At 56.1% G+C, this 103,607-nt stretch carries 95 protein-coding genes and 1 pseudogene (1 of these 96 cut by a window edge); 65 read left to right on the top strand and 31 right to left on the bottom strand.

What is annotated here, in order from left to right; all coding sequences use genetic code 11:
• Positions 1–432: 432 nt before the first annotated feature.
• The 3 genes from flgN to flgA form a co-directional block, all read right to left on the bottom strand.
• A complete protein-coding gene (gene flgN, locus ACK13D_RS04470) occupies positions 433–864 on the bottom strand; it encodes a flagellar export chaperone FlgN (protein WP_010246377.1) in 432 nt (143 codons plus the stop codon).
• 5 nt (positions 865–869) lie between these two features.
• A complete protein-coding gene (gene flgM, locus ACK13D_RS04465; RefSeq protein WP_010246375.1) occupies positions 870–1,178 on the bottom strand; it encodes a flagellar biosynthesis anti-sigma factor FlgM in 309 nt (102 codons plus the stop codon).
• A 104-nt stretch (positions 1,179–1,282) separates the two neighbouring features.
• Positions 1,283–1,942, bottom strand: a complete 660-nt coding sequence (gene flgA, locus ACK13D_RS04460; protein ID WP_010246373.1) for a flagellar basal body P-ring formation chaperone FlgA — start codon at positions 1,940–1,942, stop codon at positions 1,283–1,285.
• Positions 1,943–2,096: 154 nt separating this feature from the next.
• On the opposite strand from flgA, the gene flgB reads away from it, so the two are divergent.
• From flgB to flgL, 11 genes are all read left to right on the top strand, one after another.
• Positions 2,097–2,510, top strand: coding sequence for a flagellar basal body rod protein FlgB (gene flgB / locus ACK13D_RS04455; RefSeq protein WP_009090882.1), 414 nt, complete (start codon positions 2,097–2,099; stop codon positions 2,508–2,510).
• Positions 2,511–2,512: 2 nt separating this feature from the next.
• Entirely contained in the window at positions 2,513–2,917 is a 405-nt protein-coding gene (flgC, locus tag ACK13D_RS04450; RefSeq protein WP_013357440.1) for a flagellar basal body rod protein FlgC, read from the top strand.
• Between the two features lie 12 nt (positions 2,918–2,929).
• Positions 2,930–3,604, top strand: coding sequence for a flagellar hook assembly protein FlgD (gene flgD, locus ACK13D_RS04445; RefSeq protein ID WP_010669841.1), 675 nt, complete (start codon positions 2,930–2,932; stop codon positions 3,602–3,604).
• Positions 3,605–3,630: 26 nt separating this feature from the next.
• Positions 3,631–4,887 (top strand): flagellar hook protein FlgE, encoded by a 1,257-nt coding sequence (gene flgE, locus ACK13D_RS04440; protein WP_418795794.1) that lies wholly within the window; start codon positions 3,631–3,633, stop codon positions 4,885–4,887.
• A gap of 20 nt (positions 4,888–4,907) precedes the next feature.
• A complete protein-coding gene (locus ACK13D_RS04435) occupies positions 4,908–5,663 on the top strand; it encodes a flagellar basal body rod protein FlgF (protein WP_124889850.1) in 756 nt (251 codons plus the stop codon).
• A gap of 17 nt (positions 5,664–5,680) precedes the next feature.
• Positions 5,681–6,463, top strand: coding sequence for a flagellar basal-body rod protein FlgG (gene flgG, locus ACK13D_RS04430; protein WP_003849881.1), 783 nt, complete (start codon positions 5,681–5,683; stop codon positions 6,461–6,463).
• Positions 6,464–6,523: 60 nt separating this feature from the next.
• Complete coding sequence (locus ACK13D_RS04425; protein WP_029519565.1) at positions 6,524–7,234, top strand: flagellar basal body L-ring protein FlgH; 711 nt, start codon at positions 6,524–6,526, stop codon at positions 7,232–7,234.
• Between the two features lie 9 nt (positions 7,235–7,243).
• Positions 7,244–8,353: a flagellar basal body P-ring protein FlgI gene (locus ACK13D_RS04420; RefSeq protein ID WP_010246359.1), complete on the top strand. Its 1,110-nt coding sequence runs from the start codon at positions 7,244–7,246 to the stop codon at positions 8,351–8,353.
• On the top strand, positions 8,353–9,315 hold the full coding sequence (flgJ, locus tag ACK13D_RS04415; RefSeq protein ID WP_010246357.1) for a flagellar assembly peptidoglycan hydrolase FlgJ: 963 nt from the start codon (positions 8,353–8,355) through the stop codon (positions 9,313–9,315). Before ACK13D_RS04420 ends, flgJ begins: the two co-directional genes overlap by 1 nt.
• Positions 9,316–9,438: 123 nt before the next feature.
• Complete coding sequence (gene flgK / locus ACK13D_RS04410) at positions 9,439–11,088, top strand: flagellar hook-associated protein FlgK (protein WP_263056172.1); 1,650 nt, start codon at positions 9,439–9,441, stop codon at positions 11,086–11,088.
• A 14-nt stretch (positions 11,089–11,102) separates the two neighbouring features.
• Positions 11,103–12,068, top strand: coding sequence for a flagellar hook-associated protein FlgL (gene flgL, locus ACK13D_RS04405; RefSeq protein WP_033766930.1), 966 nt, complete (start codon positions 11,103–11,105; stop codon positions 12,066–12,068).
• A gap of 416 nt (positions 12,069–12,484) precedes the next feature.
• Here the strand turns inward: flgL and rne are convergent, their stop codons facing one another.
• Entirely contained in the window at positions 12,485–15,925 is a 3,441-nt protein-coding gene (rne, locus tag ACK13D_RS04400) for a ribonuclease E (RefSeq protein WP_418795790.1), read from the bottom strand.
• A gap of 573 nt (positions 15,926–16,498) precedes the next feature.
• Between rne and rluC the strand changes: the two genes are divergently transcribed.
• The gene (rluC, locus tag ACK13D_RS04395; RefSeq protein WP_010246350.1) at positions 16,499–17,455 is read left to right on the top strand and encodes a 23S rRNA pseudouridine(955/2504/2580) synthase RluC; all 957 of its coding nucleotides are present in this window, start codon (positions 16,499–16,501) and stop codon (positions 17,453–17,455) included.
• A gap of 11 nt (positions 17,456–17,466) precedes the next feature.
• Here rluC and ACK13D_RS04390 read toward each other — a convergent pair whose 3' ends face one another.
• Positions 17,467–18,054: a Maf family protein gene (locus ACK13D_RS04390; RefSeq protein WP_010246348.1), complete on the bottom strand. Its 588-nt coding sequence runs from the start codon at positions 18,052–18,054 to the stop codon at positions 17,467–17,469.
• Between the two features lie 140 nt (positions 18,055–18,194).
• On the opposite strand from ACK13D_RS04390, the gene yceD reads away from it, so the two are divergent.
• The 14 genes from yceD to ptsG all read left to right on the top strand — a co-directional run bounded on the left by yceD (position 18,195) and on the right by ptsG (position 30,403).
• Positions 18,195–18,716 carry a 23S rRNA accumulation protein YceD gene (yceD, locus tag ACK13D_RS04385; protein WP_010246346.1) on the top strand — a complete coding sequence of 174 codons (522 nt, stop codon included), beginning with the start codon at positions 18,195–18,197 and terminating at the stop codon, positions 18,714–18,716.
• A 14-nt stretch (positions 18,717–18,730) separates the two neighbouring features.
• Entirely contained in the window at positions 18,731–18,901 is a 171-nt protein-coding gene (gene rpmF, locus ACK13D_RS04380; protein ID WP_003849870.1) for a 50S ribosomal protein L32, read from the top strand.
• A gap of 25 nt (positions 18,902–18,926) precedes the next feature.
• Entirely contained in the window at positions 18,927–19,967 is a 1,041-nt protein-coding gene (gene plsX, locus ACK13D_RS04375; protein WP_022625870.1) for a phosphate acyltransferase PlsX, read from the top strand.
• Positions 19,968–20,921 carry a beta-ketoacyl-ACP synthase III gene (locus ACK13D_RS04370; protein ID WP_010246341.1) on the top strand — a complete coding sequence of 318 codons (954 nt, stop codon included), beginning with the start codon at positions 19,968–19,970 and terminating at the stop codon, positions 20,919–20,921.
• A gap of 16 nt (positions 20,922–20,937) precedes the next feature.
• Entirely contained in the window at positions 20,938–21,870 is a 933-nt protein-coding gene (fabD, locus tag ACK13D_RS04365) for an ACP S-malonyltransferase (RefSeq protein WP_010669852.1), read from the top strand.
• A gap of 10 nt (positions 21,871–21,880) precedes the next feature.
• Positions 21,881–22,615: a 3-oxoacyl-ACP reductase FabG gene (gene fabG / locus ACK13D_RS04360; RefSeq protein WP_010246337.1), complete on the top strand. Its 735-nt coding sequence runs from the start codon at positions 21,881–21,883 to the stop codon at positions 22,613–22,615.
• Positions 22,616–22,769: 154 nt separating this feature from the next.
• Positions 22,770–23,006 carry an acyl carrier protein gene (acpP, locus tag ACK13D_RS04355; protein ID WP_003849865.1) on the top strand — a complete coding sequence of 79 codons (237 nt, stop codon included), beginning with the start codon at positions 22,770–22,772 and terminating at the stop codon, positions 23,004–23,006.
• An 85-nt stretch (positions 23,007–23,091) separates the two neighbouring features.
• Positions 23,092–24,333, top strand: coding sequence for a beta-ketoacyl-ACP synthase II (fabF, locus tag ACK13D_RS04350; protein ID WP_010246329.1), 1,242 nt, complete (start codon positions 23,092–23,094; stop codon positions 24,331–24,333).
• A 91-nt stretch (positions 24,334–24,424) separates the two neighbouring features.
• Entirely contained in the window at positions 24,425–25,240 is an 816-nt protein-coding gene (gene pabC / locus ACK13D_RS04345; protein WP_418795787.1) for an aminodeoxychorismate lyase, read from the top strand.
• Complete coding sequence (yceG, locus tag ACK13D_RS04340) at positions 25,237–26,256, top strand: cell division protein YceG (RefSeq protein WP_050680208.1); 1,020 nt, start codon at positions 25,237–25,239, stop codon at positions 26,254–26,256. The genes pabC and yceG overlap by 4 nt, the downstream gene beginning before the upstream one ends.
• A complete protein-coding gene (gene tmk, locus ACK13D_RS04335) occupies positions 26,246–26,878 on the top strand; it encodes a dTMP kinase (protein WP_256850154.1) in 633 nt (210 codons plus the stop codon). The genes yceG and tmk overlap by 11 nt, the downstream gene beginning before the upstream one ends.
• Positions 26,878–27,867 carry a DNA polymerase III subunit delta' gene (holB, locus tag ACK13D_RS04330; protein WP_062757401.1) on the top strand — a complete coding sequence of 330 codons (990 nt, stop codon included), beginning with the start codon at positions 26,878–26,880 and terminating at the stop codon, positions 27,865–27,867. The genes tmk and holB overlap by 1 nt, the downstream gene beginning before the upstream one ends.
• A gap of 18 nt (positions 27,868–27,885) precedes the next feature.
• Positions 27,886–28,677 carry a metal-dependent hydrolase gene (locus tag ACK13D_RS04325; RefSeq protein ID WP_187495675.1) on the top strand — a complete coding sequence of 264 codons (792 nt, stop codon included), beginning with the start codon at positions 27,886–27,888 and terminating at the stop codon, positions 28,675–28,677.
• Positions 28,678–28,966: 289 nt separating this feature from the next.
• The gene (gene ptsG, locus ACK13D_RS04320) at positions 28,967–30,403 is read left to right on the top strand and encodes a PTS glucose transporter subunit IIBC (RefSeq protein WP_010669858.1); all 1,437 of its coding nucleotides are present in this window, start codon (positions 28,967–28,969) and stop codon (positions 30,401–30,403) included.
• A gap of 54 nt (positions 30,404–30,457) precedes the next feature.
• Here ptsG and bglB read toward each other — a convergent pair whose 3' ends face one another.
• Complete coding sequence (gene bglB / locus ACK13D_RS04315; RefSeq protein WP_086905587.1) at positions 30,458–31,597, bottom strand: beta-galactosidase BglB; 1,140 nt, start codon at positions 31,595–31,597, stop codon at positions 30,458–30,460.
• A gap of 3 nt (positions 31,598–31,600) precedes the next feature.
• The gene (locus ACK13D_RS04310) at positions 31,601–33,199 is read right to left on the bottom strand and encodes an MFS transporter (protein WP_010669860.1); all 1,599 of its coding nucleotides are present in this window, start codon (positions 33,197–33,199) and stop codon (positions 31,601–31,603) included.
• A 358-nt stretch (positions 33,200–33,557) separates the two neighbouring features.
• Here ACK13D_RS04310 and hinT point away from each other — a divergent pair, with 358 nt between their 5' ends.
• From hinT to cdiI, 12 genes and pseudogenes are all read left to right on the top strand, one after another.
• The gene (hinT, locus tag ACK13D_RS04305) at positions 33,558–33,908 is read left to right on the top strand and encodes a purine nucleoside phosphoramidase (RefSeq protein WP_009090851.1); all 351 of its coding nucleotides are present in this window, start codon (positions 33,558–33,560) and stop codon (positions 33,906–33,908) included.
• 20 nt (positions 33,909–33,928) lie between these two features.
• The gene (locus tag ACK13D_RS04300; RefSeq protein ID WP_010669861.1) at positions 33,929–34,297 is read left to right on the top strand and encodes a YcfL family protein; all 369 of its coding nucleotides are present in this window, start codon (positions 33,929–33,931) and stop codon (positions 34,295–34,297) included.
• Between the two features lie 11 nt (positions 34,298–34,308).
• Complete coding sequence (gene lpoB / locus ACK13D_RS04295; protein ID WP_022625861.1) at positions 34,309–34,902, top strand: penicillin-binding protein activator LpoB; 594 nt, start codon at positions 34,309–34,311, stop codon at positions 34,900–34,902.
• 16 nt (positions 34,903–34,918) lie between these two features.
• Positions 34,919–35,701 carry a thiamine kinase gene (thiK, locus tag ACK13D_RS04290; protein ID WP_336998969.1) on the top strand — a complete coding sequence of 261 codons (783 nt, stop codon included), beginning with the start codon at positions 34,919–34,921 and terminating at the stop codon, positions 35,699–35,701.
• A gap of 39 nt (positions 35,702–35,740) precedes the next feature.
• A complete protein-coding gene (gene nagZ / locus ACK13D_RS04285; RefSeq protein WP_320504110.1) occupies positions 35,741–36,781 on the top strand; it encodes a beta-N-acetylhexosaminidase in 1,041 nt (346 codons plus the stop codon).
• Positions 36,782–36,821: 40 nt separating this feature from the next.
• The gene (gene ycfP, locus ACK13D_RS04280; protein ID WP_010246299.1) at positions 36,822–37,364 is read left to right on the top strand and encodes an alpha/beta hydrolase YcfP; all 543 of its coding nucleotides are present in this window, start codon (positions 36,822–36,824) and stop codon (positions 37,362–37,364) included.
• 212 nt (positions 37,365–37,576) lie between these two features.
• Positions 37,577–38,881, top strand: coding sequence for an NAD(P)/FAD-dependent oxidoreductase (locus ACK13D_RS04275; RefSeq protein ID WP_010246297.1), 1,305 nt, complete (start codon positions 37,577–37,579; stop codon positions 38,879–38,881).
• A 590-nt stretch (positions 38,882–39,471) separates the two neighbouring features.
• Positions 39,472–41,190, top strand: coding sequence for a ShlB/FhaC/HecB family hemolysin secretion/activation protein (locus ACK13D_RS04270; protein ID WP_418795782.1), 1,719 nt, complete (start codon positions 39,472–39,474; stop codon positions 41,188–41,190).
• Between the two features lie 39 nt (positions 41,191–41,229).
• The gene (locus ACK13D_RS04265; RefSeq protein WP_418795780.1) at positions 41,230–51,606 is read left to right on the top strand and encodes a hemagglutinin repeat-containing protein; all 10,377 of its coding nucleotides are present in this window, start codon (positions 41,230–41,232) and stop codon (positions 51,604–51,606) included.
• Positions 51,596–52,216, top strand: coding sequence for a hypothetical protein (locus tag ACK13D_RS04260; RefSeq protein ID WP_031377911.1), 621 nt, complete (start codon positions 51,596–51,598; stop codon positions 52,214–52,216). Before ACK13D_RS04265 ends, ACK13D_RS04260 begins: the two co-directional genes overlap by 11 nt.
• 113 nt (positions 52,217–52,329) lie before the next feature.
• Positions 52,330–54,972 (top strand): annotated as a pseudogene (locus ACK13D_RS04255) (hemagglutinin repeat-containing protein); the annotation flags it as partial.
• Between the two features lie 9 nt (positions 54,973–54,981).
• On the top strand, positions 54,982–55,347 hold the full coding sequence (cdiI, locus tag ACK13D_RS04250; RefSeq protein ID WP_062757417.1) for a ribonuclease toxin immunity protein CdiI: 366 nt from the start codon (positions 54,982–54,984) through the stop codon (positions 55,345–55,347).
• Between the two features lie 45 nt (positions 55,348–55,392).
• Here the strand turns inward: cdiI and ACK13D_RS04245 are convergent, their stop codons facing one another.
• Positions 55,393–55,623: a SymE family type I addiction module toxin gene (locus tag ACK13D_RS04245; protein ID WP_418795779.1), complete on the bottom strand. Its 231-nt coding sequence runs from the start codon at positions 55,621–55,623 to the stop codon at positions 55,393–55,395.
• Positions 55,624–55,988: 365 nt separating this feature from the next.
• Between ACK13D_RS04245 and ACK13D_RS04240 the strand changes: the two genes are divergently transcribed.
• The 5 genes from ACK13D_RS04240 to ACK13D_RS04220 all read left to right on the top strand — a co-directional run bounded on the left by ACK13D_RS04240 (position 55,989) and on the right by ACK13D_RS04220 (position 59,639).
• Positions 55,989–56,246: a hypothetical protein gene (locus ACK13D_RS04240; protein ID WP_154210903.1), complete on the top strand. Its 258-nt coding sequence runs from the start codon at positions 55,989–55,991 to the stop codon at positions 56,244–56,246.
• A gap of 516 nt (positions 56,247–56,762) precedes the next feature.
• The gene (locus ACK13D_RS04235) at positions 56,763–57,326 is read left to right on the top strand and encodes an Ail/Lom family outer membrane beta-barrel protein (RefSeq protein ID WP_033785920.1); all 564 of its coding nucleotides are present in this window, start codon (positions 56,763–56,765) and stop codon (positions 57,324–57,326) included.
• 214 nt (positions 57,327–57,540) lie between these two features.
• On the top strand, positions 57,541–58,035 hold the full coding sequence (locus ACK13D_RS04230) for a DUF2569 domain-containing protein (protein WP_033785921.1): 495 nt from the start codon (positions 57,541–57,543) through the stop codon (positions 58,033–58,035).
• Positions 58,036–58,301: 266 nt separating this feature from the next.
• Positions 58,302–58,691, top strand: coding sequence for a hypothetical protein (locus tag ACK13D_RS04225; RefSeq protein ID WP_418795775.1), 390 nt, complete (start codon positions 58,302–58,304; stop codon positions 58,689–58,691).
• Between the two features lie 405 nt (positions 58,692–59,096).
• On the top strand, positions 59,097–59,639 hold the full coding sequence (locus ACK13D_RS04220) for a glycine zipper 2TM domain-containing protein (protein WP_003849847.1): 543 nt from the start codon (positions 59,097–59,099) through the stop codon (positions 59,637–59,639).
• A 145-nt stretch (positions 59,640–59,784) separates the two neighbouring features.
• Here the strand turns inward: ACK13D_RS04220 and mfd are convergent, their stop codons facing one another.
• Together mfd and ACK13D_RS04210 are read right to left on the bottom strand one after the other, a co-directional pair.
• Positions 59,785–63,228 carry a transcription-repair coupling factor gene (gene mfd, locus ACK13D_RS04215; RefSeq protein WP_418795773.1) on the bottom strand — a complete coding sequence of 1,148 codons (3,444 nt, stop codon included), beginning with the start codon at positions 63,226–63,228 and terminating at the stop codon, positions 59,785–59,787.
• 228 nt (positions 63,229–63,456) lie between these two features.
• Positions 63,457–63,666: a hypothetical protein gene (locus ACK13D_RS04210; protein WP_003849845.1), complete on the bottom strand. Its 210-nt coding sequence runs from the start codon at positions 63,664–63,666 to the stop codon at positions 63,457–63,459.
• 248 nt (positions 63,667–63,914) lie between these two features.
• Between ACK13D_RS04210 and lolC the strand changes: the two genes are divergently transcribed.
• The 5 genes from lolC (at position 63,915) to pepT (ending at position 69,500) form a co-directional block, all read left to right on the top strand.
• Positions 63,915–65,114, top strand: coding sequence for a lipoprotein-releasing ABC transporter permease subunit LolC (gene lolC / locus ACK13D_RS04205; protein WP_022625850.1), 1,200 nt, complete (start codon positions 63,915–63,917; stop codon positions 65,112–65,114).
• Positions 65,107–65,811 carry a lipoprotein-releasing ABC transporter ATP-binding protein LolD gene (gene lolD / locus ACK13D_RS04200; RefSeq protein ID WP_010246282.1) on the top strand — a complete coding sequence of 235 codons (705 nt, stop codon included), beginning with the start codon at positions 65,107–65,109 and terminating at the stop codon, positions 65,809–65,811. Before lolC ends, lolD begins: the two co-directional genes overlap by 8 nt.
• Positions 65,811–67,055 carry a lipoprotein-releasing ABC transporter permease subunit LolE gene (lolE, locus tag ACK13D_RS04195; protein ID WP_022625849.1) on the top strand — a complete coding sequence of 415 codons (1,245 nt, stop codon included), beginning with the start codon at positions 65,811–65,813 and terminating at the stop codon, positions 67,053–67,055. The genes lolD and lolE overlap by 1 nt, the downstream gene beginning before the upstream one ends.
• 145 nt (positions 67,056–67,200) lie before the next feature.
• Positions 67,201–68,034, top strand: a complete 834-nt coding sequence (gene cobB / locus ACK13D_RS04190; RefSeq protein WP_010246278.1) for a Sir2 family NAD+-dependent deacetylase — start codon at positions 67,201–67,203, stop codon at positions 68,032–68,034.
• 236 nt (positions 68,035–68,270) lie between these two features.
• The gene (gene pepT, locus ACK13D_RS04185; protein WP_010246276.1) at positions 68,271–69,500 is read left to right on the top strand and encodes a peptidase T; all 1,230 of its coding nucleotides are present in this window, start codon (positions 68,271–68,273) and stop codon (positions 69,498–69,500) included.
• A 66-nt stretch (positions 69,501–69,566) separates the two neighbouring features.
• Here pepT and ACK13D_RS04180 read toward each other — a convergent pair whose 3' ends face one another.
• The 8 genes from ACK13D_RS04180 to rluE all read right to left on the bottom strand — a co-directional run bounded on the left by ACK13D_RS04180 (position 69,567) and on the right by rluE (position 77,419).
• Positions 69,567–70,691 (bottom strand): ribosomal protein uL16 3-hydroxylase, encoded by a 1,125-nt coding sequence (locus ACK13D_RS04180; RefSeq protein WP_010246274.1) that lies wholly within the window; start codon positions 70,689–70,691, stop codon positions 69,567–69,569.
• 57 nt (positions 70,692–70,748) lie between these two features.
• Positions 70,749–72,209: a two-component system sensor histidine kinase PhoQ gene (phoQ, locus tag ACK13D_RS04175; protein ID WP_010246272.1), complete on the bottom strand. Its 1,461-nt coding sequence runs from the start codon at positions 72,207–72,209 to the stop codon at positions 70,749–70,751.
• A gap of 2 nt (positions 72,210–72,211) precedes the next feature.
• Positions 72,212–72,880, bottom strand: coding sequence for a two-component system response regulator PhoP (gene phoP / locus ACK13D_RS04170; protein WP_010246270.1), 669 nt, complete (start codon positions 72,878–72,880; stop codon positions 72,212–72,214).
• Positions 72,881–72,984: 104 nt separating this feature from the next.
• The gene (gene purB / locus ACK13D_RS04165; protein WP_010246268.1) at positions 72,985–74,355 is read right to left on the bottom strand and encodes an adenylosuccinate lyase; all 1,371 of its coding nucleotides are present in this window, start codon (positions 74,353–74,355) and stop codon (positions 72,985–72,987) included.
• A gap of 44 nt (positions 74,356–74,399) precedes the next feature.
• Positions 74,400–75,041, bottom strand: coding sequence for a high frequency lysogenization protein HflD (hflD, locus tag ACK13D_RS04160; protein WP_010246266.1), 642 nt, complete (start codon positions 75,039–75,041; stop codon positions 74,400–74,402).
• Positions 75,042–75,083: 42 nt separating this feature from the next.
• Positions 75,084–76,196, bottom strand: coding sequence for a tRNA 2-thiouridine(34) synthase MnmA (mnmA, locus tag ACK13D_RS04155; protein ID WP_010669869.1), 1,113 nt, complete (start codon positions 76,194–76,196; stop codon positions 75,084–75,086).
• Between the two features lie 42 nt (positions 76,197–76,238).
• The gene (locus tag ACK13D_RS04150; protein ID WP_010246262.1) at positions 76,239–76,712 is read right to left on the bottom strand and encodes an NUDIX domain-containing protein; all 474 of its coding nucleotides are present in this window, start codon (positions 76,710–76,712) and stop codon (positions 76,239–76,241) included.
• A gap of 44 nt (positions 76,713–76,756) precedes the next feature.
• Entirely contained in the window at positions 76,757–77,419 is a 663-nt protein-coding gene (rluE, locus tag ACK13D_RS04145; RefSeq protein ID WP_029519000.1) for a 23S rRNA pseudouridine(2457) synthase RluE, read from the bottom strand.
• Between the two features lie 104 nt (positions 77,420–77,523).
• Here rluE and icd point away from each other — a divergent pair, with 104 nt between their 5' ends.
• The 3 genes from icd to ACK13D_RS04130 all read left to right on the top strand — a co-directional run bounded on the left by icd (position 77,524) and on the right by ACK13D_RS04130 (position 81,136).
• Positions 77,524–78,774 carry an NADP-dependent isocitrate dehydrogenase gene (icd, locus tag ACK13D_RS04140; RefSeq protein ID WP_010246256.1) on the top strand — a complete coding sequence of 417 codons (1,251 nt, stop codon included), beginning with the start codon at positions 77,524–77,526 and terminating at the stop codon, positions 78,772–78,774.
• A 523-nt stretch (positions 78,775–79,297) separates the two neighbouring features.
• Entirely contained in the window at positions 79,298–79,495 is a 198-nt protein-coding gene (locus ACK13D_RS04135) for a hypothetical protein (protein WP_236351820.1), read from the top strand.
• Between the two features lie 633 nt (positions 79,496–80,128).
• Positions 80,129–81,136, top strand: coding sequence for a glycosyltransferase family 9 protein (locus ACK13D_RS04130; RefSeq protein ID WP_124889860.1), 1,008 nt, complete (start codon positions 80,129–80,131; stop codon positions 81,134–81,136).
• Here ACK13D_RS04130 and ACK13D_RS04125 read toward each other — a convergent pair.
• The 4 genes from ACK13D_RS04125 to ACK13D_RS04110 all read right to left on the bottom strand — a co-directional run bounded on the left by ACK13D_RS04125 (position 81,130) and on the right by ACK13D_RS04110 (position 83,481).
• Entirely contained in the window at positions 81,130–81,468 is a 339-nt protein-coding gene (locus ACK13D_RS04125; protein WP_061704069.1) for a DUF1493 family protein, read from the bottom strand. The genes ACK13D_RS04130 and ACK13D_RS04125 overlap by 7 nt on opposite strands.
• Entirely contained in the window at positions 81,468–82,529 is a 1,062-nt protein-coding gene (locus tag ACK13D_RS04120) for a glycosyltransferase family 9 protein (RefSeq protein WP_010246242.1), read from the bottom strand. Before ACK13D_RS04120 ends, ACK13D_RS04125 begins: the two co-directional genes overlap by 1 nt.
• A gap of 363 nt (positions 82,530–82,892) precedes the next feature.
• The gene (locus tag ACK13D_RS04115) at positions 82,893–83,063 is read right to left on the bottom strand and encodes a hypothetical protein (protein ID WP_010246238.1); all 171 of its coding nucleotides are present in this window, start codon (positions 83,061–83,063) and stop codon (positions 82,893–82,895) included.
• 169 nt (positions 83,064–83,232) lie between these two features.
• Positions 83,233–83,481, bottom strand: coding sequence for a DUF883 family protein (locus ACK13D_RS04110; RefSeq protein ID WP_010246235.1), 249 nt, complete (start codon positions 83,479–83,481; stop codon positions 83,233–83,235).
• 212 nt (positions 83,482–83,693) lie between these two features.
• Here ACK13D_RS04110 and ACK13D_RS04105 point away from each other — a divergent pair, with 212 nt between their 5' ends.
• Positions 83,694–83,906 carry a DUF2767 family protein gene (locus ACK13D_RS04105; RefSeq protein ID WP_010246232.1) on the top strand — a complete coding sequence of 71 codons (213 nt, stop codon included), beginning with the start codon at positions 83,694–83,696 and terminating at the stop codon, positions 83,904–83,906.
• A 20-nt stretch (positions 83,907–83,926) separates the two neighbouring features.
• Here ACK13D_RS04105 and ACK13D_RS04100 read toward each other — a convergent pair whose 3' ends face one another.
• From ACK13D_RS04100 to ACK13D_RS04090, 3 genes are all read right to left on the bottom strand, one after another.
• On the bottom strand, positions 83,927–84,937 hold the full coding sequence (locus ACK13D_RS04100) for a Ppx/GppA phosphatase family protein (RefSeq protein WP_236351819.1): 1,011 nt from the start codon (positions 84,935–84,937) through the stop codon (positions 83,927–83,929).
• A 23-nt stretch (positions 84,938–84,960) separates the two neighbouring features.
• Complete coding sequence (locus tag ACK13D_RS04095) at positions 84,961–85,518, bottom strand: hypothetical protein (RefSeq protein WP_236352278.1); 558 nt, start codon at positions 85,516–85,518, stop codon at positions 84,961–84,963.
• A gap of 61 nt (positions 85,519–85,579) precedes the next feature.
• Positions 85,580–85,909 carry a hypothetical protein gene (locus ACK13D_RS04090; protein WP_010246223.1) on the bottom strand — a complete coding sequence of 110 codons (330 nt, stop codon included), beginning with the start codon at positions 85,907–85,909 and terminating at the stop codon, positions 85,580–85,582.
• 214 nt (positions 85,910–86,123) lie between these two features.
• Here ACK13D_RS04090 and ACK13D_RS04085 point away from each other — a divergent pair, with 214 nt between their 5' ends.
• The 3 genes from ACK13D_RS04085 (at position 86,124) to ACK13D_RS04075 (ending at position 87,299) form a co-directional block, all read left to right on the top strand.
• Complete coding sequence (locus ACK13D_RS04085) at positions 86,124–86,303, top strand: hypothetical protein (RefSeq protein WP_010246220.1); 180 nt, start codon at positions 86,124–86,126, stop codon at positions 86,301–86,303.
• 184 nt (positions 86,304–86,487) lie between these two features.
• Complete coding sequence (locus ACK13D_RS04080; RefSeq protein WP_033757330.1) at positions 86,488–86,871, top strand: hypothetical protein; 384 nt, start codon at positions 86,488–86,490, stop codon at positions 86,869–86,871.
• Positions 86,872–86,885: 14 nt separating this feature from the next.
• On the top strand, positions 86,886–87,299 hold the full coding sequence (locus tag ACK13D_RS04075) for a GNAT family N-acetyltransferase (protein WP_010669877.1): 414 nt from the start codon (positions 86,886–86,888) through the stop codon (positions 87,297–87,299).
• On the opposite strand, the gene ACK13D_RS04070 is transcribed toward ACK13D_RS04075, so the two are convergent.
• Complete coding sequence (locus tag ACK13D_RS04070) at positions 87,300–87,962, bottom strand: MBL fold metallo-hydrolase (RefSeq protein WP_010246210.1); 663 nt, start codon at positions 87,960–87,962, stop codon at positions 87,300–87,302.
• A 22-nt stretch (positions 87,963–87,984) separates the two neighbouring features.
• Positions 87,985–88,908 (bottom strand): muramoyltetrapeptide carboxypeptidase, encoded by a 924-nt coding sequence (ldcA, locus tag ACK13D_RS04065; RefSeq protein WP_236352277.1) that lies wholly within the window; start codon positions 88,906–88,908, stop codon positions 87,985–87,987.
• A 164-nt stretch (positions 88,909–89,072) separates the two neighbouring features.
• Between ldcA and emtA the strand changes: the two genes are divergently transcribed.
• Positions 89,073–89,702 carry a membrane-bound lytic murein transglycosylase EmtA gene (gene emtA, locus ACK13D_RS04060; RefSeq protein ID WP_010246204.1) on the top strand — a complete coding sequence of 210 codons (630 nt, stop codon included), beginning with the start codon at positions 89,073–89,075 and terminating at the stop codon, positions 89,700–89,702.
• On the opposite strand, the gene ACK13D_RS04055 is transcribed toward emtA, so the two are convergent.
• Positions 89,695–90,669: a sugar-binding transcriptional regulator gene (locus tag ACK13D_RS04055; protein ID WP_236351818.1), complete on the bottom strand. Its 975-nt coding sequence runs from the start codon at positions 90,667–90,669 to the stop codon at positions 89,695–89,697. The two genes, emtA and ACK13D_RS04055, sit on opposite strands and share 8 nt — an antisense overlap.
• A gap of 183 nt (positions 90,670–90,852) precedes the next feature.
• On the opposite strand from ACK13D_RS04055, the gene ACK13D_RS04050 reads away from it, so the two are divergent.
• The 8 genes from ACK13D_RS04050 to ACK13D_RS04015 all read left to right on the top strand — a co-directional run bounded on the left by ACK13D_RS04050 (position 90,853) and on the right by ACK13D_RS04015 (position 99,905).
• The gene (locus ACK13D_RS04050; protein ID WP_010246199.1) at positions 90,853–91,794 is read left to right on the top strand and encodes a D-ribose ABC transporter substrate-binding protein; all 942 of its coding nucleotides are present in this window, start codon (positions 90,853–90,855) and stop codon (positions 91,792–91,794) included.
• Positions 91,795–91,796: 2 nt separating this feature from the next.
• Positions 91,797–92,396 carry a DUF2291 family protein gene (locus ACK13D_RS04045; RefSeq protein ID WP_033771476.1) on the top strand — a complete coding sequence of 200 codons (600 nt, stop codon included), beginning with the start codon at positions 91,797–91,799 and terminating at the stop codon, positions 92,394–92,396.
• Positions 92,396–93,910, top strand: coding sequence for a sugar ABC transporter ATP-binding protein (locus tag ACK13D_RS04040; RefSeq protein WP_022625834.1), 1,515 nt, complete (start codon positions 92,396–92,398; stop codon positions 93,908–93,910). The genes ACK13D_RS04045 and ACK13D_RS04040 overlap by 1 nt, the downstream gene beginning before the upstream one ends.
• A 2-nt stretch (positions 93,911–93,912) precedes the next feature.
• Positions 93,913–95,019, top strand: a complete 1,107-nt coding sequence (locus ACK13D_RS04035; protein WP_010246189.1) for an ABC transporter permease — start codon at positions 93,913–93,915, stop codon at positions 95,017–95,019.
• A gap of 189 nt (positions 95,020–95,208) precedes the next feature.
• A complete protein-coding gene (locus tag ACK13D_RS04030) occupies positions 95,209–96,039 on the top strand; it encodes a transketolase (RefSeq protein WP_010246187.1) in 831 nt (276 codons plus the stop codon).
• Positions 96,032–96,976 (top strand): transketolase family protein, encoded by a 945-nt coding sequence (locus ACK13D_RS04025; RefSeq protein ID WP_010669881.1) that lies wholly within the window; start codon positions 96,032–96,034, stop codon positions 96,974–96,976. Before ACK13D_RS04030 ends, ACK13D_RS04025 begins: the two co-directional genes overlap by 8 nt.
• 2 nt (positions 96,977–96,978) lie before the next feature.
• Positions 96,979–98,466, top strand: coding sequence for an FGGY family carbohydrate kinase (locus ACK13D_RS04020; RefSeq protein ID WP_418795761.1), 1,488 nt, complete (start codon positions 96,979–96,981; stop codon positions 98,464–98,466).
• Between the two features lie 20 nt (positions 98,467–98,486).
• A complete protein-coding gene (locus tag ACK13D_RS04015) occupies positions 98,487–99,905 on the top strand; it encodes an L-fucose/L-arabinose isomerase family protein (RefSeq protein WP_061901553.1) in 1,419 nt (472 codons plus the stop codon).
• Positions 99,906–100,017: 112 nt separating this feature from the next.
• Here ACK13D_RS04015 and ACK13D_RS04010 read toward each other — a convergent pair whose 3' ends face one another.
• Together ACK13D_RS04010 and ACK13D_RS04005 are read right to left on the bottom strand one after the other, a co-directional pair.
• Entirely contained in the window at positions 100,018–101,148 is a 1,131-nt protein-coding gene (locus ACK13D_RS04010; RefSeq protein WP_031592912.1) for a mechanosensitive ion channel family protein, read from the bottom strand.
• A 96-nt stretch (positions 101,149–101,244) separates the two neighbouring features.
• Complete coding sequence (locus ACK13D_RS04005) at positions 101,245–101,979, bottom strand: flagellar brake protein (protein ID WP_031592913.1); 735 nt, start codon at positions 101,977–101,979, stop codon at positions 101,245–101,247.
• Positions 101,980–102,189: 210 nt separating this feature from the next.
• Between ACK13D_RS04005 and ACK13D_RS04000 the strand changes: the two genes are divergently transcribed.
• Positions 102,190–102,438, top strand: coding sequence for a GlsB/YeaQ/YmgE family stress response membrane protein (locus tag ACK13D_RS04000; RefSeq protein WP_031375306.1), 249 nt, complete (start codon positions 102,190–102,192; stop codon positions 102,436–102,438).
• Positions 102,439–102,505: 67 nt separating this feature from the next.
• On the opposite strand, the gene ACK13D_RS03995 is transcribed toward ACK13D_RS04000, so the two are convergent.
• Positions 102,506–103,607, bottom strand: the 3' portion of a protein-coding gene (locus ACK13D_RS03995) for a TonB-dependent siderophore receptor (protein WP_418795758.1). The gene runs 998 nt beyond the window's last position; 1,102 of the gene's 2,100 nt are visible here — the last part of the coding sequence; its start codon lies beyond the right edge, outside the window; its stop codon occupies positions 102,506–102,508.

Below are 103,607 nucleotides of genomic sequence, written 5' to 3'. Positions count from 1 at the left end.
TCCTGGCAGACTCATTCTGTTCAGCGCTGCGGATTGCCTGCCCCTGCCCGGCACCAGCCTGCTCTGAAACTTCAGTGTGTATTGTTAAGAAGGGCACGAGAGTGGAGGCCTGAGCGCCTCTGCTGCTGAAAGGGCTATCCGCAGCGCTGAGGCGTGACGGTGGGCCAGAAGTCCACGCCGGGAAGCGTGGACAGTTCGGGGCCGGCCAGGGAGGGCCGATCCCCGAACGGTTCGTCGGCACGACGTCAAAGCCGAAGGTACCGCGTGAGCGGCGCGAGGACGGCCCGGCAGCAGCAGAGGTGCGCTGGCCCGCACTGCGGCTCGCCCGCCCGGAAAAAAGGCTGCCACGTTTGACCGTGGCAGCCTTTACAAATCTAATCTTAACTGATCAGCATTACCCACCAGGCGGGATTTTTTTCGCTACTTTCCGGTTCAGGCTTTGCGACTTAACGTCGCCTGGCCTTTACCCATCCCATCCGGGCCGTAAAAGGCCTGGGTCTGATGCGGCTTCAGCACGTCAAGCGCATCCTGGGTGTAGCGGATCTGGTGTTGCAGCAGCAGGCCGTTATGAACATTGGCATCCTGCAGACGACGGCTGTGCTGCTGGATAGTGTCCCAGCGGCGCGCCATGTCGTTCTGACCACGATAAGGTGCCGATGTCGCCTGACTCTGCTCAGCGGTGCGGCGCATCTCATCCAGATAGTTCAGCGTACTGAGCAGCGCGCTTTTATCTTCGGTAATACGCTGCAACAGATTGCTATTAATGTTTCCGGCTGCCAGCTGCTGCTGCTCTTCTTCCAGCACGGCTGAGAGCGAGGCCAGCACGTCCTGCATCTTATCTAAGGTGGTCTGCAAATTACTCATGGGAACTAATTACCCTCTAAATACGCCTTGGTGTCGGCAATCAGCGCATCGGCGATTTTGCCGGTATCCATCTTCAGTTCGCCATTACGAATGGCGGTTTTCAGTTGTTCAACGCGCTCGACGTTAATATCTTTGCTGCTCGGCTGCATCAGCTGCGACTGCGCGCTGCTCAGGCTGACCTGGGCTGCTGCAGGGGTCGTGGCTGCTGCCACCGGGCTGGCGCTCTGGCGCACTTTGCTGCTGCCGGACTCACTGCTATCGCGGCTCTGTACGGTGCTGGCGGGTTTCAGAGGTTGCGTTCTGTCAATGCTCATGTTCGGGCTCCTGTACGGTCAGGGGAAGTCTGCCACCTGAATCAGAATAGCGTTATCGCTTCGTTGATTCTTCTATCGGCAGCACTACTGGCTTCTTTAACACTTTACAGCGTTATAAGAATATTCCCATCCTCGCGTACCTTACCGCTGACAATCTGGCCATTTCCCATCCTGACCCGGACCGACTGCGATCGGGCAGCGTTATTCAGCGCCTTGCCCTCACCGCTGGCATCAAAGCCGTCACCGCTGGCAATCACCATCACATTCTGACCCGCTTTGACACGCCACGGCTGACGCAGCGTGGAGGGATTAATCGGCTGTCCTGGCTGGATATCGCGCAGCACCACAGCATCTGCGACCGAGTCCGCATTCAGCAGGGCGCGGGCAGGCAGAGTATCAAGGCGGCCGGTCTGCAGAGTGAAATCACTCTCGCTCACGCTACTGCCCTGGCTCAGCAGCCGGTTCGCCACCAGATAGGAACCGGTGACCTGCACCTGTACCTGAATATAACGGCGGTTCTCACCACAGTTTGCCGCCACGCTCATATTCCCCCACAACCGGCTGTTGCCGGGCAGGGTGAACTGTGGCGCCTCACAGGCTGGCCACTGTTCCTGCGGCGTGCGTACCACCACAACCATGCCATCAGCATGCTGGGCGTCACGCGCTTTAAAAAATTGATTCAGTTGTGCATTGAGATCCCCGGCGGAAACCGGCAGGGCGATCGCGACCAGCAGGCTGGTCAGCAGGGTCAGATATCGACGCATTGTGCATTTCCTCACTGATGATGGCGACGAGTGTACCCCTTAAGAAAAATCCTTAATTGTCAAAATAGCGGTCATTTGAGGCCTTATTCAGACGATGACCCCTTGCATTTTCAAATTAAGCTGCGAGCTCGAAATTCTCATACGCGGAGGAAACATGCTCGACAAACTGGATGCGGCGCTGAAATTTGGTACGGAGGCCCTCAACCTGCGTGCTCAACGTCAGGAGATCCTGGCGTCAAATATTGCCAACGCCGATACCCCTGGTTATCAGGCCCGGGATATCGACTTTGCCAGCGAGCTGAGTCGGGTGATGTCCAATGGTCGTGCGGAAGGCAGCAGCATGGCGTTAAAAGTCACGTCAGCTCGCCACATTGAAGCACAGACAAACGGCGTGCCATCGATGGATATGCTTTATCGCATTCCTGACCAGCCTTCTGCCGACGGCAACACCGTAGATATGGACCGTGAGCGTACGCAGTTCGCGGATAACAGCCTGAAATATCAAACCGACCTCACCCTCATCAGTAGCCAGATCAAAGGCATGATGAGCGTGTTACAAGGACAATAATTATGGCCTTGCTGAATATTTTTGACATTGCCGGTTCAGCGATGACCGCGCAATCACAGCGATTAAACGTCAGTGCCAGTAACCTGGCGAACGCCGACAGCGTCACCGGCCCCGATGGCAAGCCTTACGTGGCAAAGCAGGTGGTTTTCCAGACCGATGCAGCACCAGGCTCAGCCACCGGCGGCGTGAAAGTGGCAAGAGTCGTGGATGACCCTACACCTGCCAAGCTGGTCTATGACCCGGGCAATCCGATGGCAGATGCCAAAGGCTACGTGAAGATGCCGAACGTGGATGTGGTCTCTGAAAGCGTCAACACCATGTCGGCGTCACGCAGCTACCAGGCCAACGTCGAAGTGCTCAACACCGTGAAGTCGATGATGATGAAAACCCTGACGATCGGGCAATAACGGAGAAAAATTATGGCTATCGCGGTAGGCGTTAACGAAAGACTGGACCCCACGGTCCTTAGCTCCTCTAACACCAGTGGCACCGGCAACAATGCGCAGGATCTGCAGAATCAGTTCCTGACCATGCTGGTGACGCAGTTAAAGAACCAGGATCCCACCAATCCAATGGATAACAGTCAGCTCACCACGCAGCTGGCACAGATCAATACCCTGAGCGGCATTGAAAAACTGAATACCACGCTGGGATCGATCTCCGGCCAGATCAGCACCAGCCAGTCGCTGCAGAGCTCCACGCTGATTGGGCATGGCGTAATGGTTAATGGCGGACAGGTTCTGGTAGGCAACGGCACCACAACGCCATTTGGCGTTGAGCTGGCCTCCGCCTCAACCGGCACATCGGCCACCATTAAAGATGCCAGTGGCACGGTGATCGACACCGTCGATCTGGGCGCGCTGAGCGCTGGCGTGCACACCTTCTCGTGGGACGGCAAGCTGACAGATGGCTCTGTCGCCCCGGATGGTAAATACAGCGTTGCGATTGCCGCAAGCAATGGCAACACACAACTGGTGGCACAACCGCTTAACTACGCCTACGTCAATGGGGTGAGTACTGCGAACAACACCACAAAACTGGATCTCGGCACCATGGGCTCCGCCACCCTTGACGACGTACGTCAGATTCTCTGATTAACCTGTAGACAGGAAACAAACACATGTCATTTTCCCAAGCGGTCAGCGGCCTTGGTGCTGCTTCAAGTAACCTTGATGTCATCGGTAACAACATTGCCAACTCCGCCACTGCGGGCTTTAAATCGAGCACCATCGCGTTTGCCGATATGTTTGCCGGTTCTAACGTCGGCCTCGGTACCAAAGTTGCTGCGGTAATCCAGAACTTTAACGACGGCGCGACCACCACCACCAGCCGTGGCCTGGACGTTGCACTGAGCGGTAACGGTTTCTTCCGTATGACCGACAGCAGCGGCGGCGTCTTCTATTCACGCAATGGTCAGTTAACGCTGGATGCCAACCGTAACCTGGTCAACACCCAGGGTCTGAACGTGACCGGCTATCCGGCCAGCGGTTCACCGGCCACTATCCAGGCAGGTGCTAACCCGGTGGCGCTGCGTATTCCTACCGAGCAGATGTCAGCCCGTGCGACCACTACCGCCGGTCTGGTTGCCAACCTGAACTCAACGGACAAAACGCCATCTGTGGCCACCTTCTCGACGGCGAACGCAGACAGCTACAACAAGAAAACCACGGCAACCGTGTTCGACTCGCAGGGTAATGACCACGCGCTCGACATGTATTTCGTGAAAGATACCACCAGCAACAGCTGGACCGTGCGTACCATTGATGGCAACACCGGCAGTTCAGCGGGTGACTTCAGAATGGCGTTTGACACCAGCGGTAAGCTGACCAGCGTTTCTAAGCTGGATGCCAGCGGCGCGGTTGTCAGCACCACGACGGATGGCACCGTCGGCCTGACGCTGAACGTGGGCGGCGCCAATGGCGCAGTAGCCAATCAGCCCATCAACCTGAGCATGCTGGGCAGCCTGCAGCAGAACACCGGCGCCACCAACTTTGGCAGCCCGACCCAGGATGGTTATGCACCTGGCGATCTGACCAGCTACGCGATCAATAATGACGGCACCATCACTGGCAGCTACTCAAACCAGAAAACCCAGCTGCTGGGTCAGATTGTCCTGTCGAGCTTCTCTAACCCGGAAGGCCTGCAGTCTAAAGGCGACAACGTCTGGCAGGCTTCGAGCGCATCCGGTCAGGCAGCAACTGGTCTGGCTAACACCGGTACCTTTGGTTCACTGACCGCCGGCGCACTGGAATCGTCCAACGTCGACATGAGTAAAGAGCTGGTGAATATGATCGTCGCGCAGCGTAACTATCAGGCGAATGCGCAGACCATCAAAACTCAGGACCAGATTCTCAACACGCTGGTTAACTTACGTTAATTCTCTAACAGGATTGCCATATGGATCACGCGATATATACCGCGATGGGCGCGGCCAGCCAGACGCTGGATCAGCAGGCGGTTACCGCCAGCAACCTCGCCAACGCCTCTACACCGGGTTTTCGTGCGCAGCTGAATGCGCTGCGCGCCGTGCCGGTGAGTGGCTGGTCACTGCCAACCCGTACGCTGGTCGCCGCCTCGACACCGGGCGCCGACATGAGCCAGGGCGCGATGGACTACACCGAGCGTCCGCTCGATGTAGCGGTACAGCAGGATGGCTGGCTGGCGGTGCGTACCGCTGACGGCAGCGAAGCCTATACCCGCAACGGCAATATGCAAATCAGTCCGACCGGTACGTTGACGGTTCAGGGCAATCCTGTGATGGGCGATGGCGGTCCGATTGTGATCCCGCAGGGCACTGAAATCACCATTGCAGCCGACGGCTCGATCACCGGGCTGAATGCCGGTGATTCGCCGAACGCCACGGTTCAGCTGGGCAAACTGAAGCTGGTCAGGGCAACCGGGCAGGAGCTGCAGCGCAGTGATGACGGCATGTTCCGGCCTACTGCGTCGACGCAGACAACCCGCGGTGCCGCGCTGCAGGCCGATCCCACCATGCAGGTGATGCCTGGCGTGCTGGAAGGCAGCAACGTCAAACCGGTAGAAACCATGGTCGATATGATCGCCAACGCCCGACGTTTTGAGATGCAGATGAAAGTCATCACCAACGTCGACGAAAATGAACAAAAAGCCAACCAGCTCCTGAGCATGGGCTAAGGCACGAGGATAACAACATGATTCGTTCTTTATGGATCGCTAAGACCGGTCTTGATGCGCAGCAGATGAACATGGACGTCATTGCCAACAACCTGGCAAACGTCAGCACCAACGGCTTTAAGCGTTCACGTGCCGTGTTCGAAGATCTGATGTACCAGACCATGCGCCAGCCGGGCACACAGTCATCAGAGCAGACAACGCTGCCATCCGGTTTGCAGATCGGTACCGGTGTTCGTCCGGTGACCACTGAGCGTCTGCATACGCAGGGCAACCTGTCGCAGACCAGTAACTCAAAAGATATCGCCATTAACGGCCAGGGCTATTTTCAGATTCAGATGCCGGATGGCACCTCTGCTTATACCCGTGACGGCGCGTTTCAGGTTGATCAGAACGGCCAGCTGGTGACCAACTCCGGTTTCCCGGTGCAGCCAGGCATCACCATTCCGGCCAACGCCACCAGCATTACCGTGTCGCGTGACGGTGTGGTCAGCGTGACGCAGCAGGGTCAGGCTCAGGCCGCGCAGGTGGGGCAGTTAACCCTGAGCACCTTTATGAATGACGCCGGTCTCGATAGCGTGGGTGAAAACCTCTACAAGGAAACTCAGGCATCGGGCGCACCGACAGACAGCACGCCAGGCCAGAACGGCGCAGGTCTGCTCTATCAGGGCTACACCGAAACCTCGAACGTTAACGTGGCGGAAGAGCTGGTCACCATGATCCAGACGCAGCGCGCCTACGAAATCAACAGCAAGGCGATCAGCACCTCTGATCAGATGCTGGCGAAATTAACACAGCTTTAATCCCGAACAGGGCCAGCCCGTGCTGGCCTGAATGACAGACATTAATAAGGTCGTGACGCCGTGGCGAAGCAACAGATTCTCAAGCCTGGACATTGGTTAGTTGCCTCGTTGCTGCTAACTCTTAACGGATGTGCCCTGGTCCCGCGTACCCCGCTGGTCGAAGGTGCAACCACAGCGCAACCCATGCCGTCTGCGCCACCGGTGGTCAACGGCTCTATATTCCAGGGCGTCGCGCCGCTTAACTACGGCTATCAGCCGCTGTTTGAAGATCGTCGTCCACGCAACATTGGCGATACCCTGACCATTACGCTGCAGGAAAACGTCAGCGCCAGCAAAAGCTCCTCAGCCAATGCCAGCCGCGATGGCAGCAGCAGCTTTGGCGTGAGCGCGGTGCCGACCGGACTGGCAGGCCTGGTGGGTGCAGGTGGTGAAAAAGCCAACATCGACGCGACAGGCAAAAACGATTTCGCAGGTAAAGGCGGCGCATCTGCCAATAACACCTTTACCGGCACCATTACCGTCACCGTGGATCAGGTGTTGTCAAACGGCAACCTGCACGTGGTCGGTGAAAAACAGATTGCCATTAATCAGGGCACGGAGTTCATTCGCTTCTCGGGCGTGGTCAACCCACGCACCATTAGCGCCAGCAACGCCGTGTTATCTACTGCTGTCGCCGATGCACGTATTGAGTACGTCGGAAATGGTTACATCAATGAGGCGCAGACCATGGGTTGGTTCCAGCGTTTCTTCCTGAACATCTCGCCGATGTAAGAGGTTTCAATGAAAAAGTTAACGCTGTTACGCGCCGGGCTGGCGCTGCTGCTGGGCGTCAGCCTGCTGGCAAAAGCCGATTTGATTCGTGATTTAACCACGGTACAGGGCGTACGTGATAACCAGCTGCTGGGCTACGGCCTGGTGGTGGGCCTGGATGGCACCGGTGACCAGACGACTCAGACGCCATTTACTACGCAGACCGTGAGCAACATGCTGTCACAGCTTGGCATTACCGTTCCGACCGGAACTAACATGCAGCTGAAAAACGTGGCGGCCGTTATGGTCACCGCGAAACTGCCATCGTTTGCCCGTCAGGGACAGACGCTGGATGTGGTGGTCTCATCGCTGGGTAACGCCAAAAGCCTGCGCGGCGGCACACTGTTAATGACGCCGATGAAAGGGGTAGATAACCAGGTCTATGCGCTGGCACAGGGTAACATCCTGGTCGGTGGTGCGGGTGCCTCAGCGGGCGGCAGCAGTGTTCAGGTTAACCAGCTGAACGGTGGCCGTATTACCAGTGGCGCCACCGTTGAGCGTGAACTGCAGAGCAACTTTGGTTCGCAGAACACCATTAACCTGCAGCTTAACAGCGAAGATTTTTCGATGGCGCAGCGTATTGCTGATGCAATCAACGCCCGTGGCGGTTACGGCGCGGCGCAGCCGCTGGATGCCCGTACCGTGCAGATCCGCGTGTCGCCTAATAATGGTGCGCAGGTGCGTCTGCTGGCTGAGATCCAGAATATTGATGTCTCGATTCCGGTTGAAGATGCGAAGGTGATCATCAACTCCCGTACCGGCTCAGTCGTCATGAACCGTGAAGTGACGCTGAATCAGTGTGCTGTGGCGCAGGGCAACCTGTCGGTGACGGTTAATCAGCAGCAGAACGTCAGTCAGCCTGATACCCCCCTGGCCGGTGGTCAGACGGTGGCGACGACGCAGACTCAGATCGATCTGCGCCAGACCGGCGGTGCGCTGCAACGCGTCAACGCCAGCGCCAACCTGAACAACGTGGTGCGTGCGCTGAATGCGCTGGGTGCGTCACCTATCGAACTGATGTCAATTCTGCAGTCGATGCAGAGTGCCGGCTGTCTGCGTGCCAAACTGGAAATTATCTGATGGCTGATATGCAATCTCTGACGAGTTCGGCTTTCGACAGCCGTTCCCTGAATGAACTGAAACGCCAGGCCAGCAACGATCCGAAAGGACAAGCGTTGCAGGTGGCGCGTCAGGTCGAAGGGATGTTTGTACAGATGATGCTGAAGAGTATGCGCGAGGCGTTGCCGCAGGACGGCATTATGGGCAACGAGCAGACCAAACTCTTTACCTCTATGTATGACCAGCAGATTGCACAGGAGATGGGGAAGCGCGGCCTCGGCCTGGCGGAAACCATCGTCAAACAGATGCAGCCCGCCACCGCGCCGGATGAAAAAGCCGGTACGGTGCCGATGAAGCTGGATAACAGCTTTATTCTCAGCACCAGCGGGGCAACACCACTGCCCGCGCAGCAGCTGGAGCAGATTGTGCGTAAGGCAATGCCGCGTCTGCCGCCGGTCGCTTCACCGACGGGTCTGCCCAGTGACAGCCGCGAGTTTATCGCCCAGCTGACGCAACCGGCGCAGGCTGCCAGCCAGCAGAGTGGCATTCCTCATCACCTGATTCTGGCGCAGGCTGCGCTGGAGTCGGGCTGGGGCCAGCGTCAGATCCTGACCCGCGACGGCAAACCGAGCTACAACGTGTTCGGGATTAAAGCCAGCGGCGACTGGAAAGGTGACACCACCGATATCATGACCACCGAATATGAGCAGGGCGAAGCGAAGAAAGTGCGTGCCAGCTTCCGCGTCTATAACTCCTATTTCGAGGCGCTGACCGACTACGTCAAACTCCTGACCAAAAACCCACGCTATGCGGCGGTGACGAACGCCTCAAGCGCAGAGCAGGGTGCGCAGGCCTTACAGGCGGCCGGTTATGCCACCGATCCAAAATATGCGCAAAAGCTGGTGGGAATGATTCAGCAATTCAAAAGTATGGGCGACAAAGTCGTCAAAGCTTACAGTCAGGATATGGGCGACCTGTTCTGATCATTGCGCCTCAAGTTTCACTTTAGCAAGCCGATAACATCCCTATAGCCAGAAGCGTTTTCGCCTGCTGGCGCCCACTTTGATGTCTGCCAGCCCGGTTGACGGGGAACGTAAGGAACCGAGATGTCCAGCATAATTAACTCCGCGATGAGCGGATTGAGTGCCGCGCAGGCCGCTCTGAGCACCACGAGTAACAACATTTCCAATTACACCGTGGCGGGCTATTCACGTCAGACCACGGTACTGGCGCAGGCGAACAGTACCCTGCAGGGCAATAGCTATTATGGTAACGGCGTGAATATCACCGGTGTACAACGTGAATATGATGCGTTTATTGCTACGCAGCTGCGCGGTTCTAGCGCGAACTACAGCGCGGTAAGCACCCAGCACAGCCAGATTTCTAACATTGACGATCTGCTGTCGACCTCGACTACCAGCCTGTCGACCTCGCTGCAGGGCTTCTTTACTAACCTGCAGAACGTGGTCAGCAACGCCAACGATCCGTCGGCGCGTCAGTCGATGCTCAGCAATGCGCAGGGGCTGGTCAGTCAGTTCCAGACGTCAGCGCAATACCTGAATAATATGCAGAACAGCGTCAACGCCGATGTCGATTCCAGCATCAAGCAGGTCAATACCATTACCAGCCAGATTGCCGATCTGAACAAACAGATTGGCAAACTGAGCACGGCAAACGGTGCCGCACCTAACGATCTGCTCGATAAGCGCGATCAGCTGGTGAATACCCTGAATAACGTGGTTGGTGTGACGGTATCGCAGCAGGATGGCGGTTACACGGTCGCGATGGCCAATGGCCTGACGCTGGTAAACGGCGACAAATCTCACGATCTGGTGGCGATGCCTTCCAGCAGCGATCCGACACGCACCACCATCGGCTATGTCGATAAGCAGGCGGGCAACGTCGAGATCCCGGAGAAGCTGATCACCACCGGTTCGCTGGGCGGTCTGCTGGCGTTCCGTACTCAGGATCTGGATCTGGCACAGAACCAGCTGGGTCAGTTAGCGGCGGCGTTTACCACCAGTTTCAACGATGTTCACAAGCAGGGCTTCGATAGCAAAGGCAATCAGGGCGTCGATTTCTTTAATATCGGCAGCCCGATCGTGGTGGGCAATAGTAAAAACAGCACCGCTGCGTCCGTCACCGCTGAGTGGACCGATACCAGTGCACTGAAAGCATCCAATTACACCGTGAGTTATGACGGCAATAACTGGACCGCAACCCGCGCCTCAGACAGTGCGGCTGTTACCATCACGCCAGGTACCGATGCCAGTGGCAACACCACGCTGAGCTTTGACGGTCTGAAACTGACCGTCGCCGGCACGCCTGCACCTGCTGCCAAAGACAGTTTCCTGGTGAAGCCGGTCCAGAACGCCATCAACGATATGTCAGTCGCGATCACCAGTGAATCGCAGGTGGCCGCCGCGGGTGCTGTCGGCGGTGAGAGTGATAACCGTAATGCGCAAAAACTGCTGAATCTGCAGGATGTGAAACTGGTCGGCGGCAACGCCACGCTGTCTCAGGCCTACGCCACCATCGTCAGCAGCGTGGGTAACAAAACCAGTTCACTGGAAACCACCAGCACCACTCAGAAAAGCGTGGTCAGTCAGCTGACCCAGCGCCAGCAATCGGTCTCTGGGGTAAACCTCGATGAGGAGTACGCCAACCTGACCAAATATCAGCAATATTACATGGCCAATGCGCAGGTGCTGCAGACTGCCAGCACCGTGTTTAATGCATTGATCAATATTCGCTAAGGGCAGGAGATAACATGCGAATCAGTACCAATATGATTTTTGAGCAGCAGGTGCGCGGCATCACTGACTCACAGGCCTCCTGGCTGAAATCAGGCCAGGAGCTCTCCAGCGGCCGCCGTGTGAATAATCCTTCGGACGATCCGATTGCCGCGTCTCGTGCTGTCGTGTTGTCACAAACCCAGCAGCAGGGCAAGCAGTATGCGCTGGCGCGTACCTTTGCCGAGCAGGGTCTGTCACTGGAAGAGAATACGCTGAAAGGCGTCACCGATGGGATCATTGCTGCGCAAGGGCTGATCGTCAACGGTTCAACCGGTACGCTGAGCGACGATGACCGTGGTTCGATTGCTACCCAGCTGGAGGGTATCCGTGCCCAGTTGCTGAACCAGGCAAACAGCCAGGATGCCAATGGCCGCTATATTTTTGCCGGTTATAAAACTGACAGTGCGCCATTTGTGGATGCGGCAGGCACCGGCGTCGGCTATGCAGGCGGCACCGAGGCGATCACTCAGAAGGTCGATACCAGCCGTACCATGACTGTGGGCCATACCGGTGACAATATCTTTATGGCGATCTCCGGCAATGCCACCAAAGAGCCGGATGGCAGCGCCAGCGAAACGAATGTGTTTAAGATGCTGGATAGCGCCATTGCTGCGCTGAAAGTGCCGCAGGATGATGCTGACGCCGCAACCAAACAGACCTTCCAGGCGGCGATGGATAAAACCAACCGTGGCCTGGGTAACTCGCTGAATAATGTCTTAACCGTGCGTTCTGAGATTGGTACCCAGCTTTCAGAGATCGATACGCTGAATGCCCAGGGCGATGACCGTAGTGTGATTTACAGCTCGCAGATGAGTGACCTGGTTAACGTGGATTTAACCGAAGCAGCTTCAAACTACACCATGCAGCAGACCGCATTACAGGCGTCCTATAAGACCTTTACGGACATGTCTAAGATGTCGCTGTTCCAGATGAACTCGTAGTCTGACCTGAAATTTTGAGCGTACTTTAACCGGATGCGCTTACTTTTTCCCACCCTCCCGCTAAAGGAGGGTGGGATTTTTTTGCCTGCGATTCAGCCGGTGGTGGGAACCATAGAAATTAAACCGGGTTGATTTACAGCGACAGGCTGCTCGCATGTCAGTCTTGCCTTCACGCCTTCACGCCTTCACGCCTTCACGCCTTCACGCCTTCACGCCTTCACGCCTTCACGCTTTCACGCTTTCAGGCACACACGCACACACGCACACACGCACACACGCACACACGCACACACTTTCCTGATTCCTGATAAGCGAGGAGGGGAGGTTAATTATCCTCTGTCCGCTGGCGGGCAGAATCGCAGGCATAAAAAAACCCCGGCTTGCAGGCCGGGGTTCAGTTCACAACAGTTTATGCGTTACGGCTTGGTCGCCGGGGCTGTGGCATGATGTGTGGCGCTATGACCACCCGCAGAACCGCGACCGTCGAACTCATACGGTGCACGCACCCAGTCACTGTGCGGTGCCGGTTCTGACTGCCAGACTGGCGCAGGCGCTTTAGTCATCGGCGCAGAGGCAAAATGCTTCCAGCGCGTACCATCATTCGGCACTGATGCCGTTGCAGGCACTGATGCAACAGGTTCGGCCGCAGTCACCGGTGCTGCAGGGGCGACATCGCGTGCGGCCACCGGAGCATGAGGTTCACGAACTGGCGCTGTTTCAGCTTCAGCAGCGACCGGCGCATTCAGAACTTCTTCAACTTCTGCTGCGATCGCTTCGCTGACGTCGGTAGCCGATTGCTCAGCAACCTCCACAGGCTGTGCTTCTTCTGCAACCGCTGCAGGCTGTGCAGTCTCAACCGCAGGTGTCACAACCGGCGATTCGGTGACAGGCTCAGCAGGCACGGCTTCGGCTGCTACCGCTTCCGCTTTTGCTTCATCTGCCGCCGGAACAACGGAAGGCTGCTCGTTAACCGGCGCGTCGATAGCACGGGTATCGTCAGTGTTCACGACCGGCACTGGCGTTTCTGCCTGCGGCTCGGCCTGTTGCACTGGCGCTTCCTGAGCAACAGATTCAACTGCGGCAGCAACGGGCAGCGCACTGGCGGCGTCTGCTGTCTCTTCGCGGTTGTACGCTGGCGTCTCGTGAGTCACATTCTGAACCTGCTCTTCGCTGGCCTGGCTCACCGGGTAACGGATCCAGACTTTACCGGATGCCATCTCTGGTGATGCAGCTGCAGCGGCCAGCGGCATTGCTGACTGAGTCGGATAACGCTCATCACGGTAACGACGACGACGCTGTCCGCTGACGCGCAGATGACGAGGCGAACGACGTGAACGACGCGGCATATTGGCGTTATCACGGTTGTCGTTGTCATCCTGCTCTTCACCCTGCGGTGCCTGGAACTCAGGCTGCGGCTGAGCCACGTCTGTCTGCTGAGGCTGACGCACTTCAGCCGGCTGGGCAAAGTCGCTGGCTTCGGCTGGCATAGGTGGACGGTTATCATCAACACGCACCTTCTGGTTCAGCTGACGCGGCTTGCGACGCGGCATAACCTGTACGCGCTCATCATCCTGCGGCTCGGTCACGTCCGGAACGTCGGCTACCACTACCGGCTGCTCAGCCACTTTGGCGGCTTCTTCACCGGCGCGTTTCTCTTCCTGACGACGACGCTGACGCTCAGCACGCTGTTCACGGCGCTGTTGCTGCTGCTCATCACGCTGCTGGCGCGCTTCTTCGCTCAGTGCCGGACGCTCTTCACGCACTTCACCAGCCTGGGACTGACGCTTGTTACGGCGATTATCGTTACCCTCGCGCGGCTCGCGATTTTCACGTGGCTCGCGACTTTCGCGCGGTTCACGACTTTCACGAGGTTCGCGGTTTTCACGAGGCTCACGGTTTTCGCGTGGTTCACGGCCTTCACGCGACTGCGCGTTATCTCCGTTGCGCGGCGTACGCTCACGACGATTATTGTTACGACGGTTGTTATTGTTGTTGCGGCGCTCGCCACGGCCGTTGCCGTTTTCCTGCTCGCTTTCAGGCGCTTTCTGCGGTTCTGCAACCTCAGTGGCCACGGGTGCGGCGGCAGGGGCTTCTTCGCCTGCGAACATTTTTTTCAGGCCACCAAGCAGACGGCCAAAGAAGCCGGTGCTGACGGTAGCAGGCGCAGCCACAGCAGGTGCTGCTTTTGCGGCTGGCTGGGCTTCAGCGCGCTGCGCTTCTGGCTCAACTTCTACCGGTGCCGGAGGCGCATCAGGCATCACAAACGCGGCCAGAGCAGGCTGCTCAGGACGACGACGTTCAGCATGTTCCTCTTCCGACGGCATCGCCATTTCGGCTTCATGCAGCTTCGGCAGATGATAGCTCAGGGTCTGCGTCTCTTCGCCTTTGCGCACGCGCAGCACGGAGTAGTGTGGGGTCTGCATCTTGTCATCAGGAACGATGATAGCCCGCACGCCACCCTGGCGTGTTTCAATAGCGTTAACCGCTTCACGTTTTTCATTCAGCAGGTAAGAGGCCACCTGAACCGGAACAATGGCGTGAACTTCTTTGGTGTTGTCTTTCAGCGCTTCTTCTTCAATCAGACGCAGGATCGACAGCGCCAGTGACTCGTTATCACGGATGGTGCCGGTGCCGCTACAGCGTGGGCAGACGTGATGACTGGATTCACCTAATGACGGGCTCAGACGCTGACGGGACATCTCCAGCAGGCCGAAACGTGAAATGTGGCTGATCTGAATGCGGGCGCGGTCCTGACGGACAGCTTCACGCAGACGATTCTCAACCGCGCGCTGATGGCGTACCGGCGTCATATCGATGTAATCGATAACGATCAGGCCGCCCAGGTCACGCAGACGCAGCTGACGAGCAATCTCATCGGCCGCTTCAAGGTTGGTGTTGAACGCCGTCTCTTCGATGTCACCGCCGCGCGTTGCACGTGCTGAGTTGATATCGATAGCGGTCAGCGCTTCGGTACTGTCGATCACAATCGAGCCACCGGAAGGCAGGCGGACTTCACGCTGGAAAGCGGATTCGATTTGCGATTCGATCTGATAGTGGCTGAACAGCGGGATTTCACCGGTGTAGAGCTTAATTTTGCTGCTGAAGTCCGGACGGCCCAGCGCAGCGATATGCTGACGCGCCAGTTCCAGTACTTTCGGGTTATCGATAAGGATCTCACCGATGTCCTGACGCAGATAGTCGCGGAAGGCACGCACAATCACGTTACTTTCCTGATGGATCAGGAACGGAGCAGGGCGGTTTTCAGCGGCTTTCTTGATCGCTTCCCAGTGTTTAAGACGGAAGCTTAAATCCCACTGCAGCGATTCGGCTGATTTACCGACGCCCGCAGTACGGACAATCAGGCCCATGCCTTCCGGCAGTTCCAGCGCCGACAGGGCTTCTTTCAGCTCGGTACGATCGTCACCTTCGATACGGCGAGAGATACCGCCTGCACGTGGGTTATTCGGCATCAGTACCAGATAGCTGCCCGCCAGAGAGATAAAGGTGGTCAGCGCAGCGCCTTTATTGCCGCGTTCTTCTTTATCGATCTGAACGATGACTTCCTGACCTTCACGCAGCACGTCTTTAATATTCGGACGACCATGCGCGTTGTAGCTGGAGGGGAAGTATTCGCGGGAGATTTCTTTTAACGGGAGGAAACCGTGACGCTCTGCGCCGTAATCGACAAACGCAGCTTCAAGGCTGGGTTCAATGCGAGTGATTTTACCTTTGTAAATGTTGGCTTTTTTCTGCTCGTGTCCAGGACTTTCAATATCCAGATCGTACAGACGCTGACCGTCAACCAGGGCAACGCGCAACTCCTCCTGCTGAGTTGCGTTTATTAACATTCTTTTCATCGTGACTTACTCGTTATTCTTTCATGAGTGATTACAGCTGCGGGCATAGTTACCCTGGACGAGTATCAACCGATGGCCCCGTGACTTAGTGCAATGTCGTCAACCTCACGGCTGTCGACCGCGCGAGGGGCGCAAATAACGTCGGTGGCCTGTTTTTCATAAGGGAAAACAGCACCAGATAGTGGAAATGCCTGAGAGAATAAAGAAAACCCGTGCATCCCATACTGTTGTCCAGGCCGCAACCCGCAGCCCGCTAAGTGCCTGATTTCGCATTACGTCTTACGCCATTGCTGCGTGTATGCTCAATCCGGCAAAATGACAATTTCGCTCTTTTTCTGCCCTGAAATGGTTCAGGTAAGAAACTCAAGCATTATTCCATTGCTAACCTTCATATAGCAAGGCGACTTTAGCCAGCTTGTGAAGTTTCTTTACATTTAAATCGCTAATGTGTCGGACAAAACAGCGCTTTGCTGAAAAAGCCAGCAGAGAGGCGACCTGCCGTCACATCAACTCCAGAGTTAAGCACAGAAAAAGGGGTGGCGCTATCAGGGGACACTATTTAGAATCGCCGCCATGAAAACAGAGAATCCCGGCGTACATTTTGTCGCCATCACGGCTGAAAATGCCGGACAACGCATTGATAACTTTTTGCGCACCCAGCTCAAGGGTGTGCCCAAAAGCATGATTTATCGCATCGTTCGCAAAGGCGAGGTGCGGGTGAATAAAAAGCGCGTCAAGCCAGAATATAAGCTGGAGGAGGGCGATGAGGTGCGCATTCCGCCGGTTCGGGTAGCGGAACGCGATGAAGATGCCGTTTCCCCCAAACTGGCGAAAGTGGCGTCACTGGCCGATGCCATCCTGTTTGAGGATGAGTCGCTGCTGGTGATGAATAAGCCTTCCGGCACAGCCGTGCATGGCGGTAGCGGACTCAGCTTCGGGGTGATTGAAGGGTTACGTGCCCTGCGACCGGAAGCGCGCTTTCTGGAGCTGGTGCATCGCCTGGATCGTGACACCTCCGGCATTCTGCTGGTCGCTAAAAAGCGTTCGGCGCTGCGTTCTCTTCATGAGCAACTGCGTGAAAAGGGGATGCAGAAAGACTATCTGGCCCTGGTGCGCGGCAACTGGCCGTCACACCTGAAGGTGGTTCAGGCGCCGCTGCTGAAAAACATCCTGCAAAGCGGTGAGCGCGTGGTGCGCGTCAGCAGCGAAGGCAAAGCCTCGGAAACCCGCTTTAAAGTAGAAGAGCGGTTTGAGTTTGCCACGCTGGTGAAAGCGAGCCCGGTCACCGGTCGTACCCATCAGATTCGCGTCCATACGCTGCATGCCGGGCATCCCATTGCCTTCGACGATCGCTACGGAGAACGTGAGTTTGACAGTCAGCTGGCGGCAACCGGTTTAAAACGCCTGTTCCTGCATGCTGCGGCGCTGACCTTTACGCATCCCGGCACCGGCGAAGTGATGCGGGTCGAAGCGCCACTGGATGATGGCCTGAAGCAATGCCTGCTTAAGCTGCGTCAGCTGAAAGCGTAATCTCTCCGGCATCAGTTCGTTAAAGGATTGATGCCGGCCTGCTGCAACATCTCATTGAGCGCGATCAACGGCAGCCCGACCAGCGTATTGGGATCGCGTCCCTCCAGCCGATCAAACAGACAAATCCCCAGACCTTCACTTTTAAAACTGCCCGCACACTGAAGCGGCTGCTCCTTTTCCACATAGCCGCTGATTTCAGCGTCAGTCAACGTGCGGAAATGAACCACAAAGGGCTCACAGCAGTGCAGCAGCGTGCCACTGACCGGATGAAATAGCGCCAGACCGGTATAAAAGGTAATGGCTTTTCCGCTGGCGGCACGCAGTTGCGCCCGCGCATTCTCAGCCGTGTGAGGCTTACCGGCGATAGCGCCATCCAGCACGCAAACCTGGTCGGAGCCGATTATCCAGTGGCTGGGATACGTTTTTGCCAGTGCCTGCGCTTTAGCTACGGCAAGACGGGTTACCAGCGCTTCAGCGGTTTCATCGGGCTGAGGTGACTCATCAACCTCAGGCGCGGCGGTAATAAAAGGCAGGCCCAGTTTATGCAGTAATGCCTGCCGAAAGGGCGAGGTTGAAGCTAAAAGAATCGATGGCGTCATTTTTTTTCAATAGTGATAGCGAATTGGTGACAGTCATTTTAAACTGTGCGCCGCACTGGATGCGAATAGTGGTTGAAAGATGCTGTTTAACGGCCTTTTTCTTTGACTCTATGACATTACAAAGTTAATATGCGCGCCCTATGCAAAAGGTAAAATTACCCCTAACGCTGGACCCTGTCCGCACTGCTCAGAAGCGCCTTGATTATCAGGGTGTCTACACATCTGTACAGGTGGAGCGTGTGGCCGAGTCGGTCGTTAGTGTGGACAGTGATGTGGATTGTGCCATGTCGTTTGCGGTTGATAACCAACGTCTGGCAGTACTGACGGGTACTGCTGAAGTACAAGTGACGTTGCGTTGCCAGCGCTGCAACCAGACCTTTCCTCATCACGTAAAAGTGAGTTACTGCTTCAGCCCTGTCTCTTCTGAAGAGCAGGCCGAGGCATTGCCGGAAGCGTACGAGCCGGTCGATGTCAACGAGTTTGGTGAGATCGATCTGCTGGCGGTTGTCGAGGATGAAATTATTCTCGCGCTGCCGGTCGTTCCGGTGCACGATTCTGAACACTGTGAAGTGTCCGAGGCGGACATGGTCTTTGGTAAACTGCCTGCAGAGGTGGAGAAACCAAATCCATTTGCCGTATTAGCCAGTTTAAAGCGTAAGTAATAGGAGTAAGGTCCATGGCCGTACAACAGAATAAACCCACCCGTTCTAAGCGTGGTATGCGTCGTTCGCACGATGCGCTGACCACTGCTGCTCTGTCAGTAGATAAAGTTTCTGGCGAAACTCATCTGCGTCACCACATCACTGCGGACGGTTACTACCGCGGTCGCAAGGTTATCGTTAAGTAAGTTTCTTGCTTAGCAAGGCGATACCTTGACACGTTTGACCCTGGCGATTGATGCCATGGGCGGGGACTTCGGTCCCTGCGTGACAGTGCCTGCAGCATTGCAGGCACTGGCCTCTCATTCGGAACTATTCCTTCTTCTGGTCGGACATCCCGACACTCTCATGCCATTGCTTGCCAAAGCGGATTCCTCCCTGATGGGGCGTTTGCAGGTCATCCCTGCCGAATCGGTTATTGCAAGTGATGCGCGGCCCGCTCAGGCCATCCGCAACAGTCGCGGCAGCTCAATGCGTGTGGCACTGGAGATGGTTAAAGAGGGACGTGCGCAGGCCTGCATCAGCGCCGGGAATACCGGTGCGCTGATGGGGCTGTCGACACTCTTATTAAAACCGCTGGATGGCATTAAACGTCCGGCGCTGATGTCCGTTTTACCGCACCAGCAACAGGGTAAAACCGTGGTGCTGGATCTGGGCGCAAATGTGGGCTCAGACAGTGCGATGCTGGTGCAGTTTGCTGTAATGGGGTCGGTAATGGCTGAGCATGTGCTTGGTATTGCACGGCCCCGTGTCGCGTTGCTCAATATTGGTCATGAAGAGACCAAAGGGCTGGAAACGATCCGCGACGCCGCGGCAGTGCTGCGAGAATCACCGCAAATCAACTATATTGGTTACCTTGAAGGTAACGAACTGCTCACCGGTAAAACGGATGTGATGGTCTGTGACGGTTTTGTCGGAAACGTCACGCTGAAGACTATGGAAGGCGTGGTAAGAATGTTTCTTTCTCTGCTGAAGTCATCAGGGGAAGGTAAAAAACGGTCATGGTGGCTTCAGTTGCTGGGACGCTGGATTCAGAAACGTCTGACGAAGCGCTTCGGGCATCTCCACCCTGACCAGTACAATGGCGCTTGTCTGTTAGGATTGCGCGGAACAGTGATCAAGAGTCACGGTGCGGCAAATCAACACGCCTTCGCTGTGGCGATAGAACAGGCAGAGCAGGCGGTGAGGCAGCAAATTCCCGAGCGAATTGCTGCGCGCCTTGATGCTGTATTAGCCAGGAGTGACAAAGCCTAGATGTATACCAAAATTATCGGTACGGGCAGTTATCTGCCAAGCCAGATCCGCACCAATGCCGATCTGGAAAAAATGGTGGAGACGTCGGACGAGTGGATTGTTACCCGTACCGGCATCCGCGAGCGTCGTATTGCTGCGCCTGACGAAACCGTCGCCACCATGGGATTCAGCGCGGCGCAACGCGCCCTTGAAATGGCAGGCATTGAAGCGAACGATGTTGGGCTGATTATTGTCGCCACAACCTCTTCCAGCCATGCCTTCCCCAGCTCTGCCTGCATGATCCAGCAAATGCTGGAAATCAAAGACTGCGCGGCGTTTGACCTCGCTGCCGCCTGTGCAGGTTTCACCTATGCACTGAGCGTGGCCGATCAATACATCAAAAATGGCGCGGTGAAACATGCGCTGGTGATTGGTGCGGATGTCCTGGCACGCGCACTTGATCCGGAAGATCGTGGCACCATCATCCTGTTTGGCGATGGTGCAGGCGCGGTCGTGCTGGGTCAGAGCGAAGAGCAGGGGATCATCTCTACCCATCTTCATGCTGATGGTCGCTATTCACAGCTGCTGACGCTGCCTTATCAGGATCGTGCGCATCAGGATCAGCCTGCTTATGTCACCATGTCAGGCAACGAAGTCTTCAAGGTTGCCGTCACCGAGCTGGCTCACATCGTTGATGAAACGCTGCAGGCCAATAATCTCGATCGTGAAATGCTGGACTGGCTGGTGCCGCATCAGGCGAACCTGCGCATTATCAGCGCCACCGCGAAAAAACTCGGCATGACCATGGATAAAGTGGTCGTCACACTGGATCGTCATGGCAATACCTCTGCCGCATCGGTGCCAAGCGCACTGGATGAAGCGGTCCGTGATGGCCGCATCAAACCCGGACACCTTATTCTGCTGGAAGCCTTTGGTGGTGGATTCACCTGGGGTTCTGCGCTGGTTCGCTTTTGATTGACAGGAACGAAAAATGACGCAATTTGCATTTGTTTTCCCCGGTCAGGGTTCACAGACCGTGGGCATGCTGACTGAATTAGCGGCAACGTATCCGCTGGTAGAAGAGACCTTCCGTGAAGCCTCTGACGCGCTGGGATATGATCTGTGGCAATTAGTAAGTCAGGGTCCGGCTGAAGAGCTGAATAAAACCTGGCAGACTCAGCCTGCACTGTTAGCCGCCTCCGTGGCAATCTACCGTGTCTGGCAGCAGCAGGGCGGTGAACAGCCAGCCCTGATGGCTGGTCACAGCCTGGGTGAATATTCAGCGCTGGTTTGCGCGGGTGTGCTTAACTTTGCGGATGCAGTCAAGCTGGTTGAACTGCGCGGCAAACTGATGCAGGAAGCGGTGCCTGAAGGCACTGGCGCGATGCAGGCGATTATTGGCCTGGATGACGCGGCTATCCGCAAAGCCTGTGAAGAGAGCGCGCAGGGTCAGGTTGTCTCACCGGTTAACTTTAACTCGCCGGGCCAGGTGGTTATTGCGGGTAACAAAGAAGCCGTTGAACGTGCGGGTGCCGCCTGTAAAGCAGCGGGCGCTAAGCGTGCCTTGCCACTGCCGGTCAGCGTTCCTTCTCACTGCGCACTGATGAAGCCTGCGGCCGATAAACTGGCGGTGGCGCTGGAGAGCATCACCTTTAACGCGCCTGCGGTACCGGTGATCAACAACGTCGATGTGAAAGCTGAAACCGATGCTGCGGCCATCCGCCATGCGCTGGTCCGTCAGCTCTACAGCCCGGTTCGCTGGACCGAGAGCGTGGAAGCGATGGCAGCACAGGGCGTGACGCAGCTCCTGGAGATGGGGCCAGGTAAAGTCCTGACCGGACTGACGAAACGTATTGTCGATAGCCTGACAGCGGCTGCCGTTAACGATACTGCATCCCTGACGGCTGCACTCGGTAAGGAATAAGAGGAAAATCATGAGCTTTGAAGGTAAAGTTGCGCTGGTTACCGGCGCGAGTCGCGGCATTGGTCGTGCGATTGCAGAAACACTGGCGGCACGCGGTGCTAAAGTGGTAGGAACTGCAACCAGCCAGAGTGGCGCCGACGCCATCAGTGCTTACCTTGGCGACAAGGGCAAAGGCCTGTTACTGAATGTGACTGACGCTGACTCAATCAGCACTGTTTTAGAGAATATTCGTGCTGAATTTGGCGAAGTGGATATTTTAGTCAATAATGCAGGCATTACGCGTGATAATCTTCTCATGCGCATGAAGGACGATGAGTGGGAGGATATCCTGGATACCAACCTCACATCGGTATTCCGCCTTTCCAAGGCGGTCCTGCGTGCCATGATGAAAAAGCGCGTGGGCCGTATCATCACCATTGGTTCCGTTGTTGGAACTATGGGTAATGCGGGCCAGGCAAACTATGCGGCAGCAAAAGCGGGTTTGATTGGCTTTAGCAAATCACTGGCGCGCGAAATCGCGTCACGTGGCATTACCGTCAACGTCGTGGCTCCAGGCTTTATTGAGACTGACATGACGCGGGCACTGAACGAAGATCAACGTTCCGGTATTTTGGCGGAAGTTCCTGCGGGTCGCTTAGGCGATGCTCAGGAAATCGCCAATGCTGTGGCATTTTTAGCCTCTGACGAAGCAGCCTACATCACAGGTGAAACGCTGCACGTCAATGGCGGAATGTACATGGTCTGATAAATCACGAAATGATTTGCTTTATTTGCGGTTAGAACCGCAAAATAACGCAAAATCGTGGTTCGACCAGCCGGGATTTTGTTGCATCTTTTTCACCATTTTATACACTACGAAAACCATCGCGAAAGCGAGTTTTGATAGGAAATTAAATAGTATGAGCGATATCGAACAACGCGTTAAGAAAATCATCAGTGAGCAGCTGGGTGTGAAAGAGGAAGAAGTCACCAACTCTGCATCTTTCGTAGAAGACCTGGGTGCCGATTCTCTTGATACCGTTGAGCTGGTGATGGCTCTGGAAGAAGAGTTTGATACTGAGATTCCAGACGAAGAAGCTGAGAAAATCACTACCGTTCAGGCAGCGATCGACTATATCAATAGCCATAAAGGCTAATGAATATCTTCAGGCGGTCGCTCGACCGCCTGATTTTTTTGTTTGTCCCACATAGTTCCCTATTTCCCCTCCCTGGAGGACGAACGTGTCTAAGCGTCGTGTAGTTGTGACTGGTCTTGGCATGTTGTCTCCTGTCGGCAATACCGTAGAGTCTACCTGGAGTGCTCTCCTTGCCGGTCAGAGCGGCATTACCCTGATCGACCATTTTGATACCAGTGCTTATGCAACACGTTTTGCAGGTCTGGTAAGAGATTTTAATTGTGATGACTACATCTCGCGCAAAGATCAGCGCAAGATGGATGCCTTCATCCAGTACGGCATTGTGGCCGGTATGCAGGCCATGCAGGACAGTGGTCTGGTTGTTACCGACGAAAATGCAAGCCGTATGGGCGCAGCAATTGGCTCCGGCATCGGTGGTTTAGGTCTGATTGAAGAGAATCATACTTCACTGGTCAACGGCGGCCCGCGCAAAATCAGCCCATTTTTTGTGCCTTCAACCATCGTTAACATGGTGGCGGGTCATCTCAGCATCATGTATGGCCTGAAAGGTCCAAGCATCTCTATCGCGACAGCCTGTACCTCTGGTGTGCATAACATCGGTCATGCCGCACGCATCATCGCCTATAACGATGCTGATGTGATGCTGGCGGGTGGCACAGAGAAAGCCAGTACGCCATTAGGCGTCGGTGGCTTTGGTGCAGCACGTGCTCTCTCAACCCGTAATGAAAACCCGCAAGCGGCCAGCCGCCCGTGGGATAAAGATCGTGACGGTTTTGTGCTGGGTGACGGCGCTGGCATTGTGGTACTCGAAGAGTATGAACATGCGAAGAAACGTGGTGCGAAAATCTACGCGGAAATCGTAGGTTTTGGTATGAGCAGCGATGCCTACCACATGACTTCACCACCAGAAGATGGATCAGGCGCCGCCGCGGCAATGATCAACGCATTGCGCGATGCTCAGCTTACGCCAGAGCAGATTGGCTATGTCAACGCGCACGGCACCTCCACGCCAGCGGGTGATAAAGCGGAAGCGCGGGCGGTGAAATCGGTCTTTGGGGCAGCAGCCAGCAGCGTGATGGTGAGCTCGACCAAATCAATGACCGGGCACTTACTGGGTGCGGCAGGCGCGGTTGAATCGATCTACTCGATTCTGGCGCTGCGCGACCAGGCCATTCCACCGACCATTAACCTCGACAATCCGGATGAGGGCTGCGATCTCGACTTCGTGCCCCACACCGCGCGTCAGGTTCCCGGTCTGGAGTACACCCTGTGTAACTCCTTCGGTTTCGGCGGAACCAACGGTTCGTTGATCTTCCGTAAAGTGTAATCGTTGTTGATTGCTAAAAAGGCCCGCGATGCGGGCCTTTTTTTATCCTGCAGAATGCGCTGAAATCACGAGTCACGCTCAGGAGAGAACCATGTGGATTAACGGGTTAAAACAATCGATGCTGGCCGCCAGCGACCGCGGCCTGCAGTTTGGGGATGGCTGTTTTACTACCGCCGCGGTGCGTCAGGGTAAAATCGTGCTGCTGGAAAGTCACATTCAGCGCCTCAAAGAGGGCTGTGAGCGGTTATGGATTGATGGCGTCGACTGGCTTCAGCTTGAGACTGAAATGCGACAGGCCGCGCAGCAACAAACCCAGGCGGTGCTAAAAGTGATTATCAGCGCCGGCAGCGGCGGACGGGGCTACAGCCGGCGCGGCTGTGGTGAACCCACGCGAATTGTCTCGCTGGCGCCCTGGCCGCAACACTACGCCGATTTACAGCAGCGTGGCGTGTCACTCCGGCTCAGCCCGGTCCGTCTGGCACGTAATCCACAGTTTGCCGGTATCAAGCACCTTAATCGTCTGGAGCAGGTGATGATCAGAGCTCATCTTGACCAGACAGACGCCGACGAGGCGCTGGTGCTTGACACTGAAGGTTGGGTGGTGGAATGCTGTGCGGCCAATTTATTCTGGCGTCAGGGCTCGCAAATTTTCACGCCTGATCTGTCAGCGTCGGGTGTGGATGGCATTATGCGGCGAAGTCTGATGGCGCAACTTGCTGCCGCAGGCCAGGCTTGCCAGGTAATAAAAAGCGAACCGGCGCAGCTGCTGGCCGCCGATGAAGTGGTGATATGTAACGCGCTGATGCCGGTCCTGCCGGTCCGACAGATAGAAGCGGTAGAGTTTACTGAGCGTTCGCTGTTTAATCAGTTGCGCGCAAGCTGTGAAAAGATAATGGATGCATCATGATTCGAAGCAAAAAAATCGTCGTCAGCCTGCTGGCGATCGTGGGTCTCGCGGCTGTGCTGAGTTACTGGCAGGTTAAGCGGTTTGCGGCTACCCCGTTAACCCTGCAGCAGGAAACGATCTACACGCTGCCTGCCGGCACGGGCCGGGTCGCACTTGAAGCGCAGCTGGAAGAGCAGAAGATTATTCCGCACAGTATCTGGTTTGGCGCGCTGCTGCGTCTGGAACCTGAACTGGCTACCTTCAAGGCGGGTACCTATCGCCTTGAGCCGACCATGACGGTGCGCTCGCTGTTACAGCTGCTGGCCAGCGGTAAAGAGGCGCAGTTCCCGGTGCGGTTCGTGGAAGGCCAGCGGCTGAAAGAGTGGCTGAGTGAGCTGCGCAAAGCGCCTTATATCCGGCATACCCTGAAAGATGATCAGTTCGCCACCCTTGCCAGCGCACTAAAAGTGGAGCCTGAGCAGCTGGAGGGCAACTTCTTCCCGGATACCTGGCTTTACACGGCTAACACCACCGATATGGCGCTGCTACAGCGCGCTCATGATCGGATGAAAAAAAACATTGCTGAGGTGTGGCAGGGACGGGCGGATAATCTGCCTTATAAAACCCCGCAGGATCTGGTGACCATGGCCTCAATCATTGAGAAAGAGACCGGCGTCAGCGAAGAGCGCGCGCGCGTAGCCTCGGTGTTTATCAATCGCCTGCGCACCGGTATGCGGTTACAGACCGATCCCACCGTCATCTATGGCATGGGTGACAGCTATAACGGGACGCTGACCCGCAAAGATCTTGAGACGGCCAGCGCTTACAATACCTATATCATTAACGGTCTGCCGCCGGGTCCGATCGCCATGCCGGGTAAAGCCTCTCTGCAGGCAGCGGCCCATCCCGAGAAAACCAACTATCTCTACTTTGTTGCGGACGGCAAGGGCGGCCATACCTTTACGACTAATCTTGCCAGCCATAACAAGGCGGTGCAGGTTTACCGGCAGACGCTAAAGGAAAAAAATGAACAGTAAGTTTATCGTCATTGAAGGCCTGGAAGGCGCCGGTAAAACCACCGCGCGTGACGCCATCGTCGCCACGCTGCGTGCCCGGGGCATTCACGATCTGGTCTTTACCCGTGAGCCAGGCGGTACGCCGCTGGCAGAACAGCTGCGGGTGCTGGTTAAGCAGGGTATTGAGGGCGAGCAGGTTACAGATAAAGCGGAACTGCTGATGCTCTATGCGGCGCGGGTTCAGCTGGTGGAAACGGTCATTAAACCGGCGATGGCGCGCGGTGCCTGGGTGATCGGCGACCGTCATGATCTCTCTTCTCAGGCTTATCAGGGGGGCGGACGTGGACTTGACGCCGGTCTGATGCAGACGCTGCGCGATACCGTGTTAGGCGATTTCCGCCCCGATCTCACGCTCTATCTTGATGTGACACCCGACATCGGTCTGCAGCGCGCCCGTGCGCGCGGTGAGCTGGATCGCATTGAGCAGGAGTCATTGCGTTTCTTTGAACGCACCCGCGCCCGCTATCTGGCGCTGGCAGCGGAGGACCCCACCATCATCACCATCGATGCTACACAATCACTGGGTGATGTGACAGCGTCACTTCAGTCGGCGCTGGATGGCTGGCTGGCGGAGCAGGCGTGATGAACTGGTACCCGTGGCTGAATCAGCCTTATCGCCAGGTAATTGGCCAGCATCAGGAGAATCGCGCTCACCATGCGTTGTTGATCCAGGCGATGGCAGGTATGGGCGATGAGGCGCTGGTCTGGGGGATGAGCCGCTGGCTGATGTGCCAGCAGCGGGATGGCCTGAAAAGTTGCGGGCAGTGTCACGGTTGCCAACTGATGCAGGCCAATACCCATCCTGACTGGTATCGGCTTGAGGCGGAGAAGGGCAAAAGTACCCTGGGCATCGACGCGGTGCGGCAGGTAACGGAAAAAATGTACCACTTTGGTCAGCAGGGCGGCGCGAAAGTGGTCTGGCTGCCGGATGCCGCGCAGCTTTCGGAAGCGGCGGCTAACGCCTTGCTGAAAACGCTGGAAGAGCCGCCAGCCAACAGCTGGTTCTTCCTCAGCAGCCGCGATCCCTCGCGACTGCTGGCCACGCTGCGCAGCCGCTGCATGGCGCTGCATCTGACGCCGCCGGACGAAGGACAAAGCCTGCTCTGGCTGAAGAAGCACGCTTCGCACGACGAACAGATGCTGCTGGCGGCTCTGCGTCTGAGCGCAGGTGCACCCGGTGCGGCGCTGAGCCTGCTGGAAAACGGACCGTGGCAGGCCCGGCAGAAGCTCTGCGATGCGCTGTCCGCTGCGTTGCAGCAGGACATCCTGCAACTGCTGCCTGCGCTGAACGCCGACGACGCGGCAGCGCGTATCGGCTGGCTGCTCTCTTTGCTGCTGGATGCAATGAAGTGGCAGCAACATGCAGGTCAGTGGCTGAGTAATATCGATCGTCAGGATGTGGTGCAGTTGCTGGCCGGATACTTTTCTGCCAGCGCGCTCAATAGCAGCCTCCAGGATTGGATGCGCTGTCGCGAGCAGCTACTGCATGTGGCATCGGTGAATCGCGAATTATTGCTGACCGATCAGCTTCTGAGCTGGGCGGACAAACAGAAGCCCGCGCTTGTCGGCTAAACCTATCTGAGAGTAATTATGTTTATTGTGGATTCCCATTGCCATCTTGATGGCCTGAACTATGAAAAGAACCATCGTGACCTGGATGATGTGATCGCCAAAGCGGCGGCGCGTGATGTGAAATTTATGCTGGCAATCGCCACCACGCTGCCGGGTTTTCATACCCTTAAAAGTCTGGTCGGCGAACGGAAAAATATAGCGCTCTCCTGCGGTGTGCATCCGCTGAATCAGGAAGAGGCCTATGATGTTGAGGAGTTTCGTCGGCTCTCTGCCGATCCTCAGGTGGTGGCTCTGGGGGAAACCGGGCTGGATTATCACTATCAGCCAGAAACAAAAGATCAGCAGCAGCGCTCGTTCCGGGAACATATCCGTACCGGTATTGCGCTGAACAAACCGATCATTGTTCACACCCGTGATGCCCGCGAAGATACGCTGGCGATTCTGCGTGAAGAGCAGGTTGAACGTTGCGGCGGCGTGCTGCACTGCTTCACTGAGGATCAGCCCACCGCAGCAAAACTGCTGGATATGGGCTTCTACATCTCTTTTTCCGGCATCGTCACATTCCGCAATGCCGAGCAGTTACGTGAAGCCGCACGCTATGTGCCGCTGGATCGGATGCTGGTGGAAACGGATTCGCCTTATCTGGCCCCGGTGCCTTTCCGTGGTAAAGAGAATCAGCCCGCTTATACGCGCGATGTTGCCGAATATCTGTCTGTACTAAAAGGGGTGGATTTAGAAACGCTGGCAGCCACAACAACCCAAAACTTCTCAACGCTGTTTCATATCCCGATGAGCCAGCTGGGCGCCTGATCAGCTATTATTTCAGCCTCTGTAATTAATCTGTAACCTGCGTATATGACCCTGTTTTTTCAGACAGGGTCAGCTTTTTATCGCCGATTACTGGTGCGGATCAGTAAGAAATTTCGTAAAGTGCGCCCTTGTGATTGTCGAAACGTGATACCCGTCAAAGTAACAAATCGGGAATTATTTTACCCTTCGTAATAAATCAAAAGGCGGTCACCGCCAGCCCGGCAAAGAATCCTCCCTCTTTGCCACGCGCACTGCGCAAATATGCACTCTTACTCAGGAGCTTCACGCTATGTTCAAAAATGCTTTTGCCAACCTTCAAAAGGTCGGTAAATCGCTGATGCTGCCGGTATCGGTTCTGCCGATTGCCGGTATTTTGTTAGGGGTCGGTTCAGCCAATTTCAGCTGGTTACCTGCAGTGGTTTCGCATGTGATGGCAGAAGCGGGTGGATCGGTGTTCGCCAACATGCCGCTGATTTTCGCTATCGGTGTGGCGCTGGGCTTTACCAATAATGACGGCGTTTCGGCGCTGGCAGCGGTTGTTGCCTATGGCATCATGGTGAAAACCATGGCGGTGGTTGCCCCGCTGGTGCTGCATCTGCCTGCGGCGGAGATCGAGGCTAAACACCTCGCCGACACCGGGGTACTGGGCGGTATTATCGCCGGCTCTATTGCCGCGTACATGTTTAATCGCTTCTACCGCATCAAGCTGCCAGAATATCTGGGCTTCTTTGCCGGTAAGCGTTTTGTGCCGATTATTTCCGGTCTGGCAGCTATCATTCTCGGCGTACTGCTCTCCTTTATCTGGCCACCGATAGGTTCCGCGATTCAGGAGTTCTCACAGTGGGCAGCCTATCAAAACCCGGTTGTCGCCTTTGGTATTTATGGCGTAATTGAACGCGCGTTGGTGCCATTTGGTCTGCATCACATCTGGAACGTTCCTTTCCAGATGCAGATCGGTGAATACACCAATGCGGCAGGTCAGGTGTTCCACGGTGATATCCCGCGCTATATGGCGGGTGACCCGACCGCAGGTAAACTCTCTGGCGGCTTCCTGTTCAAAATGTACGGTCTGCCAGCGGCAGCGATTGCTATCTGGCATTCAGCGAAGCCTGAAAATCGCGCCAAAGTGGGCGGTATCATGATCTCCGCCGCGCTGACCGCATTCCTGACCGGTATCACCGAACCGATTGAATTCTCATTCATGTTCGTGGCACCAATCCTGTATGTGATCCATGCGCTGCTGGCGGGTCTGGCATTCCCAATCTGTATCCTGCTTGGGATGCGTGATGGCACCAGCTTCTCTCACGGTCTGATCGACTTTATCGTCCTGAGCGGCAACAGCAGTAAAATCTGGCTGTTCCCGATTGTTGGTATCATCTATGGTCTGGTTTACTACACCATATTCCGTGTACTGATCGCGAAGCTGGATCTGAAAACACCTGGCCGTGAAGAGAGCAGCAGCAGCGAGCAATCTACCGCGACCGGTACAGAGATGGCGGGCAAACTGGTGGCGGCGTTTGGTGGTAAAGAGAACATCACCAACCTGGATGCCTGTATCACCCGTTTACGTGTCAGCGTCGCCGATGTGGCGAAAGTGGATCAGACTGAACTGAAAAACCTCGGCGCCCGTGGCGTGGTGGTTGCCGGTTCCGGTGTGCAGGCGATTTTCGGGACTAAATCCGATAACCTGAAAACCGATATGGATGATTACATCCGCAGCATGTAATGATTTACAGCGATGAAAAAGCCCCGCTTAGCGGGGCTTTTTTTTGGCCGGGATTCAGAGGTAAACGCGCAGATACTCTGTCAGGCAGAGCAGGGCCATCGCCTGGCCGTAGGGCATCGAGGTTAGAGGAACCGTGCGGTAGTAATCCAGATCCTTGCCCATTGCGGTTCCAAAGGAGACCTGTTTTAACTCGCCATCGTCATCAATATTGGCAATCACGCCGCGCAACGCTTTTTCTGCCACCTCACGATACTCCACGGGCAGATAACGCTTGCGAACCCCTTTCAGAATGCCATAGGCAAACCCGGCGGTGGCGGAGGCTTCCGGGTAGCTGTGCGGATCATCAAGCAGGGTGTGCCACAATCCGCTGCTGTGCTGACACTCCCTGAGCGCTTTAACCTGGGTCTCCAGCACCTGCTGCAGAAAACGGCGGGTAGCGTGATGCTCAGGCCAGTTCATCATCTCCAGGAAGTCGGGAATGACAATCGTCACCCAGCTGTTACCGCGCGCCCAGCGTGCATCAGCAAAGTTATGGCGGCCGTCAAAGTTCCAGCCGTGGAACCATAAGCCGGTTTTGCGATCCATCAAATACTGGGTGTGCAGCAGGAACTGATAACTCGCTTCTTCAATCCACTCATCGCGCTTCAGCAACTGGCCAATTTTAGCCAGCGCCATCACGCTCATCATCAGCGTATCGTCCCAGAGCTGCTGCGGGTTTTCGTTGTTATAGACAATGTGCTGCAGGCCGCCCTGTTCGGTACGCGGCATCTCATACATAACCCATTCTGCCCAGCGCTCCAGCACCGGCACCCAGGCCGGGTTCCCGGTCTCTTCGTAACGGTAGGCCAGCGTCAGAAAAGGACAAACGGTATTCACATTTTTGGTCGGCGTGCCTTCCGCCAGACGCTGCGTAAACCACTCATCAATAATGGCCAGCGTCTGCTGGTCACCGGTCTGCTGATAGTAGTGCAGCATGCCATACAGACCGATGCCGTGTGTCCATTCCCAACCCGCCCAGCCTTTGGTATCAATCACCCGGCCATCGTCCAGCCGTAATAAAAATTCGCCTGTCTCATCGGTGATGTTAACCAGATTCTGTGTCAGCTTTTGAATCAGCTGTACCAGTTCGCTGCGTGGCAACAGATGCTCGGGCTGGCACAATAATTTGCTGTGTTTAACGGGAAATACAGTCATGGTTTATTCCTGTCGTTTTAAGGTCGGGTTTAAAGAAGGGTTTAAAGTGGGATGTGCGGACAATTTTTCCGGCGCTGGCTTATTACGATTAAGGAAGCCAATGTTGTTGTTGCCCCAGAGGTTTTCGTAAGGCATGCCAGCCAGCGTTTCTACAATTCCGCGTGCTTCCGGCGTGATGCTTTCCGGCACGATGCGGCCCGCGTCGCGCATCTTCAGCGTCTCCTGGCGCAGCACAGTGTGGGTCTGCAGATTAAGCTTAAAGCGCAGTGACACGATAAAGCCGCAGGCCAGTACGGCCACAGTGCCAATGCTGAGAATCGCCAGAATAGTGTGGCTGACGCCGGGTACCTGGGTCGCCTGGCCAGAAACAAAGCCGGAGAGCTGCAGCACGATACCGACCAGCATAACTGCGCCAGCCTGCGACGCTTTACGCGTCAGGGTCATGATGCCGGCAAAAATCCCTTCACGGCGCTGTCCGGTGATCACCTCATCCACATCGGCGATATAGGTATAGGTGTTCCACGGCACATAGTTGATGCCGCCACGTCCCAGGCCTGCCAGGGCAGAGATCACCAACAGCAGTGACATGTTGTCGTTCATTCCGGCATACCACAATCCAGCGTAGGAGAGCGCCGCAAGGCCAAACAGCACAGCCACCAGACGGTAGGCGGGCGCGGGTCCCATGCGGATGCAGAGCGGAATCATCGCCATCACGGCAATAAACTGCAGCACCGCCATGGTGCCCATCAGGCTGGAGGCGACCTGAGCGCTCTGCATCAGCACAAATACCACATACCAGGTAAAGACGGCGTTAAACACATCCTGGGCGATATAGCCGCCGAGGTACATGCCAAGGTGCTGGCGGAAGATGCGGATGCGTAAGGTTGAAGCCAGCTCGACATAGAGCCGCTTGAGATTCTGCATCAGCGTCAGCTGCTGCTTTTCCTGTTCTGCACGGCGTGACTCGGCGGAAAAGTCATCGGGGTGACGCTCCCAGGTAAAACACCACACCAGCGTCAGCACCAGCGCGCAGATTACCGAAAACACCAGGCTGGCGTAGAAGAAGGAGAGAGGATTATCTTTGCCCAGCATACCCAGCAAAATACCGGGTAAAAAGGCAGCCAGAATGGCCGACAGCTGTGCCAGGCCGATGCGGGCACCGGAGAAGCGGGTTTTCTGTTTGAAATCGTCGGTCATTTCCGGCACCAGCGTTTCATACGGCACCAGGATCATGGTGTAGACGATATCAAACAGCAGATACGTGCAGAGATACCACCAGAAACTCATGTCGCTGAGCCACATCAGGCTATAACTGAATACAGAGGGTATGCCGAGCAGGATAAAGAATTTGCGGCGGCCAAAGCGTTTGCCCAGCCAGGTCGAACCGAAGTTATCGGTCAGAAAGCCCATCAGCGGACTGACTATCGCATCCAGCACGCGGGCAGCGGCAAAGATCAGCGTGGCCTGAATCGGGGTTAACCCACAAAAGGTGGTGTAAAAATAGAGCAACCAGGCGGCGGTCAGCGCCGTGGTGCCTGCTCCAAGAAAATCTCCGGAACCGTAGGCCAGATAGTGGCCAAGACCAATTTTACGTGAGCGCATGTCTGATGCTCCTTGATGTTTATGGCGGTTTATCCCTGGTGACGCCGGTCATCTCACCCGGACTGGTTAGCAAAGTAGAACTGACGGGTCGGCTAAACCTTCGCAATTTGGCAAGTGCTGGCGCTGAAGTGGCAGTCATACAAAGAAAAGGGTGGCGAAATTCTAATTTATAAAACAGCGTTTCATTTTCTGGTGTGGCAGGGGCGTTGTTAGCATTCTGAACAGCGTGCGGGTTACGGAGAGAGGGTGCTGCTGCAAAGGCAGGCGAACAATGCAAGAAAAGTGGTCCTGAGGTTGAAAGAAAACAAATTTCTCCCGCATACTGATTGATTAAGACTCAGGCTAAAGGAATTGCACCATGGCAGAAGAAACCATTTTTAGTAAAATTATCCGCCGCGAAATCCCCGCTGATGTGGTTTATCAGGATGAGCTGGTCACTGCCTTCCGCGACATTTCGCCCAAAGCGCCGACCCATATTTTAATCGTGCCGAATGTGCTGATCCCAACGGTCAACGAGGCGGAAGCGGCGCATGAGCATGCGCTGGGACGTATGTTTACTACCGCGGCGAAAATCGCCCGTCAGGAAGGTATCGATCAAAATGGTTATCGTCTGATTGTGAACTGCAATCAACATGGTGGTCAGGAGGTTTATCACATTCATATGCATCTGCTGGGCGGTGAACCGCTGGGACCGATGCTCTCTAACTGACCTGATAACGGAAGCGTGCTATGCGATCCTGGCTGACTGGCCTGCCGATCCTGCTCTGCCTGACGGCCTGCAGCAGTGATAAACCGATGATCAATACGTCACAGTCGCTGGTGATGGAGTCCTCTGTGTTGTCGGCAGGGATCATTACCGATGAACCGACGCTGGATGAGAACGATGGACTGAAGCGTGCCACCAGCGTGCTCTATAATCAGCGCGAAACACCGGTTGTTGTGCACTATCGTTACTACTGGTATGACGACAAAGGGCTGGAAATCACCCCGCAGGAACCGGCGCAGACCGTTACCGTTCCGGCGCAGGGCAGCATTATCGCCACTTCGCAACTGGGTAACCTGACGGCCAGCAAGGTTCGTCTTTATCTCTATCTTTAAGGATTTTCTACGTGATACGCAGTGTTAATCGTACCGGAGCGCTCCTGATGGCGCTCATTCTGACCGGCTGTGTGGTGAAACAGCAGCAGCCTGCACCGGTTGAACCGACCCAGCCTGTGGAGCCGGTGCAGCCCGTTCCACAACCTGAACCGGTGCCGCAACCGCAGCCTGTGCCGCAGCCACCGAAACTGGTCACTATCAACTGGGATGCCAGCGTTCAGCCGCTGGTGGCGCAGATGTTGCAGGCCGCCAGCGCCGAGCCGGGCAGCGTGTTGCTGGTTGATCGGGTTAAAAACAGCACCAACGGTGCGCTGCAAAGCGAGAAAGCGACGGCAGCTATCCAGAATGCGCTGAATAACAACGGCAAATTCACCCTGGTTTCTGCTGACCAACTGGCGCAGGCCAAGCAGACGCTGGGATTATCGCCGGATGACAGCCTGAACTCGCGCAGTAAAGCGATTGGCCTGGCGCGTAACGTTAACGCTCAGTATGTGCTCTACAGCAACGCGCGTGGCGATGTCAAAGCGCCGACGCTGCAAATGCAACTGATGCTGGTTCAGACAGGCGAAATCATCTGGTCCGGCAACGGCATTGCACAGAATTAATCCCGCTTTCCAGCGGATGATTCAGCAGGTCACCGGCGAACCAGAAAAGATATCCTTTACCTCGCTTGCCGGTCTGACCGGACACAGCCAGAAGATTGTCAGCCCGCGCGGAACCTTTGTCGCGCGGGCGGCACCGCAACCTGTTATTCCGTTTGTGGATCGGCAGCGCGAATTCCGTCTGTTACGCAAACTGCAAGCCAGCGGAGTGGCACCGCAGCCCGTGGCGGGCCATCGTCAGGGGATTATCCTGACCTGGTGCGCAGGCGAAGCGCTGGATGAACACCGTTTCAGCCAGCAGCGTCCACAGATCGTGGCACTGCTACAGCAGCTGCATCAGCAGCCGCTGACCGGCTATCGTCTGCAGTTGTTGCCGCTGTTATGGCGCTACTGGCAGCTCACTCCACAGCGGCATCACCGCTGGTTGCGGGCGCTGAGGCGTCTGACGCAGCAGGGTGAACCTCACCCGCTGAGGCTGGCTCCGCTGCACATGGATCTGCATGCCGGAAATGTCATACATGGTCCCGAAGGTCTGCGTCTGATCGACTGGGAGTATGCCGCCGATGGCGACGTGGCGCTGGAGCTGGCGGCTGTCTGTGCCAGCGATCCGCAGCATCATGCCGACTGGCTGGCTGAGTATGCCGCGGCGATGCAGCTGCCGCTTACCGCGCTGGTGCATCAGGTCAGACGCTGGCAGCCCTGGCTGCAGTTGCTGATGGCCAGCTGGTATCAGCTCCGTGCCGGTCAGCGTGACGACGACACATTACAACAGCTGGCTCGACAGAGCTGGGAACAGATTTAATCGCGTTACGCAGGTGCGTTTCGCTACAGGATTCACGATATGAGATCAGATTTACCCGGCCCCCTGATGCTTGACGTCGAGGGTTATGAACTGGATGGCGAAGAGCGCGACATCCTGCAGCATCCGCTGGTGGGCGGTTTAATTTTATTTGCCCGAAATTATCATGATCCCGCTCAGCTGGCAGAACTGGTGCGGCAGATCCGCGCCGCCTCTCACACCCGGCTGGTAGTGGCGGTGGATCAGGAGGGCGGTCGCGTGCAGCGTTTCCGTGACGGCTTCACCCAACTGCCTGCCATGCAATCTTTTGCTGCGTTGCACGACCTGGATACCGGCGGTGAACTGGCGCAACAGGCGGGATGGCAAATGGCGGCCGAGATGATCGCCATGGATATCGATATCAGCTTTGCGCCGGTACTCGATATTGGTCATATCAGCGCCGCGATTGGCGACCGTTCTTTCCATGCCGATCCGGCCATCGCCCTTGACGTCGCCCGCCGCTTTATTGCCGGGATGCACGAGGCGGGCATGAAGACTACGGGCAAACATTTTCCGGGTCACGGTGCGGTGAGTGCGGATTCGCATAAAGAGACCCCACGCGATCCGCGGGACGAAAAGACGCTGCGTGAGCATGACATGGCAATCTTCAGCAAGCTGATTACCGAACAGGCACTGGACGCCATCATGCCCGCACACGTCATCTACTCCGAAGTTGATCCGCTGCCCGCCAGTGGTTCGCCATACTGGCTTAAAACCGTGCTGCGTGAGCAACTGGGCTTTGACGGTATTATTTTCTCCGACGATCTGTCGATGGAGGGCGCAGCGGTGATGGGCAGCTATCCTGAGCGGGCGCAGCAGTCTCTTTCCGCGGGCTGTGACATGATTCTGGTCTGCAATCAGCGTCAGGGCGCCATCAGTGTACTGGATAACCTGATCCCGGTCGGGTCAGAGCGGGTTACACAGCTGTATCATCAGGGCAGGTTTACCCGCGATGAACTGCGGGGAACGCATCGCTGGAAAAATAATGCTCAGCAACTGAGTGCGCTTCAGGAACGCTGGCTGGCTCATAAGGCGTCGTGGTAAGCAGTGACTGCCCGGCGCTATCACTACCTTGAGGATTATCATGATCATCTATCTGCACGGTTTTGATTCCAACAGTCCGGGCAATCACGAAAAAGTGCTGCAACTGCAATTTATCGATCCTGACGTCAGGTTGATCAGTTACAGCACCCGCCATCCCAAACATGACATGCAGTTTCTGCTAAAAGAGACCGATAAGATGCTGACGCTTTCTGACGACGACCGGCCGCTGATTTGCGGCGTCGGACTGGGCGGCTTCTGGTCAGAGCGCATTGGATTTCTGTGCGGCATCCGGCAGGTGATTTTTAATCCCAACCTCTCGCCGCAGGCGAACATGGAAGGGAAGATCGACCGGCCGGAGGAGTATCAGGATATCGCAACGAAGTGCGTCAGCGATTTTCGCGAGCGTAATCGTGACCGCTGTCTGGCTATTCTCTCCCGTCACGATGAGGCGCTCGACAGCCAGCACATTGCTGACCAGCTGCATCCGTTTTATGAAATTGTCTGGGATGAGACGGAAGGGCACAAATTCAAAAATATATCCCCACATCTTAAGCGGATAAAAGCTTTTAAAACATTAGGTTAAGCAGCAAAGGCACCGCAAGGTGCCTGTTTTTATTACGTAATTATCTGAGTTTTATTTTCCCGCTTTGATGTATATCAATATTCTTATGTTCTCCTCTTCCCGCCATGCTATCCTCCCAGCAGATTGCGATTTTAACTTCGCCAACCCTATGTTTCTTAAGGTTTAATTTAACCTTTGGTTAACTTTTGGTTCACAATTTGAGGGGGTCTTTGTTGACTACGTCTGTTAAGAAAATTGTTATTGTCGGAGGGGGAGCGGGCGGCCTGGAAATGGCCACGCAGCTGGGCCATAAACTGGGCCGAAAAAAGAAGGCCGAGATTATCCTGGTTGATCGTAACCACAGTCATTTGTGGAAGCCGCTACTGCACGAAGTGGCGACCGGCTCAATGGACGAAGGCATTGATGCATTGAGCTATCTGGCTCATGCCCGCAATCACGGTTTTGAGTTCCAGCTGGGTTCGCTTACCGATATCGATCGCACCCGAAAAGTGATCCGCCTGGCCGAAGTGCTGAATGCGCAGGGCGAAGTGCTGGTGCCACAGCGTGAAGTGGCCTACGACCAGCTGGTGATGGCGCTGGGCAGCACCTCGAATGATTTCGGTACGCCGGGCGTCAAAGATCACTGCATCTTCCTGGATAATCCGCATCAGGCGCGTCGTTTCCATAACGAAATGCTCAACCTGTTCCTGAAATTCTCCGCCAGCGAAGGCCGGGTCGAGAAAGTTAACATCGCCATCGTGGGCGGCGGGGCAACAGGCGTTGAGCTGTCAGCTGAATTGCACAACGCGGTGAAACAGCTGCACAGCTACGGCTTCAAAGGCCTGGGACGCGAAGCGCTGAATGTGACACTGGTTGAAGCGGGTGAACGTATCCTGCCTGCACTGCCACCACGCATCTCTGCTGCGGCACATCAGGAGCTGACCAAGCTGGGCGTTCGCGTGCTGACGCAGACCATGGTCACCAGCGCCGAGCGTAATGGCCTGAATACCAAAGGCGGTGAATTTATCGAAGCCGATCTGATGGTCTGGGCGGCTGGGATTAAAGCACCCGACTTCCTGAAAGAGATTGGCGGACTGGAAACCAACCGCATCAATCAGCTGGTGGTCAAAGAGACGCTGCAAACCACGCTGGACGATGACATCTACGCGATTGGCGACTGCGCCTCCTGCGCCTTGCCGGGCGGCGGTTTTGTACCACCGCGCGCCCAGTCAGCGCATCAGATGGCCTCACGCGCCATGGACAACATTCTGGCGCAGCGTGACGGTAAACCGCTAAAAGCCTATGTCTATAAAGATCATGGCTCGCTGGTATCGCTCTCCCGCTTCAGTACGGTCGGCAGCCTGATGGGCAACCTGATGCGCGGCTCAATGATGGTGGAAGGGCGCATCGCGCGCTTTGTCTATATCTCGCTTTACCGTATGCACCAGATCGCCCTGCATGGCTATTTCAAAACCGGTCTGATGATGCTGGTCGGCAGTATTAACCGGGTTATTCGTCCCCGGCTGAAGCTGCACTAAGCAACAGCAATAACGCTGGCTAATTAATGTTAAGCCTCCTCCTTTATGAGGGGGCTTTTTTTATGTCCTGGAGAAGCCCCTGAAACAGACGCTGGCGCAGGAGAGTGCGATATCGACTAAAGCAAAATGCATTCATAATTTTGACTAAAGTAAAATTTTATGAGAATGGCAGAGTAGTATCAGGGTGATGCCTGAAATGCGTACCATTCATAAAAAGAGAATAACCGAAAAAATATTTGCTATAGCCAGAAAACTTTTCAGGTAACGAGTTCGGCTACTTCAGCTCCGTCATTAGCGCGGCTACTAATCTGGTCTCTGACGCGCTGAACGAATGGCTAATTCCTTGTTATTCATTGGCTAAAAATATCCGTCTCTGCGCCTTTAGCTAATCCCGGCGATTCGTCAGACTCAATAACCCCTGAGATACGGGTAATTACTGGTACTTTTTTAAATGGCCCGTCCCACTAACTTTTGTAAGTTTAGTGTAAGTTTTTCTGCAATTTTTCTTGTGGTTTTCGATTCCAGCGGCATAATGTGCGCAGGAAGGCAGTCATATACATTTTGTTACAACTTAACCACATGGATCGGTTATGCAGCCCCAAAAAAATGGAGTTTTAACAACGCTGGCACCTCTGCTTTGCGCTCTGCTGATTACCACCCTGCCAGTTTGCACTGTGCAGGCGGCACCGGGTGATGAGCAATTACAGCATCAGCAGGAGCAACAAAAAGCGCGTCAGCAACGGCTGATGCCACAGGTGCCTGATGTGCGTCTCTCAGAAACGGTTCCGGCACCTTCCCACCTGACGTTCCCGCAGGAAACACCCTGTTTTGTTATTCAGCAGGTCAGTCTGTCCGGGCAGGAGGCGCTGCCGCACTGGGTGCCTCTGCAGCGTCTGGCCAGTCAGGCCAATGGTCGTTGTCTCGGCGTAAAAGGCATCAGCCAGTTAATGAGCACGCTGCAAAACCGGCTGATCAATCATGGCTGGGTCACTACGCGCGTGCTGGCTCCGCAGCAGGATCTGCGCCAGGGCGTGCTGCAACTTCTGATAGTGCCTGGCAAAATCCGCAGTGTGGAACTGTCACCCTCATCATCCCGCTATGTCAGCCTGTGGCCGACATTACCCGCCCATGCAGGCAATCTGCTGGATTTACGGGATATTGAACAGGGGCTGGAAAACCTGCAGCGTCTGCCGACAGTAGAGGCGCATATGGCGCTCCGTCCTGGCCTCAATCCGGGTGAAAGTGACATCGTGATTGAACGCACGCAGCGCCGTTTCTGGCGACTCGGCGCATGGCTGGATGATTCCGGCACCGAAAGTACCGGGCGCTATCAGAGCGGGATTATGCTGGCGCTGGATAACCCGACCTCCCTCAGCGATCTCTTCTACCTGACCGCCAGTCGCGACCTGGGATTTGCTGGCAGAAAAAGCAGCAAAAGCCTGTCGGGACATTACTCGGTGCCTGTCGGCTACTGGTTGTTTGGCCTTACCGCCAGCGACTACGACTACCATCAGACAGTCGCCGGTTACAGCCGCGATTTTCTCTACGCCGGAAAGAGTCGCTCGCTGGATGTGCAGGCCAGCCGGGTGATCTACCGCAATGCCGCCGCCAAAACCACCGTCAGCGCCGATGTGCTGGTTAAAGAGTCGCGCAACTTCATCAACGACACCGAAATCAGCAGCCAGCAGCGCCGTACCAGTGCATGGCGACTCGGCCTGTCACACCGGCACTACATCGGTCCGGCGACGCTGGACGCCGGTGTCAGCTATCAGCGTGGTACACGCTGGTTCGGTGCGCTGCCCGCCTGGGAGGAGTCATATCAGGACTCTACCTATGCCACCGCGCTTTCTAAAATCCTGACCTGGCAGGCGGGTCTCACCACGCCGTTCGCGCTGGGGAATCAGCGCTTAAGTTACAACATCCAATATCGTCGCCAGATGAGCAACACCCCGCTGACACCGCAGGATGAGTTCGCGATTGGCAACCGCTGGACCGTGCGTGGTTTTGATGGCGAACGCACCCTCAGTGCCAGTCGCGGCTGGAGCGTTCAGAACACGCTGGCCTGGCAGACGCCGCTGCCCACTCAGGAGCTTTACCTGGGTGCCGACTATGGCGAGGTGGGCGGCAACAGCGCCTCCCAGGGTGGACCTCTGGGACGACATCTGGCGGGCGGCGTCATCGGATTGCGCGGCGCGATCACGCCCGCCAGCCTGAGCTACGACTTTTTTGCCGGGATTCCTCTGTCGAAACCGGACGGCTTCAAAACCGATCCTGTCACCTATGGTTTCAGCGTGAACTGGAACTACTAAACCTTTTATCGATATTGCTGACAATGGACTGTGCGCATTATGAATAAACTCTGCTATCGCCTTATCTTCAACCGGGTTCGCGGCATGTTAATGGTGGTGTCTGACATCACCCGTAGCGGCTATTCACGTGTTGCCCGAAGCCCGAAGCGCACCTCATATGCAGAGGCGAGGGTGCGGATCTCACCGCTCAGCTTTGCACTCTGGCTGGCAGCGGGCGTGGTCAGTCTGCCGGTGCAGGCCAACATTGTGGCAGACAGCAGCGCGCCGGGCAGCCAGCAGCCTACCGTCATGGCCACCGCAAATGGTCTGCCGCAAATCAACATTCAGACGCCCAATAGCCAGGGTGTTTCCCGCAATCAGTACAGCCAGCTCGACGTTGACGCGCGCGGCGCAATCCTGAACAACAGCCATCAGAACACGGCTACTCAACTGGGTGGCATGGTAGCGGCTAACCCCTGGCTGTCAAAGCAGGAAGCGACGGTTATCCTCAACGAAGTCAACAGCCGTAATCCAAGCCAGCTTAACGGGTTTATCGAAGTAGCCGGTAAACGGGCTGCGGTAGTCATTGCAAACCCGTCAGGCATTACCTGTAACGGCTGCGGATTTATTAACGCCAGCCGCAATACGCTGACCACCGGACAGGCGCTGATTGAAAACGGCCAGCTAAAAGGCTTCGATGTTAATGGCGGCCGAATCAATATCGAAGGTCAGGGCCTGAATGACAGCGATGCTGACTACACCCAGATCATTGCGCAGTCGGTAGCGGTTAACGCAAAAGTTCATGCCCGCGAACTCAATGTGGTCACAGGCAGGAACCAGGTTGCGACCAAAGGTACCGTCACTACGGTGAAAGCGGATAATGGGACGACACGGCCTGAGTTTGCGCTCGACGTCGCAGCTATTGGCGGCATGTATGCCCATAAAATCACCCTGACCGGCACTGAAAAGGGCGTTGGCGTGCGTAATGCCGGTGAACTGGGAGCCAGCGCCGGTGAACTGCACCTGACCGTGGATGGCAGACTGGAGAACAGCGGCACGCTGCAAAGTCAGGCCGCGCTGCAGATAGCCAGCAATGGCGACCAGGAGAACCGCGGCAACATCGTGTCACAGCAGGATGTCACGCTGGCCTCCAGCGGCACGCTGCGCAACAGTGGGCTGGTGAGCGCAGGCCGTAACGCGACGCTCTCCGCCAGCACCATTGAGAGCACCGCTGAAAGTACGCTGGCGGCAGGCGTTGGCGGCAATGAGACGCTGAGCCAGCCTGGTAATTTGCTGCTGACCAGCCAGGGTGAGCTTAAGGCGCGGGGTAAAAACCTGGCGCACGACCAGATTCAGGCGCGGGGCAGCCGGGTCGATCTCGCCGGAAGCCAGACCTCAGCAGATGCCATCGCGCTGACCTCTACGCAGGCGGATATCAGCACCCAGGGCGCCACGGTGGCGGGCCGTACACTCGGGATTCAGGCTGCGACGGCGCTTAACAATGATGATGGCAAACTGGCGGCGGGCAGCCTCGCTGTCGCGGCACAAAACGTCAGTAACAATCGCGGCCTGCTGCGGCAGCAAAACCGCGAAGCCCTGACGATTACCACGGGTTCGTTGCTTAACAATCAGGGCACGCTGAGCAATGAAGGCGATACCCGGCTGCAGGCAGAGCATATTGAAAACCGCAGCGGGCTCATCGCAGGTAACGGTGACTCACTGCAGCTGGATACGCCATGGCTGGATAATCAGGGCGGCACCGTGCAACTGGCGGGCAATAATGGCGCGCTGAACCTTAATGCGACCCGGCTGGAGGGCAATCAGGGCAATCTGCTGTCAGCGGGTGCGTTAACGCTCAGCGGCGACAGGCTCGATCTCTCACAGGCACACACCCAGGCAGAGGCGCTGACGCTGAAGGCGGGCACGCTGGATCACCGTCAGGGTCTGCTGTCGCAGCGTGGCGCTGGCGAGATGACAATCGCGGTTTCGGGTGACACAGACAACCGCGATGGGCGGATTGAGAGCGGCGGTAATCTGAATCTTGCCTCAGGTAGCCTGGATAACAGCGGTGGCACGCTGCTGGCTGCGGGCAGCGGCGATCTGCAACTGGATGTTCAGGAGACCCTGACGAACGCGCAGGGTGCGCTGCAGGCCAGTCACAATCTGCAACTCACCAGCGCAAGCCTGAATAATCAGCAGGGCCTGATTGCTTCAACTGGCGGTGACGCTACGCTGAAGACCCGCGAGGCTATTGATAACACCCAGGGTCGCATCGAAGCGGGTCAGCAGGTCACTTTGCGCAGTCAGGCGCTGGATAATAAGCGAGGAACCCTGCTCGGCCGCGGCGTGACCATCGACACGCAGCAGGGTGAACTGAACAATACTGGCGGTAACCTGGTCGCCCGTACCGATCTCAGCATTTCCAGCGGGACAACGGACAATCACAGCGGTCTGATCCAGTCAGGCGGCGATCTGACACTTGATACCCACGGACAGGCGCTGATTAACCGTGACAGCGGTAAAGCAGGAATAATCAGCGGTGGCGCACTTGCCCTTAACAGTGGCGACCTGGATAACCAGAACGGCGTTATCGCCGCTGCCTCGGCGGCCAGCATCAGCAGCGGCCTGCTGACCAACATTGACGGCACACTGATGTCTGATGGGGCGCTGACGCTGAAGACCGGCGCGCTCGACAATCAGCGAGGCTTATTACAATCGGGTCAGGCGCTCTCACTGGATACTCACGGCGCGCAGCTGAACAACAGCGCCAGCGGCGATCGCGGCGGCATTGTGGCACGCGGCGATCTGCAACTCTCAACCGGAAAGTTAGCCGGTGATCACGGCGTCATTCAGGGACAAAACCTGGTGATCGATACGCAGGGCCAGGCCGCTGATTTCAGGTCTGCTCTGCTCAGCGCCAGCGGCGAACTATTGCTGAGCAGTGGCGCGCTGGATAACAGCGGCGGGCGACTGCAGTCCGGCGGTGATATGCAGCTTAATACGCACGGAGAGGCGCTGAATAATGCGGCATCAGGCGGCGTTATTGCGGGGGCTAATCTGCATATCAGCAGTGGTGATCTTGATAACAGCACGGGCTCGCTGGTCTCGGCGGGCGCTATGCGGCTCACCAGCGGTGGACTGAACAACGTTGATGGGATTATTAATGCCGATCATGGATTAACGCTGGAAAGCAGCAGCGTGGATAACCAGCGCGGCCTGCTTCAGTCGGGTGAGGCGCTGTCCGTCAACACCCAGGGCGGCGAACTGAATAACCGCGACAGTGGCGAACGCGGTGGCATTGTTGCAGGCGGCGATCTGCTGCTCTCCAGCGGCCAGATTGATGGCCGTAGCGGGGTGATGCTGGGACAGAATATTCGCATCGATACTCATCAGCAGACCTTCGACCACCAACAGGGTCAACTGGGTGCTAAAGGCATCCTGCAACTGGATAGCGGACTCCTCAACAACCGGGCAGGCAGGATTGAGTCGGGTGGCGATCTGCAACTGGACACCCACGGCAACAGCCTGATCAATCGTGAGAGCGGAGCCGCAGGCGGCCTGTTCAGTGCGGGCATGCTGAAGCTCTACAGCGGCGCATTGGATAATCTGCGCGGCTTCATCACCGGTCATAGCGGCGCGCAGGTTGTGACGGGCGATATCAACAACCAGTCCGGCACGCTGACGGGCGGCAAAGGGCGGCTCGATCTCACCAGCGGGGAGCTGCAAAACCAGGGTGGCCTGTTACAGGCTGGCAGCGACATGACGCTGGACACTCAGGGTCACGCCCTGATCAATCGCGACAGTGGTGACCAGCGCGGTATCGTTGCCCTCAACAGTCTGGATCTGCGCAGCGGGGCAATTGATAACCAGACGGGTTTCATTGCAGCGGGACAGCAGGCATCACTCAGCGCCAGTGAACTGAACAACAGCCAGGGGCAGGTCGCAGGCAATGGCGGGCTGACTTTCAACGGTCAGGCGCTGAACAACAGTGACGGTAAACTGCAGTCGGCGGGGGATATCACCCTCACCACGGCAGGTCAGACGCTGACTAACCAGCGCGGACTTATTGCCGGTGCCGGTAACCTCAATATTGAAAGTGGCGCGCTGGATAACCAGCAGGGACAGATCCAGGGTGGCACCGATCTGACGCTCAATGCGGGACAAAATGCGCTGCTTAATCAGGCGGGCAAACTCCTTTCGGCAGGTACGCTATCGCTGATGGCGGGTCAGTTGAACAACAATGACGGGGTGGTGCAAAGCGTCGGCAACGGCACCCTGTCGCTGAGCCAGCAGCTGGATAACCGTAGCGGGATGATTCAGGGCGGCCAGCAGATGACGATCACCACGCCATCGCTGATCAACCGCGATACACGACAGAGCGGTAAAGGCATTGAAGCGGGCAGTTTAACCATCGAAACCGGCACGCTGGACAACAGTCAGGGTGCTCTGCGCGCAAAACAGAGGCTGGCGCTTACCGTACAACAGGCACTGGATAACGTCAGCGGGCTGATCTCGTCAGCGGATACGCTGATTATTCAGGACGCAGCCCAGGGGCAGGCGCTCGCCATCAACAATCAGCAGGGCACGCTGATTGCTGATAAAAAGGCGCAGATCAACGCAGCTTCCCTGAGTGGCGACGGACAGGTGTTGTCGCAGGGGAATCTTGGCATCACGCTGGCAGGTGATTTCCATAACCTCTCAGAGGTCAAAGCTAACGGCACGCTGCGCCTGACGGCGGGCGGAAACGTGACCAACGATGGCACCCTCGCTGCTCAGCAGGCGCTATTCCTTACCGCGCAAAATATCAGTAATCAGGCAAATGGCGAGATCAGCGGCGGGCAGACCGAAATTACGGCAGCCGACACCCTGAACAATCGCGGTCTGATTGACGGCGGACTGACACACCTGGTGGCGGGCGTCCTGAATAACAGCGGCACCGGCCGTATCTATGGCGATCACATTGCCATTGCGGCTACGCTGCTCAACAACCTCAGCGAAGCGGGCAAAGCGGCGGTGATTGCGGCGCGGCAGCGACTGGATATTGCGGCTGGCACGCTGAACAACCGCGACCATGCGCTGATCTACAGTGATGGCGATCTGCACATTGGCGGCCAGCTGGATACGAATAATCAGGCCACCGGACAGGGGCAGCAGCTCAACAATGACGGGGCAACAATTGAGGCCGGGCAGGATGCCACGATCAGCATGGCGGAAATCAACAATACCAACCGCCACCTGACCACGCAGGTCGTTACGACCGAAGATAGCCAGCATCACGACGCGGTGCTAAAAGGCCACACCGATCGTTTTGACTGGGCCGACGTGGATACCAGCAAAAAAAACAAATATGGCGTGCACACGGCAAAAATGCCGGATGGCACCAGCGGCAGCGAGTTTTATGAGTATGACTACCGGCGGATAGTGAAAGAAACCCAGATTCTGGAGAGCGATCCGGGCAAGATTCTGTCGGGCGGTAACATGACCTTTAGCGCCGGCCGTCTTAACAACCGCGACAGCCAGATTGTCGCGGGTGCTGTGCTCGGCGGTCAGATAGGCGAGCTGAATAATCAGGCGACAAAAGGAACGCGCGTTACCACGGACGACGGGAAATCGGTTCGCTGGTACGCGAAGAAGAAGAAAAAGAAACTGGGTGGAACCAAAACGTCGCAGGGCAAAGATAAGAAAAACTCCCGCCCGGCGCCCATGACGGAAACCATCGATCTGCAGACGCTGAGCTGGCAGGCGAATGCCGCGCCGCAGGGGAATGGCTATCAGACCGGCAACCGCCAGCAGCAGGGCGTCACCGCGCAGGCTGACCGCATCGGCACACCTGCTCTCCAGCAGGCGGTTGCGGCGGTTGCGCTGAGTGCCACGGATAGCGGCAGTGCGTTACTGCCAGCCGGATTACGCTATGACAGTGCGCTGACGCTGGACAAGCTCGGCAGCCTCAAAGACCGGCCGCTGCTGTTACCTGCCGGGCAACAATTCTCGCTGACACTGCCAGCAACGGTCGTCGATGGACAGACGATTACGCCGGTGATCCGCGCCGTCTCACCTGACATTCGGCTGCCGGATAACAGCCTGTACCAGCTGCAACCTGGCAGTGACAGCCATTACCTGGTCGAGACCGATCCGCGCTTTGTTAATCAGAAGCAGTGGCTCAGCAGCGACTATATGCAGAACGCTCTGACCACCGACAGCAGCCGGATCCTGAAGCGGCTGGGCGATGGTTATTACGAGCAGCGACTGGTGCGCGATCAGATTATCCAGCTGACCGGCAACCGCTATATCAGCGGCTACGGCAGTGATGAAGATCAGTATCGCGGACTGATGAATAATGGGGTAGCCTTCGGCAAAGCCTACGACCTGGAACTCGGTGTGGCGCTGACCCCGGCGCAGATGGCGCTGCTCACCAGCGATATCGTCTGGCTGGTGAATCAGACCGTGACGCTGCCGGATGGCACACAGCAGACCGTACTGGTACCACAGGTTTATGCGAAGGTGAAAGAGGGTGACTTAACCGGCGACGGCGCGTTGATCGGGGGCGGTAGCGTGGCGCTGAATGCCCGCAACGATATCACTAATAGCGGGACCATTAAGGGCCGCGACGTGACGCAGCTGACGGCGCAGTCGCTGACCAACAGCGGCTACATCAGCGGCAACACGGTCAGTCTCACCGCCCGTCAGGATATCACTAACCTGGGCGGCGTCATCAGCGGTGATAAGCAGGTGTCGCTGCTGGCCGGACGGGATATTACCAGCCAGTCAACGCTGCGCGGCGACGGCACCGACCGCTGGATAGATCGTCCGGCCGGTATCTACGTGCAGGGCACCGACGGTGCGCTGACGCTGAGTGCGCTGAACAACATCACCCTGGCCGCCAGCGATATCGGCAACGCCGGAGAGAAGAGCACCACGAAGATTCAGGCGGGCAATGACCTGACGCTCGGCACCCTCAGCACGCAGCACACTGAAAATGACAGCTGGAACAGCAGCAACTACCGTCACCTGTCACAGCAGAGCGATGCCGGGTCACGCATCACCGCCGGCGGCGCGCTGCAGCTGAGTGCCGGACAGGATATCCGCGCTACGGCAGCGGACGTCACGGCGGGCGGGGCACTGACCGCCAGCGCCGGACGCGACATCGTGCTCAGCGCGGGCAACAGCCGTACCGATCTCACCGAACACAGCAGGCAGTCGAGCAAAGGGCTGTTGTCGGGCAGCAGTCTGGAGACCCACGACGAACTGCACAGCAGCGAGGCGCTCAGTACCACGCTGAGCGGCGACAGCGTCCGGCTTCAGGCGGGCCGCGACATTGCCGTGACCGGCAGCAACGTCGCCGGTACGCAGGATGTTGCCCTGACCGCCGGCCGCGATCTCAGCATCACGACCGCCACAGAAACGCGTGATGAAGTGCATCAGCGCGAGGAGAAAAAATCGGGCCTGATGGGCACTGGCGGCATCGGTTTCACCGTGGGTCAGGCGATGCAGAAGAGCAGCACCGACGCCAGCGGCATACTCAGCCGCGGCAGCACGGTGGGGAGCAGCGACGGCAGCGTCACCCTCAGCGCCGGTAACCAGCTTAACGTGCACGGCAGCGACGTAATCGCCGGTAAAGATCTCTCCCTGAGCGGCAGCGACGTGACCCTCAGTGCGGCCGAAAACAGCCACACCGCACTGACGAAAACCGAGCAGAAGCAGAGCGGGCTGACGCTGGCGCTGTCCGGCACCGTGGGCGCGGCGCTGAACACGGCAGTGCAGACCGCCCGCACCGCCGATGAGAGCGGCGATGACCGGCTGAAGGCGTTGCAGGGCACCAAAGCGGCGCTGACGGCGGCCCAGGCCGCGCAGGCTTACCAGATGGACGGCGCGCAGACCGACGCGGCGAACGCCAGAAACACCGCCGCAGGCCTGAAGCCGGGCGACAAAGGTTATGAAGAAGGCTCCACCAACTCGATCGGCATCAGTCTTTCTTACGGCAGCCAGTCGTCGAAAAGCGAGACCCGCACCGAAAGCCGTGAAGCGCAGGGCAGTACGCTGGGCGCGGGCGGTAACCTGGCCATCACCGCCACCGGCGCACAGCCGGGCAGCGCGGGCAACATCCTCGTGCAGGGCAGCCAGCTTCAGGCGGGCGGCGACCTCGGGCTGACGGCGAAAAATGACATCAGCCTGCTTTCAGCGCAGAACAGCGAGCGCACCGACAGCACTAACAGCAGCAAGGGCGGCAGCCTGGGTATCGGCCTGACCGCCGGGTCGGGCGGCTACGGCATCAGCGTTTCAGCCAGCGTCAACGCGGGCAGAGGCCGCGAGAAAGGCAACGGGCTGACCCACACCGAGACTACGCTCACGGCGGGCAACGGGCTGAGCCTGAACGCCGGGCGCGACACCAACCTGACCGGCGCACAGGTGCGCGGCGACAGCGTGAAGGTCGATACCGGCCGCAACCTGACGCTGACCTCAGAGCAGGACAGCGACCGCTACGACAGCAAGCAGCAGAACGCCAGCGCGGGCGGCAGCTTCACCTTCGGCTCGATGACCGGCTCCGCAAGCGTCAACCTCAGCCAGGACAAGATGCACAGCAACTGGCAGAGCGTGGCCGAGCAGACCGGCATCTTTGCCGGGAAGGGCGGCTTTGACGTGACGGCAGGCGCGCACACCCAGCTGAACGGCGCGGTCATCAGTTCCACCGCCACCGCCGATAAGAACCGTCTCGACACCGGCACGCTGGGCTTCAGCAACATAGAGAACCACGCGGACTATAAAACCGAGCATCAGAGCGTGGGCATGAGCACAGGCGGCAGCATCGGCAGCCAGTTCGAAGGCAACATGGCGAACGGCCTGCTGGCGGGGCTGAACGGCAGCGGCAGCGCCTCGTCGGTGACGAAGGCGGCGGTGAGCGACGGCACCCTCATTATCCGGGATAAGGCGAAGCAGACGCAGGACGTGGCGGACCTGAGCCGCGACGCGGCGGGTGCGAATCCGGGGCTGGATAAAATCTTCGATAAGGAGAAAGAGCAGCGGCGGATGGAGACGGCGCAGCTGCTGGCGGAAATCGGCAGCCAGGCGGGCGACATTGCGCGGACGCAGGGCGAGATTGCGGCGACCAGAGCGGCCACGGAGAAGATGAAGAACATCTCGCCGGACCAGAAGAGGGACGCCGAAGCGCAGTGGCGCAAAGCGAACCCGGGTCAGGAGCCGACCGCGGCCGACATCACCGGACAGGTCTATCAGACGCTGTACAACCGGGAGATGCTGGCCGGCGGAATGGGAACCGGCGGTTCGGTGCAGCAGGGTATCAGCGCGGCGACGGCGGCGATACAGGGCCTGGCGGGGGGCGATTTGAAAGCCGCTCTGGCTGGCGGTTCGGCCCCTTACCTTGCAGAACTGATTAAGCAGAAAGCGCCGGATGAGGCCAGTCGTATAATGGCACATGCTGCGGTAGCCGGAGTTATAGCTGCCGCACAGGGTAATTCAGCGGCAGCAGGTGCGGCGGGCGCGGCTACCACCGCCGCGATGGGTGAAGCCATCAAAAATGTTCTGTACGGTGACGTGCCGGTCAGTCAGCTTAGCGAACAGCAGAAACAGACGCTGGTTGCGCTGGGAACGGTTGCGGCGGGTCTTGCAGGTGGTCTGGCTGGAGAGACTACGGCGGACACGGTAGCCGGAGCGCAGGCGGGCCAGAACGAAATCAGCAACAATATGGTCAGCATGGGCATGTTGCAGATGATGCAGGCTAAATCGTTGCTGGATGCGGCGGCAGTGGCCGAAGCGGGCCAGGGCGGCGCAAATGAACAGGCGGCACTGGCGCTGACCAAAAAGGTAAAAGCAGGGCTGGACGCGACCTGCCTGGCGAATACCAGCTGTGTGATAATGGCTGTGGTTACGGCACAGCAGCACACGAACGGAGCAGGCAGCAAAACTGAAACCGTACCGGTTAATGATGATTTGACGGGTGGTAAGCTGGTCAATCCGGCGCAGGATGAGAATAAGGGAACTCCGCTGATCACGCCGGATCAGTCTGGTGAGCAGGGATCCAGCAATACCGGAAATACGGATGGTATGCCGGATACGGGAGGCAATACCACGGTTACGCCGATCCCTGAGCAGAATAAGGATGATCTGGCTTATCTGGCTGAAGGGGACAAGCCTGCAAATCTTTCTCCTGAAGGGGCTGGTCGCTCAGGTGCTTTTAATGAGGCGAAGAGACAGTCTGGTATACCAGTGAGTCAGAGCCCCAATAAGGTATCCCCTAATATAGACAAGCGTGGTAATCCTCAACCAGGTTATATATATGAATTTATAGTTCAAAAACCGGGAGGAGGTACGCAAAAAGTTTATATAAGAGATGATGCTGGAGGCCATTTCTTTGGAGTCGATGATCCTCAAAATCGAGGCTCACATTTTAACGATCCTGCAGGTAACCACTATGACTACTGATGTTGTTATTAGATATGCTGAAGATATAAATGAAAAAAATGAGATTACAGATTTTAACTTATTTTCAATAAGCGGCAAGGGTATCTCTGCAGTGAGCTGGGAATTACCCAATGCGCCACTAAAGAAATTTGGTGAAGGTTTATTGAAAAAAATGGTAGAGAGTTATTCTGCAGGTGTTAGCGATGAAGACATATACACATTTGTCGTTTTATCAGCGGAGCAACCTGATAGCGCAATTGTTAACCACAGAAAAACCTGGGGTTTACTTAATGTTAGAGGTGTTAAAGTTAATGGGGTTGAGGAAAAAAAAGATGTGATAGTTAAGGGAAGTGAAGGGTTGATTCTTTCCGGCTTAGGTTCTGTTAAATCAAATAGCTTGGGAGTAATTGAAAGCTTAATTAATAGCGGCGAGAAGGTGTTTTTTTCAACCATCCAATCAACTAATGTAAATATGACTGCTTCCATACCGAGGCAGATAACAGAATGGATGAGTAATATCTGGATAAATAATGGTGTTGTTTTTTTTGCATTGGGGCGTTATGACGAACCTGATTGTGAAATTGTTGCTTTAGGCCAAAAAAGAAACCTGCAAAAACTTAAGTACACCTGACGTTAAGGCGGTGGACATCGCCAGGACACAGGGGCAGATTGCGGCGACGAAAACAGCCACTGATAAGCTGAAAATGATAACGCCAGAGCAGAAGAAGGATGCAGAGGTGTAGTGGCAGTACGCTGGGTGCGGGCGGTAACCTGGCCATCACCGCCACCGGCGCACAGCCGGGCAGCGCGGGCAACATCCTCGTGCAGGGCAGCCAGCTTCAGGCGGGCGGCGACCTCGGGCTGACGGCGAAAAATGACATCAGCCTGCTTTCAGCGCAGAACAGCGAGCGCACCGACAGCACTAACAGCAGCAAGGGCGGCAGCCTGGGTATCGGCCTGACCGCCGGGTCGGGCGGCTACGGCATCAGCGTTTCAGCCAGCGTCAACGCGGGCAGAGGCCGCGAGAAAGGCAACGGGCTGACCCACACCGAGACTACGCTCACGGCGGGCAACGGGCTGAGCCTGAACGCCGGGCGCGACACCAACCTGACCGGCGCACAGGTGCGCGGCGACAGCGTGAAGGTCGATACCGGCCGCAACCTGACGCTGACCTCAGAGCAGGACAGCGACCGCTACGACAGCAAGCAGCAGAACGCCAGCGCGGGCGGCAGCTTCACCTTCGGCTCGATGACCGGCTCCGCAAGCGTCAACCTCAGCCAGGACAAGATGCACAGCAACTGGCAGAGCGTGGCCGAGCAGACCGGCATCTTTGCCGGGAAGGGCGGCTTTGACGTGACGGCAGGCGCGCACACCCAGCTGAACGGCGCGGTCATCAGTTCCACCGCCACCGCCGATAAGAACCGTCTCGACACCGGCACGCTGGGCTTCAGCAACATAGAGAACCACGCGGACTATAAAACCGAGCATCAGAGCGTGGGCATGAGCACAGGCGGCAGCATCGGCAGCCAGTTCGAAGGCAACATGGCGAACGGCCTGCTGGCGGGGCTGAACGGCAGCGGCAGCGCCTCGTCGGTGACGAAGGCGGCGGTGAGCGACGGCACCCTCATTATCCGGGATAAGGCGAAGCAGACGCAGGACGTGGCGGACCTGAGCCGCGACGCGGCGGGTGCGAATCCGGGGCTGGATAAAATCTTCGATAAGGAGAAAGAGCAGCGGCGGATGGAGACGGCGCAGCTGCTGGCGGAAATCGGCAGCCAGGCGGGCGACATTGCGCGGACGCAGGGCGAGATTGCGGCGACCAGAGCGGCCACGGAGAAGATGAAGAACATCTCGCCGGACCAGAAGAGGGACGCCGAAGCGCAGTGGCGCAAAGCGAACCCGGGTCAGGAGCCGACCGCGGCCGACATCACCGGACAGGTCTATCAGACGCTGTACAACCGGGAGATGCTGGCCGGCGGAATGGGAACCGGCGGCTCGGTGCAGCAGGGTATCAGCGCGGCGACGGCGGCGATACAGGGGCTGGCGGGCGGCAACATTGCCCAGGTGGTGAGCGGGGCGGCCGCACCTTATCTGGCGGAGCAGATACATACGCTGACGACCACGAAAGGCCCGGACGGCAAAGAGGTGGTGAATGTTCAGGCGAACCTGATTGCACACGCGGTAGTGGGCGCGGTGACGTCATACGCGTCGGGTAATCCTGCACTTGCGGGTGCTTCTGGCGCGGCGATGGGCGAATATATTGCGCAGCAGATGTATCCGGGAGTTAAGCGCGAAGACCTGAGTGAGGAGCAGCGGCAGACTATCAGCGCGCTGGGGACGCTGGCGGCGGGCCTTGCGGGCGGCGTGGCCGGAGACAGCACGGGCGGTGCGGTGGCGGGCGCGCAGGCGGGTAAAAATGCGGTTGAGAATAACTGGCTGCACGTTAACGAAAAGACAGAGCTTGAGATAGCGAAGCAAAAACTCAAGAGCAACGACCCGGCAGAGCGTGAGCAGGCACAGCAGAAGATAAACGACCTGCGTGAGAAAAACATCAGCCGTGACAAGAAAGTGACGGATGCCTGTGGTAATGGCCGGGCTGCCACCCCCGCATGTGCTTCGGCAAGGTTAGAAGCTTATTCGGTCAAAGGTGAGTATGAGACCGGAAACTACAATAATAAAGTCAGCGACATGTACCCGGATGCCTACGGGCAGATAGTTAACCTGCTGAATATTACCAGCGTTGATGCGCAGAATCAGCAGCAGGTAAAGGATGCAATGGTGAACTATGCCATGGAGCAGCTTAGGGTTGATAAGATGACGGCGGAGCAGTATGTATCGACCTATGACGGAATGAAGATCGTTGCAGCTTCGATGTCACCAGTCCTGGGAACGGCAGCGGCTAACAAACTCAGCGCGATAGTTAAAGAAGCTAATATTTACCCTTCAGGAATCAGTTTTAAAATAGATCAACCGGAACACTTAGCGCAACTTGCTGGTTATACTCAGAAAAAAGGAATTACTGGGGCGCATAATGCAAATGCATTTTATGATGCTGTGAAAAAAAATAATGTGAAGATAGTTAGTGAAACTCCGACAGGAACAAAGGGTATTACTCAAATAGAATATCAAATACCTGCTAAAGATCGTGAGGGTAATATAATTGGTTTGAAAAATAATGGTGCCGAACCATTTAAAAAGACTATTTATGATCCCAATATTTTCACTGATGAAAAAATGTTGCAATTAGGTCAGGAAGCTGCTGCTAAAGGCTACAAAGTAGCCATAGCTAAAGGGCAGCAATCTTATGATGCCACAGCTGGCGGTGTTGCATTCCGTGTATATATAAATAAAGATACCGGTTTGGTGAACAACTTCCATCCAAAGTAGAGGTTATGGATGAATAAAGAGTTATTTGGTCAACCATATCATGATGATGACCCTGTATGGGTCGTCAAGGCATACTTCGATCGAATGTATAACGATGGGGATTTTTTAAGGGCTATCGAATTATTAATGATTAAAGGTGCATTAAATAAAGATGGTGCATATTGCCATTTTCCAGATATGAATAGCTATGATGAAGAGGATCATTTCGAAGGTGTTGAATTTGCCTACGGTTATCCACCGGAAGAAGATGATACTGTAATTGTAAGTGAAGAAACGTGTTATCAGTATGTCCGCTTAGCCTGCGAAAAATATCTTCACCTACATCCCGAAGATACGGATAAAGTTAACGAATTGCTGGCAAAAATCCCGTCTTGAAACAGAATATCCCGGCCTCCGAGCCGGGATATTTTTACCCGCCGATCACCCTTCAGCCAGCCGGATGATCAACTGTCCCGGCCCGGTGATCACCTCGATCTTCTGCCCGGTCGTAAATCCCAGTGCTTCCAGCCAGCGGCCTTTGATGGTGAGCTGCGGCAGCGGGTTCGGCTGGCCCTTATTAGGCCGGTATCCCACTTTGTAATAATGTGCCTGCGTTCCGCTGGCGGCGGTTGTGGGCGTGCGGGTTTCTGACTTATGATGCGTCTCAGCCATAATCAACTCCTTGTTAGTTGCTTGTGGTCAGCGGGCTGTTGGTGTTCCACCACCTTCAGCCCGCGCTAAAAAATCTCTCGTTATGTGCTTCCTGTTCCGTTTTTACCTGTTTAAATATACACCTCCTGCCGCGTAAACTCGCTGAAAGCTGAGTAATAAATTGCGAGCTGTCTCTGAAAACCAGATAGTTTTTCTCCGGTCTGGCTTTCGTTCATTTTTTCTTCCTGTAGCCTTCTGTATTAACTGTTACGGGTGGCCTTTCATGCTGTAAATCCGCGTTAACCCGCTTGTATTCTGTCTTCTGGGTTACGCCCATATATCCACCAAAACCGGTAATAAGGGTTGCGACATGACACAGTTTCGACGTGACAGCGCGTGAGCACACCTGGCAGAACGGTGCGGTGATAGACTCCACTGCCACCGCCGATAAGAACCGTCTCAACACCGGCACGCTGGGCTTCAGCAACATTGAGAACCACGCGTACTATAAAACCGAGCATCAGAGCGTGGGCATGAGCAGACCACCAGCGGCAGTATTGGCAGTCAGCTTGAAAGTACCGCTTTTTGGGAAAATACAGGTGTTATCTTTCCGAATGCTTTCATTGTTTTCAGGGGTGGGGTAAATAGAACTGTAACTTAGTCTTTTAACGGGTTGTGGATATAAAGGTCAGTTAATAATCTGCGTTAATGGATTGTATAAGACAGGATAATTTTCTGGATGTATGTGCAGTAATGGTTTTCAGGAGTTTTTGCTTTTTTATGGCAACTCGGTCTTGATACCTCTAATTCTTTTTGGTCTAATAATGCCATTAAGAATTGATTGATAACTAACCGCCAGGATGAATCCTGTGGTTAAATTCTTTACTTAACCTAAATTAAATGGCCGAAGTGCCATTTAATAAGGCTGGCGTTTAAGTTTCATATTGACTCAGGCCAGCCAGTTTTAAAAAATCCGGGTGTGAATAGATGCTCTCCGACCGATCTGAACATCAGGCGCGGAGCGCTACATGAAATTCCTGTCCGATACAGGCGGATAGATAAAAACTCTATCCTGTCCGTCGGGTATTGGTGATTCAGGGAACGAAGTCCTGCGTTAAGCGCAGGGAAATAATGTTAAATTATGAAAAGGAATTAATTACATGACCTCTAAAATGACAATGCTGGCATTACTGTGTGGCGGTCTGCTCGTGGGCAGCAATGCGCTGGCTGATAATCACACCGTCTCGGTTGGTTATGCGCAAAGTAAAGTTGAAGACTTTAAAAACATCCGCGGTGTCAATGTTCAGTATCGCTATGAATGGAATTCTCCTCTCAGTGTGATTGGCTCATTCAGCTACATGAAAGGCGATGAAAGTTTTTCTGAGCGAGAAGATTTTTATGGCGACGTTAGCGGATATGATGGAAAAACCAAAGTTAAATATTACTCACTGATGGCAGGTCCCGCATATCGCATCAATGACTACATCAGCTTCTATGGATTAATTGGTGTTGCCCATACCAAAGTGGATGAGAACGTGACTTATCCCGGTATCTATTCCGAAGAATACAGCGAAAATAAAACCTCTTTTGCCTATGGCGCTGGCGTTGTCGTGAATCCTATTAGCAACCTCTCTGTGAGTGTTGGCTATGAAGGTACTCGCGTAAAATATAACGAAGATGTTGCCATTAATGGTTTTAACATCGGCATCGGATACCGTTTCTGATTCAACGCTAAAAACCGCAACCCTGGTCATCTGGTCAGGGTTGTTTTTTTGCACTCTGGAAAGGACCGTTTTTTATAAAGGTCGAATCAGGCAGTTCTTCGATACATTTAAAATAGTACCTGATCCTGTCTGACCAAAGACGTCGATCTTCTGAATTAACCGGTTTGAGTTTTGTTAAAACAAAGAAAAACAATTGCAGCTTCAGGGGGCGAGAATGTTATGCATTAAATGTCAGGAAGCAGAAGAGAATAAAGAATCAGGCTTTTGTGATAATTGTGAAAAAAAAGAAGAGGGCAGGATTAATGGCTTATTATATCTGCCAGCTTTAGGCTTGATTATTGGTTTTTTTACAATGCTGTATAATGATTTTTGTATTGTTTCGTTGATTGCCAACACTTATCAGAAACAAGGTGTGGTTAATAGTTTTAGTGTTTTATTATTAGCGCTGTCCATTATTAATGCTCCCGTAACAGTGCTGGCTTGCTGGTTCTTCTTTAGGAAGAAAGTAAAAACCAGATACGTGATGATAACGTACTATTTATACGGTCTTATCTTTGCGAGTTTTTGCACGCTTTATCCTGCTTTGGTTTTTCACGTAAATCTTACGCAGCCTGCTATCAATATGCTGGCTCGGGCCTTAATCAGTTGTCTGATATGGGTACCATATTTTATTTTTTCCAGCAGGATTAATAAAGTCTTTGTGCATTAATACGGTCAATATTTTTATGTCACAAAATAAACGATGGGTAACGCAACACCCGCCTCGTTATAGTACCAATAAAATAACCAGTTCCAGTCTGTGTCAGTTAAATTAAGGATAATAAAGAATGGCTGCAAAAATTTTAATCACCGGATTGATAGCACTATTATTGAGTGGCTGCACGGCAGGCTTCAGACCTTCACTGGATGATTATAAAGGGCAGGATGCGGCCCGAATCCGGGTGGGTTCAGAGGGCAATACGGCACTTCAGTTCTATGAAAAACAGAGTTCAGGTTGCTAAAAAAATGCTGGAACGCCGTATCACTTCTGGTTTTGCCATTCTGGGCATCCCCGTTACAGGTAATAAACGGATAGGTATGCCAGCGTCGTCTGAAAACAAGGGTGCTTTCATCAATGAATTTACCCTGAAGCAAGGACAAATGATTCGTGTCATTCACTACTGGACACAGGCTGGGTATCATCAGAACACTCAAAAATCGGCCACTGTTGAATTTATTCCTCAGGCTAACCATGACTACGATATTGTAGTCAGAGGGTCCGAATATTCAGGCGATAGCGTTTCCATCAAAGACCTTACCCCCAATGGCACTATTGTGGGCTGGGGCGAGGTAAAGGTATGCCCATCCGAGAGCATTTTTGATTAGTTTCCTTTTTCTTCATTCCTGAAGCCTGAGTGTTTCAGGAATGAATGTTCCCGATAACGGTACATAAAGATGATACTTTTGGGTGACGATGGAAAGGCCGTTGCCATAACGGGCAGTCAGGCTTTGCTTAAGGCATATAAAATTATATGCCGTTGATTTAATTGGTTTAATTTCCTTAGCGAAAAAGCATCATTAATAACGTTCCCCACCTCAGAACTCTCCTAAAAACTGGTCCTGATAGCAAAGTGACCAATTTCCTCCATTTATCTGATGTTGCATTTTCGGTCCATCTGTAAAACTTCATCTCAACAAACACGGCGCGTCGCGCACGCCGGTTATACCTCAGTTAACGAGGATGCTTTAGCAGCAGGATTGCGCGGTAACACTTTTCAGGAGGAACTTCCTGTGAATAAATCAATGTTAGCGGGTATCGGTATTGGTGTGGCAGCAGCTCTGGGTGTTGCAGCCGTAGCAGGCATGAACGTGTTTGATCGCGGTCCTCAATATGCTCAGGTACTGTCTGCAACGCCAATCAAAGAGAGCATTAAACAGCCTCGTCAGGAGTGCCGTAATGTCACTCTGACCCACCGTCGGGCCGTGCAGGATGAAAACCGTCTTGCCGGGTCTGTATTAGGTGCAGTGGCAGGTGGAGTGCTGGGTCACCAGTTTGGTGGCGGTCGCGGCAGAGATGTGGCGACAGTAGCAGGTGCGGTAGCGGGTGGTTATGCCGGTAATCAGGTCCAGGGCGGACTGCAGGATCGGGATACCTACACCACAACCGAACAGCGCTGCAAAACCGTTTACGACAAACAAGAGAAAAAACTGGGATATGACGTGACCTATAAAATAGGCGATCAGCAGGGTAAAATCCGTATGGAAAATGACCCCGGCACGCGTATTCCACTGGATCGCAATGGTCAGCTGGTTCTCAACGGCGATCAGGCGTAATTGGGCAAAGCTTTGCCGCTCACGCGGCCACACAGCACAACGTAATACAGCAGTAATGAAAAAGGCGCATCTCAGGATGCGCCTTTTTTTTGCGGCAAACTAACCGGCGCTTTACCGGTTAGCTCAGCAACGCACGGGCAGGGTGTTACGCCTGCCGTTGAGCCAGTTGCGAAACGAATCCCTGCACCCACTCAAGCCGCACCTTTCTTTCCGATAGCTCACGGGTAAACCGCAGTCGCGTCGGCCCATCCAGCTTCCACTGCTGAGGCTCTTTCTGCAGCAGGCCTATCAGCCATGCCGGATCCACATTGTTCTTCGGCGCAAAATCGAAATAACCGCCTTTGTCGCTGGCTTCGATCTTACGCAGACCGACAGCGCGGGCTTTCAGCCGGATAATCGCCACATCCAGCAGGTTACGCGCCGGATCGGGCAGCAGACCAAAGCGATCGATCATCTCAACCTTCAGCTCCTGCAGCTCCTCTTCAGCCTCCGCGCTGGCGATGCGTTTATAGAGTGAAAGACGGGTACTGACATCCGGGATAAAGGTCTCGGGGAGCAGGGCGGGCATCCGCAGCTCCACCTCGGTCTGGTTGCTGGTGAGATCTTCCAGTGACGGCTCGCGACCCGCTTTCAGCGCCTCGACCGCATTCTCCAGCAGCTCCATATAAAGCGTGAAGCCCAGCGTCTCCATCTGTCCGCTCTGCTCATCACCCAGCAGTTCGCCAGCACCGCGAATCTCCAGGTCATGCGTTGCCAGGGCAAAACCGGCTCCCAGATCTTCCAGTGAAGCGATCGCCTCCAGCCGCTTATGTGCATCGGCGGTCATTGACTTCGGATGCGGTGTTAACAGCCAGGCATAAGCCTGATGATGCGAACGCCCGACGCGACCACGCAGCTGATGCAACTGCGCCAGGCCAAAGTGATCGGCCCGCTCAATGATGATGGTATTGGCGGTCGGTATGTCGATACCGGTTTCGATAATGGTGGTACAGACCAGCACGTTAAAACGCTGATGGTGGAAATCGTTCATCACCCGTTCCAGATCACGCTCACGCATCTGACCATGGCCAATAGCGACACGCGCTTCCGGCACCAGTTCGCTGAGACGCTGCGCCGCTTTCTCGATATTTTCTACGTCGTTGTAGAGGTAGTAGACCTGCCCGCCACGCAGAACCTCACGCAGGATCGCTTCGCGGATCACCAGATCGTCAAATTCACGGACAAAGGTTTTCACCGCTAAACGGCGGGCAGGTGGCGTGGCGATAATCGAGAGATCGCGCATGCCGCTCATGGCCATATTCAGGGTGCGAGGGATTGGTGTTGCGGTCAGCGTCAGAATGTCCACATCGGCGCGCATCGCCTTGATGCGCTCTTTGTGACGCACGCCGAAACGGTGCTCTTCATCGACAATCAGCAGACCGAGATCGTGCCATTTGAGATCGCTCATCAGCAGCTTATGGGTGCCGATTAAGATGTCGATCTTGCCATCGCTGGCCTGTTCCAGCACCTGCGCCTGCTCTTTGGCAGTACGGAAACGGGAAAGCATCTCAATGCGAACCGGCCAGTTGGCGAAGCGATCGCGGAAGTTATCGTAATGCTGCTGTGCCAGCAGGGTGGTCGGCACCAGCACGGCCACCTGTTTATGGTTCTCAATCGCCAGAAACGCCGCGCGCATGGCTACTTCGGTTTTACCGAAACCAACGTCGCCGCACACCAGACGGTCCATCGCCAGCGGCTCGCACATATCACTCAGCACCGCGTTGATCGCCTGCGCCTGGTCCGGGGTGGTTTCAAACGGGAAGCTTTCGCAGAACAGCTGATACTGCTCGCGATTATGCTTAAAGGCAAAGCCGGTTTTGGCGGCGCGCTGAGCATAGATATCCAGCAGTTCAGCCGCCACATCACGCACTTTCTCAGCCGCTTTCTGCCGTGCGCGTGACCAGGCATCGCTGCCCAGTTTGTGCAGTGGTGCATTATCGTCGGCACCGCCTGCGTAGCGGCTGATCAGGTGCAGCGATGAAACCGGCACATAAAGTTTGGCGTCGTTGGCGTAAGAGAGCATCAGGTATTCCGCCTCAATGCCGCCAGCTTCCAGCGTGGTGAGGCCGATATAGCGACCCACACCGTGTTCCAGATGCACCACCGGCTGGCCGGGATGCAGCTCCGCCAGGTTACGGATCAGAATGTCCGGATTGATAGTGCGACGGGTATCCTGACGGCGACGGCTGACGCGTTCGCCCAGCAAATCGCTTTCGCAAATCAGCGCCCGGTTGCCCTGGGTATCAATAAAACCGCGCTCGCTGGCGCCGATCATCAGTCGGAAACGCTCTTCGCCGGTCTCATCGAAGCGGTGCACCGGCTGAGGACGCAGTTTAATCCGGGCCAGCAGATCCTGCAGGCTCTCACGGCGGCCTTCACTTTCGACCGAGAAGACCACGGTGCCGCTGAAGGTCTCAATAAACTGACGCAGATGATCCAGCGGCGCTTTTGCCTGCGCCTGAACGGTCAGGTCAGGCAGCGGGGTATAACCGAGGTTGGTATTCGCGGCTTTGGCGGGCAGCACCTCATTGGTCATCTGGATGCGCGGCCAGGCTTTCAGCTCTCCCATTAATGCATCCGGACGCAGCCACAGGGTGACCGGTTCCAGCAGTGGACGCATCGGATCAACGCGGCGATTTTCATAGCGCGCCTCGGCATCCTGCCAGAAGCGGCTGGCGCTGCCTTCAAGATCGCCGCAGTTCACAATCAGGGTATTGTCGGGCAGATAGCTGAACAGGCTGGGTAACGGCTGCTCAAAAAACAGCGGCTGCCAGTATTCGATGCCCGCTGGCAACGTGCCTTTGCTGACCTGCTGATAGACATGCTCCGACTCACGGCGCACATCAAACGTTTCACGCCAGCGGCTGCGGAACAGCTCAATGGCGGCTTTGTCGCTGGGAAACTCATGCGCAGGCAGCAGGTTAATTTCGGGGACCGCTTCCAGCGTGCGCTGACTGTCGACGTCGAACAGGCGCAGGCTGTCGATCTCATCATCGAAAAAGTCGATGCGGTAGGGCTGATCGCTGCCCATCGGGAACAGATCGAGCAGGGCGCCGCGCGTGGCGTATTCACCGTGCTCCATCACCTGATCGACATGGCGATAACCGGCCTGCTCAAGCTGGTCGCGCAGCCGGTCGCGTGACAGTTTTTGCCCCTGCTTCATCACCAGCGCATGACCGTGCAGGAAACTGTGCGGGCAGACGCGCTGCATCAGGGTGTTGACCGGCATGATCAGCATACCGCGCTGCATCACCGGCAGCTGGTAGAGGGTCGACAGGCGGGCGGAGATAATATCCTGATGCGGCGAAAAGCTGTCGTAGGGCAGCGTTTCCCAGTCGGCAAGGTGCGCCACCGGCAGATCGGTAAACTGGCGGATTTCATCCAGCAGACGCAGAGCGGTTTGGGTATCGGGTGTAATCATTAACACCGGACCAGCATTTCGTTCGGTAATGCTGGCACACTCCACCGCGTGCGCCGCGCCTATGAGCTGGCCGAGCTGACGGTGATCGCCGGATTTAACGGGCAGGGTATAACGAGTCTGTTCGGGCATGGGATCTCGGGGTTGCTCCATTTTTCCAGGACGTAATCATTCCATATTATGTCAGGGGGATCACCTCTGCGGCACAATTTTCCTGCCGCGCCGCGCTGAACCAGGGGATCGGTCAGCCATTACCGGGCGTCAGCGGTAATCGTGCGGATAAAGAGAGGATAGACGGAGTCTGGCAAGGGATCAGAAAAAACCGCCGTCGCCATGCAGCGACGGGGTTAAACGGGCATTTTATTTTATGGATTGCTGTGTGTAATGCATGCGTGGGCGGTCGATATTCGCCCAGGATAACTCCTGCTCAGGATGATAGCTGAGGTTACCGTCGTCCCACTTAACGTAGTAGCCGGCTGGTGCGTTTCCCTGCTCAAAGACGTTGATGATTTCGCCTCTGATCTCCCCGGATTTATGTTTAACGATGCTGCCTTTGGGAAATTTCAACATGGTCGCTACCTCATACTGCCCGGCAATAAATCACCCGTGATCATGGTACTGATTGTAGTCTACCCCCCTGGACGCTGAATAATCAGCCAATAAGCGGCGGCTTTATCGGCTATTCCGCTGCTTTGGCGCGCAAAGTGACGCATCCGGATGCAACTTTGCTGCCGACTCAGAGGGTTAGAGGTTTCATAAAGCCAGCCGCTCCTTTATCATCCCACTACCTATTTTCAGGCAACGGCTTACTGGATTCCATGTATCAACCTGTCGCGCTATTTATCGGTCTGCGTTATATGCGCGGACGAGCATCGGATCGCTTCGGTCGCTTTGTCTCCTGGCTCTCAACGATTGGCATTACGCTCGGCGTGCTGGCGATGGTCACCGTGTTATCGGTGATGAACGGTTTTGAGCGTGAACTCGAAGGCAATATTCTTGGCCTGATGCCTCAGGCGCTGATCACCAGCGACAAAGGCAGTCTCAATCCACAACAGCAACCCGCCAGCTCCCTGAATCTGCAGGGTGTCAGCCGTATCGCGCCGCTGACCACCGCCAATGTGGTGCTGCAAAGCCCGCACAGCGTCTCCGTTGGCGTGATGCTGGGCATTGAGCCGGCTGAAAAAGATCCGCTTACCCCTTTCCTGGTCAATACCCGGCAGAGCGTGCTGCAGGCCGGGCAGTATAATGTCATCCTTGGCGAACAGCTGGCATCCCAGCTTGGCGTAAAACGTGGCGATCAACTGCGTCTGATGGTGCCGTCGGTCAGCCAGTTCACCCCGATGGGACGCGTGCCAAGTCAGCGTCTGTTTACCGTAGCGGGCACCTATGCCGCTAACAGCGAAGTCGATGGTTATCAGATTCTGGTCAATCTTCAGGATGCGTCGCGCGTGATGCGCTATCCGGCCGGTAACATTACCGGCTGGCGACTGTGGCTGGATAAACCGCTGTCGGTCGACAGTCTGAGTCAGCAGACACTGCCTGCGGGCCTGGTCTGGAAAGACTGGCGTGAGCGCAAAGGCGATCTCTTCCAGGCAGTGCGTATGGAGAAGAACATGATGGGCCTGCTGCTGAGCCTGATCATCGCCGTGGCTGCCTTTAACATCATCACCTCGTTAGGCCTGCTGATCATGGAGAAGCAGGGCGAAGTGGCGATCCTGCAAACCCAGGGCCTGACGCGCCGGCAAATAGTGGCGGTGTTTATGGTGCAGGGTGCCAGCGCCGGGATTATCGGCACGCTGCTCGGCACGCTGCTCGGTGTCTTGCTGGCCAGCCAGCTCAACAACTTAATGCCGGTGATTGGCCTGTTCCTTGATGGTGCCGCATTGCCGGTTGATATTAATGTGTGGCAGGTGGTCACCATAGCCCTCAGCGCCATGATTGTGGCGCTGTTGTCTACGCTCTATCCTTCGTGGCGCGCTGCCGCCGTTCAACCTGCTGAGGCTTTACGTTATGAGTAACACTCCTTTGTTGCAGTGCCGCGACCTGTGCAAACGCTATCAGGAAGGCAGCGTGCAGACCGATGTGCTGCGCAATGTGGCTTTCAGCCTCCAGCCCGGTGAACTGACAGCGATTGTCGGCAGCTCCGGTTCCGGTAAAAGTACGCTGCTGCATCTGCTCGGCGGCCTGGATGCACCGACATCGGGCGACGTGGTGTTTGATGGCCAGTCACTGAATGCCATGTCCTCGTCGGCCAAAGCGGAGCTGCGTAACCGCGAGCTGGGCTTTATCTATCAGTTCCACCATCTGCTGCCGGACTTCAGCGCGCTGGAGAACGTGGCGATGCCGCTGCTGATTGGCAAAACGGCTAAAACGGAAGCACAGGATCGCGCCCGTGAGATGCTGGCCGCGGTCGGGCTGGACCATCGCGCCGCGCACCGGCCTTCAGAACTGTCAGGCGGCGAACGCCAGCGCGTGGCGATTGCCCGGGCGCTGGTTAACCGCCCACGGCTGGTGATGGCGGATGAGCCAACCGGTAACCTCGATGCACGCAACGCCGACGCCATTTTTGAATTACTGGGCGAACTGAATGTGCGTCAGGGCACCGCGTTTCTGGTGGTGACCCACGATCTGATGCTGGCAAAACGCATGACGCGTCAGATGGAGATGCGTGATGGTCAGTTAAGCGATCAGCTCACCATGGCAGGAGCGGTGTAATGGGTTCGTCGTTATCCCTGTTGCTGGGCCTGCGCTTTAGCCGTGGCCGCCGTCGTGGCGGCATGGTGTCGCTGATTTCGGTGATCTCCACCATCGGTATTGCGCTGGGCGTGGCGGTGCTGATTATCGGTCTGAGCGCCATGAATGGTTTTGAGCGTGAGCTGAACAACCGCATTCTGGCGGTGGTGCCGCACGGCGAGATCGAGGCGGTCAATCAGCCGTTCCAGCACTGGCAGTCGATGATTGCCCCGATTGAAAAGGTGCCCGGCATTGCGGCGGCAGCGCCTTATGTGAACTTCACCGGCCTGATTGAGAGCGGCGCCCGGCTGGAAGCGCTGCAGGTAAAGGGCGTTGATCCGGCACAGGAGCCGCGTCTCAGTGCCCTGCCACAGTTTGTGGCAGATAACGGCTGGTCCTCTTTTGCCGCCGGTAAGCAGCAGATCATTCTGGGCGGCGGCATTGCTAAATCGCTGAACGTGAAGCAGGGCGACTGGATCACCATCATGATCCCCAACAACGATGGTGATAACAAACTGCTTCAGCCTAAACGTATCCGGCTTCAGGTCAGCGGTATTCTGCAACTGAGCGGCATGCTCGATCACAGCCTGGCGCTGGTGCCACTCGCCGATGCACAGCACTATCTGGAGATGGGTGACAGCGTGTCCGGCATCGCCCTGAAGATGACCGACCCGTTCCAGGCGGTCAAACTGGTGCGGGATGCCGGTGAAGCGACCCGTTCCTACGTCTACATCAAGAGCTGGATTGGCACCTACGGCTATATGTACCGCGATATTCAGATGATCCGCGCCATCATGTATCTGGCGATGGTGCTGGTGATTGGCGTCGCCTGCTTTAACATTGTCTCAACGCTGGTGATGGCGGTGAAGGATAAGAGCAGTGACATTGCGGTGCTTCGTACCCTCGGTGCCAAAGACCGGCTGATCCGCGCCATCTTCATCTGGTACGGTTTGCTGGCAGGCCTGCTGGGCAGCGTCAGCGGCGTGATCGCGGGCGTGCTGGTGGCGCTGAATCTGACCTCACTGGTGCGCGGGCTGGAGTCGGTTACCGGCCATCATCTGCTGGCAGGTGATATCTACTTCATTGATTTCCTGCCGTCGGAACTGCACTGGATTGATGTGTTCTCAGTATTGATTACCGCGATTCTGCTGAGCCTGCTGGCGAGCTGGTATCCCGCCAGACGCGCCAGCCGCATTGACCCGGCTCGGGTATTAAGCGGTCAGTGAAAAAACGCGGCGCGAATCCTTTCGCGCCGCATCTGTTTAAGACCTTTGCTGTTGGGCGCGGCCCTCAGCAACCGTTACTATCGGGTGATGTTAACCCGGAATCTGTTTAGAGCGGCTCGCCGCAGCTGCTACGCCAGGAGATTTTATGCGTACACCACGTCGCCGCATACGACTTGCCCGCCTGAAGAAAACCCGGAGAAAAGTGCATCAGCGCTTTCGCCAGCGCATATTTGAGCGCGATCGTCAGGCCGAACTGGCCGCCCATCCTCAGCCACATGTTGTCGTGCTGACCGGCGCAGGCATCTCAGCGGAGTCCGGCATCCGGACCTTCCGAGCCGCTGACGGCCTGTGGGAAGAGCACCACGTAGAAGATGTTGCGACGCCCGAAGGATTTCAGCGCGATCCTGCACTGGTGCAGCGCTTCTACAATGCGCGCCGCCAGCAATTGCAGGAGGCAGAGATTCAGCCTAACGCGGCCCATCTGGCGCTGGCGGAGCTGGAACAGGTATTAGGCGATAACTTTTTGCTGGTCACGCAAAACATCGACAATCTGCATGAACGTGCCGGAAACAGCCGGGTGCTGCATATGCACGGTGAACTGCTAAAAGTGCGCTGTGTCACCAGCGGTCAGGTCATTGAGTGGACCGGTGATATCACGCCGGACGATCGCTGCACCTGCTGTCAGTTCCCTTCGGCGCTGCGGCCACACGTAGTGTGGTTTGGTGAGATGCCGCTGGGCATGGAGCAGATTTATCAGGCGCTGGAACAGGCCGATTACTTTATCGCTATCGGCACCTCAGGCCATGTCTATCCGGCCGCGGGTTTTGTCCATGAAGCCAAACTGCAGGGCGCGCATACTGTTGAGCTGAACCTGGAGCCAAGCCAGGTGGGCAACGAATTTGCCGAGCGGCATTACGGCCTGGCGAGCGAAGTGGTGCCGGAGTTTGTGCATAAGCTGCTGCGCGCGCTTTATAAGTAAGCAGGGGCGGCTATGGCCGCCTCGCCGTTTCTTGCCCGTCATACTGATTTCAGCCGCCCGGTGTTTATCAACATTGCGAGGTTTGCCGCAACAATCTCGTAATCAGCCGTTTTTTTCGGGCTTATTGCTTTCCCAAAGGTTATCGACAGCGCTAACCTGTCTGCGAATGATTTTACGCAACGTTGTAACCGGCTGGTCTGTTAATAATACCGGATGGCACTTTTAAAGGATGGGATATGGAACAGTTACTTGAGCGCTTTTTAAGTTATGTGGCCGTTGAGACACAGGCTAAGCCGCAGGCGCGCCAGGTGCCCAGCAGTGAAGGGCAGTGGACGCTGGCGCGTCAGCTGCAGGAGGAGTTGCTGGCACTGGGTTTTGTCGATGTCTCCTTAAGCGATCACTGTTGCGTCATGGGCACACTGCCTGCCAATGTTGACTGGCCGACGCCAGTCATCGGTTTCATCTCTCACATGGATACCTCGCCAGACTTTACGGCGAAACATGTTAATCCGCAGATCATTGAAAATTATCGCGGCGGAGACATTGCGCTGGGTAACGGCAACGAAATTCTCTCGCCGGTGATGTTCCCGGTGCTGCACAAGCTGATTGGGCATACGCTGATTACCACCGATGGCAAAACCCTGCTGGGCGCGGATGATAAAGCAGGTATCGCCGAGATTATGACGGCGATGGCGCAACTGGCTGCGAGCGATACGCCGCACGGTGCGATCCGCGTTGCCTTTACGCCCGATGAAGAGATTGGTCGCGGCACTTCTCACTTTGATGTGGAAGGCTTTGCCGCTGACTGGGCCTACACCATTGATGGCAGTGATTTAGGGGAGTTCGAATATGAGAACTTCAACGCTGCTTCGGCCACCGTCAAAATCGTCGGTAATAACGTGCACCCTGGCTCCGCCAAAGGGGTGATGGTCAATGCGCTGGATCTGGCAAACCAGTTTCATGCCGCGGTCCCGGCCAGCGAAAAACCGCAATATACTGACGGCTATCAGGGCTTCTATCATCTGCATCAGATCAAAGGCAGCGTTGAACACGCCGAGATGCTCTATATCATTCGTGACTTCGAAACGGAGAGTTTTGAACAGCGTAAACAGACGCTGCTGCAGATTGCCGCAGAGATCAACAAAACCCTGCACCCGGACTGTTCGGTCACCGTCGAGATCACCAACAGCTATCGCAACATGCGTGAAAAGGTTGAGCCGTTCCCGCACATCATCGAACTGGCTTTACAGGCGATGCGTGACTGCGGCATTGAGCCGGTAGTGAAACCGATTCGCGGCGGTACGGATGGATCGGCGCTGTCGTGGAAAGGGCTGCCTTGCCCGAACATCTTTACCGGTGGCTATAACTATCACGGCAAGCATGAGTTTGCTTCGCTGAATATCATGGCGAAATCGGTGGAAGTGATTGTGCGGCTGTCAGAGCTGGCGGCGCAGAAGAAGAATTAAACCCGCAGACACAAAAAAGGCTCTCTGCCACGGCGGCAAGAGAGCCTGATTCAGTATCAGCTCAGATTATTCGTCGCCGAAGTACCAGTAACCGGCATTGACCAGATCAGCGATCTGCGCCAGTACCGACGGGTCATCCAGCGCATCGCCCAGATCGTCCAGTGTGATGCGATAGTGGCGCGCCAGGACCGCCATCACATCGGGATGTGAACACTCAACCCGCTCACCGTTGACATAGACCGCATCACCAATCGTCAGAACACGCAGGCCACCTAACCGGCTCAGGGTATCGCCCTGTTGCAGCGCATCATAAATTTCATCAGGCTGGTAAGGCGGTTCCGGTGGCGCGACATCGAGTTCGTGACGTGACTGGGAAATGAATTCGCCAAACCACTGAGCGAACTGCTCCGGCTGATTGACCACATCCAGCATCAACTGACGTACGCCTTCAATCTCCTGCGGCAGAATCTGCGACGGGCAATCACGTGCAGGCACATCCGGATCGCTGAAGCGCAGGCTGCCCAGCTCATTGGCCAGCGCGTAATCCGCAAAGCCGCTGATTAACTCGCGTCCGCTGGGGGCACGGAAACCCACGGAGTAGTTCAGGGCGTTTTCCAGCGAGTAGCCTTCATGCGGGAACCCCGGCGGAATATAGAGAATATCACCCGGCTCCATCTCTTCATCGATGATGGCGTCGAATGGCTCAACCTGCAGCAGATCCGGATGCGGACAGTGCTGCTTCAGCGGCACCTTTTCACCGACGCGCCAGCGACGGCGACCAGCACCCTGAATAATAAAGACATCATACTGATCAAAATGGGGACCGACGCCGCCGCCAGGCACGGCAAACGACACCATCAGGTCATCAACACGCCAGTCAGGCAGGAAACGGAAAGGGCGCATCAGTGCGGCAGAGGCTTCATGCCAGTGATTGACCGCCTGTACCAGCAGCGACCAGTTGTTTTCACCCAGATGATCATAGCTCTCGAACGGGCCGTGGCTGACCTGCCATTTGCCATCCTGATGGCTGACCAGGCGGCTATCCACCTCGTTTTCCATCGCCAGACCGGCCAGTTCATCCGGTGAAAGAGGATCGACAAAGTTTTTAAAACCACGCTTCAGCACTACCGGGCGTTTCTGCCAGTAACGCTGAATAAAATCGGGCCAGTTAATATCGAGCTGATAGTCCATAAAAGGGTTCCGCTTAGGGCTGTAAATGCCAGCAAGTATAACAGCCCTGAGGGTTTTCTACTCGCGGCGATGTTCGACTTCCTGGCGCTGAAAGACCACTTCCATGCGTGTTCCGCCGAGTGCGCTACCGGAGGCGATGACGTTGCCCTCATATTGCTCAAGAATATCGCGCACCACCGCCAGACCCAGTCCCTGACCGGGACGCAGGGTATCGGCGCGCTGACCCCGGACAAACACTAAATCGCGCTTACTCTCGGGAATGCCCGGACCATCATCGTCAATATAGAGATGGAGTGCATTTTCGCTCTGAAAAGCACTGATTTCGATAAATTCCAGGCAGTACTTGCAGGCGTTATCGAGCACGTTGCCCAGTACTTCCATAAAGTCATTCTGGTCGCCAACAAAGGTCAGCTCCGGTGAGATATCCAGCGAAATCGCCACGCCTTTACGCTGATAGACTTTATTCAGGGCTGAGCAGAGCTTGTCGAGCAGACCGGAAACGGAATGCAGATCGCGCTGCAGCGGATTGTGATCGGCCTGCATACTGGCGCGATGCAGATAATAACCGACCTGCTGCGAGATTCGACTAATCTGCTCCAGCATCACCGGCTCAGCCTGTTCCACCGTCAGTTCCTTGCCGTTGCGCAGCGAGCGCAGGGTGCTCTGCAACACGGCCAGCGGCGTTTTCAGACTGTGGGTCAGGTCTGAAAGCGTGGTGCGATAGCGGGTATAGCGTTGTCGCTCATTGGTCAGCAACAGATTGAGGTTACGCACCAGACTGCGCAGTTCCTGCGGCGGATTATCCGCCAGATTTTCGCGCTGACTGGTCTCCAGTTCGCGCACCTGCTGTGTCAGCGCGCCAATCGGCCGCAGACTCCAGTGCGCCGCCAGCCACAGCAACGGAATGATCAGTATCAGGTTGGCTGCCAGCACATAGCTGAACCACGACCAGACCACATCAGAATGCTGCAACTCCTGCGGGATAGAGTCGACCACCACAATGGTGAGTGCGGGCAGATTCGTGGTGGCATCGTAACGGTTAACGGCGACCGAGTGGGTAAAGGTATCGTTGCTGTCATTGTCCCAGTCGTTGAGTCGTTGTTGAGCATTCAGGTTATTGCCCATTGCCACCATGCTGGTACGGTTACTGGTATCAATCTCGTAGAAGTCAGGCTTCAGCAGCCATTCACGGCGGATCTTCTTGCGGATCTCTGGCACGTCGCGTTGTTGCCACAACAGTTTGCCGTGCTCATCGTAAATAAACACCAGCGTCGGGAAGTTGAGCGTCATCCGTTCCGGCTGGGCGATGGTGAGTTTGTTGTCATGCCATTGCGCCAGCGTAAAGAACAGGTTGCTCTCGCCGCGCATTACGCGATAGGTGTTTTTATCGAAACTGACCACATAGCCAATCACCGCCACCATGCCGTAGGAGAGTGAGAGGAAGAGGACGATCGCTGCGGAGGCCAGCAGAAAGCGGGCGCGCAGCGAAATAGGGCGATAACGATTAAACCAGGACATGGTCAGAGATCAAAGCGGTAGCCCTGGCCACGCACGGTGGCGATCACGTCAGTAGGATGCAACGCCAGAATTTTTTTGCGCAGACGGCCCATAAGAACGTCGATGGTGTGGCTTTCACGCAGTTCAGCGTCAGGATAGAGCTGCAGCATCAGCGAGTCTTTGCTCACCACTTTGCCCGCGTTACGGATCAGCGTTTCGACAATGGTGTACTCAAAGGCCGTGAGCTTCACCGGCTGTTCATTGACCGTCAGTTCACGGCGGGAGAGATCAACCTGAAACGGGGCCATATCGATGATTTGCGAGGCATGTCCGCTGTTACGACGCATCAGCGCCTGCAGGCGTGCCGCGACTTCTTCAATGTGAAACGGTTTGGTGACGTAGTCATCCGCGCCGGCTTCCAGCGCCTCAACTTTGGCCTGCCAGCCTTCACGGGCGGTCAGCACCAGAATCGGCTGGCGCACAGCATCGCTGCGCCAGCGGCGAATCAGAGACATACCATCTTCATCCGGCAGGCCGAGATCCACCAGCGCGATATCGGGCAGATGTTCCCGAAGAAAATAGTCAGCTTCTTTGGCGTCTTCGGCGGCATCGACCTGATGGCCCATGTCACGTAACTGGACGGCGAGATGATGGCGCAGCAGGGCATTGTCTTCAACAACCAGAACACGCATAGAAATTCCTTACACTCTGTTTGAGTCAACCTGCAGAAAGTATACGCGAAATGTATTAAACAAGATGTTAACGCAGACCGGACTGGGCCGGTCTGCGGCGGGCATTATTTCAGATCGTCAACCATCTGGATAGCGCGACCAATATAGTTTGCAGGCGTCATCTGCTTCAGACGGACTTTTTCCTCTTCCGGCAGCGCCAGGCTGTCGATAAAGGCCTGCATGCCGGCGGCATCGACGCGTTTACCGCGCGTCAGCTCCTTCAGCTTTTCATAAGGCTTCTCAATGCCGTAACGGCGCATTACCGTCTGGATCGGTTCTGCCAGCACTTCCCAGTTGTGATCCAGTTCATCCAGCAGACGATCGCGGTTCACTTCCAGTTTCGAGATGCCTTTCAGCGTCGCCTGATAGGCGATCAGCGCATAACCGACGCCCACACCGAGGTTACGCAGCACGGTGGAGTCGGTCAGATCGCGCTGCCAGCGTGAGACCGGCAGTTTGCTGGCCAGATGCTGCATTACCGCGTTCGCCAGGCCCAGATTGCCTTCGGAGTTTTCGAAGTCAATTGGGTTCACTTTGTGCGGCATGGTCGACGAGCCAATCTCGCCCGCAATGGTCTTCTGTTTGAAATGGTTCAGCGCCACATAACCCCAGATATCGCGATCGAAATCGATCAGGATGGTGTTAAAGCGGGCGATGCAGTCGAACATTTCGGCAATATAGTCGTGCGGCTCAATCTGGGTGGTGTAAGGGTTCCAGGTGATCCCCAGCGAGGTGACGAAGTTCTCGCTCAGCGCATGCCAGTCCACTTCGGGATAGGCGGCAATGTGGGCGTTGTAATTCCCTACAGCGCCGTTGATTTTGCCCAGCACCTCAATCTGTTTCAGCTGACGTAACTGACGCTCCAGACGGTAAGCGACGTTCGCCATCTCTTTACCCATCGTCGACGGTGTAGCCGGCTGGCCGTGGGTGCGGGAGAGCAGCGGAATGTCACGATATTCGCTGGCAAGATCCTTCACAGCGGTAATCAGCTGCTGCCAGTAAGGCAGGATCACGTCACGACGGGCTGTTTCCAGCATCAGGGCGTGCGACAGGTTGTTGATATCTTCAGAAGTACAGGCGAAGTGGATAAATTCAGAAACAGCATGCAGGGCAGGGACGTCGGCAACTTTCTCTTTCAGGAAATACTCAACCGCTTTGACGTCGTGGTTGGTGGTGCGCTCAATGGTTTTGATGCGCGCGGCATCTTCTTCGGAAAAACCAGCGACAATCGCATCAAGGAAAGCGTTTGCGTCGGCATCAAATGCAGGAACTTCCTTGATCTCTGCGGTCGCGGCCAGTTTTTGTAACCAGCGAACTTCAACCTCAACGCGGAATTTCAGCAAACCGAATTCGCTGAAAATCGCACGCAGCGGGCTGACTTTATCGCCGTAACGACCATCGACAGGTGAGACGGCGGTCAGAGAGGATAATTCCATCAGTGCAACTCCTGAATCATTTAGCAGTGTTTTGCCGCACCGACTTAGTAAGTCAGTGGCAGCCGGGATAAGAGGGTTTTCGCTTCACGCAGCAAACGCTGACGCGAGAACATCAGTTGCAGTCGGCCACCACCGACCTGCTGCCACAATACGGCAGCACGGATACCGGCTAACAGGGTGGCGCGCACTTTACTCTGTACCTGCGTATTCTGCAGTACCGCAGGCGAACCGGTGACCTGAATACGCGGGCCAAGCGGGCTGATCACATCCACATAGATGGCAGCCATCGCGCTGAGAATGGTGTCTGATTCCAGTTCATAATGCGCCAGCTGGCGATCCAGCTGAGTGATGCGCTGGGCCAGCGTCGCCATGGCCGTTTTACTGGCGCTGAGCTTGCGCTCCAGCACCATCATGCTCAGGGTGTAACGCGTCAGCTCTGCACCTGCACCCTGACGACTGCTGCTGTTCAGCACCGCCATCAGCGTTTCAAGTCCGAGGCGCAGGTTGGCTTCATTGTTGCCAAACACCGCCAGCGTTGAGCCAGGATTGAGGTCCAGTACGCTGCGCAGCGACACGGTCAGCGCCTCCGGCTGGCAGTGACCCTGCTGAGCCAGCTGCTGCACCAGATGGGCCGACTGACAGATGCCCGCCAGCGCCAGCGTAATTTCCTGATAATTTTTCGCCACGGTTACTCCTGTTTACGCGTCATCAATGCGGGATGAGCCCGCTTACTCCGCCACTAACGGCAGACGCTGTTCGATAATACCGCCACCGAGGCAGACCTCACCAAGGTAAAACACCGCAGACTGACCCGGCGTCACCGCTGCAACCGGCTCGTCGAAACGCACCTCAATCCGATCGTCGCCGTGTGGGATAATCTCACAGGGAATATCGGTCTGACGATAGCGGGTTTTCACGGTGCAGCGAAGCGGGGCAGTAATCGGCTGGCGATCAACCCAGTGCAGCTGCTGCGCAATCAGGCCGACGGACATCAGACGCGGATGATCGCCGCCCTGGGCGACAATCAGGCGGTTACGCGCCACATCTTTGTCGACCACATACCAGGGATCATCTTTGCTCTCTTTCAGGCCGCCAATACCCAGGCCTTTACGCTGTCCCAGAGTATGGTACATCAGCCCCTGATGTTCACCGACGATCTGGCCTTCGGTGGTTTCTATTTCGCCAGGCTGAGCCGGGAGATAGCGCGCCAGGAAGTCGCGGAATTTGCGCTCACCGATAAAGCAGATGCCGGTCGAGTCTTTCTTCTTCGCGGTGATAAGGTCGAGCTGTTCGGCAATGCGGCGCACTTCCGGTTTTTCCAGCTCGCCAACCGGGAACAGACTTTGGGCGATCTGCTGGTGGCTCAGGGTATAGAGGAAGTAGCTCTGATCTTTGTTGCCATCCAGACCGCGTAGCAGCTGGCTCTGGCCAGCCACGTCCTGACGACGCACGTAGTGACCGGTGGCGATAAAATCTGCGCCGAGATCCTCAGCCGCGAACTCCAGGAACGCTTTGAATTTGATCTCTTTGTTGCAGAGGATATCGGGGTTGGGCGTGCGGCCTGCTTTGTACTCTTCGAGGAAATGCTCAAAGACGTTATCCCAGTATTCAGCGGCAAAGTTAACTTTGTGCAGCTTCATACCCAGCTTGTCGCACACCGCTTGCGCATCCGCCAGATCGTCCGCGGCGGTACAATACTCCTCGCCATCGTCCTCCTCCCAGTTCTTCATGAACAGGCCTTCAACCTGGTAACCCTGCTGTTGCAGTAACCAGGCGGAAACGGAAGAATCGACGCCGCCGGACATACCGACGATCACTTTTTTCTGGCTGTTGTCAGACATGACACGCTCGCATTACGATAAAAAAACAGGCGGCGCATTCTATCATGCAGAAGGCAGGCGCGCACCCTCGTGAAACGGCCACCGGAACGGGCTGACCAGATGTAGCGGGTAGCGCGTGCCCTGTTGCCACAGGCGTACGCTTTCCGCGACCAGCGGCGAACGCAGGTTAGAGGCAGTGAGAATCTGCGCTGGCGGCAACCACCAGCAGCAATCGATGTCGCTGTCCTGCGGCTGGGTTGGCGCTTTTTCCGCCAGATCCACGCCAAACAGAAAACGCACAAAAGGCGTACTGTCGGGTGCGATCCACTGGTTTATCGCGATGAAATAGTGCATCGGCGTGGCGATGCCGGTCTCTTCATAGAGTTCGCGCTCTGCGGCTTCCAGCAGAGTTTCATCCGCTTCAAGATGTCCGGCGGGCTGGTTCCAGGTGGGGCGACCGTTAATCGTCTCTTCCACTACCAGTAATTCACCTTCTGCCTGAACCAGACAGGCGACAGTAACATGAGGTTTAAACATCACTTCTCCGCAATTGTTAACCTGAGGTTATAAAAAACCGGTTTTCAGAGAGCACTTTCGCTGAGTTCACGCCACGCGCCCGGAGCCAGATCGTCGAGCGAATAACTCCCCATCGCGTACCGGATCAATCGCAATGTGGGAAAGCCAATGTGGGCGGTCATCCGGCGAACCTGACGATTACGGCCTTCATACAGCGTGATTTTCAGCCACTGCGTCGGGATGTTTTTACGTTCGCGTATAGGTGGCTGACGTGGCCAGAGCCACTCAGGCTCAGCCACTTTTTCTACGCCCGCGGGCAGCGTCAACCCATCTTTCAGATTAACCCCATCCCGTAAAGGCTGCAGATCCGTCTCCTGTGGCTCGCCTTCCACCTGCACATAATAGATCTTACCTGTGCGTTTGCCGGGCTGAGTCAGCGCAGCCTGCAGCGCGCCGTCGTTGGTCAGCACCATCAATCCTTCGCTGTCGCGATCGAGGCGACCTGCGGCATAAACCTCTGCGACGCTGACAAAATCCTTCAGTGTTCGGCGGCCCGCTTCATCGGTGAACTGCGGTAACACGTCGAACGGTTTGTTAAACAGAATCACGCGGCGCGGAGCCGCAGGGCGGGCAGGGGAACGCCGCGCATCACGCATCGGGCGGCTGAATCGTTTATCCTGGTGAATTCGTTGAGAAGTTTTTCGCATGGGCTTTGCAGTCAGAAACATTCGGCGCATTATAACGTGAAATTGCGGTGATTGGCGTGGCGGAAATATTCAAGTAGTATTGACGCGCATCTTACAAATCATTAACAAACGCCCAGGAGAGGTTAATGGAAAGCAAAGTAGTTGTTCCGGCGGAAGGTCAGAAAATCACCCTGAATCAGGGCAAGCTCACAGTGCCAAACAATCCGGTCATTCCTTACATTGAGGGTGACGGTATCGGTGTTGATGTTTCCCCGGTCATGCTGAAAGTCGTCGATGCGGCGGTGAAGAAAGCCTACAACGGCGAGCGTAAGATCTCCTGGATGGAGATTTACACCGGTGAGAAGTCAGTTGAACTCTACGGCCAGGATGTCTGGCTGCCACAGGAAACTCTCGACTTAATTAAAGAATATCGCGTGGCCATTAAAGGCCCACTGACCACCCCGGTCGGCGGCGGTATTCGTTCACTGAACGTGGCCCTGCGTCAGGAGCTTGACCTCTACGTCTGCCTGCGTCCGGTACGTTACTACAAAGGCACGCCAAGCCCGGTTAAACGTCCTGAAGAGACCGACATGGTGATCTTCCGTGAAAACTCCGAAGATATCTATGCCGGTATCGAGTGGAAAGCGGGCTCTGCCGAAGCGGACAAAGTGATCAAGTTCCTGCGCGAAGAGATGGGCGTGAAGAAAATTCGCTTCCCTGAGCAGTGCGGTATCGGCGTTAAGCCGTGTTCAGAAGCGGGCACCAAACGTCTGGTGCGCGCGGCAGTGGAATACACCATCACTAACGATCGTGATTCACTGACCCTGGTCCACAAAGGCAACATCATGAAGTTCACCGAAGGCTCTTTCAAAGACTGGGGATACCAGTTAGTGAAAGAAGAGTTCGGCGGCGAACTGATCGACGGCGGCCCGTGGATGAAATTCAAAAACCCGAACACCGGCAAAGAGATCATCGTTAAAGATGTGATTGCTGATGCGTTCCTGCAACAGATCCTGCTGCGTCCGGCTGAGTATGACGTTATCGCCTGTATGAACCTGAACGGTGACTACATCTCTGACGCTCTGGCAGCGCAGGTTGGCGGTATTGGTATCGCACCAGGCGCCAACATCGGTGACGAGTGTGCGCTGTTCGAAGCGACCCACGGTACAGCACCTAAGTATGCAGGTCAGGATAAAGTGAACCCAGGTTCAATTATTCTGTCCGCAGAAATGATGCTGCGTCACATGGAGTGGTTCGAAGCGGCTGACCTGATTGTTAAAGGTGTTGAAGGCGCTATCGCTAACAAGACCGTGACTTACGATTTCGAACGCCTGATGGATGGCGCTAAACTGCTGAAATGTTCAGAGTTTGGTGACGCGATCATCGAAAATATGTAATCCGCATTACGTAACATACAGCCAACACGAATGTAAAAATCGTGTTGGCTTTTTACTTCCCGCTTTCTTTCCTCAAAATCTCCCCAAAACGGTTTATAAAATCACCTTCACGCAGCAACCACAATCCAGGCTTTGCCGCGATCATCGTTATAGCGATTACTCATCTAAGCGCTTATTGCTTTCGCACCGTGCTGTTTAAGACATTTACTCCGTGAGAGTGCTGCTAAATCATTTCCCGCTGACTGGCATTTTACTCTCTCTGCAAATTGAATTGTCTGATGCCACGGTAAAAGAGTGAGTGAACGCATATCTGTCATCCACCCTGTCACGCCTGATTTGTTAAACGACCCTCTGTTAATCTCTTTCAGTACCAGTTAAGCGCCCGGCATTAAATGTGTCGGGCCACGTTATTTGCTCCTTACAGCTGATCCATTTTTGTAACCTGTACCACAAAAAAATAGAGTTACGCATGATCCGGTTGCCGCAGACGTGTACGCTTCTGCCGATACAGAGGGAGAGCATTATGGATGATGAAGCGGTAAGTGATGCCATTGCGGCATGTCGCCTGCTATTTGGACAGGCGGTGATGGAAATCGTGGCTGAAAATAAGCCGGTGACTGGTGAAGCCATTTCTGAAAAAATTCATCAAATGTTTACCGGAATCAACCCGGAACCCGTGATGAAGCTGGCTATCAGCCTGCTGACAACCCGCGGCGACTGACCGATCCCGGTCATCAAGCCAGAGACCTCAGGCCGCCATGGGCGTAATGCCAGTCAGTTAAGCGACAGGTGATAACGCAGTCTGGTGCCGCTCAGGGGCTGGCGGTCCTCGCGCCGCTGCGCGGTTCCTTCACTTCATTCGCCTGCCTGACGGACCGCCGGGGATGGCACATCCTGTGCCGCCCCGCCTTTCGCCCGCGTCCTGCGGGCTCTCCTGGCAGACTCATTCTGTTCAGCGCTGCGGATTGCCTGCCCCTGAGCGACCCCGGCCTGCGCTGGCCCGCACTGCGGCTCGCTCGCCCGGAAAAAAGCTGGCACGTTTGACCGTGACAGCCTTTACAAATCTAATCTTAACTGACCAGTATTACGCCATGGGCGGCCTTTTCCTTCCTATACGCTGGCCCGGCATGGCCGACGCCGTAAAAATAATAATCCGGTTAATAATTCAGGCCTGTCTCTGGCCTGTCGTGCTGGCCTCATATTTTAACAATATCGCAACTATGGAACCAATCTGACACTGCGCTGACTAATTTGCTGACTATACCGTTACGTTACCGTTTTCAGAACGTTAACCGGGCGAGTCTTACTTTTATTCAGCCAGAACGGCGTAGCCTTTGCGCAGAGGATGTCAGACATGCGGTTTTTAATTATTTGTCGGGATAATATTGGCGACACCTTACTGACCACGCCGCTGATCAGTGCGCTGGCGCAGTCGGGGCAGCATCAGGTCGACGTGCTGACTAACAATTACGCTGCGCCAGTGTTGCAGCATAATCCCGATATCCGGCAGCTCTTCTATTACACTAAACTGCATCACCGTGAGGCAGGGCAGGGACGACTGGCCTGTCTCTTACAGCGACTGAAGCTGATGCTGACCCTGAAAAAACAGCGTTACGATGTGGTGATTCTGGCAAAAAGCCGCTGGGATCAGCATGGCCTGAAGTGGGTTAAAACAGTGCGTCCTGCCAGAGTGATCGCCCTGGGCCATCCCCATCCGCTGATTACCGATCTGCTGCCGCAACCCAGCCAGTCGCCGTGTCATATCAGCGAAACCCTGTTTAGCCTGGGGCGGCCTTTCAATCTCAGCGCCACAGCGCCAGGCAAACTGACGCTGCTGCCGGATGCGGCAATCGCGGCCAGCCTGCGTGACAGCTGTGCGATTGATCCCGCTGTTCCGGTCTATGCATTGCAAATCAGCGCCCGCAAGCCGAGCCAGCAGTGGGAAGCCGCGCGGTTTGCCGGGCTGGCTGAAAAAATCGCGGCGCGTCATCCCTGCCAGATAATGCTGCTCTGGTCACCCGGTAGCCGTGATAATCCGCGTCATCCGGGAGATGATGAAAAAGCGCGTGAAATTATGGCGCTCTGCCCGCATCTGCCGATCAAGGCGGTGGCAACCACCAGCCTGCCGCAGTTAATTGCAGCAATGTCGTTGTGTCAGGGGCTGGTGAGCAGTGATGGCGGGGCAATGCACATTGGTGCGGCGCTGGGATTGCCGGTCGTCGCGCTGTTTGGCGACAGCGATCCGGCATGCTGGCACCCGTGGCAGGTTAACTATCAGGTGCTGCAACCGGCGTCACGTGAGGTCAATGCGCTGAGCAGCAGCGAGGTCTATGACGCGTTCGCCCATACCATTACTCAGTAAGCCTCTTCAGGCCAGCGTCCCAGTCTGGCCGCTTCATACAGCATGGCGACCGTCAGTGGACGATAAGGCTGTGCTGTGCCCGCAGTAAACCAGTTTGCCACTGCAAAACGCCGTCGGCGCGGCTCCGGAAAATAGCGGGCGTCATCATACTGTTCTGAACAGACGCCGAAAGTGATAAAAAAATCACTCATCAGAATGGCGAAATCCACCTCACTCAGCGGTAACTGCTGCAGATGAAATCCCGCCCGATCCACTTTACGGAACCAGCCCAGTGCGGTTGGCTGATTGTGGTGCTCAATCAGCGCAATGATGGATTGAGAAAGGTCGTTCATTACCCCACCAGTTTCGCCACGGCCTGCCCGACCTCATCGGCCTTGATCGTTGCCATCGGATGCTGTGAGGCGGTTTTATCCGGGCGGTGAATAATGATGTGCCGATCGCTGTCCTGGCAGGGACCGGTATAACGCGGATTGGCGGTCGAGAACAGGCTGACCGTCGGCGTTTGCGCGGCCACGGCGATGTGCAGTGGACCGGTGTCCCCGGTAACCAGCACATCCAGCGTGCGAATCAGGCTAATCAGGCCGCTGAGATTCGTTTTACCCGCCATCGGGGTCACACGCTGACGGTAGTGCAGGGGCAAACTTTCAATAAATTCCTGCTCAAGAGGCTGCTCAGCGGCGGTGCCGGTAACGATAATTTCCGTGTCAGGCCAGCGTTCAAGCAAGGCTGTCGCCAGCTGGCTGAAGGAGGCCAGCGGCCAGCGGCGAATATCTTTTGATGCCCCTAACTGAAAACCGATACGGCGATGGTCAGCCTTTGCAGTCGGACTGTTGTTCAGTGCCGGAAGGTGCATCCGGGTTTGCTCTGTCTCTGCGCCCAGGACTTCAATCAGTTTCAGCTTACGCTTGATGGTATGGTCGTCAAAATAGCCTGAATAGTGATCGAGATATTTATTTAGCAGAGGCGACTCTCGGCCGTAATGATCGCGCACAATCACCTTACTGCCGGTCAGTACCGAGCTCATAATATCGTAGGGGAAATGGGCGTGTAATATTACTGACAGGTCAGGTTTCTGACGGCGCAGTTTGAAAAAAAGCGGCAGGAAATTCGCCAGTTTGTTATCCCAGATATAGATCTTATCAAACCAGTTATAACGGCTGACGAGATCCTTATTTTTCTTGCTGGAAACCAGAATAAACTTGCTGGCGGGAAAGCGATTTTTCAGGCTCCAGATAGCCGGCGTATTCATCAGAAAGTCGCCCAGTGCCGTGGTGGAGTAAATCACCACTGTTTGTGGGGCCAGGTCGTGCAAGGCCTGTGGTTTTGTTCTGCTGGAAAATCGAGAATAGAGCGTTAAAAGTCGGTCTATCAGATAAATCTTTTTTTTCTTCACGTCTGAATTCTCTTAAACGTATCAATAATATTTAACAAAAGGTGTTGTGAGTTATTAGAGAATATTTCTGCGACTAAAGTTCATTATTAAGGTTTATTTTTTCGCTGCCGTAGAAATTTCGTTTAAATTGTTTCCACAATTTTAATGTTGTTTATTCTGGGTATATATACAGAATTGTGTAAAAGAAGTAAGAGATTATTAAAAAGAGATGGGATGATTCTTATAAAAAGGAAAGTATGGAAAATACTCTGATTTCGGCCATAACTAATAGCAGGTTAATTATTAGCGGAATTATTCTATGACTTCTATCTATTAAAAAACATGCGATAAAACAAACCCCGGCACGTGTGCCGGGGCAGGGTATTACGACTGTGGCTGACCCACCGGGCCTGAACCCAGCGTACCGCCCGGTGACGACTGACCGCTTGGTGCATGAGGGCGGCCATCATCTTTAATTGCGTCGCTCTTCTGCGAGCAGCCCGCCAGAGAGGTTAAGGTCGCTGCAACCAGCAGCAGGGCAGGAATTGTTTTCATAAGGTCACCTTGATGTTGTCAGAAAGAGACGAAACCAGACTAAGCATAGATACTTACCGCATTCTGGCCTGAAAAGGCTTATCTTTCAGATGTTTCTCAGCCGGCGGAGAGAGTCCAGGCAAAAAAAAACGGAAGCCAGTGGCTCCCGTTCTGTTGACGTTCAGCGCGATTACTTGCGGCCCAGCAGGAAGCCGATAAATACGCCAACGCCTGCAGCAACGGCCAGACCTGCAACAGGATTGGATTGAACCTGATCCTTGATACAGTCAGCAGCATCGCGGGCAGCATAGCTTGCCTGGTTGGTGTAACGGCGTGCTGCGCCTTTAGCCTGATGCTCAGATGAACCAGTTGCTGCACCCCATTGTTCCTGAACTGCGCCAGCGGCTTCTTTTACTTTATCTTCGATTTTTCCTGACATTTATTGCTCCTTGGTTTTGAGTGAGACCCTCAAAGCGTAGCAAAGATAGTGAATTCTGCTCCTCCAGCGGAGGAAAATGGGCTAAAAAATCATTTCTGGCTGTTAATGGCGCTGCGTTTGCGGGTAAGGGATTTACTGTCTAGCCTTTGGAAAGAGAGGCGCACTCAGGCGCTGCCACAGCCATAGCCAAAGCTACAGCCGGAGGATAAGCAATGAAACGTGATGCACTGAATGATGACGACTATGACGAAGTCTGCCGGGTCATTGGCGATGCGGTCATTGTGCTGTCGGAGCGCGGCCATGACACCCGCCGTGGCGAAATCTACGACCTGCTTAAACGTATACGTCAGCAGCGGGCCCACAGTGAACGGGATGAGCAGCGGATGCTGGATCATGCTATCCGGCTGATTAAGCCTGAGGTTTAGCATAGTGCGGAAACGCTGCGCTACTGCAGCAGCACGCCCTGAATCAGACTGGCCTCAACAATCGTAACCTCATTAATTTTCAGCGCCTGCATATAACCTTCAACCAGTAAGAGATTGCTGACATCAGTGGCCCGGTAGTCGCCCGGGAGTTCACTGTCGCCTTTCCAGACCTGCTGCTGCGACAGCTGACTTAATGTCGTCAGGCTGTAACGATGGGGTTTGCCCGGTAACTGATTGCGGATTGAAAAACCATGGACGCCGCCGATGCCAATGACCCGACGGCTCGCCAGATCCTGTTTAATCTGCGGACTGACCTCATTAGCGGCATAAAATTGCACAAAGCGCAGCACCGACTGCCGCCAGGAGCCAATCGGATTAGGGGATTTGGCCTCCGGGCTGTTCTTCAGCACCGTCAGAATAAAGTTTTTCAGCGTCACCGAGGCCAGTTTGCCCTGATAGATATCCGCAACCGGCTGACCCGCCTGCTGTCGCCAGGCAGTCATCTGCATCGATCCCCCACCAATATCCCAGACCAGCAGTTGCTCATCACGGATCGCCGGATCGTTAAGCGCGGCTTTAGCAGAGAGGAAACCGAGTTTCGCTTCCTGCTGCTGCGAGATGATGCTGATTTGCGCACCGGTCTGGCGCTGCAACTGATCGATGACCGCCTGTCCGTTGCTGGCGTTGCGGAACACCGCAGTGGCAACGCCGCTGATCCGCTGTGGATGAAAGCGCCGTGCCTGCGTTAAAAGCTGCTGCAGGGCGGCGGCACCTTCATGAGTCATCGCCGGGCTGAGCTGATTATCTGTTGAATGCGCTAAGGCCTCGTTCCAGGCCACGGCGCGCTGATCCTGATACAGCATCTTTTCGATGCGCAGCTGGCAGGCATTGACACGGGCTACCGCAATTTTGGTGGTGCCGGAACCGATATCCAGACCGGCGCGAATTTGCTGGCAGCGATCGGCCTGGGCAGCAGCGGCAAAAAACAGTGAGCAGAACAGCGTGACAGCAGACAGCGCAGCAGAACGCATAGCGACTCCGGGGGCAATGAAGATCAGAGTGAACGGGCGGCGACGCAGGCCGGATAGACGCTCACCAGGAAGTGACGCAGATGATCAAAACACCATTCGGCGTCATCCGCCTGTGGGCAATAGAACTGAATAGTGATCTTTTCATAATCGCGCTGACGCTGGCGCAACGGCGACCAGCTCCAGTCGAGTACCGAACGGGCATAATTGACCAGCGTCTCCGCGGGCATCTGATGTTGCTGCTCCTGCCCGGTCAGGTAGCGATAAAAGTTCGCTTCCAGCTGCAGCGTCTCCTCAAAGCCGTGTTGCGGCAGGTCGGGACGAAAAGCCACATCGATAAAGCCACAGACCGCATCTGCCTGCTGCTGCCAGTCGCAGGCCAAGGTCATAAACAGCCCCTCCTGCAGATTGATCTCCTCGACCAGCCGCCGCAGATTCACTGAATGTTTCAGCACCGCGATCTCCTCAAGACGACCGGTTTCCAGCGTCAGATCAAAGCCACAGGGATTCACGGAGCCATCCGCATTGCGGGTGGCGGGGAAGGGGAAGTCGATATAACCGTTGTTATCCAGACGCTTTTCCATCGGGGAGACCTGCTGCTTGACGTTTCCTGACAATAAACCATCTGGCAGCAGGATTCATCCCTTATGGACAGGTCCAGGTGATTTGGGTGTCCTGGTAAGGGTTGATCAGGCGGAACTGCTTATCTGACAGGCGCTGCGCGTAATAGCCCTCAGGCGTGACGGCGGAGGGAACATATTTAAAGCGATCCAGCGACTGCAGCGGGCCACTCTTAACGCTGACCTTATCCCGGGTCACGGTGAAGCTATTAACCAGATCAAAAATCACGCCCTGGGTATGCCCCATCGACTGACCATAAATTGTCGAGACCTCACCCGGACATTCCACCCCTTTCGGGCCAGATGAACATCCAGTCACCATCGCGATGAGGATAAAAATGCTGAGACGCATCATGATTTTCTACCTGCTTCAATCCCTGGGAGTTTCGTGGCGCAGAGTCTATCCTGCTGCGTCACTGATTACTTAATCATAGCAGTTTACGCTGCGCTTCCTGTTTGTGATTTGTTTAATCGTTAAGCAACAGGAATGTAAAAGGGTGACTTTGCTTATCAATAAACGTTATTCTTGGCTCCTTTGCGCACCACTTAGGCAAATTCAGGGATAAATGATGAACGAAGAAGAAGCAAGTCTAATGATTATTCGCCATGCGATTGACCAGTTAGAAGCCGATAAGAAGCAACAGGTGATCGCTTGTTCAGCGGATATACGTGCAGCAATGCAGGCTTATGATAGCGAGAATGCCGGGCTGGCACTGATGTTAGTGGCCGCCGAGGTAGCAGCCGAATAATCATATCCGGTCAGTGTGGCAGCCTGTTACGCTGGCCGGATTACTTTATTTTTTCTCAACTTTCAGATTTCTTCGCACGCCGATTCTATCTTTCAATGGTCTTGCTGCGGGTTGCCCCGCGTCCCTTCTCCGTCCTGTGATGTGTTAAGCTAAAAAACCTCAATAAAATCAGCGGAGACACAGCATGAAGGCAGCGTTAATTGCCCTGGGCCTGCTGGCCTGTCACATCGCACCCGCCTGGAGCGAGACGGAATTTCAGCTTAACTGTCCCGGCCGGACAACCATGACCGTTTCGCGTGCCGAATATGGGTTAACCACGTTAATGTGGCCGCCGGGGCATTTCCAGATTGCCGCCGGTCAGCAGCGTACCCGTTTAGAGGCGGGTGATAAGGTGGCGATTACCCGCTTTCGCAATGGCGATCAGCTGATTGTGAACCAGCGCAACCAGGCGACCTTTTTTGTCTACCGCGACAGCGATAAACTGCTGCCCTGCAGCCGCAGCGAAAAACGCGATGTTGATGCGTTGAGCCTGGAGCGCTACGACGATCGTCAGCACTCCGATACTTAACCCACGGAGCCACTATGCAACCCGAGATTACCGATAAGGTCACAACGCAGGATCTGGATGAAGTCAGGCTGGGTCTGACTGCGTTCAACAGCAAATATATTAATATTGATGAGATCAGATCGATCGGCGTGTTTATTCGTGATGACCAGGGCAGAAAGCTGGCCGGACTGACCGGATCAACCGCCGGAAACTGGCTGCGGATTGATATGCTGTGGGTGAGTGAGGCGCTACGCGGGCAGGGGGCGGGCAGTAAGCTGATGCAGGCGGCAGAGCAGGAGGCGCGGGATCGCGGCTGCCGCTTTGCCCAGGTGGATACCGCCAGTTTTCAGGCGCGACCATTTTATGAAAAGCTCGGCTATACGCTGCGCTTTAGCCTGGATAACTATCCGCGGCATCATCAGCGCCACTATCTGACGAAAGCCCTGTAATCAGAATAATGGTTGCTGACGCAAATCCAGCGGATGCTGTTCTGCTTCATCAATCGCGGCCAGCCAGCTCTGCAGCGTAACTTTTTTCCAGGAGAGATGCCCGCGCGTGGTACTCATCAGCACCACGTCGGGACGCAGGGAGCGGTAAAACTCCAGCGTCTGGCTCAGCTCAGCCGGATTACTGTCCGGCACCAGCACCGTGATCCAGCGGTCATGCGAACGCGTCACGGTATCGCCAACAAACAGATAGGTCAGCCCCAGCGGCGAGGTGTAGAGATAGCTGCAACTGCCCGGTGTGTGTCCTGGCGTTGGCAGCAGATGGAAATCCCCGAAGTGCGTCTCCTGCTGCGAAAAGGTGTCATCAGGCTCAGCAAAACGGCTGATGGGGCCCAGCGATCGGCTATGGCAGTAAAGTGCGCTGCTGAAGCGCTGCTGGATCAGCGCCGCACCGGGCGCGGATTCATGCCAGTGGGTGAGGTAGTGGCGGATCACGCCGCCGGTATCGGCCATGACTTCATGATCGAGCGGATTTTCTACGCGGCCAATCAACAGATTGCCGCGAGGGTGACGCAGCATAAAGCCATGCATCATCAGGTCATTAACGGCATCTTCCACCGGAAATTCCGGGGTTGAGATCCACAAATCGTCATACAACGGCTTCAATGTCGATCTCCTGAAACAAACGCTATTCCCGCAGGACGGGATGCCCGGTCGCCTGCAAACGGGCGTGGCCCTGGCTGACCGCTAATCGTGCGCTGGCACCCAAAGGCAGTGTTACGGTGTCAGCGGCATGACCAAAATCTAATCCACAAATCAGCGGCAGACCGGTGGTGTCACGCAGTCGCTGCCAGACGGTACTGAAGTCAAACCCGTTGTCATATTCTGTCAGGGCTGTACTGGTGAAGCTGCCGGTAACGATCGCCCGCTGTCGCGCCAGAATGCCGCTCTGCTGCAGCTGAATCAGCATGCGTTCAATGCGGAACGGATGCTCATTCACATCCTCAATCACCAGAATGCCGTTCTCAAACTGCGGCATCCACGGCGTGCCAATCAGTGAGCAGATCATCGCCAGATTCCCGCCCCACAGCGTACCCTGCCATTCACCCTCGTCAGGCGTTTCGCTTTGCCATGTCACCTCTACTGTAGGTGAAGTCAGTGCCTGCCAGAAGTGGTGAAGGGTAAATTCAGATAAGGTCGCGGCGCCGAAGTTACCGGCCAGCATCGGTGCGCTGAAGGTAATCAGGCCGACCTGCGACAGCAGCGCCAGCTGAATCGCGGTGAAGTCGCTGTGGCCGCACAGCGCCAGCGGCTGATTCAGCAGACGGCGTTGCAGGCCGATGTAGTCGATGGAATCCAGTAACCGGCTGGCACCATAACCGCCTCGCACCGCCAGCACCACATCGGGCAGCGTGCTGAGACTGGCAAGCTGGTTGATATCCGCCAGGCGCTCCGCGTCCGTACCGGCGAAGCGCTGAAAACGGCGGGTGATCACCTGCTCGTTCTCTACCTGATGGCCGGCCGCACGCAGTCGTGCAATGCCCTGCAGCGCCGCAGACTGATTGTGACAGTAACCGGAGGGGGAGATAAGACGAACTGAACGTGAAATCATCATACTTTCCTGCTGTTAGCGCCTGACTGACGGCGATGATGGCGAAAAGCGCCGCTGAAGTCACGGTACGCGCCGCATTTTCATGCATTTAGGATAAACGGTAATTTTGCTCTCAGGCTGCCTGGGTATGATAGCATTCGCCACAACAGCTACGAGATGAAAAATTGCTGAAAATCCGACACCTTATACTCTCAGCGTTACTCCTGACCGGCTGTGCCAGCGAGCCACCGCACCATGCCGTTAAGCAGCGCAACACGCCATTAACTCAGGCACCGCCGTCCAGCGTCAATGGCACCTGGGCGATGTTTACCGAAGATGCCGCCAGTCATTATGGCGTTGATGAGAAGTTGATCAGCGCCATTATCAGTGTCGAGTCGGGTGGAAATCCGGGCGTGGTGAGCCGTTCAAATGCGGTGGGGCTGATGCAGATTAAAGCTTCGACCGCCGGGCGCGAAGTCTATCGCACGCTGGGCCGTCGTGGTCAGCCGTCGAATGCCGAGTTGCGCGATCCGGCCAAAAATATTGATATCGGCACCGCCTATATCCGCATTCTGCAGAACTCCGCGCTGTCGGGCATCCGCGATCCGCTGACCCTGCGCTATGCCACCATCGTCTCTTATGCCAACGGCGCAGGGGCGTTACTGCGGACTTTCTCCAGCGATCGCGATCGGGCCATTGCGATGATCAATGCGATGTCACCGGATGAGTTCTATCAGCATGTGCAGAACAAGCATCCGGCGGCGCAGGCCCCGCGCTATCTGTGGAAAGTCACCACGGCTTACCGCACTATCTGACCGGTTGTGATGAATCCTGCGGCGTGAGCAGTAGCCGCGCCGTGGGATAGTCGATGATCAGCACCTTGATGTAGCCGCCCAGCAGCGCACCGCGAATCGCCTGGGCTTTCTCTCTTCCGCCTGCCAGCCCGACCACCTGTGGACACTGTTTTACCTGTGCCAGCTCCATACCAATCACCGGATCTTCTTCTGCTTTCAGCACCGGCTGTCCGCAGGCGTCGAAATAGTGCAGACAGATATCGCCTACCGCACCGCGCGCCGCCAGCGTTTGCAGCATCCTGCCATCGTAGTAGTTGCCCGAATTACGTAACAGCGCCGACGGCTCCAGATCGCCAATGCCGACAATCGCCAGGTCGACCTGCTCAAATTTACTCAGCACCTCAGCGACCTCCGCGTTGGCAGAGAGCCGCTGGCGATCGCTGACCGAATGCTCAATCGACTGCGACGGCAGCAGCCAGGCGGGGCAGTTCAGCAGCGCCGCCAGATTTTGCGTCAGAATCGTGGCCTGCACATTGCCGTTAGCCCCGACGCCACCCAGCAGCTGGATCACCCCTTTGCAGGCGCTGTTGAGCGGATGCAGCGCATCAACCATCGCCCGGATCGTGCCGCTCCATGACGAAATACCAATCAGCTCATCGTTTCGCAGTCGGGTCTCCAGATAGTGAGCGGCCGCCGATCCAATCGCCTGCTTAATCTGCAGCGACGACGCCTGGTCCGGCACATCCACCACAATCGCCTGCGGCAGGTTATAGGTCTGCTCAATGGCCTTTTCCAGCTCAGGGTAGATGTTGGCTGGTGGCACCACGCTGATCTTGACCACACCTTCTTTCACGCTGCGATTAAGAATGCGTGAGACAAACGACTGCGATAAGGTCAGCGACTGCGCAATCTCTGACTGCTTCAACCCTTCGACATAGTAAAGGGTGGCAATCTTCACCATCAGTCGCTGTTCATCCTGTTTTGCCATCGGTTTTTCCCTCTCTGATTCTGCCCGGTATTGTTAACCAGGATGATCAAAATCACAACGCAGGCTAATTTGTGATCGTTTTCGCTTTTTGACGATCGCGCATTGGACGGCACGTCAGCGCGGGCGCATAGTCATTATGCATATAAAATCGCGTGTGAATATATATTCAAGCGGAGAAAAATAATGACTCGTCCTCTGATCAAACTGACCCTGCTCGCATCGATGCTCGCCTTTTCAGCGACCGCGCTGGCGGCAGAGCAAGGCCTGCTGGCGATTATCACCCCATCCCATGACAACCCGTTCTTTAAAGCCGAGGCGGAAGGGGCCTTAGCGAAAGCCAAAGAGCTGGGTTACGCCACGCTGGTGGCGTCGCACGATGATGACGTAAACAAGCAAAACCAGCTGATTGAGACCGCGATTGCGCGCAAAGCCAAAGCGATCATTCTTGATAACGCTGGTGCCGACGCCACCGTCGGGCCGGTGCAGAAAGCCAAAGATGCCGGGATCCCGACCTTCCTGATTGACCGGGAGATCAACAAAACCGGCATCGCGGTAGCGCAGATCGTCTCTAACAACTATCAGGGGGCGCAGCTGGGCGCGGAGAAATTTGCGAAATTGCTGGGCGGCAAAGGGGACTATGTTGAACTGCTGGGCAAAGAGTCTGACACCAACGCGGGCGTGCGGTCGCAGGGCTATCACGATGTGCTGGATGACTACAGCGACATGAAAATGGTGGCTCAGCAGAGCGCCAACTGGAGCCAGACCGAAGCCTTCAGCCGCATGGAAACCCTGCTGCAGAAACACCCCAACATCGTGGGCGTCATCTCCGGTAACGACACCATGGCGCTGGGTGCCGAAGCCGCGCTGAAAGCCGCCGGGAAAACATCGGTGATCGTGGTGGGCTTTGATGGCAGCGACTACACCCGGGATTCGATCCTCAACAAAGGCAATATTAAAGCGACGGTGCTGCAGCCGGGCTGGGATCAGGCGCAGATGGCGGTCACGCAGGCGGATTACTACCTGAAGAACGGCAAAGCGCAGAAACAGGAGAAGCAGCTGATGGACTGCGTGCTGATTGACGACAGCAACGCCGCTAAGTTGAAAAACTTCAACCTGGCGAAATAACCATGAAACGGATGCTGGCGGTATTGACCGGTATGGCGCTACTCAGCGCCTGCACCGTGGTGGATCTGGATGCGGACGGTAAGCCGATCCTGCCGAAGGATCCGCACGCGAAACCCAGCTATACCACCCAGACACCGCAGCAGATTGCGGAAGAGACCTGGCAGCCGCGCGTGATGACCACCGCGAACAGCCATGCGCTGAGCTGGGCCGACATGGAGGCGAAAAGTCAGACGGTCAAACCCGGCGGGCGCGAAAGCGTCTTCGTGCGAGCCGGGGGGACAGCCAGCGCCTTTGATGAGAGTAACCCGCGTGAACGCACGCTGACGCTGATGATTAACGGCAAGCCGGTGGCGGTCAGTGTCGGGCCGGTGCTGCGCAGTAACGCTATCCGGGATGCCGCCGGTTTCCGTTTCGAAGAGTTTACCAATCAGGTGCAGTACGCCCAGCTGACGCGGGCGCTGAACCGTCACGCGGTGAAGCAACTGCCACCGCTGGATGCCAGCTGGGTCAACCAGCCGGTGCAGGCGCTGCTGGCCGTAACCATCGGGCAGAACAGCGTTGAAGATGTGGTAGCGGTTGAGCTGAAGCGGGGGACGCCCTGATGGACGATGAGATCATTCTGCGGGCCGAACAGATATCGATGCTGTTTCCCGGCACGCTGGCGCTGGATCGCGTCGACTATCGGGTCTGGCGCGGCAAAGTTAACGTCATCATCGGTGAGAATGGGGCGGGAAAATCGACCCTGATGAAAATTCTGGCCGGGGTACAGCAGCCCACGGCCGGTTCGCTGTTCCTGAATGGCGAGCCGCTGACGCTGAGCAGCACCCGTGACGCCGCCCGGCACGGCATCGGCATGGTGCACCAGGAGCTGAATCTGTTTGAGAACCTGACGGTGGCTGAAAACCTGTTTCTGGGCCGGGAGATCCAGCGCGGCTTGGCCCCGATCAACGAGGCAGAGCAGGCTCGCCGCACCGCCGCGCTGATGGCGCGCCTCGATCAGCCGATTTCACCCCATGAGCGGGTCGGTAATCTCAAAGTGGGTCAGCAGCAGCTGGTCGAGATTGCCAAAGCGCTGGCGGAAGATGCGGACATCCTGATCCTCGACGAGCCGACCTCGGCGCTGAGCAAAACCGAAGTGGAGATCCTGTTCCGGGTGATCCGCGACCTGACGCAGCAGGGCGTTACCGTGATTTACATCTCCCACCGGCTGGAAGAGCTGATGGCAATTGGCGACGTGATCACCATTCTGCGCGACGGGCGCTTTCAGGCCGAAGCGCCGGTCAGCAGCATCGATGTGCCGTGGATCGTGCGTGAGATGCTGGGCAGTGAACCGGTCACCACCTTCCTGCCGGAAGCGCGTGAGTTTGGCGCGCCGGTGCTGGAGGCGCAGCACATTACCTGCGTCAGCCCCAATGGCAATACCCTGGTGGATGACGTCAGTTTTCAGGTGCGGGCCGGGGAAATTGTCGGGATTTACGGGCTGATGGGCGCAGGCCGCACCGAGCTGTTTGAGTGTCTGCTTGGCAGTCAGCGTCACTATCTGGGCAAGCTGTGGCTCGACAGCAAACCGCTGCCGACCCGTCTGCCCACCGCTGACCGTATCCGCATGGGCATGAGTCTGGTGCCGGAAGATCGCAAACGCGCCGGGATTTTCCCGGTGTCATCGGTCGCCAGTAATCTCACCATCGCCAGCCTGTGGCGGCGTCTGTCGCATCGCTTTGCCATTGCCCATCAGGCGGAGCAGCAGGCGGTAAGCCAGACGGTGGGCAACCTGGCGATCAAAATCTCCTCGCCGGACGTGGCCATCAGCGCGCTGAGTGGTGGCAATCAGCAGAAAGTAGTGATTGGCCGCGCGCTGCTGACCAATCCGCGTCTGCTGTTGCTGGATGAGCCGAGTCGCGGCATTGATGTCGGTGCAAAAGCAGAGGTATTTCGCATGATGGTGGCGCTGTCGCAGCAGGGCATTGCAGTTCTCTTCTCCACCTCGGACCTGAAAGAGATTATGGCGGTAGCCGATCGCATCCTGGTGATGTCGGGCGGCAAACTTACGGCTGATCTTCCCCGCGACCAGGCGGAAGAGGCAGCGCTGGTGAAAGCAAGTGCGCAGGGGTTCTGAGCATGAAAAGCAATGACAGCGTCGCGCTGACCACACTTCCGGCTAAGGCGTTCAGTTCACGTGAAAGCATTCTGCTGCTGCTTCTGAAGCTGCGCACTTTTATTGCGCTGATTCTGATCGTCGGCTTCTTCGCCATCACCGTGCCGGACTTTCTCGCCACCGGCAGCCTGGTGATCATGGTGAAACATATCGCCATCAACGCCTTTCTGGCGCTGGGCATCACCTTTGTCATTATCACGGCGGGAATTGACCTGTCGATTGGGGCGACGCTGGGACTGTGCGGCATGATCGCCGGCTGGCTGATTACCAAAGGCATTGTGCTGCCGATGTTTGGCATCGCCATCTTCCCCAGCGTCTGGGTGATAGTGCCGGTGGTGCTGCTGATCGGCGCGCTGATTGGCGCGGGCAACGGCTGGATCATTACCCGCTACAACGTGGCCCCCTTTATCTGCACCCTCGGCACCATGTACATCCTGCGCGGCGCGGCGATGCTTACCTCCGGCGGCGAGACCTTTCCCGGTCTGCAGGGGAATCCGCTGCTGGGCAACACCGGTTTCGATCGGATTGGTGCCGGAACCTTTCTCGGGCTGCCTTACGCCATCTGGATGATGGTGGTGCTGGCGCTGGTGATCGCCTACATCGCCCGTCGCCTGCCGTTTGGCCGTCAGGTCTATGCCATCGGCGACAATGAACGTGCCGCTGAACTGTCGGGTGTGAAAACCCGGCAGGTAAAAATTCTGGTCTACACCCTGTCGGGATTCTGCGCGGCGATTGCTGGCATCGTGGTCTCATCGCAACTGGTCGCCAGCCATCCGGCTAACGGCACCGCATTTGAGATGAATGCCATTGCTGCCGTGGTGCTGGGTGGCACGTCACTGGCGGGCGGACGCGGCACCATCCTCGGCACGCTGATTGGTGCGTTCGTTATTGGCTTTCTGGCGGATGGCCTGATCATGATGGGTGTCAGTGAATTCTGGCAGATGGTGATCAAAGGCATCGTGATTATCATTGCGGTGATCATCGACCAGACCCAGAGCCGGATGCAGCAGAAGGCGGCCGTGGTGGCTCAGAAAGCGTTAATCGAGGAGGGGACACCGGCAAAACCCTGACGGGGAAGTGCGTGAAACCTGAAAGGAGGTGCCGCTGAGTGATTCCTGGCAGCGGACGGCCTGCCCGGTTTAACGGGCAGAATAGCGAACAAAGGGCGGTTCAGTTTATTAGCCCCTTTTTTCAGGCACAAAATTTTTTAACCGACGTGAATATATATTCATAACCGATTTAAAATTCAGAGGTAGTGTATGAATCCTTTCAATCTTCCGGTCGATGACCTTGAGCGCCGGGCGCGGGCAATCCGCCGCCGCATCATCCAGCTTAACGCGGGCAGCCCGGCAGGCGGTCATACCGGCGCTGACCTGTCACAGGTAGAGATCCTCACTGCGCTCTACTTCCGCATTCTGAACTGCGCCCCGGATCGCACAGACGACGATCAGCGTGACATCTATATCCAGTCCAAAGGGCATGCGGTGGGGGGTTATTACTGCGTGCTGGCGGAAGCGGGCTACTTCCCGACCGACTGGCTGGCAACCTACCAGCATGCCGACTCGCATCTGCCCGGCCATCCGGTACGGCAGAAAACGCCGGGTGTTGAGCTGAATACTGGCGCGCTGGGTCACGGCCTGCCGGTGGCGGTGGGCATCGCTATCGCGGCGAAAAAAGATAACAGCCCGCGCCGCATCTTTGTGGTGACCGGCGATGGTGAACTGGCTGAAGGCAGCAACTGGGAGGCGGCGCTGGTGGCGGCGCATTACGGCCTCGACAACCTGATCATCATCAATGACAAAAACAAGCTGCAACTGGCGGGCGCGACCCGCGACATCATGAACACCGATCCGCTGCCGGAAAAATGGCGCGCCTTCGGGCTGGAGGTCACCGAATGCAACGGCAATGATATGGCGGCGGTGGTCGACACCATTGAAAACCTGCCGAAGAACGGCAAACCGCAGGTGATTGTGGCGCATACCGAGAAGGGATTTGGCGTCTCATTTATCCAGAGCAAGGCGGAATGGCATCACCGGGTGCCGAAAGGCGAAGAGATCGCACTGGCACTGGAGGAACTGAAAGATGAGTAATGCACAACATTTAGCAAGCGTCATGGTCACGGCCTTTATCGACGCGGTGAATCGCGGTGTGGATCTGGTGCCGGTGGTAGCGGACTCCACGTCGACGGCCAAAATCGCCCCCTTTATCAAGGCCTTCCCCGACCGGCTGATTAACGTCGGCATCGCTGAGCAGACGCTGGTGGGCACGGCGGCCGGTCTGGCGCTGGGCGGCAAGGTCGCGGTGACCTGTAACGCTGCGCCGTTTCTGGTGTCACGCGCCAATGAGCAGGTAAAAGTCGACGTCTGCTACAACAACACCAACGTCAAACTGTTCGGGCTGAATGCCGGGACCAGCTATGGCCCGTTAGCCAGCACGCATCACAGCATTGATGACATCGCGGTGATGCGCGGTTTCGGCAACATCGAGATCTATGCGCCGTCCTGCCCGCTGGAGTGCCGTCAGATCATCGATTACGCCCTTGAGCATGTCGGGCCGGTCTATATCCGTCTGGATGGCAAAGATCTGCCGCAGCTGCATGAGGAAAGCTACCAGTTCAGGCCGGGCGCGATCGACCTGCTGCGTGAAGGCAGCGACATCGCACTGGTGGCGATGGGCTCAACGGTTCACGAGGTGGTTCACGCTGCTGAGCAACTGGCTGAGCAGGGCATTTCAGCCGGTGTGATCGCGGTTCCATCGATTCGACCTTGTGATACCCAACAGCTGCGCAACCTGTTAAATCACTACCCAGCGGTGATTACCGTAGAAGAGCATAACGTTAATGGCGGTGTCGGCAGCCTGGTGGCCGAAGTGCTGGCGGAAGGCGGCTGCGGCATCCCGCTGTTGCGGCTCGGCATTGCTGATGGGGAATATGCAATTGCCGGCGATCGCGCCTCTACCCGCGCCCATCATGGCATTGATGCCAGTAGCGTGGTGAACAGTGCAGCGCGCATCTGCGCAGGAGCATAAACATGGTGGGACCCCTGATTCTGGCGATCGACGAAGGCACTACCAATGCTAAAGCGATTGCGGTTGATCGCGATGGCCGCGTGGTGGCACGCGGCAGCCAGAGCTTAACCCTGCAACACCCGCAGCCGGGACTGGCTGAGCAGGACCCTGTGGCGATCTGGCAGGCGGTAAAAGAGGCCATTACCCATTGCCTGGCAGCCTGTGGTGGCGCGCCTGTCGCGGCAGTGGCGATCAGTAATCAGCGCGAGTCGGTACTGATCTGGCAGCGGCGTGACGGCAAGCCGCTGACGCCGCTGGTGAGCTGGCAGGATCGACGATCCGAGTCACTCTGTCGCGACCTGCGTCAGGCGGGCAAAGCACCTCGCATCACCGGTTTGACCGGCCTGGCCGTTGACCCGATGTTTCCGGCCGCCAAGCTGACCGGGATGCTGGCCTCCATTCCTGACGGCGTGGCGCGGGCGGCGGCGGGTGAGCTCTGTATCGGCACGGTCGACAGCTGGCTCAGCTGGCAGCTCAGCGCGGGCGAGGTATTTATTACCGATCATGCTAACGCCTCCCGTACTCAACTCTACAGCCTGCATCTTAATGACTGGGACGACGAGCTGCTGACGCTGTTTCAACTGCCGCGCGCCGCGCTGCCGCGCATCACCGCCTCAGCCAGTGAACAGGGCGTGGTCGCGGTGAGTGATATTCCCGGCTTAGCGCCAGGCACGCCGATTCTGGCGCGCATCGGCGACTCTCATGCCGCCTTACAGGCGCAGCGGCGCGGCGAGTCTGAAGTGGTGAAAGCCACCTACGGCACCGGATCTTCACTGATGATGTCCATGGCGACGCCGCTGCTGACGGAAAATGGCCTCAGCACCACCGTAGCCTGGCACGACGGCACGCTGCGTTATGCCTTTGAAGGCAACATTACCCACACCGGTTCCGGTGCCGCCTGGCTGGGCAGAATGCTCGGCGTGCAGGAGCCGCGCGAGCTCACCGCGATGGCGCAGCGCTGCGACGATAATCAGGGCATCTATTTTGTCCCGGCGCTCTCTGGCCTGGGCGCGCCCTGGTGGGATCTGCAGGCGCGCGGCATGGTGTGCGGACTGACGGATGCCGCCACACCCGCCGTGCTGGCGCGGGTGGCGCTGGAGTCGATCGTCTGGCAAATCGCCGACGTCTTTTTTGCCATGGAGCAGGCCAGCGGCCAGCAGCTTCCGGCGCTCTGTGTGGATGGCAGCGCCACCGAAAATAGCTGGCTGATGCAGTTACAGGCGGATGTGTTACAGCGGCCGTTGCAGCGGGTGCCTACCGCCGAGGTCTCCGCGCTGGGCGCGGCACTGCTGGCAGGCAAAGTGCTGGGATGGTGGCAGCAGGGCAGTGATATGCAGGCGCTGCAGGGCGGCAGCGTCATCATGCCGCGTGAAGAGCACGCGCAGCGTATGCAGGAAAACTATAAAGGCTGGATTGACGCCGTTGCACGCTGTCGTTATCAGCCACATTAATCCTTATCCGGAGCAGAGCCATGTCAACACTTCCTCAGCAGTTAACCTTCGGCGTCATTATTGGCAACCGGGGTTTTTTTCCCAGCTATCTGGTGGGCGAGGCGCGCCAGCAGGCGGTCGCGCTGTTTGAAAAGATGAACATTAATACGGTGATGCTGGATGAGAACCAGACCAATCTGGGCGGCGTCGAGACGCGTCAGGAGGCGAAAACCTGCGCCGCGCTGTTTCGCCAGCACCGCGAAGCGATTCACGGCATTGTGGTGTTGCTGCCAAACTTTGGTGATGAAAAAGCCATCGCGGAAGCGCTGCGTCTCGCCGGGCTGAATGTGCCGGTGCTGGTGCAGGCCGAAGAGGACAATCTGGATAAAATGGGGCTGGCGACCCGCCGCGACAGCTTCTGCGGCAAAATTTCGCTCTGCAACAACCTGCGGCAATATGGCATCCCGTTTACGCTGACCCGCCAGCACGTCTGCGCACTGAGCGGCGACGTGTTTATGCAGGATCTGCAGCGGTTCAGCCAGCTCTGTCGGGTGGTGAATGCTATGCGCCGGGTACGCGTCGGGGCAATTGGTGCCCGGCCCGCCGGATTCAACACCGTGCGCTACAGCGAAAAGCTGCTGGAGAAGATGGGCATCGCGGTGGAGACCCTGGATTTATCGGAGATCTTTACCCGCACCAACCGGCTGCGCGATGACGATATCCGCGTGGCAGAGAAGCGTGAAATCCTGGAGGCCAACGCCGATGCGCGGGGTATTCCGGGTGAAAAACTGGTGACCATGGCCAAACTGTTTGTGGTGATCAGCGAGTGGATCAGCGACAACGATATCGATACCACCGCCATCCAGTGCTGGACGTCGTTGCAGGAGAACTTGGGCATTAACGTCTGCTCAATCATGAGCGTGATGTCGGGCCAGCTGATGCCCAGCGCCTGCGAAGTGGATGTGATGGGGGCGCTGTCGATGTATGCGCTCGCCAGTTGCTCGCTGAACCCCGCCTCGCTGGCAGACTGGAACAACAACTTTGGCGACGAGCGGGACAAATGTGTGCTGTTTCACTGTGGTAATTTCGCCAGCGCCAGCCTGGAGTCAGCGACCATGGGCACGGCGGATATCATCGGCACCACCGTGGGCAAAGAGAACACCTGTGGCGCAGTGCATGGCCGCATGAAGCAGGGCGATCTGACCTATTTCCGCCTCTCTACCGACGACTTCAGCGGCGAAATCAAAGCCTATGTGGGAGAGGGAATGTCGGTCACCGATCCGCTGGACACGGTAGGTTGCCGTGCGGTGATCCAGGTGCCGCAGCTGGAGACACTGCTGGCGTGGATCTGCCGTAACGGCTTTGAGCATCATGTGGCAATGAACCACTCTGCCACGGCTGGTGTGCTGCAGGAAGCGTTCAGTGAGTATCTCGGCGTGAGCTGCTACCGGCATCAGTAAGCGGTAAGGCGGAACGGCTGAATGCAGGGGATGAAGCAGCCGGTGCGGTCACGATTCCGCCCGCACCGGCTTGTATGCCCGCCACTTCTGAAAAAGAAAGGCGGGCACTGATTTAGCGCGCCATTCTGCGCACCTCGTCATCGTCATTCTGCACCGCAACCAGATCCACCGGTGGCAGATTGCCGCCGCTGAACTCCACCTGACGAATCGGGAAGGCGAAGCGGATATTTCGCTCTTCCAGTGCTGCCATCAGCTGCAGGTTAATCTCCTGCTGAATATCCATGTACTTGTTGTAATCCGCATCCAGCACAAAATAGACCACTTCGAAGGTCAGTTTTGAATCCTCAAAGGCCAGGAAGTGGGCACGGTCAAAACGGGTGGTCTCAACGCCCTGGATAATCTCTTTCACCAGCGGGCTGATCTCCCGGACCTGCTCTGACGGCGTGGCGTAGCTGATACCAAACTTAAAGACGATGCGGCGCTGCTGCATGCGCTTGTAGTTGTGGATCGTCTGCTGCAACAGAATGGTATTTGAGCAGACAATCTGCTCGCCACTCAGGCTGCGCAGTCGGGTGGTTTTCAGGCCGATATGCTCGATGGAACCGGCAATGTCACCGAAGACAATAAAATCGCCATGCTCAAACGGCTTATCAAAGCCTATCGCCAGTGAAGCAAATACATCGCTCAGTACCGTCTGAATCGCCAGCGCAATCGCGATACCCCCGACCCCGAGACTGGCGACCAGTGCGGTAATGTTGATGCCCATGTTCGACAGAATGGCCAGGAACATCATGATCCAGACCACTACCCGCAGCAGAATCCCCAGGATCACCGTAGTGACCGGGTTGCGCACGTGCAGCGGGTCACGCAGCAGACTTTTCAGCCATAGCCGGATGCCACAGTCGAGCCACAGAGCGAGCTGCACAATCAGCGCCAGGAACCAGCCGTGCGCGATGGTTACACTCCACGACGCGGGCAGATCGACAAACTTCAGGGCAATCAGTAGCGAAAAGATCAGCAGCAGGGTCTGGCTGGTACTGCGCAATATCTCCACCAGAATCGCAGTGGCGCGAACATGACGATGTTCGCTGTAAAGGGCAATCCGGTTGGAGATAAAGCGAATCAGAGTACGTAATATCCAGTAAATCACCAGCGTGGACACCACCACGATGGCGCTGTTTAGCCAGAGTTCCTGATTAAAAAAGAGGGAGTGAAAACGACGTGAAGAGAGCCAGTTTTCCATTGGGGAGGGTCTCCTTGCTGGGTTCCGGTTTAAAAGAAAACAAGCAAGAAGCATAGCCTGGATGCGGCCCACCTGTATGGCGCATCCGTAAAGCGGTTACTGGAATCGGGTCGATTTATCGCGCGCCAGGCGCTCAAGGGCAAAAATAATCTGCTGAAGCTGCCGCTCCTGCGCCGGGTTCAGCGTGGCAAAACGAAAGCTCAGTCGCGGTGTGATGCGGGTTTCATTTTTGCCGGTTACCACGCTGCGCTCGCCAATGCTCAGCAGCTTTACCGGCACGTCAAAATGGCCATACTCGCCCAGCTCGACCCGGAACGGGTTGAAGCTGTCACCGTCCTGCAACCCGTCCGGCAGCGCTTCATCCACCAGCACGCCGATACCGCCCAGCGACAGATCCTGCAGACGCAGGCGCGTTTTCCTGCCATCGGGCCACACGGTATGACACCAGAACTGCGGCTCCAGCGGGGCGCAGACACGGAAAAACTCACGTCGCTGGATCTGCCACAGCAGGTCTGGCAGCGGCGCGCTGAAAGCGGGTAACCCTTCAAACTCCACGATTTCCAGCGCGGCGAGGCTGAATTCCACCTTAGCGCCGTAGGTTTCCGCAGTGATACTGAGATCGTCGCTGGTCAGGGCATAATCGTTATCCAGATTATTACTGCCGAGGTCAAACAGCAGGCGATCTTCATCGGCAGCCAGCATCCGGCTGATAAACTGCCCACGCGGAAAGCGCACCAGTAATGGCGTCTGCAATCGCAGCAGATCTTTCATAACGCCAAGAACCGCCAGCGTGCCACGTTTTAGATATTGTTCCTGGTCGGCTTCTTTCACGTCCTGCTCCACAAGGGGGTTACTTTATTGATGCGGTTTTTTTGCCTCGTCTCGGTTATCGGCGCCGCTAAAAAAAGCTTTAGCATGCCATTCATCAATAATAACTGTGAGCAGGCAGGCATTTTTTGAAAAGCGGGTTATACTTATCGCGGTAAACCGCTTGATTAATCAGGCGTTCACGATTTAATCATAAAAAGGAAGGAGTAACAGATGGGTATTATTTCCTGGATCGTCTTTGGCTTAATCGCAGGTATTCTGGCGAAGTGGATTATGCCGGGTAAAGACGGTGGCGGTTTCATTCTGACTATCGTTCTGGGTATTATCGGTGCAGTAGTGGGTGGCTGGATCAGTACGCTGTTTGGCTTCGGCCGCGTCGATGGGTTTAACTTCGGCAGTTTTGTGGTCGCTGTTATCGGTGCCATCGTGGTGCTGTTTATCTACCGCAAAGTACGCAGTTGACCGTAAAGGTTTAAACGAAAAAGGGGACGAAGCGATTCGTCCCCTTTTTTTATCTCTTATTTTGCAATCAGAAGTCGTAACCGACTGTCGCCATTACACTGCGCTCTGCGCCCCAGTAGCAATAGCCCGTGCCGTAACAGCCTGCTACATAGGTACGATCTGTGAGGTTATTGGCATTGACCTGCACCCATGCACCTTTCAGGCTGTTGTTCCAGACGCCGAGATCGGCCCGCACTGACGCATCAAACAGCGTAACAGACGGCACGCGCGTGGTGTTTTCATTGTCCGCCCACTGTTTGCCGATGTAACGCACGCCCGCACCCGCACTCAGACCGTAATCAAACTGATAGTGACCCCAGAGTGCAGCCATGCTGTTGGGTGTGACATATGGCGTATGTCCGTCATTGCCATCCACCGACTCTTTAAAGCGCAGATGATTCAGCGTATAGCTCGCCACGGTGCTCAGACGCGGGGTTAACTGATTACGCGCTTCCAGCTCGATGCCCTGTGAATGCACTTTGCCTGATGGCGTATAAGTCGCCGTCAGCACGTCGCGGTTCGCCACATCTTTCTGCGTCAGGTCATAGACCGCCACGCTATAGAGATCGCGGGTGCCGACCGGCTGATATTTCACCCCGGCTTCATACTGCTCGGCGGTAGTCGGCTTCAGCAGGTTGTTGTTGGGATCGGTGAGCGCGGTCGGGGTAATCGCCTGGCTCCAGCTGACGTAAGGCGAGATACCGTTGTCGAAGGCATAGAGCAGTGCTGCACGGCCGCTGATGTGATCATCCTGACGACGCTCATTGCCGCTGTTATTGGCGACGATGCGGTCATAACGGCCGGAGAGATCCAGATGCCAGCGATCCAGCTTCATCTCATCCTGCAGATAGAGGCCGGTCTGATAGTAGCGACGGGTTTTATCGGCCCAGGTGTAATCAGGCATGTCGCCAACCTGTTCACCAGTCCGTGCATTAAGCTGGTTGGCAGAGCCGCCAGCGGCAGTGATCTCATTTTTATAACGATGATACTCAGCACCCAGGGTGACGCGGTGCTCCAGTTCTCCGGTGCCGAACTCTGCCTGTAAGCGGTTATCGGTGGACCAGGCCGAGAGCGAAGAGCGCTCGCCAGAGTAATATCGGTTCAGCAGATCGGGATTCACGCTGTCCCAG

Source organism: Pantoea sp. K16, from assembly GCF_048452805.1.
Lineage (GTDB): Bacteria > Pseudomonadota > Gammaproteobacteria > Enterobacterales > Enterobacteriaceae > Pantoea > Pantoea agglomerans.
This window is presented reverse-complemented; position numbering and strand designations above follow the sequence as displayed.

Bases quoted from the DNA above. Each gene is read 5' to 3' on its own strand.
- flgN (WP_010246377.1), bottom strand. From the start codon at position 864: ATGAGTAATTTGCAGACCACCTTAGATAAGATGCAGGACGTGCTGGCC.
- flgM (WP_010246375.1), bottom strand. From the start codon at position 1,178: ATGAGCATTGACAGAACGCAACCTCTGAAACCCGCCAGCACCGTACAG.
- flgA (WP_010246373.1), bottom strand. From the start codon at position 1,942: ATGCGTCGATATCTGACCCTGCTGACCAGCCTGCTGGTCGCGATCGCC.
- flgB (WP_009090882.1), top strand. From the start codon at position 2,097: ATGCTCGACAAACTGGATGCGGCGCTGAAATTTGGTACGGAGGCCCTC.
- flgC (WP_013357440.1), top strand. From the start codon at position 2,513: ATGGCCTTGCTGAATATTTTTGACATTGCCGGTTCAGCGATGACCGCG.
- flgD (WP_010669841.1), top strand. From the start codon at position 2,930: ATGGCTATCGCGGTAGGCGTTAACGAAAGACTGGACCCCACGGTCCTT.
- flgE (WP_418795794.1), top strand. From the start codon at position 3,631: ATGTCATTTTCCCAAGCGGTCAGCGGCCTTGGTGCTGCTTCAAGTAAC.
- ACK13D_RS04435 (WP_124889850.1), top strand. From the start codon at position 4,908: ATGGATCACGCGATATATACCGCGATGGGCGCGGCCAGCCAGACGCTG.
- flgG (WP_003849881.1), top strand. From the start codon at position 5,681: ATGATTCGTTCTTTATGGATCGCTAAGACCGGTCTTGATGCGCAGCAG.
- ACK13D_RS04420 (WP_010246359.1), top strand. From the start codon at position 7,244: ATGAAAAAGTTAACGCTGTTACGCGCCGGGCTGGCGCTGCTGCTGGGC.
- flgJ (WP_010246357.1), top strand. From the start codon at position 8,353: ATGGCTGATATGCAATCTCTGACGAGTTCGGCTTTCGACAGCCGTTCC.
- flgK (WP_263056172.1), top strand. From the start codon at position 9,439: ATGTCCAGCATAATTAACTCCGCGATGAGCGGATTGAGTGCCGCGCAG.
- flgL (WP_033766930.1), top strand. From the start codon at position 11,103: ATGCGAATCAGTACCAATATGATTTTTGAGCAGCAGGTGCGCGGCATC.
- rne (WP_418795790.1), bottom strand. From the start codon at position 15,925: ATGAAAAGAATGTTAATAAACGCAACTCAGCAGGAGGAGTTGCGCGTT.
- rluC (WP_010246350.1), top strand. From the start codon at position 16,499: ATGAAAACAGAGAATCCCGGCGTACATTTTGTCGCCATCACGGCTGAA.
- ACK13D_RS04390 (WP_010246348.1), bottom strand. From the start codon at position 18,054: ATGACGCCATCGATTCTTTTAGCTTCAACCTCGCCCTTTCGGCAGGCA.
- yceD (WP_010246346.1), top strand. From the start codon at position 18,195: ATGCAAAAGGTAAAATTACCCCTAACGCTGGACCCTGTCCGCACTGCT.
- rpmF (WP_003849870.1), top strand. From the start codon at position 18,731: ATGGCCGTACAACAGAATAAACCCACCCGTTCTAAGCGTGGTATGCGT.
- ACK13D_RS04370 (WP_010246341.1), top strand. From the start codon at position 19,968: ATGTATACCAAAATTATCGGTACGGGCAGTTATCTGCCAAGCCAGATC.
- fabD (WP_010669852.1), top strand. From the start codon at position 20,938: ATGACGCAATTTGCATTTGTTTTCCCCGGTCAGGGTTCACAGACCGTG.
- fabG (WP_010246337.1), top strand. From the start codon at position 21,881: ATGAGCTTTGAAGGTAAAGTTGCGCTGGTTACCGGCGCGAGTCGCGGC.
- acpP (WP_003849865.1), top strand. From the start codon at position 22,770: ATGAGCGATATCGAACAACGCGTTAAGAAAATCATCAGTGAGCAGCTG.
- pabC (WP_418795787.1), top strand. From the start codon at position 24,425: ATGTGGATTAACGGGTTAAAACAATCGATGCTGGCCGCCAGCGACCGC.
- yceG (WP_050680208.1), top strand. From the start codon at position 25,237: ATGATTCGAAGCAAAAAAATCGTCGTCAGCCTGCTGGCGATCGTGGGT.
- tmk (WP_256850154.1), top strand. From the start codon at position 26,246: ATGAACAGTAAGTTTATCGTCATTGAAGGCCTGGAAGGCGCCGGTAAA.
- holB (WP_062757401.1), top strand. From the start codon at position 26,878: ATGAACTGGTACCCGTGGCTGAATCAGCCTTATCGCCAGGTAATTGGC.
- ACK13D_RS04325 (WP_187495675.1), top strand. From the start codon at position 27,886: ATGTTTATTGTGGATTCCCATTGCCATCTTGATGGCCTGAACTATGAA.
- ptsG (WP_010669858.1), top strand. From the start codon at position 28,967: ATGTTCAAAAATGCTTTTGCCAACCTTCAAAAGGTCGGTAAATCGCTG.
- bglB (WP_086905587.1), bottom strand. From the start codon at position 31,597: ATGACTGTATTTCCCGTTAAACACAGCAAATTATTGTGCCAGCCCGAG.
- ACK13D_RS04310 (WP_010669860.1), bottom strand. From the start codon at position 33,199: ATGCGCTCACGTAAAATTGGTCTTGGCCACTATCTGGCCTACGGTTCC.
- hinT (WP_009090851.1), top strand. From the start codon at position 33,558: ATGGCAGAAGAAACCATTTTTAGTAAAATTATCCGCCGCGAAATCCCC.
- ACK13D_RS04300 (WP_010669861.1), top strand. From the start codon at position 33,929: ATGCGATCCTGGCTGACTGGCCTGCCGATCCTGCTCTGCCTGACGGCC.
- thiK (WP_336998969.1), top strand. From the start codon at position 34,919: ATGATTCAGCAGGTCACCGGCGAACCAGAAAAGATATCCTTTACCTCG.
- nagZ (WP_320504110.1), top strand. From the start codon at position 35,741: ATGAGATCAGATTTACCCGGCCCCCTGATGCTTGACGTCGAGGGTTAT.
- ycfP (WP_010246299.1), top strand. From the start codon at position 36,822: ATGATCATCTATCTGCACGGTTTTGATTCCAACAGTCCGGGCAATCAC.
- ACK13D_RS04270 (WP_418795782.1), top strand. From the start codon at position 39,472: ATGCAGCCCCAAAAAAATGGAGTTTTAACAACGCTGGCACCTCTGCTT.
- ACK13D_RS04265 (WP_418795780.1), top strand. From the start codon at position 41,230: ATGAATAAACTCTGCTATCGCCTTATCTTCAACCGGGTTCGCGGCATG.
- ACK13D_RS04260 (WP_031377911.1), top strand. From the start codon at position 51,596: ATGACTACTGATGTTGTTATTAGATATGCTGAAGATATAAATGAAAAA.
- cdiI (WP_062757417.1), top strand. From the start codon at position 54,982: ATGAATAAAGAGTTATTTGGTCAACCATATCATGATGATGACCCTGTA.
- ACK13D_RS04245 (WP_418795779.1), bottom strand. From the start codon at position 55,623: ATGGCTGAGACGCATCATAAGTCAGAAACCCGCACGCCCACAACCGCC.
- ACK13D_RS04235 (WP_033785920.1), top strand. From the start codon at position 56,763: ATGACCTCTAAAATGACAATGCTGGCATTACTGTGTGGCGGTCTGCTC.
- ACK13D_RS04230 (WP_033785921.1), top strand. From the start codon at position 57,541: ATGTTATGCATTAAATGTCAGGAAGCAGAAGAGAATAAAGAATCAGGC.
- ACK13D_RS04225 (WP_418795775.1), top strand. From the start codon at position 58,302: ATGAAAAACAGAGTTCAGGTTGCTAAAAAAATGCTGGAACGCCGTATC.
- mfd (WP_418795773.1), bottom strand. From the start codon at position 63,228: ATGCCCGAACAGACTCGTTATACCCTGCCCGTTAAATCCGGCGATCAC.
- ACK13D_RS04210 (WP_003849845.1), bottom strand. From the start codon at position 63,666: ATGTTGAAATTTCCCAAAGGCAGCATCGTTAAACATAAATCCGGGGAG.
- lolC (WP_022625850.1), top strand. From the start codon at position 63,915: ATGTATCAACCTGTCGCGCTATTTATCGGTCTGCGTTATATGCGCGGA.
- lolD (WP_010246282.1), top strand. From the start codon at position 65,107: ATGAGTAACACTCCTTTGTTGCAGTGCCGCGACCTGTGCAAACGCTAT.
- lolE (WP_022625849.1), top strand. From the start codon at position 65,811: ATGGGTTCGTCGTTATCCCTGTTGCTGGGCCTGCGCTTTAGCCGTGGC.
- cobB (WP_010246278.1), top strand. From the start codon at position 67,201: ATGCGTACACCACGTCGCCGCATACGACTTGCCCGCCTGAAGAAAACC.
- pepT (WP_010246276.1), top strand. From the start codon at position 68,271: ATGGAACAGTTACTTGAGCGCTTTTTAAGTTATGTGGCCGTTGAGACA.
- ACK13D_RS04180 (WP_010246274.1), bottom strand. From the start codon at position 70,691: ATGGACTATCAGCTCGATATTAACTGGCCCGATTTTATTCAGCGTTAC.
- phoQ (WP_010246272.1), bottom strand. From the start codon at position 72,209: ATGTCCTGGTTTAATCGTTATCGCCCTATTTCGCTGCGCGCCCGCTTT.
- phoP (WP_010246270.1), bottom strand. From the start codon at position 72,880: ATGCGTGTTCTGGTTGTTGAAGACAATGCCCTGCTGCGCCATCATCTC.
- purB (WP_010246268.1), bottom strand. From the start codon at position 74,355: ATGGAATTATCCTCTCTGACCGCCGTCTCACCTGTCGATGGTCGTTAC.
- mnmA (WP_010669869.1), bottom strand. From the start codon at position 76,196: ATGTCTGACAACAGCCAGAAAAAAGTGATCGTCGGTATGTCCGGCGGC.
- ACK13D_RS04150 (WP_010246262.1), bottom strand. From the start codon at position 76,712: ATGTTTAAACCTCATGTTACTGTCGCCTGTCTGGTTCAGGCAGAAGGT.
- rluE (WP_029519000.1), bottom strand. From the start codon at position 77,419: ATGTTTCTGACTGCAAAGCCCATGCGAAAAACTTCTCAACGAATTCAC.
- icd (WP_010246256.1), top strand. From the start codon at position 77,524: ATGGAAAGCAAAGTAGTTGTTCCGGCGGAAGGTCAGAAAATCACCCTG.
- ACK13D_RS04135 (WP_236351820.1), top strand. From the start codon at position 79,298: ATGGATGATGAAGCGGTAAGTGATGCCATTGCGGCATGTCGCCTGCTA.
- ACK13D_RS04130 (WP_124889860.1), top strand. From the start codon at position 80,129: ATGCGGTTTTTAATTATTTGTCGGGATAATATTGGCGACACCTTACTG.
- ACK13D_RS04125 (WP_061704069.1), bottom strand. From the start codon at position 81,468: ATGAACGACCTTTCTCAATCCATCATTGCGCTGATTGAGCACCACAAT.
- ACK13D_RS04115 (WP_010246238.1), bottom strand. From the start codon at position 83,063: ATGAAAACAATTCCTGCCCTGCTGCTGGTTGCAGCGACCTTAACCTCT.
- ACK13D_RS04110 (WP_010246235.1), bottom strand. From the start codon at position 83,481: ATGTCAGGAAAAATCGAAGATAAAGTAAAAGAAGCCGCTGGCGCAGTT.
- ACK13D_RS04105 (WP_010246232.1), top strand. From the start codon at position 83,694: ATGAAACGTGATGCACTGAATGATGACGACTATGACGAAGTCTGCCGG.
- ACK13D_RS04100 (WP_236351819.1), bottom strand. From the start codon at position 84,937: ATGCGTTCTGCTGCGCTGTCTGCTGTCACGCTGTTCTGCTCACTGTTT.
- ACK13D_RS04095 (WP_236352278.1), bottom strand. From the start codon at position 85,518: ATGGAAAAGCGTCTGGATAACAACGGTTATATCGACTTCCCCTTCCCC.
- ACK13D_RS04090 (WP_010246223.1), bottom strand. From the start codon at position 85,909: ATGATGCGTCTCAGCATTTTTATCCTCATCGCGATGGTGACTGGATGT.
- ACK13D_RS04085 (WP_010246220.1), top strand. From the start codon at position 86,124: ATGAACGAAGAAGAAGCAAGTCTAATGATTATTCGCCATGCGATTGAC.
- ACK13D_RS04080 (WP_033757330.1), top strand. From the start codon at position 86,488: ATGAAGGCAGCGTTAATTGCCCTGGGCCTGCTGGCCTGTCACATCGCA.
- ACK13D_RS04075 (WP_010669877.1), top strand. From the start codon at position 86,886: ATGCAACCCGAGATTACCGATAAGGTCACAACGCAGGATCTGGATGAA.
- ldcA (WP_236352277.1), bottom strand. From the start codon at position 88,908: ATGATTTCACGTTCAGTTCGTCTTATCTCCCCCTCCGGTTACTGTCAC.
- ACK13D_RS04055 (WP_236351818.1), bottom strand. From the start codon at position 90,669: ATGGCAAAACAGGATGAACAGCGACTGATGGTGAAGATTGCCACCCTT.
- ACK13D_RS04050 (WP_010246199.1), top strand. From the start codon at position 90,853: ATGACTCGTCCTCTGATCAAACTGACCCTGCTCGCATCGATGCTCGCC.
- ACK13D_RS04045 (WP_033771476.1), top strand. From the start codon at position 91,797: ATGAAACGGATGCTGGCGGTATTGACCGGTATGGCGCTACTCAGCGCC.
- ACK13D_RS04040 (WP_022625834.1), top strand. From the start codon at position 92,396: ATGGACGATGAGATCATTCTGCGGGCCGAACAGATATCGATGCTGTTT.
- ACK13D_RS04035 (WP_010246189.1), top strand. From the start codon at position 93,913: ATGAAAAGCAATGACAGCGTCGCGCTGACCACACTTCCGGCTAAGGCG.
- ACK13D_RS04030 (WP_010246187.1), top strand. From the start codon at position 95,209: ATGAATCCTTTCAATCTTCCGGTCGATGACCTTGAGCGCCGGGCGCGG.
- ACK13D_RS04025 (WP_010669881.1), top strand. From the start codon at position 96,032: ATGAGTAATGCACAACATTTAGCAAGCGTCATGGTCACGGCCTTTATC.
- ACK13D_RS04020 (WP_418795761.1), top strand. From the start codon at position 96,979: ATGGTGGGACCCCTGATTCTGGCGATCGACGAAGGCACTACCAATGCT.
- ACK13D_RS04015 (WP_061901553.1), top strand. From the start codon at position 98,487: ATGTCAACACTTCCTCAGCAGTTAACCTTCGGCGTCATTATTGGCAAC.
- ACK13D_RS04010 (WP_031592912.1), bottom strand. From the start codon at position 101,148: ATGGAAAACTGGCTCTCTTCACGTCGTTTTCACTCCCTCTTTTTTAAT.
- ACK13D_RS04000 (WP_031375306.1), top strand. From the start codon at position 102,190: ATGGGTATTATTTCCTGGATCGTCTTTGGCTTAATCGCAGGTATTCTG.